The 112,790-nt window shown below is 72.8% G+C and carries 101 protein-coding genes and 1 tRNA gene (2 of these 102 cut by a window edge); 53 read left to right on the forward strand and 49 right to left on the reverse strand.

Features of this window, described 5'->3' with window-relative positions; all coding sequences use genetic code 11:
* The 4 genes from H291_RS0126335 to H291_RS0126350 all read left to right on the forward strand — a co-directional run.
* Window positions 1-756: the 3' end of a glycoside hydrolase family 127 protein gene (locus H291_RS0126335; protein ID WP_020018027.1), read on the forward strand. The gene continues 1,173 nt to the left of window position 1, outside the view; only the last 756 of its 1,929 coding nucleotides appear in the window; the start codon falls outside the window, past its left edge; the stop codon is at window positions 754-756.
* Window positions 757-873: 117 nt separating this feature from the next.
* Window positions 874-2,187 carry an ABC transporter substrate-binding protein gene (locus H291_RS0126340; protein ID WP_020018028.1) on the forward strand — a complete coding sequence of 438 codons (1,314 nt, stop codon included), beginning with the start codon at window positions 874-876 and terminating at the stop codon, window positions 2,185-2,187.
* The gene (locus H291_RS0126345) at window positions 2,184-3,113 is read left to right on the forward strand and encodes a carbohydrate ABC transporter permease (RefSeq protein WP_020018029.1); all 930 of its coding nucleotides are present in this window, start codon (window positions 2,184-2,186) and stop codon (window positions 3,111-3,113) included. Before H291_RS0126340 ends, H291_RS0126345 begins: the two co-directional genes overlap by 4 nt.
* Window position 3,114: 1 nt before the next feature.
* A complete protein-coding gene (locus H291_RS0126350; RefSeq protein ID WP_157237370.1) occupies window positions 3,115-4,026 on the forward strand; it encodes a carbohydrate ABC transporter permease in 912 nt (303 codons plus the stop codon).
* On the opposite strand, the gene H291_RS0126355 is transcribed toward H291_RS0126350, so the two are convergent.
* Window positions 3,959-4,939 (reverse strand): EamA family transporter, encoded by a 981-nt coding sequence (locus H291_RS0126355; protein WP_020018031.1) that lies wholly within the window; start codon window positions 4,937-4,939, stop codon window positions 3,959-3,961. The genes H291_RS0126350 and H291_RS0126355 overlap by 68 nt on opposite strands.
* Window positions 4,940-5,009: 70 nt before the next feature.
* Here H291_RS0126355 and H291_RS0126360 point away from each other — a divergent pair, with 70 nt between their 5' ends.
* Window positions 5,010-5,927: a LysR family transcriptional regulator gene (locus tag H291_RS0126360; RefSeq protein ID WP_020018032.1), complete on the forward strand. Its 918-nt coding sequence runs from the start codon at window positions 5,010-5,012 to the stop codon at window positions 5,925-5,927.
* 141 nt (window positions 5,928-6,068) lie between these two features.
* A tRNA-Gly gene (locus H291_RS0126365) sits at window positions 6,069-6,139 on the forward strand.
* A gap of 114 nt (window positions 6,140-6,253) precedes the next feature.
* Here H291_RS0126365 and H291_RS0126370 read toward each other — a convergent pair.
* Window positions 6,254-6,508: a hypothetical protein gene (locus H291_RS0126370; RefSeq protein ID WP_020018033.1), complete on the reverse strand. Its 255-nt coding sequence runs from the start codon at window positions 6,506-6,508 to the stop codon at window positions 6,254-6,256.
* Window positions 6,509-6,545: 37 nt separating this feature from the next.
* The gene (locus H291_RS0126375; protein ID WP_157237371.1) at window positions 6,546-7,049 is read right to left on the reverse strand and encodes a hypothetical protein; all 504 of its coding nucleotides are present in this window, start codon (window positions 7,047-7,049) and stop codon (window positions 6,546-6,548) included.
* Between the two features lie 173 nt (window positions 7,050-7,222).
* Between H291_RS0126375 and H291_RS0126380 the strand changes: the two genes are divergently transcribed.
* Entirely contained in the window at window positions 7,223-8,098 is an 876-nt protein-coding gene (locus tag H291_RS0126380; RefSeq protein WP_020018035.1) for a hypothetical protein, read from the forward strand.
* Here the strand turns inward: H291_RS0126380 and fxsT are convergent.
* Window positions 8,053-11,100, reverse strand: a complete 3,048-nt coding sequence (gene fxsT / locus H291_RS34340; protein ID WP_198012592.1) for an FxSxx-COOH system tetratricopeptide repeat protein — start codon at window positions 11,098-11,100, stop codon at window positions 8,053-8,055. The two genes, H291_RS0126380 and fxsT, sit on opposite strands and share 46 nt — an antisense overlap.
* A 180-nt stretch (window positions 11,101-11,280) precedes the next feature.
* Here fxsT and H291_RS0126390 point away from each other — a divergent pair, with 180 nt between their 5' ends.
* The 4 genes from H291_RS0126390 to H291_RS32065 are packed head-to-tail and all read left to right on the forward strand — an operon-like array spanning window position 11,281 to window position 14,302.
* The gene (locus H291_RS0126390; RefSeq protein WP_020018037.1) at window positions 11,281-11,529 is read left to right on the forward strand and encodes a hypothetical protein; all 249 of its coding nucleotides are present in this window, start codon (window positions 11,281-11,283) and stop codon (window positions 11,527-11,529) included.
* Between the two features lie 31 nt (window positions 11,530-11,560).
* Window positions 11,561-12,586: a daunorubicin/doxorubicin resistance ABC transporter ATP-binding protein DrrA gene (locus H291_RS31760; protein WP_020018038.1), complete on the forward strand. Its 1,026-nt coding sequence runs from the start codon at window positions 11,561-11,563 to the stop codon at window positions 12,584-12,586.
* A complete protein-coding gene (locus H291_RS0126400) occupies window positions 12,583-13,392 on the forward strand; it encodes an ABC transporter permease (RefSeq protein ID WP_020018039.1) in 810 nt (269 codons plus the stop codon). Before H291_RS31760 ends, H291_RS0126400 begins: the two co-directional genes overlap by 4 nt.
* A gap of 46 nt (window positions 13,393-13,438) precedes the next feature.
* Complete coding sequence (locus H291_RS32065) at window positions 13,439-14,302, forward strand: SDR family NAD(P)-dependent oxidoreductase (protein WP_232216181.1); 864 nt, start codon at window positions 13,439-13,441, stop codon at window positions 14,300-14,302.
* Here H291_RS32065 and H291_RS31770 read toward each other — a convergent pair.
* The gene (locus tag H291_RS31770) at window positions 14,215-14,670 is read right to left on the reverse strand and encodes a hypothetical protein (protein ID WP_033328121.1); all 456 of its coding nucleotides are present in this window, start codon (window positions 14,668-14,670) and stop codon (window positions 14,215-14,217) included. The two genes, H291_RS32065 and H291_RS31770, sit on opposite strands and share 88 nt — an antisense overlap.
* Before the next feature lie 130 nt (window positions 14,671-14,800).
* Here H291_RS31770 and H291_RS33030 point away from each other — a divergent pair, with 130 nt between their 5' ends.
* Window positions 14,801-15,619, forward strand: coding sequence for a hypothetical protein (locus H291_RS33030; protein WP_157237372.1), 819 nt, complete (start codon window positions 14,801-14,803; stop codon window positions 15,617-15,619).
* Window position 15,620: 1 nt separating this feature from the next.
* A complete protein-coding gene (locus tag H291_RS33965; RefSeq protein ID WP_157237373.1) occupies window positions 15,621-16,025 on the forward strand; it encodes a hypothetical protein in 405 nt (134 codons plus the stop codon).
* Here H291_RS33965 and H291_RS0126415 read toward each other — a convergent pair.
* Window positions 15,955-16,497 (reverse strand): hypothetical protein, encoded by a 543-nt coding sequence (locus tag H291_RS0126415; RefSeq protein WP_020018041.1) that lies wholly within the window; start codon window positions 16,495-16,497, stop codon window positions 15,955-15,957. The two genes, H291_RS33965 and H291_RS0126415, sit on opposite strands and share 71 nt — an antisense overlap.
* A 288-nt stretch (window positions 16,498-16,785) precedes the next feature.
* Between H291_RS0126415 and H291_RS0126420 the strand changes: the two genes are divergently transcribed.
* Window positions 16,786-17,328: a DUF1990 family protein gene (locus tag H291_RS0126420; RefSeq protein WP_026366160.1), complete on the forward strand. Its 543-nt coding sequence runs from the start codon at window positions 16,786-16,788 to the stop codon at window positions 17,326-17,328.
* A 21-nt stretch (window positions 17,329-17,349) separates the two neighbouring features.
* On the opposite strand, the gene H291_RS0126425 is transcribed toward H291_RS0126420, so the two are convergent.
* Window positions 17,350-18,069: a class I SAM-dependent methyltransferase gene (locus H291_RS0126425; protein WP_020018043.1), complete on the reverse strand. Its 720-nt coding sequence runs from the start codon at window positions 18,067-18,069 to the stop codon at window positions 17,350-17,352.
* Window positions 18,070-18,224: 155 nt separating this feature from the next.
* On the opposite strand from H291_RS0126425, the gene H291_RS0126430 reads away from it, so the two are divergent.
* Together H291_RS0126430 and H291_RS0126435 are read left to right on the forward strand one after the other, a co-directional pair.
* Entirely contained in the window at window positions 18,225-18,824 is a 600-nt protein-coding gene (locus tag H291_RS0126430) for a histidine phosphatase family protein (protein ID WP_157237374.1), read from the forward strand.
* Between the two features lie 153 nt (window positions 18,825-18,977).
* The gene (locus H291_RS0126435; RefSeq protein WP_020018045.1) at window positions 18,978-20,528 is read left to right on the forward strand and encodes an alanine/glycine:cation symporter family protein; all 1,551 of its coding nucleotides are present in this window, start codon (window positions 18,978-18,980) and stop codon (window positions 20,526-20,528) included.
* 79 nt (window positions 20,529-20,607) lie between these two features.
* Here the strand turns inward: H291_RS0126435 and H291_RS0126440 are convergent, their stop codons facing one another.
* Complete coding sequence (locus H291_RS0126440) at window positions 20,608-21,363, reverse strand: DUF2625 family protein (RefSeq protein WP_020018046.1); 756 nt, start codon at window positions 21,361-21,363, stop codon at window positions 20,608-20,610.
* Window positions 21,364-21,439: 76 nt separating this feature from the next.
* Here H291_RS0126440 and H291_RS0126445 point away from each other — a divergent pair, with 76 nt between their 5' ends.
* The 3 genes from H291_RS0126445 to H291_RS0126455 are packed head-to-tail and all read left to right on the forward strand — an operon-like array spanning window position 21,440 to window position 24,389.
* Entirely contained in the window at window positions 21,440-22,624 is a 1,185-nt protein-coding gene (locus H291_RS0126445) for an MFS transporter (RefSeq protein WP_020018047.1), read from the forward strand.
* A 43-nt stretch (window positions 22,625-22,667) separates the two neighbouring features.
* Entirely contained in the window at window positions 22,668-23,684 is a 1,017-nt protein-coding gene (locus tag H291_RS31780; protein ID WP_020018048.1) for a DNA polymerase III subunit beta family protein, read from the forward strand.
* Window positions 23,685-23,735: 51 nt separating this feature from the next.
* Entirely contained in the window at window positions 23,736-24,389 is a 654-nt protein-coding gene (locus H291_RS0126455) for a TetR/AcrR family transcriptional regulator (protein WP_020018049.1), read from the forward strand.
* On the opposite strand, the gene H291_RS0126460 is transcribed toward H291_RS0126455, so the two are convergent.
* The 3 genes from H291_RS0126460 to H291_RS0126470 all read right to left on the reverse strand — a co-directional run bounded on the left by H291_RS0126460 (window position 24,350) and on the right by H291_RS0126470 (window position 26,637).
* Window positions 24,350-24,757, reverse strand: a complete 408-nt coding sequence (locus H291_RS0126460; RefSeq protein ID WP_026366161.1) for a RidA family protein — start codon at window positions 24,755-24,757, stop codon at window positions 24,350-24,352. The genes H291_RS0126455 and H291_RS0126460 overlap by 40 nt on opposite strands.
* A gap of 107 nt (window positions 24,758-24,864) precedes the next feature.
* On the reverse strand, window positions 24,865-25,191 hold the full coding sequence (locus tag H291_RS0126465; RefSeq protein WP_020018051.1) for a hypothetical protein: 327 nt from the start codon (window positions 25,189-25,191) through the stop codon (window positions 24,865-24,867).
* Between the two features lie 102 nt (window positions 25,192-25,293).
* Window positions 25,294-26,637 (reverse strand): MFS transporter, encoded by a 1,344-nt coding sequence (locus H291_RS0126470; protein WP_020018052.1) that lies wholly within the window; start codon window positions 26,635-26,637, stop codon window positions 25,294-25,296.
* A 127-nt stretch (window positions 26,638-26,764) separates the two neighbouring features.
* On the opposite strand from H291_RS0126470, the gene H291_RS0126475 reads away from it, so the two are divergent.
* Window positions 26,765-27,226: an SRPBCC domain-containing protein gene (locus H291_RS0126475; RefSeq protein ID WP_020018053.1), complete on the forward strand. Its 462-nt coding sequence runs from the start codon at window positions 26,765-26,767 to the stop codon at window positions 27,224-27,226.
* 69 nt (window positions 27,227-27,295) lie between these two features.
* Complete coding sequence (locus H291_RS0126480; RefSeq protein ID WP_020018054.1) at window positions 27,296-27,928, forward strand: dihydrofolate reductase family protein; 633 nt, start codon at window positions 27,296-27,298, stop codon at window positions 27,926-27,928.
* A 98-nt stretch (window positions 27,929-28,026) separates the two neighbouring features.
* Here the strand turns inward: H291_RS0126480 and H291_RS33035 are convergent, their stop codons facing one another.
* Entirely contained in the window at window positions 28,027-29,634 is a 1,608-nt protein-coding gene (locus tag H291_RS33035) for a HEAT repeat domain-containing protein (RefSeq protein WP_198012593.1), read from the reverse strand.
* Between the two features lie 469 nt (window positions 29,635-30,103).
* Between H291_RS33035 and H291_RS31790 the strand changes: the two genes are divergently transcribed.
* The 3 genes from H291_RS31790 to H291_RS0126500 are packed head-to-tail and all read left to right on the forward strand — an operon-like array spanning window position 30,104 to window position 34,990.
* On the forward strand, window positions 30,104-33,343 hold the full coding sequence (locus tag H291_RS31790) for a discoidin domain-containing protein (RefSeq protein ID WP_020018056.1): 3,240 nt from the start codon (window positions 30,104-30,106) through the stop codon (window positions 33,341-33,343).
* Between the two features lie 40 nt (window positions 33,344-33,383).
* Window positions 33,384-34,208: an alpha/beta fold hydrolase gene (locus H291_RS0126495; protein WP_026366163.1), complete on the forward strand. Its 825-nt coding sequence runs from the start codon at window positions 33,384-33,386 to the stop codon at window positions 34,206-34,208.
* Window positions 34,205-34,990 (forward strand): MerR family transcriptional regulator, encoded by a 786-nt coding sequence (locus H291_RS0126500; RefSeq protein WP_020018058.1) that lies wholly within the window; start codon window positions 34,205-34,207, stop codon window positions 34,988-34,990. Before H291_RS0126495 ends, H291_RS0126500 begins: the two co-directional genes overlap by 4 nt.
* Window positions 34,991-35,074: 84 nt before the next feature.
* Here the strand turns inward: H291_RS0126500 and H291_RS0126505 are convergent, their stop codons facing one another.
* From H291_RS0126505 to H291_RS0126515, 3 genes are all read right to left on the reverse strand, one after another.
* The gene (locus H291_RS0126505; protein WP_020018059.1) at window positions 35,075-35,275 is read right to left on the reverse strand and encodes a hypothetical protein; all 201 of its coding nucleotides are present in this window, start codon (window positions 35,273-35,275) and stop codon (window positions 35,075-35,077) included.
* A 28-nt stretch (window positions 35,276-35,303) separates the two neighbouring features.
* Entirely contained in the window at window positions 35,304-35,594 is a 291-nt protein-coding gene (locus tag H291_RS0126510) for a UBP-type zinc finger domain-containing protein (RefSeq protein ID WP_020018060.1), read from the reverse strand.
* A 78-nt stretch (window positions 35,595-35,672) separates the two neighbouring features.
* Window positions 35,673-36,698, reverse strand: a complete 1,026-nt coding sequence (locus H291_RS0126515; RefSeq protein WP_020018061.1) for a LacI family DNA-binding transcriptional regulator — start codon at window positions 36,696-36,698, stop codon at window positions 35,673-35,675.
* A 134-nt stretch (window positions 36,699-36,832) separates the two neighbouring features.
* On the opposite strand from H291_RS0126515, the gene H291_RS0126520 reads away from it, so the two are divergent.
* Window positions 36,833-39,118 carry a family 43 glycosylhydrolase gene (locus H291_RS0126520; RefSeq protein WP_020018062.1) on the forward strand — a complete coding sequence of 762 codons (2,286 nt, stop codon included), beginning with the start codon at window positions 36,833-36,835 and terminating at the stop codon, window positions 39,116-39,118.
* Window positions 39,119-39,235: 117 nt separating this feature from the next.
* On the opposite strand, the gene H291_RS0126525 is transcribed toward H291_RS0126520, so the two are convergent.
* Window positions 39,236-40,129, reverse strand: a complete 894-nt coding sequence (locus H291_RS0126525) for an SDR family oxidoreductase (RefSeq protein WP_232216182.1) — start codon at window positions 40,127-40,129, stop codon at window positions 39,236-39,238.
* 103 nt (window positions 40,130-40,232) lie between these two features.
* Between H291_RS0126525 and H291_RS0126530 the strand changes: the two genes are divergently transcribed.
* Window positions 40,233-40,817: a TetR/AcrR family transcriptional regulator gene (locus H291_RS0126530; protein WP_020018064.1), complete on the forward strand. Its 585-nt coding sequence runs from the start codon at window positions 40,233-40,235 to the stop codon at window positions 40,815-40,817.
* Between the two features lie 5 nt (window positions 40,818-40,822).
* Here H291_RS0126530 and H291_RS0126535 read toward each other — a convergent pair whose 3' ends face one another.
* On the reverse strand, window positions 40,823-41,596 hold the full coding sequence (locus H291_RS0126535) for an ABC transporter permease (RefSeq protein ID WP_020018065.1): 774 nt from the start codon (window positions 41,594-41,596) through the stop codon (window positions 40,823-40,825).
* Window positions 41,593-42,357, reverse strand: a complete 765-nt coding sequence (locus H291_RS0126540) for an ABC transporter ATP-binding protein (RefSeq protein ID WP_020018066.1) — start codon at window positions 42,355-42,357, stop codon at window positions 41,593-41,595. The genes H291_RS0126535 and H291_RS0126540 overlap by 4 nt, the downstream gene beginning before the upstream one ends.
* A gap of 113 nt (window positions 42,358-42,470) precedes the next feature.
* Here H291_RS0126540 and H291_RS0126545 point away from each other — a divergent pair, with 113 nt between their 5' ends.
* Window positions 42,471-43,568 carry a histidine kinase gene (locus tag H291_RS0126545; RefSeq protein ID WP_232216183.1) on the forward strand — a complete coding sequence of 366 codons (1,098 nt, stop codon included), beginning with the start codon at window positions 42,471-42,473 and terminating at the stop codon, window positions 43,566-43,568.
* Window positions 43,565-44,212, forward strand: a complete 648-nt coding sequence (locus tag H291_RS0126550) for a response regulator (protein WP_020018068.1) — start codon at window positions 43,565-43,567, stop codon at window positions 44,210-44,212. The genes H291_RS0126545 and H291_RS0126550 overlap by 4 nt, the downstream gene beginning before the upstream one ends.
* A 36-nt stretch (window positions 44,213-44,248) precedes the next feature.
* Here the strand turns inward: H291_RS0126550 and H291_RS0126555 are convergent, their stop codons facing one another.
* The 3 genes from H291_RS0126555 to H291_RS0126565 are packed head-to-tail and all read right to left on the reverse strand — an operon-like array spanning window position 44,249 to window position 47,399.
* A complete protein-coding gene (locus tag H291_RS0126555; RefSeq protein ID WP_020018069.1) occupies window positions 44,249-45,145 on the reverse strand; it encodes a carbohydrate ABC transporter permease in 897 nt (298 codons plus the stop codon).
* Window positions 45,142-46,071, reverse strand: coding sequence for a carbohydrate ABC transporter permease (locus H291_RS0126560; RefSeq protein ID WP_020018070.1), 930 nt, complete (start codon window positions 46,069-46,071; stop codon window positions 45,142-45,144). Before H291_RS0126560 ends, H291_RS0126555 begins: the two co-directional genes overlap by 4 nt.
* Window positions 46,068-47,399, reverse strand: coding sequence for an ABC transporter substrate-binding protein (locus H291_RS0126565; RefSeq protein ID WP_020018071.1), 1,332 nt, complete (start codon window positions 47,397-47,399; stop codon window positions 46,068-46,070). Before H291_RS0126565 ends, H291_RS0126560 begins: the two co-directional genes overlap by 4 nt.
* 128 nt (window positions 47,400-47,527) lie before the next feature.
* Here H291_RS0126565 and H291_RS0126570 point away from each other — a divergent pair, with 128 nt between their 5' ends.
* Entirely contained in the window at window positions 47,528-49,042 is a 1,515-nt protein-coding gene (locus tag H291_RS0126570) for a glycoside hydrolase family 43 protein (RefSeq protein WP_020018072.1), read from the forward strand.
* Here H291_RS0126570 and H291_RS0126575 read toward each other — a convergent pair.
* Genes H291_RS0126575 through H291_RS0126585 form a run of 3 tightly spaced genes read right to left on the reverse strand, consistent with a single transcriptional unit; the run spans window position 49,001 to window position 51,602 of the window.
* The gene (locus tag H291_RS0126575) at window positions 49,001-50,017 is read right to left on the reverse strand and encodes a LacI family DNA-binding transcriptional regulator (protein ID WP_020018073.1); all 1,017 of its coding nucleotides are present in this window, start codon (window positions 50,015-50,017) and stop codon (window positions 49,001-49,003) included. The genes H291_RS0126570 and H291_RS0126575 overlap by 42 nt on opposite strands.
* Window positions 50,017-50,382: a nuclear transport factor 2 family protein gene (locus H291_RS0126580; RefSeq protein WP_020018074.1), complete on the reverse strand. Its 366-nt coding sequence runs from the start codon at window positions 50,380-50,382 to the stop codon at window positions 50,017-50,019. The genes H291_RS0126575 and H291_RS0126580 overlap by 1 nt, the downstream gene beginning before the upstream one ends.
* Before the next feature lie 38 nt (window positions 50,383-50,420).
* Window positions 50,421-51,602, reverse strand: coding sequence for an AI-2E family transporter (locus tag H291_RS0126585; RefSeq protein WP_020018075.1), 1,182 nt, complete (start codon window positions 51,600-51,602; stop codon window positions 50,421-50,423).
* Between the two features lie 208 nt (window positions 51,603-51,810).
* Here H291_RS0126585 and H291_RS0126590 point away from each other — a divergent pair, with 208 nt between their 5' ends.
* Window positions 51,811-52,833: a zinc-dependent alcohol dehydrogenase family protein gene (locus tag H291_RS0126590; protein ID WP_020018076.1), complete on the forward strand. Its 1,023-nt coding sequence runs from the start codon at window positions 51,811-51,813 to the stop codon at window positions 52,831-52,833.
* Window positions 52,834-52,855: 22 nt separating this feature from the next.
* Entirely contained in the window at window positions 52,856-53,797 is a 942-nt protein-coding gene (locus tag H291_RS0126595; protein ID WP_020018077.1) for a helix-turn-helix transcriptional regulator, read from the forward strand.
* On the opposite strand, the gene H291_RS0126600 is transcribed toward H291_RS0126595, so the two are convergent.
* The 5 genes from H291_RS0126600 to H291_RS0126620 form a co-directional block, all read right to left on the reverse strand.
* A complete protein-coding gene (locus H291_RS0126600) occupies window positions 53,769-54,809 on the reverse strand; it encodes a 1-aminocyclopropane-1-carboxylate deaminase (RefSeq protein WP_020018078.1) in 1,041 nt (346 codons plus the stop codon). The two genes, H291_RS0126595 and H291_RS0126600, sit on opposite strands and share 29 nt — an antisense overlap.
* A 2-nt stretch (window positions 54,810-54,811) precedes the next feature.
* Window positions 54,812-55,483 (reverse strand): GntR family transcriptional regulator, encoded by a 672-nt coding sequence (locus H291_RS0126605; protein ID WP_026366167.1) that lies wholly within the window; start codon window positions 55,481-55,483, stop codon window positions 54,812-54,814.
* A 622-nt stretch (window positions 55,484-56,105) separates the two neighbouring features.
* Window positions 56,106-57,725 carry an N-acyl-D-amino-acid deacylase family protein gene (locus H291_RS0126610; RefSeq protein ID WP_020018080.1) on the reverse strand — a complete coding sequence of 540 codons (1,620 nt, stop codon included), beginning with the start codon at window positions 57,723-57,725 and terminating at the stop codon, window positions 56,106-56,108.
* Window positions 57,709-58,959, reverse strand: coding sequence for a glycoside hydrolase 5 family protein (locus tag H291_RS0126615; protein ID WP_020018081.1), 1,251 nt, complete (start codon window positions 58,957-58,959; stop codon window positions 57,709-57,711). The genes H291_RS0126610 and H291_RS0126615 overlap by 17 nt, the downstream gene beginning before the upstream one ends.
* 57 nt (window positions 58,960-59,016) lie before the next feature.
* Complete coding sequence (locus H291_RS0126620) at window positions 59,017-60,039, reverse strand: LacI family DNA-binding transcriptional regulator (protein ID WP_033328125.1); 1,023 nt, start codon at window positions 60,037-60,039, stop codon at window positions 59,017-59,019.
* Window positions 60,040-60,197: 158 nt separating this feature from the next.
* Here H291_RS0126620 and H291_RS0126625 point away from each other — a divergent pair, with 158 nt between their 5' ends.
* The 5 genes from H291_RS0126625 to H291_RS0126645 are packed head-to-tail and all read left to right on the forward strand — an operon-like array spanning window position 60,198 to window position 66,887.
* Window positions 60,198-61,484, forward strand: coding sequence for an ABC transporter substrate-binding protein (locus H291_RS0126625; RefSeq protein ID WP_026366168.1), 1,287 nt, complete (start codon window positions 60,198-60,200; stop codon window positions 61,482-61,484).
* 28 nt (window positions 61,485-61,512) lie between these two features.
* Complete coding sequence (locus H291_RS0126630) at window positions 61,513-62,445, forward strand: carbohydrate ABC transporter permease (protein WP_026366169.1); 933 nt, start codon at window positions 61,513-61,515, stop codon at window positions 62,443-62,445.
* 34 nt (window positions 62,446-62,479) lie between these two features.
* Window positions 62,480-63,343, forward strand: coding sequence for a carbohydrate ABC transporter permease (locus H291_RS0126635; RefSeq protein ID WP_020018084.1), 864 nt, complete (start codon window positions 62,480-62,482; stop codon window positions 63,341-63,343).
* Window positions 63,340-65,601 carry a glycoside hydrolase family 3 protein gene (locus tag H291_RS0126640; protein ID WP_020018085.1) on the forward strand — a complete coding sequence of 754 codons (2,262 nt, stop codon included), beginning with the start codon at window positions 63,340-63,342 and terminating at the stop codon, window positions 65,599-65,601. Before H291_RS0126635 ends, H291_RS0126640 begins: the two co-directional genes overlap by 4 nt.
* Complete coding sequence (locus H291_RS0126645; RefSeq protein ID WP_020018086.1) at window positions 65,598-66,887, forward strand: glycoside hydrolase family 125 protein; 1,290 nt, start codon at window positions 65,598-65,600, stop codon at window positions 66,885-66,887. Before H291_RS0126640 ends, H291_RS0126645 begins: the two co-directional genes overlap by 4 nt.
* On the opposite strand, the gene H291_RS0126650 is transcribed toward H291_RS0126645, so the two are convergent.
* Together H291_RS0126650 and H291_RS33040 are read right to left on the reverse strand one after the other, a co-directional pair.
* Entirely contained in the window at window positions 66,888-68,543 is a 1,656-nt protein-coding gene (locus tag H291_RS0126650) for a helix-turn-helix transcriptional regulator (RefSeq protein WP_157237376.1), read from the reverse strand. It abuts the gene before it with no gap.
* Between the two features lie 381 nt (window positions 68,544-68,924).
* On the reverse strand, window positions 68,925-71,747 hold the full coding sequence (locus H291_RS33040) for a DUF7507 domain-containing protein (RefSeq protein ID WP_084468463.1): 2,823 nt from the start codon (window positions 71,745-71,747) through the stop codon (window positions 68,925-68,927).
* 370 nt (window positions 71,748-72,117) lie between these two features.
* Between H291_RS33040 and H291_RS34835 the strand changes: the two genes are divergently transcribed.
* Complete coding sequence (locus tag H291_RS34835; protein WP_020018088.1) at window positions 72,118-73,827, forward strand: M15 family metallopeptidase; 1,710 nt, start codon at window positions 72,118-72,120, stop codon at window positions 73,825-73,827.
* A gap of 9 nt (window positions 73,828-73,836) precedes the next feature.
* Here the strand turns inward: H291_RS34835 and H291_RS0126670 are convergent, their stop codons facing one another.
* Genes H291_RS0126670 through H291_RS0126680 form a run of 3 tightly spaced genes read right to left on the reverse strand, consistent with a single transcriptional unit; the run spans window position 73,837 to window position 75,273 of the window.
* Entirely contained in the window at window positions 73,837-74,241 is a 405-nt protein-coding gene (locus tag H291_RS0126670) for a hypothetical protein (RefSeq protein ID WP_020018089.1), read from the reverse strand.
* A 19-nt stretch (window positions 74,242-74,260) separates the two neighbouring features.
* Complete coding sequence (locus H291_RS0126675) at window positions 74,261-74,650, reverse strand: VOC family protein (RefSeq protein ID WP_020018090.1); 390 nt, start codon at window positions 74,648-74,650, stop codon at window positions 74,261-74,263.
* The gene (locus H291_RS0126680; RefSeq protein ID WP_020018091.1) at window positions 74,647-75,273 is read right to left on the reverse strand and encodes a TetR/AcrR family transcriptional regulator; all 627 of its coding nucleotides are present in this window, start codon (window positions 75,271-75,273) and stop codon (window positions 74,647-74,649) included. The genes H291_RS0126675 and H291_RS0126680 overlap by 4 nt, the downstream gene beginning before the upstream one ends.
* 100 nt (window positions 75,274-75,373) lie before the next feature.
* On the opposite strand from H291_RS0126680, the gene H291_RS0126685 reads away from it, so the two are divergent.
* From H291_RS0126685 to H291_RS31805, 4 genes are all read left to right on the forward strand, one after another.
* On the forward strand, window positions 75,374-76,027 hold the full coding sequence (locus H291_RS0126685; protein WP_020018092.1) for a CatB-related O-acetyltransferase: 654 nt from the start codon (window positions 75,374-75,376) through the stop codon (window positions 76,025-76,027).
* A 2-nt stretch (window positions 76,028-76,029) separates the two neighbouring features.
* Window positions 76,030-77,223 carry a macrolide family glycosyltransferase gene (locus tag H291_RS0126690; RefSeq protein WP_026366171.1) on the forward strand — a complete coding sequence of 398 codons (1,194 nt, stop codon included), beginning with the start codon at window positions 76,030-76,032 and terminating at the stop codon, window positions 77,221-77,223.
* An 82-nt stretch (window positions 77,224-77,305) separates the two neighbouring features.
* Window positions 77,306-77,527 (forward strand): hypothetical protein, encoded by a 222-nt coding sequence (locus H291_RS0126695; protein ID WP_026366172.1) that lies wholly within the window; start codon window positions 77,306-77,308, stop codon window positions 77,525-77,527.
* Window positions 77,528-77,630: 103 nt separating this feature from the next.
* Window positions 77,631-78,023: a BlaI/MecI/CopY family transcriptional regulator gene (locus H291_RS31805; RefSeq protein WP_051109643.1), complete on the forward strand. Its 393-nt coding sequence runs from the start codon at window positions 77,631-77,633 to the stop codon at window positions 78,021-78,023.
* Window positions 78,024-78,037: 14 nt separating this feature from the next.
* Here the strand turns inward: H291_RS31805 and H291_RS33050 are convergent, their stop codons facing one another.
* The 7 genes from H291_RS33050 to H291_RS0126735 all read right to left on the reverse strand — a co-directional run bounded on the left by H291_RS33050 (window position 78,038) and on the right by H291_RS0126735 (window position 84,148).
* A complete protein-coding gene (locus H291_RS33050; protein ID WP_020018096.1) occupies window positions 78,038-78,661 on the reverse strand; it encodes a DUF5134 domain-containing protein in 624 nt (207 codons plus the stop codon).
* A 138-nt stretch (window positions 78,662-78,799) separates the two neighbouring features.
* Complete coding sequence (locus H291_RS0126710) at window positions 78,800-80,272, reverse strand: PepSY-associated TM helix domain-containing protein (RefSeq protein WP_020018097.1); 1,473 nt, start codon at window positions 80,270-80,272, stop codon at window positions 78,800-78,802.
* A gap of 13 nt (window positions 80,273-80,285) precedes the next feature.
* On the reverse strand, window positions 80,286-81,506 hold the full coding sequence (locus H291_RS0126715) for a Dyp-type peroxidase (RefSeq protein ID WP_020018098.1): 1,221 nt from the start codon (window positions 81,504-81,506) through the stop codon (window positions 80,286-80,288).
* Window positions 81,493-82,005, reverse strand: a complete 513-nt coding sequence (locus tag H291_RS0126720; protein ID WP_020018099.1) for a copper chaperone PCu(A)C — start codon at window positions 82,003-82,005, stop codon at window positions 81,493-81,495. Before H291_RS0126720 ends, H291_RS0126715 begins: the two co-directional genes overlap by 14 nt.
* A gap of 11 nt (window positions 82,006-82,016) precedes the next feature.
* Window positions 82,017-82,685 (reverse strand): copper resistance CopC family protein, encoded by a 669-nt coding sequence (locus H291_RS0126725; protein WP_033328128.1) that lies wholly within the window; start codon window positions 82,683-82,685, stop codon window positions 82,017-82,019.
* Between the two features lie 87 nt (window positions 82,686-82,772).
* On the reverse strand, window positions 82,773-83,411 hold the full coding sequence (locus H291_RS31815) for a hypothetical protein (protein ID WP_020018101.1): 639 nt from the start codon (window positions 83,409-83,411) through the stop codon (window positions 82,773-82,775).
* Between the two features lie 125 nt (window positions 83,412-83,536).
* Window positions 83,537-84,148, reverse strand: coding sequence for a TetR/AcrR family transcriptional regulator (locus H291_RS0126735; protein ID WP_157237377.1), 612 nt, complete (start codon window positions 84,146-84,148; stop codon window positions 83,537-83,539).
* Window positions 84,149-84,295: 147 nt separating this feature from the next.
* Here H291_RS0126735 and H291_RS0126740 point away from each other — a divergent pair, with 147 nt between their 5' ends.
* From H291_RS0126740 to H291_RS0126750, 3 genes are all read left to right on the forward strand, one after another.
* Complete coding sequence (locus H291_RS0126740; RefSeq protein WP_020018103.1) at window positions 84,296-85,162, forward strand: alpha/beta hydrolase; 867 nt, start codon at window positions 84,296-84,298, stop codon at window positions 85,160-85,162.
* Between the two features lie 494 nt (window positions 85,163-85,656).
* Window positions 85,657-87,384, forward strand: coding sequence for an HNH endonuclease (locus tag H291_RS31820; RefSeq protein WP_020018104.1), 1,728 nt, complete (start codon window positions 85,657-85,659; stop codon window positions 87,382-87,384).
* Between the two features lie 47 nt (window positions 87,385-87,431).
* Window positions 87,432-88,160: an aminotransferase class IV gene (locus H291_RS0126750; RefSeq protein ID WP_020018105.1), complete on the forward strand. Its 729-nt coding sequence runs from the start codon at window positions 87,432-87,434 to the stop codon at window positions 88,158-88,160.
* Window positions 88,161-88,176: 16 nt separating this feature from the next.
* Here the strand turns inward: H291_RS0126750 and H291_RS0126755 are convergent, their stop codons facing one another.
* Window positions 88,177-88,635, reverse strand: coding sequence for a winged helix-turn-helix transcriptional regulator (locus H291_RS0126755; protein ID WP_020018106.1), 459 nt, complete (start codon window positions 88,633-88,635; stop codon window positions 88,177-88,179).
* Between the two features lie 70 nt (window positions 88,636-88,705).
* On the opposite strand from H291_RS0126755, the gene H291_RS0126760 reads away from it, so the two are divergent.
* Window positions 88,706-90,106: an MFS transporter gene (locus H291_RS0126760; RefSeq protein WP_198012595.1), complete on the forward strand. Its 1,401-nt coding sequence runs from the start codon at window positions 88,706-88,708 to the stop codon at window positions 90,104-90,106.
* Between the two features lie 82 nt (window positions 90,107-90,188).
* Here the strand turns inward: H291_RS0126760 and H291_RS0126765 are convergent, their stop codons facing one another.
* Both H291_RS0126765 and H291_RS0126770 read right to left on the reverse strand, forming a co-directional pair.
* Complete coding sequence (locus tag H291_RS0126765) at window positions 90,189-94,229, reverse strand: S8 family serine peptidase (RefSeq protein WP_157237378.1); 4,041 nt, start codon at window positions 94,227-94,229, stop codon at window positions 90,189-90,191.
* Between the two features lie 187 nt (window positions 94,230-94,416).
* Window positions 94,417-95,262: an alpha/beta fold hydrolase gene (locus H291_RS0126770; protein ID WP_033328130.1), complete on the reverse strand. Its 846-nt coding sequence runs from the start codon at window positions 95,260-95,262 to the stop codon at window positions 94,417-94,419.
* Window positions 95,263-95,370: 108 nt separating this feature from the next.
* Here H291_RS0126770 and H291_RS0126775 point away from each other — a divergent pair, with 108 nt between their 5' ends.
* Entirely contained in the window at window positions 95,371-98,118 is a 2,748-nt protein-coding gene (locus H291_RS0126775; protein ID WP_020018110.1) for a helix-turn-helix transcriptional regulator, read from the forward strand.
* 109 nt (window positions 98,119-98,227) lie between these two features.
* Window positions 98,228-99,052, forward strand: a complete 825-nt coding sequence (locus tag H291_RS0126780; protein ID WP_020018111.1) for an alpha/beta hydrolase — start codon at window positions 98,228-98,230, stop codon at window positions 99,050-99,052.
* 124 nt (window positions 99,053-99,176) lie between these two features.
* On the opposite strand, the gene H291_RS0126785 is transcribed toward H291_RS0126780, so the two are convergent.
* Together H291_RS0126785 and H291_RS0126790 are read right to left on the reverse strand one after the other, a co-directional pair.
* Entirely contained in the window at window positions 99,177-100,475 is a 1,299-nt protein-coding gene (locus H291_RS0126785; RefSeq protein WP_020018112.1) for an MFS transporter, read from the reverse strand.
* A gap of 73 nt (window positions 100,476-100,548) precedes the next feature.
* Window positions 100,549-101,556: a helix-turn-helix domain-containing protein gene (locus H291_RS0126790; protein ID WP_020018113.1), complete on the reverse strand. Its 1,008-nt coding sequence runs from the start codon at window positions 101,554-101,556 to the stop codon at window positions 100,549-100,551.
* Window positions 101,557-101,672: 116 nt separating this feature from the next.
* Between H291_RS0126790 and H291_RS0126795 the strand changes: the two genes are divergently transcribed.
* The gene (locus H291_RS0126795) at window positions 101,673-105,443 is read left to right on the forward strand and encodes a S8 family serine peptidase (protein ID WP_026366174.1); all 3,771 of its coding nucleotides are present in this window, start codon (window positions 101,673-101,675) and stop codon (window positions 105,441-105,443) included.
* Between the two features lie 211 nt (window positions 105,444-105,654).
* Here the strand turns inward: H291_RS0126795 and H291_RS0126800 are convergent, their stop codons facing one another.
* Both H291_RS0126800 and H291_RS31825 read right to left on the reverse strand, forming a co-directional pair.
* On the reverse strand, window positions 105,655-106,263 hold the full coding sequence (locus tag H291_RS0126800; RefSeq protein WP_157237380.1) for a hypothetical protein: 609 nt from the start codon (window positions 106,261-106,263) through the stop codon (window positions 105,655-105,657).
* 43 nt (window positions 106,264-106,306) lie between these two features.
* A complete protein-coding gene (locus H291_RS31825) occupies window positions 106,307-107,161 on the reverse strand; it encodes a S1 family peptidase (protein WP_020018116.1) in 855 nt (284 codons plus the stop codon).
* A gap of 187 nt (window positions 107,162-107,348) precedes the next feature.
* Between H291_RS31825 and H291_RS0126810 the strand changes: the two genes are divergently transcribed.
* The gene (locus H291_RS0126810; protein WP_020018117.1) at window positions 107,349-107,717 is read left to right on the forward strand and encodes a YciI family protein; all 369 of its coding nucleotides are present in this window, start codon (window positions 107,349-107,351) and stop codon (window positions 107,715-107,717) included.
* Window positions 107,714-108,979, forward strand: coding sequence for an RNA polymerase sigma factor (locus H291_RS0126815; protein ID WP_020018118.1), 1,266 nt, complete (start codon window positions 107,714-107,716; stop codon window positions 108,977-108,979). The genes H291_RS0126810 and H291_RS0126815 overlap by 4 nt, the downstream gene beginning before the upstream one ends.
* A gap of 6 nt (window positions 108,980-108,985) precedes the next feature.
* Here H291_RS0126815 and H291_RS0126820 read toward each other — a convergent pair whose 3' ends face one another.
* Window positions 108,986-109,933 carry a TetR/AcrR family transcriptional regulator C-terminal domain-containing protein gene (locus tag H291_RS0126820; RefSeq protein WP_020018119.1) on the reverse strand — a complete coding sequence of 316 codons (948 nt, stop codon included), beginning with the start codon at window positions 109,931-109,933 and terminating at the stop codon, window positions 108,986-108,988.
* 178 nt (window positions 109,934-110,111) lie between these two features.
* Between H291_RS0126820 and H291_RS0126825 the strand changes: the two genes are divergently transcribed.
* The 3 genes from H291_RS0126825 to H291_RS0126835 all read left to right on the forward strand — a co-directional run.
* Window positions 110,112-111,341, forward strand: coding sequence for an FAD-dependent monooxygenase (locus tag H291_RS0126825; RefSeq protein ID WP_020018120.1), 1,230 nt, complete (start codon window positions 110,112-110,114; stop codon window positions 111,339-111,341).
* Window positions 111,342-111,357: 16 nt separating this feature from the next.
* Window positions 111,358-112,380, forward strand: a complete 1,023-nt coding sequence (locus H291_RS0126830) for a hypothetical protein (protein ID WP_020018121.1) — start codon at window positions 111,358-111,360, stop codon at window positions 112,378-112,380.
* Window positions 112,381-112,561: 181 nt separating this feature from the next.
* Window positions 112,562-112,790 carry the beginning of a C40 family peptidase gene (locus tag H291_RS0126835; RefSeq protein WP_020018122.1) on the forward strand. The gene runs 536 nt beyond the window's last position, so only the first 229 of its 765 coding nucleotides appear in the window; the start codon lies at window positions 112,562-112,564; the stop codon falls past the right edge of the window.

A 112,790-nucleotide genomic window follows, 5' to 3' on the forward strand; every position in this document is an offset into this window, starting at 1 on the left:
CCGGCGCACGGCCGCCGCGGCTGGTTCGACTGCGCGTGCTGCCCGCCCAACATCATGCGCACGGTCTCCAGCTTCACCGGCTACGTGGCCACGGCGGACGGGCCGAGCCTGCAGCTGCACCAGTACGCGCCCGGCACCGTGACCGCGCCGCTCGACGGCGGCGCTCTCCGGCTGCGCGTCGAGACCGCGTACCCCGACGAGGGCAGCATCGCGCTGCACGTCGAGGAGGCGCCCGACGCCGAGACGACGCTCGCCCTGCGCGTCCCCGCCTGGGCCGACGGCGCCACGGTCGACGGCGCCCAGGTCCCCGCCGGCACGTACGCCAAGGTCACCCGCCGGTTCGCCGCGGGCGACGTCGTGCGGCTCGACCTGCCGATGACGCCGCGGCTCACCTCGGCCGACCCCCGGGTCGACGCCGTGCGCGGCAGCGTCGCGATCGAGCGCGGGCCCCTGGTGTACGCGCTGGAGCAGCCGGACCAGGAGGCCGGCGCCGTGGTCGACGACCTGCGGATCGACGTCTCCGGCGCGCTGTCCGACGAGTTCCGCGCCGACCTGCTGGGCGGGGTCACGGTGGTCCGGGCGCACGGCGCCGTCGTCCCCGGGCCGGATGCCGGGGCGACGACGCCGTACGGGCCGGCCACGACGCCGTCGGCCGACCCGGTGCGGGACGTGACGCTGACCGCGATCCCCTACTACGCGTGGGCCAACCGCGGCCCGCAGCCGATGCGGGTCTGGGTCCCGACGAACGCGGGTTGAGCCTGCCGAAACCAGCCCACCCCCGCTGGTCGAGCTTGTCGAGACCACTCACCAGGTCTCGACAAGCTCGACCAGCGGTACCCCACCCTGCGTAACGATGCGTAAGGAAGGAGAGCGATGGAGCTCACCAGACGCCAGCTGCTCACCCTCGCCGGCTCGGCGACGGCGGCTGCCGCACTCGCCGGCTGCGGCGGGACCCTGCGGCCGGCGAACGTCGAGGCCGCGGGCTTCGGTGAGAACGCGACGGGCACCCTGAACCTGTGGTGCCGGTCGGACACCGTCAACGGCACCCAGGCCGTCGTCGACGCGTTCCACCAGGCCCAGGACCGGATCCGCGTGCAGGTCACGCCCATCCAGAACGGGCAGTACGTGACCAAGCTCGCCACCGCGATCCGCGGCGGGCGGGTGCCCGACGTGATCGACATCGACGACATCTACTCGACCCTGTTCGCCTACCGCGGCGCGTTCACGGACCTGACGCCGCTCATCGAGGACCTGGGCATCGGCGACGCGCTGAGCCCCGGGCACCTGGCCCTGAGCACCAAGGACGGGCGCAACTACGGGCTGCCGTTCATCGGCGACTTCTCGGTGCTGTTCTGCAACACCGAGCTGTTCGACCGCGCGGGCCTCGACGTCGACGAGCACACCAGGGACTTCGACGGCATCCTCGCGGCGGCCCGCGCGATCAGCGCCCTGGAGGATGACGTCTACGGCTGGTCGTTCCCCGGCAACGCCTCGGGCGCGCTGGGCTTCACCGTCCAGCCGCACGTCTGGGCCACCGACCGCGACCTCATCGCGGGCGACGTCGGTAGCCAGCGCGGCGACGTCGTCGGCAACGAGGCGCTGCGTCGCACGCTCGACCTCGAACGCACACTGTGGGCGGAGCAGCTCGTGCCGCCGGGCAGCTTCTCGGACGACGCCTCCCGCTGGTCCGCCGACTACACGGCCGGCCGGCTGGGCATGTTCCCCGCGGGCTTCGGCGTCGTCGTCCCCAACGCGGACGAGGCGCTGCTGGAGCACACCAAGGTGGTGCTCCTCCCCGGGCCCGACGGCGGGCGGGCGTTCTTCGACGGCGGGGACAACCTCTGCATGCTCAACGGCGCGCGGAACCCCTCGGCGGCATGGGAGTTCATGCGGTTCGCCGTCGCCGTCGAGCAGCAGGCGCGGATGCCGGAGGGCTTCTACTCCCCCGTCCGCTCCGACGTCCGCACGCCCGAGTTCGCGGAGAAGTACCCGCTGGTGCTGCCCCCGCTGGAGGCGCTCGACCGCGGGTACGCGCCGACCACGCTCGCCTACAACCTCATCTACAACCAGCAGGACGGACCGTGGCTGCGCATGTTCCGTTCCGCCGTCTTCGACGGGGAGGTCGATGCCGCCATGCAGGAGGCCCAGACCACGTACGACCGCATCCTGAAGCAGGCGCAGGCATGAGCGCCCCGACGACGGCGGCGGCGTCCGCCCCGCAGGCACTGCGCCGCCGCAGGTACGGGACCCTCACGCACCCGAGCCGCACGGGGCTCGCGCTGGTGACGCCGGCGGTCGCGCTGGTGGTCGTGTTCGTCTTCGTGCCGCTGCTCGTGGCCGTGTACATCTCGCTGACCAACTTCCCGCTGATCGGGCCGTACCGGTTCATCGGGCTCGACAACTACGCCTCGGTGCTCACGGACCCGACGTTCTGGAGCGCGCTGGGCTACACGCTGCTCTACACGGCGATCGTCACGCTGCCGATCCTGCTGCTCGGATACGGGCTGGCCGTGCTGGTGCGATCCAACCGGCGGGGCGCGACGCTGCTGCGCACCATCTTCTTCGTGCCGTTCGTCATCGGGCTGACGACGCTCAGCTTCCTCATGCTGCTGGAGGCCCAGCCGAACAGCGGTCTGGTCAACGTGGCGCTGCGCTTCCTCGGGATGACCGACGGGACGACGGCGTGGCTCGTCGACGGGCCGCTCGCCACCGGGCTGCTGTGCGTCATGGTGGTCTGGGGCGTGTCGGGGCTGACGATGGTGCTGCTCATGTCGGGCATGCAGGGCATCCCGCGCGAGGTCTACGAGTCGGCGGAGATCGACGGCGCGTCGTGGTGGCAGCGGGAGCTGCAGATCACGGTGCCGATGCTGCGCCGGACCATCGCGATGACCGTGATCCTGTCCGTCATCGGGTCGTTCCTCGCGTTCACGCAGTTCTACATCCTGACCCAGGGCGGGCCCGGGTCGGAGACCACGACGATCGTCATGGCCATCTACCGGCGGGCGTTCGTGCAGCTCCAGCTCGGCGCGGCGACGGCGATGTCGCTCGTGCTGGTCGTCATCACCGGTCTGGTCACCGCGGCCCAGTTCTGGCTGCTGCGGGAGAGGAGCTGACATGGTTACGGTCACTGCACCTGTTGGGGCGCGTGTCACGCGGCGTCCTGCCGTGGTGCCCGCTTCGCCCTCGGGGCCGGAGCGGGACACCAGGATCAAGCGGACGCTCTACATGGTGGGCGGAACGCTGGCCGCTCTGGTGTTCCTGGTGCCGCTCGTGGTCGCGTTCGTGCGGGCCGGGCAGCCGGGCGACGTCATCGTGGCGGCCCCCGACGGCCGGTTCTTCGAACTGTCGTGGGTCAACTTCCAGGCCGTGGTGAACCAGCCGGAGGTGTGGCGCGGCATCCTCAACTCGGCGATCGTGTCCGTGTCGACGGCGCTGCTCACCGCGGTGCTCGCGACGCTGGCCGGGTACGGCTTCGCACGGTTCCCGTTCCGGGGGCGCACGGTGCTGTTCGGGCTGGTGCTGGTCACGCTGATGATCCCGTTCCAGGCGATCCTGACCCCGCTCTACCTGCAGATGAACGTCATGGGGCTCACGGACAGCCTGTTCGGGCTGGTGCTCTTCTACACGACCGTGAACCTGCCGTTCGGCATCTTCGTCATGCGCAACACGTTCGCGGCGGTGCCGACGGAGCTCGAGGACTCGGCGCACGTCGACGGCGCCGGGACGGTGCGGATCCTGGTGTCGGTGCTACGGCCGCTGGTGGTGCCGGGCACAGCGACGGCGGCGCTGTACGCGTTCCTGGCGTCGTGGACGGAGTTCCTCGGGGCGCTGACGTTCCTGACCGACTCCAGCCTGTACACGCTGCCGGTGTCGCTGGTGAACCTCCAGCAGGGGGCGTACGGGCAGGTCAACTTCGGTCTGCTGGCGGCAGGGTCGGTCATCGCGATGATCCCGTGCGTCATCTTGTACGTGGCGCTCCAGCGGTACTACGTGGCGGGGCTGGCGTCGGGGTCGGTGAAGGGATGAGGTTTTCTGGGGCGCGCTGATCTGGTGTGAGCTGCTCTGGGGCGCTCGGTGCCGTAGCCCGGCGCCGCGCGCCCCAGAGCACTCCGGTGATGACAAGGGCCGCGCCGGTCGCCGTCCACACGCCGATCTGCTCGCCGAGCAGCACGGCCGAGGCACTCAGGCCGACCACGGGAACCAGCATGGAGAACGGGGCGACGACGCCCGCGGGGTGCCGGGCCATGAGCCAGGTCCAGACGCCGGAGCCGGCCAGGGTGCCGATCAGGACCGTGTAGGCGAGGCCGAGGAGCGCGGGGGCCATGGCTGGTCCGGGGATGAACGAGCGGGCGATGGCATCGGGCCCCTCGATGACCAGCGAGAGTGCCAGCATCGGGATCGGCGGCACCACCGACATCCACAAGGTCAGGTGCAGGGGGTTCGGCGCCTTGGCGCGGGCGCTGGACACGTTGCCGATCGCCCAGCCGAAGCCGCCCGCCAGGACCAGGAGGAACGGCCCGAACGCCGCGGCCTGCGCCTGGGACCAGCCGACGACGGCGAGACCGAGGGTCGCGACCGAGAGGCCTACGAGCTGCCGGGCGGACACGCGCTCGCGGAACACCGTGGCGCCGAGCAGCACCGTGAACGGCGCGGACGACTGGAGCACCAGGGACGCGAGCCCCGTCGGCATCCCCGCCGCCATGCCCCAGTAGAGGAAGAGGAACTGCAGGGTGCCGAACCCGATCCCGTAGCCCAGCAGCCACCGCACCGGCACCTTGGGGCGCGGCACCAGCAGGATCGTGGGGACGGCGATGACCGCGAACCGCAGCGCCGCGAGCAGGAACGGCGGAAACTGCTCCAGCGAGGCGTGGATCGCGATGAAGTTGAGCCCCCACATGACCGCGACGGACGCGGCGAGCAGGCGGTGCGAGATCGGCATGTCCTGAGCGTCGTCTGATCCGAGTTGAAGGACAAGCGAAATGTTCTACCGCTCCTTGTAGGCTGCCTACATGAACGACCTCTCTCGCGTCGACCCGCGGCACCTCGACCTGCTGCGCGAGTTCGCGGACCGCGGCTCCGTGACGGCCGTGGCCAAGGCGACGCACCGGACGCCGTCGGCGGTGTCGCAGCAGCTGCGCACCGCGCAGCGGGAGCTGCGCGGCATCCCGCTCGTCGAGCCGCACGGCCGGGGCCTGCGCCTCACCGAGGCGGGCCGCCTCCTGGCCGACGGCGGCCGGGAGGTCTCCCGGACGGTCGCCCAGGTGCAGGCGCGGTGGGACGAGTTCATGGGCTCGGCGTCGGGCACCGTGCGAGTGGCGACGCTGCCGAGTGCGGCGACGGTGCTGCTGCCGGGCGTGCTCGAGCGGCTCGCCGGGACGGAGGTCTCGCTCGAGTGCAGCGATATGGACATCGCGGAGTCGGAGTACTCGGGGATGGTCGCTGACCACGACATCGTCATCGGGCACAGCTTCACCGGGCCCGTGCCGGCGGGCGCGGAGCACCTGGTGACGGCGGCCCTGCTGCGGGAGCCGCTGGACATCGCGCTGCGTTCTGGCCATCCCCTGGCGGCGAAGGCGCGGGTCACCGCCCGGGACCTGGTCGCGTACGAGTGGTACGGGGTGCCGCTCGGGTACCCGTTCGACGGGCTGCGCATAGCGGTCGAGACGGCGGCGGGTGAGCCCGTGCGGGTGGCGCAGCGGCTGCGGGACAACCGGCTGATCGAGGCTTTGGTGGCGGCCAGCGACCGGGTTGGGGTGCTGCCTCGGTACTCGACGGCGCCTGGTGCCGGGCTGGTGCTGCGGCCGGTGCACGGGATGGACGCGGCGCGGTGGATCGTGGCGATACTGCGGCCGGATCATGCGGAGCGGCTGGCGGTGCGGACGGCGCTCGAGGCGTTTCGGGCGGTGGGGGCTGAGGTGGGTGCGTGAGGTCTGGGCTGATGGTGCCGGCTGCTTGGCAGCGCGAGTGGGGCGGCGGCGCGAAGGCGACGCACGCCACGCGGGCGGAACCGCTGGTTGGGCGCGAGGTTTGCTAAGGTAACGCCCGCACCGTGCATCGAGCACGGGCTTGCGGGCGTAGCTCAATGGTAGAGCCTTAGTCTTCCAAACTAATTACGCGGGTTCGATTCCCGTCGCCCGCTCAGAGTGCGGAAGCCCAGGTCAGAGAGTGTTTCTGACCTGGGCTTCGTGCATTGTGGAGGGCTGGAGGCAGCGCCGAGTGGTCCCACATGGCCCTCACTCTCATACCAACGGGCTCACCTGTTGTGCTCGTCCATCCACCCCCGGACGACGCCATCGTTGAGCACCATCTGCACAAGGCACTCACAGGCCGTCGCCTCTGAGGCGAACACCCTCTCGGCGATCCGGTTGCCTCGTTCGCTGTAGTAGACGTGCCAGCTGTCGGGCCCCTGGACCAGGCAGTAGGTTTCGTTCTCGTCGCGCCCGATGCTGTACGCAAATTCTGGTACCCGCCTGCGCTGCAACTCCGACCGCAGCTCGTCAATCGTCACCAGCCTGCCCTTTCGTCATCCATCGTGAGCGAGCTCACTAGGCCTCTGCCGCCGCAAGACGAGCACACAGGTCGTCTCTGTCTGCGGGCAGGTCATGGGCACGTAGCCAGGCAGCGAGCCGTTCGGGTTCGGCGAGCTTGGCCCCGCCGGGCCAGCGGTGGCACTCGATCGACCCCGGGAGATCGATCCGGACGATCTCGATCAGCGTGCCCTCGGCGTCGAAGAACTCAATCACAAGGTCACCTGGACACATGCACAGGAAGTCGGTGAACGCGTCGACCGTCAGCGAACTGACCAGCGCCGCCAGGTCCGCCAGACCGGAGGTGCTGACGACCGGCCCCCGGCGGTAGACCGCCACGCGCTTGGGGGTCTCATCCGCGAGCACGTCCTGATCAGGGTCGACGGCGAAGACAAGGCTGCCGCCGATGCCGACCTCCGCGCGCGCCGCGCGCGCCAGCCCACGATCGAGCGCACCGAGGTCGAACGTGGGCGCGCCAGCGAAAAGCAGTTCGGGACGCGGCTTTCGCGCCTTTCTTCCCATGCCGACGAACCTACCGGTCAGGCGCACCGATCCCGACGACTCCGGATCGGCTCAGGGATCAAATCCACGACCGAAGCGTTGCGTCGCTGCTCCGAATAAACGGCACGGGTCAGACCGACCAAGGCCTGTACTCTCCGGCAGACGGCCAGTGCCGGAGCTGAAGGAGAGTGCAGATGATCATCGACACCGACGGTCCCTGGACCTCAGCCGCGCGGCTCGTCACAGATCGTGAGCAATCCGGTCAGGAACACGGCGTCACCGACGACGGCGGCACGTTCTGCGGCTTGTCGCCGAGCCAGGTCGACGTCTACCGGCATCCGTTCAACGGCCGGGGGCGCGCTGACTGCCGCACCTGTACCCGCCGGCTGTACAAAGCTGCCGGCCTCGCGGGTCAAGAGCCGCCACCGGGCGCGTGGGCGCACTCTCTGCTCCGATGGACGGCCTGGGTCACGAACGGCGCCGACGCCACCATGGTCACCGACGCCGTTCGTGAGGTGCTGACAGGTCGGGCCATCACAGGGGCTCGATACGCCGATCTGGACTATGAGCACGACATGCCGTACTGGCACGAGGGCGATCGCGACGTCGTCGGGCACGGACTGGAGCTCGACCTCGACGACGGCACGACCTGGTCGGTGATCTGGGAACAGCGTGGCAGCAGTGACGGCCTCGGGATCTGGGCCGGGCCACTGATGCCCGACCGCTTGCGGCTCGCCCGAATCTGGAACGTCACCCGGCACTGGCGCCGTCGCGGACCGCGCATGATCACTGAGGTCGAGGTCTTCTGGTGGCCTCAGCAACCACCCGAGAACGGCAGTCCGTCTGGCCCGCTGAGCCTGGGCGGGCTAGTGCTTCACGACTTCGACCGCGACCGTCGGGCCATTGTCGTGATCGACCAATGGTTCGACGTCCGCGTCTACTTCTCGCCTCGCCGCGCGCGCCGCGATGGGTACTTCAGCGGCAACTACGTCGGCTTCGTGACTACTCCTGCGAGTGCCCCAGGTCACTCCAGACCCAACCGCCCCGCCAAGAGCCGGGTAACCGCATGATCGTCCCCAAGACACTCAACCGCCGTCGCATGCGCCCCACGCCAGGTCTCCTCCGCCGTCTCCGGCTCCCCGGCAAGGCCCTGCACATACCCAAGCGTGTCGAGACCGTCCAGGGTGCGCGCGTCACTCGGCCCGAACCGTCCGGCCGTAAGACCCGCGTTCGCCGTCACGAGCTCCACCGCCCGTTCATGCTGGTCGGCCTCAGTCAGCGCGAGCGCCAGGTGATCCCGCGACACGAGCGTGTTCGGATGATCGGCTCCGAGCACCCGCTCACGGTCGGCCAGGGCCTGCTCGTACAGGGGAATGGCCAGATCCAGCTTCCCGGCAGCCTCGTAGGCGTGCGCGAGGTTGCCGACTGACATGAGCGTGTCGGGGTGGTCGGCCCCCAGCACCCGCTCGCGGTCGGCGAGGTTCTGCTCGTACAGAGGAACACCTCGGCCCAGATCACCCGAGGAGACGTACGCGCCCGCGAGGTTGTTCCGCGAGATCAGGGTGCTCGGGTGGTCGGGTCCCAGCACCCGCTCACCGTCGACGAGAGTCTGCTCGTACAACGGGACCGCCTGAGCCAGGTCACCGGCGGAGTCGTAGGCGCCGGCGAGGTTGTTGCGCGACATCAGGGTGTCGGGATGGTCAGGGCCCAGCACCCGCTCACGGTCGGCGAGGGTTCGCTCGTACAACGGGACGGCCCGAGCCAGGTCACCGGCGGTGTCGTACGCGTAGGCAAGGTTGTTGCGTGACGCGAGGGTGTCGGGGTCGTCCGGGCCCAGCACCTGCTCACGGGCGGCAAGAGTGCGCTCGTACAACGGGACCGCGCGGTCATGATCACCGAGGGTCAGGTAGACGTGGGCGAGGTTGTTTCGCGACATGAGGGTGCCCGGGTCATCGGGGCCCAGAGCCCGCTCACGGTCGTCGAGGGTCCGCTCGAACAACGGGACGGCCTGCCGCAGGTCGCCGACGGCCTGGTAGGCGTAGGCGAGGTTGTTGCGTGACGTGAGGGTGTCGGGGTGGTCAGGCCCCAGCACCCGCTCGGTGTCGGCGAGGTTCTGCTCGTACATCGGGACCGCCCGGCCCAGGTCACCCGCCGACTCGTAGGCGCCCGCGAGGTTGTCGCGTGCGGTGAGCGTGTTCAGGTGGTCGGGTCCGAGACTGCTCTCGGCGGTCACGACGAGCCGTTCGAGGAGGGCGATCGCCGGCTGCAGCAGGTGCAGGGTGTTCAGGTGGTAACCACACAGGATGGCGATACCGATCAGCCGCTCGGCCACCTCATCGGAGCCGGCGTACGCCAGGACGGCGTTGGCGTGGTTGCTGAGCAACAGCGCACTCTGCCGCTGGTCCCAGAATTCCCCTGCGGCGTCAGGCTCGACGCTCTCCAGGACGTCGGCGACGTGCCCACCGGCGTCGTCCCACTCCGTACCCGGACGGTCCCGTAGCAGGCGCCCGACCAGGCGGTGCATCACGATGCTCGTGCCGTCCTGCGACGGCGTGACCAGTGCGCTGGCCTCCATCGCGTCCAGGACCACGTCGAGACCACCGGCCGCCTCGTCGAGCACGTCGAGCCAGGCCACGGGCACGCCCGCTGGATCGAGGTGCGCGAGGACGCCAAGCACGGCAGCCCCCGGGGCGTTCTCGTCGTCGCACGCCTCGAGCGTTGCCTCGACCGACAGCTCGATCGCCTGAGCGGTCTTGAGCGGGTACTCCCCGCCCCGCTCGGCGGTCAGGACCCGGTCGAGCCCGACCTCGTCGAGCTCGCCCACGTACTCGGCGAAGCCGTAGTCGGGCTTCCGACGACGCCGCTGGCCCATGACCCACGAGGCCTGCGCGAGCGCGAGCGGCAGGAAGCCCACCTCCTCGGCGACCCGCAGCGCGCCGTCCGGGTCGTCGAGCCCGGTCCAGGCGAGCAGGTAGCTGACCGCCTGCTCCGGGGTCCAGGAGGCGACGTCGAGCACGTCCCGGGAGATCACGGCTGAGGCGTCCGAGGTCGTCACGATCACGGTCGCGGCGCCGGCGTCGGGCAGCAGGCCGCGCACGTGGTCGGCGTCGGTCAGGTTGTCGAGCACGAGGAGCCGCCGCGGGTCGGGCTCGCTGTTCCACGCCGCGCGCCACCGGCCCAGCAACGTCTCGGTCGTCTCGCCGTCGCGCACGCCGACGACCTCGTTCGCCAGCACCGTCAGATCGGTCGCGAGCGACTCCCGCGACTCCGCGTTCACCCACGCGATCACCGGCCACCCGTCGCTGACGCACCGCCGCGCGAACTCGGCCGCGACCTGCGTCTTGCCGACGCCGCGCAGGCCGGTCAGCGACACCAGGGTCGCCTGCCCGCCGCGCGCCACCTGCTCGGTGAGCCGGTCCAGGATGCCGGTGTCGACGAACTCCGGCGCCCGGCCCGGCAGCGTCCCCGTCCGGACCGGTCCCGTACGAGCCGGCGCCTGGCGCAGACCGGACAGGACCGAGTCCAGCTTGCCCTCCATGCGCGCGTCGTTCGCCTCCAGGCGCCCGACGCCGCCCCGCACGCCGGCCACGCCGTTCGCGATCACCGTGAGCATCACGGTCGCGAACTGCGGGAGGTTCGGCGCGAACGCGATGAACGCCTCGGTGACGTGCGCGAGGGCGTCCTCGTACACCTGAGGGCCGACCCCGCCGAACCGGTCCCGCTCGGCCGCGGCCGCCTCCCGCACGAGCGCACGGAACCGGTCCGGCTCCAGGTGCGCCGTCGCGACCGCCGAGTCGGTGCCGGTGAGCAGCGCCTCGAACCGCGTCCTGACCTGCTCCAGGACGGCGTCGATCTCCGCCGACTCCGCGGGGTGCGACGTGACCGCTCCCCGGCGCAACGCCGCGATCTTGGTCTCGACGTCCCTCAGGAACCGCTCGTACGCAACCGTCTCAGGGGTCCGTCGGGCGACGCCGGCCAGGTCACCGAGCATGTCCGCGACGTCCGCCTGCCCGATCCCCCGCAGTGCGACCTGCGCAACCCCGACCGCCAGACTCTTTGGATCCACAACCACGGCCAGAAGGTACCGCAACACGCGCTGACCTGGTGCTTTGTCGACCCGCGCCCCACCGCATGGCCTTGGCCCCCGAAAGAGCGGGACTTTGGTCCCTGGTCCGACGGCGGTGGTGCCGACGACGCTGGACCGGTGCCCAAGAGCACAGTGAGAATGACCACCGAGCGACGGGACCGACGTATGAATCGCACGTGGAAGGTCGCCATGGACCTGGTCGACGCCGGCGGCATCCGGCGCAACTACCCGATCACCACGACGGACGTGGCGCGGTCGGCCCCCACGGGAGCATGGCCCGAGCGCCTCGGGCGCAATGCGGTGGGCCCCGACACCGCGGTCCGCAAGATCGTGGAGGAGCTGGCACGCGCGAGGTCGCTGGCCGACCAGCTGGCCGCACGGATCGGGCGAGCCACGGCGTCGTCGTCGCGCTGACCCCCGGCCTGCCGCCGGGCGGGAGGAATCCATGTCCGACTCGCTGGCTGTCGAGGCACGCGGCCTCGTCAAGCACTTCACCAGCCGCAAGACCGTCACCAAGGCCGTCGACGGTATCGACCTGTCGATCGGCGAGGGCAGCGTCTTCGGCCTGCTCGGCCCCAACGGGGCGGGCAAGACCACGGTCGTCCGCATGCTCGCCACCCTGCTGCGGCCCGACGCCGGGACCGCCAGCGTCCTGGGCCACGACGTGGTGCACGACGCCGATGCCGTGCGCTCCGCCGTCGGCCTCACCGGGCAGTACGCGTCCGTGGACGAGGACCTGACCGGTACCGAGAACCTCATCATGCTCGCCCGCCTCTACGGCTTCACGCCCGCGGCGTCCCGCCGTCGGGTGCAGGGCCTGCTGGAGGCGTTCGACCTGGCCGACGCCGGATCGCGCCAGGTCAAGACCTACTCCGGCGGCATGCACCGGCGCATCGACCTCGCCGCGTCGCTCGTGCTCGCCCCGCGCGTGCTGTTCCTGGACGAGCCGACCACGGGCCTCGACCCGCGCAGCCGCAACCAGGTGTGGGACATCGTCCGCGTGCTGGTGGACGACGGCGCCACCGTGCTGCTCACCACGCAGTACCTCGACGAGGCCGACCAGCTCGCCGACCGCATCGCCGTCGTCGACCACGGGCGGACCATCGCCGAGGGGACGTCCAGCGAGCTCAAACGGTCGGTCGGCGAGGGGGCCGTGCACCTGCGCGTCGCCGAGGTCACCGACCGCACCCGGGCCGCCGAGATCACCGAGCGCGTGCTCGGCACCGAGGTCACCTACGACTCCGACCCGCACGCCATCGCGGCCCGCGTGCCGGACGACGGCGCGGACGCCGTCCCCCGCCTGCTCCCCGCCCTGACCGACGCCGGAATCGCCGTGCCGGAGTTCACGCTCGGCCAGCCGAGCCTCGACGAGGTCTTCCTCGCCCTCACCGGCCAGCCCCTGCCCGACGACGAGGAGCCGGCCCCGGAGCGCGACACCAGACCCCGCGAGACCAGCGAGGTGCCGCGATGACCACCACGACCCTGCGCGACGCCGTCGCCCTGACCGACCGGCCCACGCGGCCGTCGGCGCTCGGGACCACGCTGACGTTCGGCTGGCGCGCGCTGCTGAAGATCAAGCACGTGCCCGAGCAGCTCTTCGACGTGCTGGTCTCCCCCGTCATCTTCACGCTGATGTTCACGTACCTGTTCGGCGGGGCGCTGGCCGGCTCGACGCAGGCGTACGTGCAGTTCCTGCTGCCGGGCATCCTGGTGCAGACCATCCTGTTCGTGACCATCTACACCGGCTACACGCTCAACAACGACATCTCCAAGGGCGTCTTCGACCGGTTCCGCTCCCTGCCGATCTGGCGGCCGTCGCCCGTGGTCGGCGCCCTGCTCGGCGACACCGTGCGGTACACGATCGCCTCGGTGATCACCATCGCGCTGGGCCTCCTGCTGGGGTTCCGGCCCGAGGGCGGGCTGGCGGGCGTGGTGCTCGGCGTGCTGCTCCTGCTGGTGTTCGCCTTCGCGCTGAGCTGGACGTTCATCATCCTGGGGCTGCTGGTGCGCTCGCCCAACGCCGTCATGGGCATCTCGATGCTGGTGCTCATGCCGCTGACGTTCGCCTCGAACGTGTTCGTCGACCCGGCCACCATGCCGTCCGGGCTGCGCGCGTTCGTCGAGGTGAACCCCGTGAGCCACCTGGTCACCGCGGAGCGCAGCATGATGGCCGGCGAGCCCGACTCGGCCGCGATCCTCTGGGTGCTGGTCGCGTCCGTCGTCCTGACGGGGGTGCTGGGTCCGATCGCGATGCGGATCTACCGGACCAAGACCTGAGCGCCGGTCCGGGTCCCGGAACCGGGGCGCGCCTACGATCGAGGTCATGGACTCTGCGACCGTGCACCGGATCCTCGTCACGGGTTCCGCCGACGGACTGGGCCGCCTCGCGGCCGACGCGCTCCTGACCGAGGGGCACGAGGTGGTCGTGCACGCACGCAACCCGGACCGGGCGGAGGCCCTGCGGCCGCTGGTCGACCGTGGCGCCCATCTCGTGGTGGCGGACCTCGGCGAGCGGGACGCCGTCCGCGACCTCGCCGTGCGCCTGGCCGACGACGCCGCCCAACTGGACGCGGTGATCCACAACGCCGGGGTGTGGAACGGCCGGGCGGTCATGCCGGTCAACATCGTGGCCCCGTACCTGCTCACCGCCTTGCTGCCGGGCCCGCGCCGGCTCGTGTACCTGAGCAGCGGCTCGCACTACAGCGGCCGCCCGGTGCTCGACGACGTCGACTGGCGGGGGCGGAAGCCGGGCTCGTACGGCGACAGCAAGCTGTACGTCACGGCCCTGGCGGCCGCCGTCGCGCGCCTGCGGCCGGGCGTGCTGAGCAACGCCGTCGACCCCGGGTGGGTGCCCACGCGCATGGGCGGGGCGGGCGCGCCGGACGATCTGGAGCTGGGCCACCGCACGCAGGAGTGGCTGGCGACGAGTGACGACCCGGAGGCGCTGACGACCGGTGGCTACTGGTACCACCGGGAGCTGCAGGAGCCGCATTCGGCGGCGCTGGATGTGGGGTTCCAGAACCGGCTGCTGGAGCGTTGGAGAGGGAGACCGGGGTCGCGATCGAGTGAGGTCTCGACATCGGTCGGCGGCGGGTGCCATCAGGCGGGTTCAGCCTCGATGCGGGCAGCGATACCGAAGTCGTCCAGGTCGGCGAGAAGCTTTCGTGCCTCTCGTTCTTCCACATGAACGAACAACGGCGAACCTGCGGTCAGATCAGCCGTCTCGACGTCCTTCGCTGACGCGCCGCGGGTAACCAAGATCAGTTCGGTCAGCCCTCGCGTGCCTCCGGCCGGTTCGGCATCGAGATAGACGGCGAACCCGGGGTTGGATCCGCGGTCGACCGGGACGGGTAGCCCCGATTCCACCTTCGGATAGAGAGCGTTCGCGGCAAGCCACACGAGCACCGGAACGACGGCGACGAAGACCACGACACTCACGAGAAATGGCCAGCCGGGGTCGATCGCCATGTAGATGATCCCGGCGGCGACCACCAAGAGGATCGTGAGACCTCGCCGGGCGTACTCACTGTTCGTTCCGCTTTCCGTCCCGGCCATCCCATGGAACCTAGTGAGCGGATCAGATCGGGGACAAGCGGCTCCCGGATGAAGGAGCGGGTGAACCGAATCGCCCGGCCGGGTGCCGTCCGACCTGATGTCGCCCCTGGTCGCCGTGGGAGACTCCCCCGTGCGCTACGCAACCGTGGAGTCGTCCGACGGCGGGACGATGACCGACATCCGCCCCTACCTCGCATGGCTCGACGAGCATGCAGAGGAACTGCCACCGGGCGCCCGGGCGTTCGCACTCCACCCGGAGCACTACGACTTCTCCCATCAGTGGTGCCCGCGCAGCGCGTCGTTCGACCGCATGTCCACCCGGCACACCGACGACGGCGTCGAGGTCACCCTGGTCCTGGCCGCGTGGGGCGGCGCACCGCCGGAGTTCGTCGTGCGGTACCACGGTGTGTCCCACGTCGAGGTGGACGGCGACCAGGATGACGACATGCGCTCGAACCTCATGGCCGACGAGCTGCTGCCGCACGCCGACGGCGTGAGCCACGAGCTGGAGTTCACCAACCGCACCATCACCGTGATCGCACGCGACCTGACGGCGGGGTGGCGCGGCGAGCCCGGACCGGAGAGTCCTCGCGATCCCGGCGACGGGAATGGCGAGACGAACCTCGCGACGCTGGTCTGGCATCTCCAGCATCGACCCCGCATGTTCGTCATGGACGACTCGTTCGCCACGCTCGCCGCGTTCGTCGGCGGCTTCGACTGGGCCCGAGATCGACTGCTGCGTGACTTCTCGCGTTGGCTCCACGACCGGCTCGGGACCTGCGGTCCCAATATCGTCTGGGAGCGCCACATCGTGGAGGCGGTCGTTCCGCCCGTGCGGCAGGACGTCAGGCAGCGCGACCTGACCGCGGAGGAGGACACCGCGGCGTGCGCGCTCGCCCTGGACCTGCTCAGCACGTACCTCGCCGAGCGCGGCGAGGTCGCGGAGTGACGTGGGCGCGTTCAACTCGCTTGATGTGACGATCGACTGCCCGGCGTGCCAGATGACCGCACCGCGCGAGATTCAGTTCCGGTACGGCACGGTCTGGCAGTACCGCTATCGGCTGGGCGACGTCCTGCGCTGGGACCGCGACCATGTCGGGGACCCCGACGCGTCTGACGTCGTCGTCGATGGCTGGCTGTGCGAGTGCCCAGGCTGCGACCACGAAGGACGGATCGCGGTCTACGTGCGCGAGAACGTGCTCACCGCGGTCGGCCCCGTCGAGGATGTGCCACAGCTCGCCGAGCTCGAGTGGCTGGCTCTGCCGCGCGAGCAGTCCGGCGAGCTCACGCCGCCGGCCGCGCCTTGGCACGGAGCAGACGACGACGGCGGCGGTCCCGGCGGATCAGCACCATGACCGGCACCAGCGCGATCGCCCCGATCACGACGAAGACCGCGACAACACGAGATACCGTGCCGATGACGACCCCCGGTGGCGAGTGCTCCACCAACCCGTCGGGTCGTGGCCCGAACTCGCCTTTCAGCTCGGCGTAGGTGGCGGTGTCGACTTCGCCCTCGTACTCGACCAGGAGGTAGTCGAACTCCACCGGAAGCCTCTCCCACACAGCCGTGGCGGCGATATCCCAGGCGGCTTCGCGGTCCATCGAGCCGCCGACCAGCACCACCTCGACGCGGTTCTCCGACACCTTCTGCGATTCGAAGAACCGGACCCACACCCCGGCGTCGTCGAACCCTTCGTCGAGGAGGCCTTGCTGCACCTGCCGCAGTTCCGTCCCGTAGGAGCAACCCGCGAGCGTGACGCCTGCGAGGGCGAGCCCGAGCACGAGGGCCAGCCATCGAACGATGCCCGACTGTGCTGCGCGACTCATCCGCTGCCCCTTTGATCGGTGACCTGTTCATCGACCTCAGACGCGCTAGCCTGCGTTGATACCGATGCCCAGGACTCAACCAGCGACGCGTGAAGCCGGTCAATCAAACGACCCGGACTTCACCCGACGACGTCGGCGGGGATACCCAAATCCTCCAGCTCGGCAAGCGACTTTCGCGTCTCGCGTTCTTCTGCGTAGACGAATAACGGCGGACCTGCGGTCGGTTCAGCAGACCACCACGGGGACAAGCAGCTCCAGGGTGAAGGAGCAGGTGATCTGATGGGACCCGTGGAACGCCCCCTCGACCGCCGAGCACTCAGCTACGGCGTCGTTGGCGACACCACCCCCGCGGACGAGAAGTGGCAGCCGCCCGCTGGACGGCGCGCCTACGAACACACGGTCCGCCTCGGCTCCGGAACCGACCTCTGGGACGCATCCTCGGCAGCGGTCCTCTCCTGGGGCATCAAGACCCGCAGCGGGTTCGCCGTCGAACCGCCGCTCGAAGCAGGACGCAGCGCGCATCGAGGAGAGCGCTACTGGCTCGTCGCACGCATCGGGCCCTTCCGCGTACGGGAGCCCGTCCAGATCATCACGACGGTCTCGACCGACAACCGGGCCGCGCTTTCCTACGGCACCCTGGATGGCCATCCCGTCTCCGGCGAAGAAGCGTTCATCGTCCACCGGGACGACAACGGGACCGTCAGCCTCACGCTGCGCTCCCTCACGCACGCCGGCCGGGGCATGTGGCGTGGGCTCTTCCCGTTGATCCTGGTGGCTCAGCAAATCTATCGACGGCGGTACTTGCGCGCGCTCCGGCCCCAAGGTCAATAAACCAGCGCCTGTTGTCCGTGCCTACCTGTGCAACCTCAGCGCGAGAAAGACCGGCGCCGCACTCAGCTCCTCGTACTTCTTCGGGTCAACATCCTTCAGAGCCGGCAACGGCGTCGGCTCGACCATTCGATCCAGCGTGAAGCCGGCGGCCAAGAGCTCGTTCACAAGAGTGCTCATCGCCATGTGCTGGTACTCGATCACTTCCGCGGGCTGCGACCCGATCTGTCGTCGAATCCACCGCTCGTCGAAGTAGGAACCGCCGAACCGCCCCCAGTCCGCGGTCGGATGCGTGCTGGAGACGACCAGCCATCCACCGGGCCTGAGGACCCGCCGGACCTCGGCGAGGAATTCCTCCCGGCGAGAGATGTGATGGAGGACCAACGCGCAGAGCGCCCCGTCCATCGATTCGTCGTCCAGGAAGTGCATGGGCTCTTCGAGGTTGTGCCGAACCACCGAAGAACCGTCGTACTCGGCCAGGCGAGCCCTGGCATGCGGCACCAACGACTCGCTGCCTTCCACCCCGACGACGCTCGCGCCAGCGCCCGCGAGCGCCGCCGCGTAGTGGCCGGCACCGCAGCCCAGATCCACGATCTGCTGACCACCAACCGGGCCGATCAGGTCGAGGACGGCGGGGCGATCGTGCAATGCGTTCAGGCCCGGACGGTCCGCCTTTGCCGCGAAGACCTCACCCGCAGCCCCGCCGTAGGACCTGTCATCTGTCCCAGTGCCTCTGATCCTCACGATCGCTCCCGGTAGTAGTGGTCGAACCCCATTCGGTGCGCGCGGTCGTCGCCTGCCCGACCCTACGTCGGGACGACCTCGGCAAGAGCCCTCGTGACCTCGGGTTTCGTAGGCTCAGAGGCCGAATCGCCCAGGTCCAGGCGGGAGCACACACCATGAGCAATCGGGTCCGAATGTGGTGCCTCCGGCACGCCGAGTCCGAGAACGTCACCGCCGCAATCGCCGGCGCCCAGCCGAACGCGCCCCTGACCGCCCACGGACATCAGCAAGCCCTCCGCGCCGCCCAGACCCTGGCGGCCGAGCCCGTCACCAACGTCTACTCCAGCACCGCCCTGCGCTCCCGCCAGACCGCACACCCCATCGCCGCAGCACACAAGCTCCGGGTCCATCCGATACCCGAGCTCGTCGAGATCGGCATCGGGCAGCACGAAGGCAGCGGCGACCCCGCCGTCCGTGCACGCACCGCCGCCGTCCTCCGTGCCTGGGTCGTCGACGGCCACCTCCACGAGCGGGTCGCCGACGGCGAGACCGGCCACGACGTCCTCGGCCGGACGACGACCGCCCTTCAGCGCCTTGTCGAACGACACGAAGGCGAGACGGTCGCCATCGTCGGCCACGTCGCCAGCCTGACCCTCGCGCTGAGCCAGCTGTGCGCGCTCGGCGCCTCCGTGTGGGGTGTGCCGCTCCCCCACGCCGAGCCGTTCCTCGTCGAGTCGGACGGCGAGCGGTGGCACTGCTCCGCCTGGCCCGCGTAACCACACTTCTGGGCCCATGGACCCACCGTCGGGTGAAGAACTGGCGTTCACCCCGGTTTCACCCGTTAGGGTGACCGGCATTGCCAGTCCGTGACCGCGCTCACAGGTCGCTTCCGATGCGCGGGTCCGAACAACCACATCCAGGAGCAACGTATGAGCTTTGCCGATTCCATCGGCACCGTGAACGAGCTGATCTGGTCGATCCCGCTGATCGCCCTGTGTCTCCTCGCCGGTCTGTACTTCTCCCTCCGCACCGGTTTCCTCCAGGTGCGCCACATCCCCGACATGGTCGCCCAGCTCAAGAAGGGCGAGAAGTCCGAGGACGGGACATCGTCCTTCCAGTCCCTGATGATGTCGCTGGCCGGTCGCGTGGGCGTGGGGAACATCGCCGGCGTCGCGACGGCGATCGCCTTCGGCGGTCCCGGCGCCGTCTTCTGGATGTGGACCTCCGCGTTCCTGGGCGCCGCCACGTCGTTCGTCGAGTGCACGCTCGGCCAGATCTACAAGGAGAAGGACCCGGACACCGGCGAGTACCGGGGTGGCCCGGCGTACTACTTCGAGAAGGCCTACAAGCACAAGGCCCGTGGCCTCTCGCTGGCCTACGGGATCCTCTTCGCGGTCGTCACCATCCTCGCGATGAGCTTCTTCCTTCCGGGTGTGCAGGCCAACGGCATGGCGTCGGCGATCGACACCGCGTGGGGCATCCCCACCTGGGTGACCGCCATCGGCCTGGTGATCCTGCTGGGCTTCATCGTCATTGGTGGCGTCAAGCGCATCGCGAACTTCGCGGTGGTCGTCGTCCCCGTGATGGCCCTGCTCTACATCCTCATCGCGGTCATCGTCTTCTTCGTCAACTTCACCGAGATCCCCCACGTGTTCGGGCTGATCTTCGGCAGCGCCTTCGGCGTCCAGCCGGTCTTCGGGGCGATCATCGGCCTCGCGATCAAGTGGGGCGTGCAGCGCGGCATCTACTCCAACGAGGCGGGCCAGGGCACCGGACCGCACGCCGCCGCTGCCGCCGAGGTCTCGCACCCGGCCAAGCAGGGCTTCGCGCAGTCCTTCGCCGTGTACGTCGACACGCTGTTCGTCTGTTCTGCCACCGCGTTCATCATCATCTCGACGGGCATGTACAACACGTTCGCGGGCGAGGTCTGGCCGAGCGACGTGATCCAGGAGGGCAGCGGCGGGCTGAGCACCGACGTGGAGCCCGGACCCGGCTTCGTGCAGCAGGGCCTGGACTCGGTGTTCCCGGGCGCCGGCCCCACGTTCATCGCCATCGTGCTCGCGTTCTTCGTGTTCACCACGATCGTCGCGTACTACTACATGGCCGAGACCAACCTGAACTACCTGACCCGCAAGATGACCAACCGCCTCGCGGCGCGCGCCATGCAGCGGGCGCTGCAGGCCCTGGTGCTGGTCTCGGTCGCCTACGGCGCCGTGACGACGGCGGGCGCGGCCTGGGGTCTCGGCGACATCGGTGTCGGCTCGATGGCCTGGCTGAACATCGTCGGCATCCTGTTCCTCCAGGGTCCCGCGCTGAAGGCGCTCAAGGACTACCGCGAGCAGAAGAAGCGCGGGCTGGACCCGCAGTTCGACCCGCGACGGCTCGGCATCGAGAACGCGACGTTCTGGGAGGACCGCGCCGACGGCCGGCTCCGGAGCGGAGCCGACGAATCGGTGGCGACGCAGCGCGACCGCGACTGACTCGGACCGGCCCAGGCCAGAGAACGCTTCTGGCCTGGGCCATGCCCGTCGCGACGACGCCGCACGACCGCCGGCGCGATCAGACCCGGTCGCTGAACTTCCCCAGCGCCCCCAGGTCGGCCCCGTCGATCTCCGCGGCGGTCGACCGCGCGAGCCCGACCAGCTCCGCCATCGGCACCACGGCCCTGCTGGTCGCGGCGAGGTCCTCGTGGGCCTCCTTGGACCAGAGCGGCGGGTAGAAGTTCAGGCCGCTGTCACCGCTCAGGTCGCGGGTCTCGGCCTCCCAGCCGTCCCACCGCAGCCCGTTGGTGAACTCCGCCAGGCCGCCGTCGAGCACCCACATGAGCCAGGCGGCGTACCCGGCCCCGAGCGCCTCCCACTGGAGAGTGTCCGGCGCGAGGTAGATCATCTCTCCGGGGTTGCCGGGTCGCCCGACGGCGGCGGGGTCGGCCCCGTTGAGCACGAAGGTTCCGCCGAGCACGTCGTGGGCGACGACGAGCCCCTGCCCCGGGGACCAGTCGGCGACGGGCGCCGGCGGGAAGTCGTTCACCACGGCCAGACCGGGCAGGCGAGCAGCCGGAAGCTCGCCGAACACATCCGGCGCCGGGCTCCCGTACACGCGCAGCCAGCCGTGGTCGATCAGCAGCCCGCCCGTGTGCACCACGACGGCGCCGAGAAAGGACTTCGTCGTGACCTGGAGCTGCTCGAGCGTGCGCCGGCTGGTCGCGTCGTCGGGCGCGAGCATCTCGACGGGGACCGCGGCCTGGGCCACGAGCCGCTGCAGCTCAGGCCAGGCGGGTTCCTGCGTGGCGGTCAGATTCTCGAACAGTCGCACCGCTCGATCGTAGTCGCGCGGCCCCCGGCAGCAGGCAGGTTGACCCTCGACCCGCTCGACCCTCCAGGGTCCAGCCATGCCCACCCCGCTCCCCCGCACCTGGCTCGCGTTCCTCGCCGCGAGCACCCTCAGCCAGCTCGGCGACTCCGTCCTCTGGTTCGCCCTGGGCTGGGCCGCGGCGTCGCACGGCGGCCAGGTCGCCGCGCTCGTCCTGACAGCGTCCGGCCTGCCCAGGCTCCTCCTGGTGCTGGTGGGCGGCTCCGTCGCGGACAGCGTCGGCGCCCGACGCCTGCTCCTGTGCACCGAGGCCGTCATGGTCGCGGTCTGCCTCGCCCTCGCCTTCGGTCTGGGCGCCGCCGGGCCGACGCCGTGGCTCCTCGCCGCCGCGAGCCTCGCCTCCGGCGTGGTGTCGGCCTTCTCCCTGCCCGCCCTCGGCTCGATGCCCCGCCGCCTGGTCGACGACGCCGCGCTCCCCCGCGCGATGGCCCTCCGCCAGGGCCTGGGCCAGGCCGTGCTCCTCGCCGGCGCACCGCTCGGCGGCGTCCTGGTCGCCACCGTGGGCCTGCCCGCGATCGCGGTCGCCGACGCCGCCTGCTTCGCCGCCGTGCTAGTCGTCGTGGCCGTGATCAAGCCCAGGCGCGAGGCCGGCGCCGGTACGGAACGGTTCTGGCGGTCCCTGTCCGACGGCGCCCGCGTGGTCGCCCGGACCCGCGGCCTCGCGGGGGCGCTCGTGCTCACCGGCGCCGTGGCCGCCGTCGTGCTGCCGGTCTCCTCGCTGCTCGTGCCGCTGCTCGGACGGGAGTCGGGATGGGGCGCGGGCACGACCGGGCTCGTGGTGGCCGCGCAGGCGGCGGGGTCGATCGGCGTCGCGCTCGTCGTGGCCCGGACCGGGACGGCGCACGCGACCGGACGGGCCGTGGCCCTGGGGCTGGCCGTGGCGGCGACCGGCGTGGCGCTGGTCGCGACTTCGGGCAACGGTGCACCAGCCCTGACCGCTGGCACGGCCGCCGTCGTCGGGGTGGGGACGGGCGTCGCCGTCGCGCACCTGGCGCCGTTCGTGCTGGGCAGCGCTCCCCGCACCCATCTGGCACGCGTCCAGGCGTGGACGGCGCTGGCACAGCTCGCGCCGGTCGTGGTGTCCAACAACCTGCTCGGCACCCTGGCCGAGCACTCCTCCCCGGGCGCCGCCCTGTGCTGCTGCGCCGTCACGCTCGGGGTGTGCGCGCTCGCGGCCACCCGGCTCCGCGCGGCGTCGTCGTGACCGGGCTGGACCCTCGACCGGGTCGAGGGCCGATGCTGTACCCGTGCACCACGCCACGCTGCTGACCGTCGGCGCGTTCGCGCGCGCCTCGGGCCTGCCCGTCAGCGCCCTGCGCTACTACGACGCCGCCGGCCTGCTCCGGCCCGCGCACGTGGACCCGGCCACGGGCTACCGCCGGTACGCGCCGGAGCAGGTCGAGCGGGCCCGGCTCGTCGCCCGGATGCGCCGGACGGGCATGCCGGTGGCCGACATCGCCCGCGCCATCACGGCCGACCCGGTCACCGCGCGCCGGGTGGTCGACGCCCACCAGCGCCGGCTGGAGGCCGAGCTCGAGGCGGCGAACGCCCAGCTCGCCGAGGCGCGCGAGCTCCTGTCCGTGACGACCAACCTTGCGGTCGACGCCGTCGCGCTGCGTTCCGCGCTCGGGGCCGTGCGGCACGCCGTCGGCGAACAGGCCGGCTGGCCGGCGCTGCACGGCGTGCTGTTCGACGTCGACTCCACAACGCTCCGGCTGGTCGCGACCGACCGGCACCGGCTGGCCGTCTCCGCCCTGACCGTGGTGGGCGTGGAGGGTCCGCCGGTGCGCGTGATCGTGCCGGTCGCGGTCGTGGACGCCTTCCTGGACCGCGCGGAGACCGGACAGGTCGAAGTGTCCCTGACAGCCGACCGCGTCACGCTCGGCAGCCTGCACGGGACGCCGGTCGACGCGCTCTACCCCGACTACGAGGCGGTCCTCGCCGTGCACGGATTCCGGGGCACCCGGGAAAAGGTCGGCACCACCGTCACCGCGCCTGACCTCCTGTTCCGGGTCGAGACCGCGAACGGGGCCGACGCCGGGCGACGCGACCTGGTCCTGCTCGGCCTCGACCCCGCCGAGCTCCACATCGGCGACGCGCGCGGCACCGTCGCGTTCGACCGGCAGTTCCTCGCCGACGCCGTCCGCTCGTTCGGCGACGTCGACCTGCTGCTGACGGCGGGCGAGCGCGACACCCTCCGGCTGGCGGCGGTGCACGGGCCGGACGCCGTCGTCCTCCTCATGCCGGTGCGGCTAGCCGGCTGAGCGGCCCCGCCGTCGCCCCTTTGTATAGCACCCCGATGCTAAGGTCCGACCATGGCCAGGCAGAAGGACCCAGCAGTCCGCACCCAGCTCCTCGAGCGCGCGGCGTGGATGCTGCGCGAGCGCGAGCCCATCACGCTCCGGTCCCTCGTCGAGGGCACCGGCGTCTCGACGATGGCGGTCTACACCTACTTCGGCGGCATGGACGGCGTCTGGCGCGCCCTGCGCCAGGAGGGATTCACCCGGCTGGCGGCCCGGTTCGAGACGCTCACCATCCCGGAGGACCCGGTCGAGGACTTGGTCGCAGGCGTGGCCGCCTACGTCGTCAACGCCCTCGAGCACCCTGACCTCTACCGGGTCATGTTCGACGCGACCGTCGAGCTGGAGGACGTCGAGGCCGCGGAGGCGACCCTCCAGTACCTGGTCCGGGCCGCGCGCCGCTGCCGCGACGCGGGCCGGATCCGCGAGGACGTCGACCCCGTGCGGCTCGCCAACGAGGTGTGGACGGTCAGCCACGGGATCGTGTCGCTCGTCGTCAGCCGGGTGACCTCACGGCGCACCCTCGCCTCCGGAGTCCCCCTGCTCACCGCGGTGATCGTCGCCGCCGGCGACGATCCCGCGGTGTGCCGCCGCTCGGTCGAGGCCGGCTGGGAGGCGCTGCGGCCGCCTCAGGGCAGGACGGCGATGGCGTCCACCTCGACGACGTAGCCCGGCGCGGCCAGCGCGGTGACGCCGATCCAGGTGCTCGGCTGCTGGAACTCCGCGCCCAGCTTCGCGGCCGCCCGCTCGCGGCCGACGACGAACTGCTCGGCCTTCTCCGCGTCCAGGTCGACGATGTAGACGGTGACCTTGGCCAGGTCGGCCACCGTGGCCCCGACGGCGTCGAGCGCGGCGGCGATGTTCAGGTAGGCCTGCTCGGCCTGGGCGGCGACGTCGTCGCGACCCACGAGGTTGCCGTCGGTGTCCCACGACACCTGCCCGGCCAGGTAGATGGTGCGCGAACCCTGCGTGTCGGCCACCTGGTGGTGGACGTCGACGCGGTTGACACCTTCGGGGTGGACCAGCTTCACAGTCATCGCCGTGCTCCTCTTCGTGTCGGTCATGCTGAACATAGCAAAGCAATGCCATGTTTTATGCCCGAGGGTCGAGGTGACGCCGGTCACGGCACAGGGGCGTCCGGGGTCTACTGCCCGACGTCGCCCGGCCCAGCGCCGTCGTCGGCCACCGGGTTCGCGGGCCGGCCCCGCCGTCCGACGACGTAGCCCGCCGCACCGCCGAGGGCGAGCGCGCCGGCCACGGCGAGCAACAGGGGCCCGATCGCCGCCGAAGCCATGGACGGGGAGTACATCGTCTCCGACAGCGGCGCGTACGCGAACCAGCCGTAGGTCATCGGACGGGAGACGATCCACGCGGCGGCGCCCAGCAGCGCCAGACCCACGAGGCCGAGGGCGGCGAGGACCAGGTTGGCGGTGCGGGCCGGGCGGGGCGACGGGGAAGGGGCTGCGGTCATGCCGCCCATCGTCCCCGCGCGCCTGACCTGGGGCAACCGACTTCCCGCGAACGTGTCAGACCCACAGATCACCCTGGTGACCTGTGGGTCTGACGCGCCTCCTCAGGTGGTCGACGACGCCGCCTGCGCCCCCTTGAGCTCGTGCAGCCGGGACCCGTCGGTGCTGATGTTCGCCGTCGCGGTGGCGACCGCCCCGACCAGGCAGATCACCGCCGAGTACACGACCACGGGCCAGATCGCCCCGCCGACCGCAGCGACCAGCGCCGTGCAGATGAACGGCGCGAGCCCGCCGCCCAGGGTGTTGGAGATCTGGTACCCGATGTTCACGCCGGTGGTCCGGGCCTCGGGGTCGAACATCTCGGCCAGCATGGTCTGCAGCGTGGCCTGCATGGCCACGCCGGGGATCACGAAGCCCAGGATCATGCCGACCCAGATCAGGATCAGGTTGCTCGTGCCGAACAGCAGGAACGTGGGCCACACCAGCAGCGCGAAGCCGATGCAGCCCGCGATGTAGACCTTGCGGCGGCCGATCCGGTCGGACAACAGCCCGTACGCCGGGGCGACGAAGACCTGGAGCAGGCCGACGATCATGGTCCCGGCGAACCCCTGCCAGGCCGGGATGTGCTGCTGGTTGACCATGTACGCGATGCCGAACGTGAGCACCACGTACCCGGCGATGCTCTGCGGCAGGCCGATGAGGATGCCCATGATCGCGTTCTTCGGGTGCCGGAAGACCTCGGCGATCGGGTGAGGGCGCACCCCGGCGTCCTGCTGGGCCTTCCTGGTGTCCTTGAACTCGTCGGACTCCTCGAGCTTGCTGCGCAGCACGACCGCGACGATGGCGAGCACCAGGCCCAGCACGAACGGGATGCGCCAGCCCCACGTCATGAACCAGGTCTCCGGGCCGAGCCCCAGGCCCGCCATCAGGCCGGCGGAGGCGACGTTCGCGATGCCGGCGCCGCTGATCAGGAACGCGCCGTACAGGCCGCGCCGGCCCACGGGCGCGTGCTCGACGACGAGCGTCGCCGCGCCGCCCATCTCGCCGCCCACGAAGAAGCCCTGGCACATCCGGAAGAAGATCAGCAGCAGCGGCGCGGCGATGCCGATCGAGGACTCCGCGGGGATCAGGCCGATGCCCGCCGTCGCGATGCCCATGCCGACCACGGTGATCAGCAGCGTCATCTTGCGGCCCACGCGGTCGCCGATAGGGCCGAACACCAGGCCGCCGACCGGCCGCAGGAAGAAGCCGACCGCGAACGTCGCGAACGACGAGAGCTGCGCGACGATCGGGTCCTCGCCGGTGAAGAACACCGCCGGGAAGATCGCGGCCGACGCCAGCCCGTACAGGTAGTAGTCGTAGTACTCCATGAGCGTGCCGATCGCGCCGCCCGCGATGGTGCGCTTCTGCTTGCCGGTCAGCGGCTCCGGCGTCGACGTTCCAGCCACGGGTACCTCCGGGTCGTCGGGTGAAAAATGATGTGTGCATCCTGCCGACCCACGCGCCCGGCGTCTATGCCCCGAATGTTCCGTTCTTTCGGGGCACCCCTGTGCCAACGCCCCTATGGTCGTGGGCATGGGCAGAACCGACCGCGCCAGCCTCCTCGTCCACGTCGACCGGGCAGCGGTGTTCGCCGCCCTGACCGACCCCGAGGCGCTGGTCGAGTGGCTGCCGCCCGCGGGGATGCACGGCCGGTTCGAGGACTTCGACATGCGCGAGGGCGGCTCGTACCGCCTGGTGCTGACCTACGACGACGCCTCCGACGCGCCCGGCAAGACCTCGGCCGACTCGGACGTGTCCGAGGTCCGCATCGCCCGGCTGGTCCCGGGAGAGCAGATCGCGTCGGACGTCGACTTCGCATCCGACGACCCGGCGTTCCAGGGCACCATGCGGATGGAGTGGAACCTGCGCGACGCCGACGAGGGCACCGACGTCGAGATCGTGGCGCGCGACGTGCCGTACGGCGTCCGGGCCCGCGACCACGCCGAGGGCATGACGTCGTCGCTGACGAACCTCGCCACCTACCTCGAGCCGTGACCCGATGAGTCTGCCGCTCCCGGCGGGTCCACCCTTCGTCCGAGAAGACGGAACCGCCGGGAGCACATCATGGGCATCATCCAGATCGAGCTGTTCGCCACCCTCGACCTCGTCGCGCAGGCGCCGGGCGGCCCCGAGGAGGACCCGGAGAACTTCCCGTTCGGCGGCTGGCAGGCGCCGCTGATCGACGCCGTCGTCGGGGACCAGATCGACGCCGCCTACGAGGGCACCGACGCCCTGCTGCTGGGCCGGCGCACCTACGACATCTTCGCGGGGTACTGGCCGCAGCAGGAGGGCGTGCCCGGCCTCGAGATCGCCACGCTGTTCAACCGCGTCCCCAAGTACGTGGCCTCGCGCGGCACGCCCGACCTGACCTGGGCCGGGTCCACGCAGCTCGGCCCGGACCTGCCGGCCGCCGTCCACGAGATCCGGGACCGGCACGAGAACATCAAGGTCGTGGGCAGCCTGAACCTGGTGCAGACGCTGCTGCGCGAGAAGCTCTTCGACCGCCTCGACCTGTGGGTGCACCCCATCGTGCTCGGCGTCGGCAAGAAGGTGTTCGACGGCGGCGCGGTGCCCGCCAACCTGTCGCTGCTCGAACCCCCGGTCGCCAGCCCGGCCGGCACCGTGCACCTGCTCTACGGCCTGGAGGAGGGCGTGCCGGCCACGGGCGACATGGACGAGGTGGACCGGGGCGCCTGACCTGGGGGCTGGCTGAGCCACCACTCGAACGTAGGGTTCGTCGGCTCATGAGCGCTCATGAGCCGACGAAGCCTACGTTCGCGTCGACCGGCGCCGCGTCAGCGGTGGTCGCGCCCTGTGAGCGCGAAGCGCAGCTCCGCGCGGAGCTGCTCGTCGGCCGCGACGGCCGTCTTGTCGAAGCTTCGGGTGCCCAGACGGACGTCCTGGTCGATGAGGTCGTGCCAGCGCTGCACGGTCGCCGGGGACAGGAGCGGGGCGAGCGTGGCCAGGGCGGTCACGGTGTCGTCGTCGCGGTACTGGCCGGTCTGGGCGGCCAGCCGGAGGGCGACGTCGTCGACGTCGAGGTCGCACCCGGCCCGCACGAGAGCAGTCGCAGCCGCCGCGAGCGCGGCCGGGTCGTCCATGAGTGTCCGCAGGGCGGCTTCCAGCGGTGCTGCCGCTGGGCCGAGCCGCGCCGCGGTGCGCGCGACCGAGGCGCGCGGGAAACCCCAGATGAAGCTTTCTCGTCCTGACAGCCGCTCGGACGCCTCGGACACGGCCTGGACGACCGGCGCCGGGTCGTTCGTGCGCTCCCAGATGACCGCCGCCGCCATGAGCTTCCGGTCGACGTCCGGGGTCGTCAGCCGGTCGTAGTCCGGCAGGGGTGTCGCGACGCGCTCGCGGAGCTCCTCCATGTCGAGGTCCATCTGCGCGGCGGGGCCCAACGGCTGGTCGAAGGTCGGCACCGCCGGCCGGTGGACCGGCAGGGCGTCGGCCCGTGGACCGATCGCGTCGGCGAGGTGCCGCCCGTCGGCACTGCCCGCGTGCTTCTCGGCCAGCGGGCGCAGCAGCTCGGTCGCGGCGCGGGACGACTCGCACGCCCTGCGCGCGGCCCAGAGCACGGGCGCGAGATCGTCGCCGGCTCGGTCCGCGGCCCGGAGCAGGAACGTGGCCGCCGCGTCGCCGCGGCCGGCGGCGCAGAGCACGCCGACCACCCAGGACAGGGGCTCGTGCCGGTGGTCGTCGTGCAGGCGGCCGCCGATGCCGTCCGCGCCCTCGACCGAGAGCAGGACCTGCTCCAGCCGGTCGTCCCAGGGCAGGCCGGCGTCGAACGCGGCCAGGACGCTCGCCAGGCGCACCTCGTCGGCGGCGTCGTCGTGCGCCGCGGTGATCAGAGCCGCATGGTCCGGGGCGGCGCAGCGGACCAGGGCGATCAGGGCCTCGGCGCGCACGATCGGTGCCGTGTCGTGCTCCAGGGCCGCCCGGAGCGTCGGCACCGGGTCCGCGGACCGCACCTGCCCGAGGACGTGCACGGTGGCCTGCCGCACGTCCGGGTCCGCGTGCAACGTGAAGGGAATGATCCGTCCGGCCTCCGCGCGGACGGCGTCGCGCACGTCCTCCTCTGCGCCCGGCGCGGTGTCCTCGCTCTCCGCCATCGCACCGAGCAGCCACAGGCACTCCTTGGCCGCGGCACCGGCCGCGGCGAGGCCGGCCAGGAACGGGACCGCCGCCACGGACGCCGAGTACACCGTGCCCTGGTGGCAGATCGAGCCCCACAGGTCGCCGGCGGCGCTGTCGGGCCCCTCGTCCTCGGCGAGTGCCCGGAGCATCTCCGGGAGGTCGGTGGCGTCCCCGTAGGCGTGCGAGACGGTGGTCCAGTCGAAGGCATCTGCGGCGGCCAGGACGGCGGCCACCTCGGCGCTCGGGGAAGTGATCTGCTGCGACATGGCGCAGAGCATGCCACCCGCCACTGACACCCTGACCAGCCCGAACACCAGCCCGAACACCAGCCTGGACGCCGGCGTTCCGGCCACCAGGCGATCCGGACACGAGGTGGTCCGGCCACCAGGCAGTCCAACGTAGGCTTCGTCGGCCCATGAGCGCCTATGGGCCGCCGAACTCTCCGTTCGCGGGGCACGCGCCGACCCGGCAGGCAGGCTCCGAGCGACCGCCGGGCCGCGCGCCTGGCGCGCCGCATGCAGCACCGCCCGAACGCAGAGTCCATCGGCCCATAGGCGCTCATGCGCCGACAAAGCCTACGTTCGACCGGTAGGCCCGACGGCGCACTGGCCTGCCCGCCCCGAGCGCCCCGCCATCTGCTGATGAACCCCATCAAGACCATGGCCCCCGCACCGTCCCGTGCGATAGCCTCCTGACGGAACACCCGTGACAGCGCTGTCAGTCCTGGAGGCACCGATGCCCACCCACCGTCCGCGGCTCCACGCAGGGGCGCGACCGTTCCGCAGAGCGATCGCCGGGCTCGCCGTCGCCTGCCTCGCACTGCCGATCACGGTCGCCGTCGTCACGCCGGCGCAGGCCACGGGCACCGACGCACGCAACCGGCCCGCGAGCACCCAGCCCGGAGCGTACGGCGCCCCCGACGAGACCGCCGCGAACTACTACGCGGCGCTCCTGCGGCACACCCGCTGGGTCGAGACCGTCTGGGACGAGTCCGCCGGCGTCTACCAGGCCAAGGACATGAACTTCGCGGTAGTCCTGGGCAACGCCGTGCTGCTGACGCACGGCGAGTACGACGCGGAGCTCGCCGGCGTCTCCGAGGACACCCTGCGCGAGCACACGCTGGCGACCATCAAGCACTTCGCCGCGACCAACCGCCTCGTGGACCCCGACGGCACCTGGGGCCGCCAGCTCTTCTGGGACTCGACCTTCCAGTCGTACTTCCTGGCCGCGGGCACGCTGCTGTGGGACCAGCTCGACGCCGCCACCCAGGCCAACCTCGCGACCATCGCCACCGGCCAGTCCCGGTACACGGCCGACCTCGACTTCACCGACGACCCCATGTCGGGCAGCTGGACCACCGAGTGGCCCGCGGGCAAGTACCGGGGCGACACCGCGCAGGAGGAGGTCGGCGTCTACACGCAGGCCCTCGCCCCCGGGCTCGCCTGGGCGCCCGACGACGCCGACGCCGGCCGCTGGGCCGAGCAGCTCGCCGACTGGGGCCGCAACGCCGCAGGTCAGCCGACGGCGGACCGCAACAACCCCGCCGTCGTCGCCGGCAAGCCGGTCTCGTCGAACACGATGCACAACATCCACGACACGTACATCGTGGAGAACCACGAGTCGTTCGGGCCGCACTACCAGTCCGACTCGTGGCGCTCTGGCGCCCGCAACGCGATCCACTTCCTGCTGCGCGACGAGCCGCTGCCCGAGATCCTGACCCGGCAGCCCAACTCGGCCGAGCTGCGGGAGTCGATCAAGCTCGTCATGTCCGACCAGGGCGAGCCCTTCATGCCGATGGTCCGGGACCGCGAGTTCCTCTACGGCCGCGACGTGATCCCGATGGCGTTCCTCGCCCAGGTGCTGCGCGACCCCGACGCCGCCCGCGCCGAGGTCAACCTCGCCGCGGCCCTGGCGGACTACCAGGCGTACGCGCCCGTCAACCGGCTGACCAAGTTCTCGGGCGAGCCCAAGTACGAGCCCGAGGCCCGCGCGGAGATCGCCATCTCGTACCTGCTGCACGTGGAGGCCGCGGAGTCGGCCGAGGGTCCCGTGGAGCCGACGCCGCAGGACGTCTTCTTCGAGCGCCTGTCCGGCGTCCGCGACTTCGGCGACGTGCCCGGCCTGACGGTGCAGCAGACGGCGGACACGTGGGCCGGCGCCGTCAGCCGCAAGGGCTTCGTCAAGTTCCCCTGGGTGCCCGGGCACAACTCGTGGCTGTTCTACGCCTCGGGCAGCTCGTCGTTCCTCTACCCCGACTCCGGCGCGACGGTGAGCGACCGCAACGTCACCGCGTACACGCAGCCGCGCGACGGCTTCGAGGGCACGTCGTCGGTGTTCCGGATCGGCGACGGGTACGCGGGCCAGGTCACGCTGCCGACCGGCGCCGCGGTGTACGCGTCGTCGGGCGCGGGGCCGGACGACGCGAGCCTGTCCGTGCGCAACCTGGCCATGGGAGGCTACGCCGGCCTGGACGGCTCACGCGAGTACACGACGGCGGAGGGCAGCACCACCGTCGCCGAGCCGGAGCCGGACCCCGCCGACGTGAACGTGGCGCGTCTCGACACGCTCGACCTCGTGCCGCCGGGCGCGACCGAGCCCGCCCCCGTCACCGCGCGCTACGTGCGCATGCAGGGCGTGCAGGGCCACCCGCAGTACGGCTACTCGCTCTACCACCTGCGCGCCTTCGACCCGGCGGGCGACGACGTCGCGGCCGGCCGCCCGGCCACGGCGTCCAGCGCCGACACGGGCCGGGCCGCGAGCGCCGTGACCGACGGCAGCGCGACGACGCGCTGGGCGGTCTCGCGCGCGGACCGGACGCGCCCCGACTCGTGGGTGCAGGTGGACCTGGGCGCGCCGACCGAGGTGGCCCGCGTGCAGCTCGGGTGGGAGTCGGCGGCGGGCGAGCGGTACCGGGTGCAGACGTCGGCCGACGGCGTGACCTGGCACGACGCGGCGTCGTTCGACGCCGAGGACCCGCTGCTGTCGAGCGCGGGCTCGTGGCTGAACGTGGAGGGTGCGGCGGGGTTCGTCGTCCGGAGCTCCGACGCCCCGATCACGGTCTCGCGGGCGGACGCGACACGCCACGTGGTGCGGCTGGCGGACGGCGCGGCGGGACCCCGGCTGGTGGAGATGATCCCGGGTGACGCCGCGGCGACGTCGGCCCAGGCGGAGCGGGCGGTGCCGACCGCGGACGCCGCGGGCGTGCAGGTCAGCCTGGTCGACGGGTACCTGGTGGCGTTCAACCTGACGGGCGCGGACGTGTCGACGACGGTCACGGTGCCGCACGCGAGCGGAGGCGCGGTGCCGGTGTTCGCGGGCGAGCAGTCGATCGGGGCGCGGTCGTCGGCCCTGGCGCTGACGGTCCCGGCGGGCGACGCCGTGGTGCTGGCTCCGCGGGCCACCGTGGCGGGATCGCGCGGGACGACGCCGGAGGGCGTCACGGTCACCACCGACGACGCCCGCACGTTCACTGTGACGGGCCGGGGTCCGGTGACGGTCCGGCACACGGAGACCGGCGCCTCGCGCCCGGCTGCCGCGACGCCGCGCGGCACAACGGTGCGGTTCCCGGCCGGGACGCCGTTCCCCGTGGCCGACCTCGCGCTGAGCACGCTCACGTTCCCGGCGTCGGTGCTGCCCGAGGGCATGACGTCGCCGTCGGCCGCCGTGGACGGGGACCGGAGCACCGCGTGGGTGCCGGGCCCGGACGGCCGGATGGTCACCGACCTGGGCGCGCCCCAGGAGGTCGGCACGGTCGTGGCCGAGTGGGCGCGGGGGCGGGCGCCGTCGGCCGTGGTCTCGGTGAGCGACGACGGGCTCACGTTTACCGATGTGGGGGCGGTGGGCCGCGACGGCGTCGTCGACGTGGACCGCACGGCCCGCTACGTGGCCCTGACCACGACCTGGCACCGGGGCGACCCGGGCCTGACGGCCCTGCGGGTGCTTCCGAGACCAGAGCTGAACCGATCTCAGAAGTAGTCCTTGACCTTGACCTGAGGTCAACGTGGACGCTCGTCTCATGACAACCTCGAGCACAACCGAATCAGCCAGGTCGGCCTGGACCGGAATGGTCCAGGTCGACGACACCGCTCTTGCCGTCACCGACACCGGTGGTCCCGGCATCCCGGTGATCTACCTCAACGGCTCGTACGCCTCCCAGCGGCACTGGCGGCGTGTCACCGCCGACCTCGGGCCCGGGTATCGGCACATCACCTTCGACGAGCGCGCCCGCGGCCGGTCGAAGCTCGCTTCCGACTACTCTTTCGAGGCGTGCGTCCGCGATATCGACGCGGTGCTCGCGGCCAGGGGTGTCGACCGCCCGCTGCTGGTGGGCTGGTCCTACGGGGCGCTGCTGGGCGTGCACTGGGCGAGCCGGAACCCGGACCGGGCACGCGGCGTGGTCGGCGTCGACGGCCCGTACCCGGTCGGCTGGACCGAGGAGGCCGAGCACGAGGAGATCCGGAAGGTGCTCCGCCGGATGCGGCTGATGCTGCCGCTGGCTCGTCGCCTGGGCCTGGCCGCGCGTTTCTCCGGCGAGGAGCACGTGCGGGTCGCCATCGAGGCCCACCTGCTCCACGCCGCGGCTGGGCCGCTCCTCGAGGAGCTGGCCGTCCCGGTCCGGTACGTCGTCGCCTCCGGGGAGGCGCTGGGCAGCCGCGACGATCTGCAGACGGAGATGCGCAAGACCATCGAGCCGATCCTGGCCCGCAACCCGAACCTCCGAGTGAGTGCGAAGGTCACCAGCAACCACGGCAGCGTCCTGCGCAAGGACTCCCCGGCCGTCGCAGACGTCGTTCGCGAGCTCGCCGCCTCGACCTCGGCCCAGGACCGGCGGAGCCGATGACGGGAGGGGCGACCGGCGGCGTCACGATCGGCCAGGCCGCGGCGTTCGCCGGCGTCACGATCAAGACGGTGCGGCACTACCACAAGCTCGGGCTCGTGGACGAGCCCGAGCGGGACTCGTCCGGCTACCGGCGGTACGGTTCGGACGACCTGCTGCGACTGGTCCAGGTCCGGGCGCTGGCCGACGCCGGCGTGCCGCTCGCCGACATCGGGGCCCTGCTCGACGCCGACGCCGACAGGTTCGCCGCGGCGCTCACCGACGTCGAGCAGCGCCTCACCGACCGGATCGAGGAGCTGATCGCGCGCCGTGACACCCTGCACCGGCTCACCGACGACCGGGCGCTCCTCCCCGATCGCGCCTGCGCCGTCCTCGACCGGATGCCCGGCCTCGGCTTCAGCCCCGACTACGTCGCCGGCCAGCGCGAGGCCCTGGTGCTGTTCCGGGCGCTGTTGCCGGCGGGCTTCGACAGCTTCGTGACCCAGCTCGAGTACCGGCTCGACGATCCCGAGCACGTCGAGCTGACGCAGCGCAGCTGGGACGCGATGTCCTGGGATCCGGACGACCCGCGGCTCGAGGAGCTGGCCTCCGCCCTGGCCGACAACCTGCTGGCCAACCGCGAGCTGCTCACGGCGCCGACGGGCCTCGAGATCCGGTCCGACACCGCCACTCGGTACGGACTGGTCGACACCCACCGCCAGGACGGGTGGCCGGCGTCGGCCCGCTTGAACGCACTGGTGGAGGCGAAGCTGCGTGCCGCGGGCATCCCGGTCCCGCACCGGTAAGCGCCGAACGTAGGGTTGGTCGGCTCGTGAGCGCCCATAGGCCGACGAACCCTACGTTCGAACCCCGCCCGGCGAGGGCGGCGGTCAGCCGCTGTGGCCAGAACGGCCCCGCCGGGCGGCCGCCACGATGACGACCACCCCGACCAGGGCGAGCGCCGGACCGACGATCGCCCACAGGGTCACGCCCGTCATCGGGCTGCCGGCGAGGTAGCCGAGCCCCTGCACGGTGAACACGGCGCCCATCAGCACGAGGACGACGCCCAGCACGATCAGGCCTGACTTCATGGTTTCCTCCGGACGGCCGGTGGCGCCGTCAGTACTTGTGGGTGCCCAGGGTGGTGGACGAGATCATCGCGTCGTCGGCGTAGCAGTAGCCCCAGCCCTCGCCCGGCTCGACGGACCGCATGAGCGGGTGCGCGGAGGCCTTGAAGTGCGCCGTGGCGTGCTTGGCCGGGGACGAGTCGCAGCAGCCCACCTGCCCGCACACCAGGCAGCTGCGCAGGTGGACCCAGGTGCCGCCGACGGCGAGGCACTCGGGACAGCCGTCCAGCTGCTCGGGCTCGAGGACCGCGACCTGGTCCAGGTGCGTGCACTCTTCGGTCATGTCTCGGTCCTCACGTCGCTGGGGCAATGGTCTCCCACCCCGGACGGGACCGCCCGCGGCAGCAGATCTGCACAGAGTCTAGGCCGCGGACGCCGGCCTGTGCGGGCCACCGCCGGTGCTCTCGCGGGCGGTGATCCGGTGGGGCACCACCACGTGCTCGGCCGGGGCGTCCGGCTCGGCGATGCGCCGCATCACGAGCCGCACCGCCTCCGCGGCCAGGAGGGGCAGGTCAGGGGTCACCGTGGTCAGGGACGGCACGGAGAACTGCCCGTCCTCGATGCCGTCGAAGCCTGCCACGGCCACGTCCTGCGGCACCCGCAGCCCGTGCTCGTGCAGGGCACGCAGCGCGCCCAGGGCCATCAGGTCGTTGAAGCAGAACACCGCGTCGACCTCGACGCCGCGGGCGAGCAGCTGCGCGACGGCGTCGGCCCCGCTGGCGCGGTGGTAGTCCGTGCACTCGACCACGAGGTCCGGGTCGGCGGGCACACCGGCCTCGGCCAGCGCGGCCAGGTAGCCCTCGCCGCGCAGCCGTCCCGTACCCGCGCCGCTCTGCAGGCCGATCCCCGCGATCCGACGCCGGCCCAGGTCCAGGAGGTGCCGGGTGACGTCGCGGGCCGCCGCCACGTTGTCCACTCCCACGTGGTCCACGCCCGCCGGCTCGCCGTACTCCCCCAGCAGCACCAGCGGGGTGCCGTCGCGGCGCTCCACGACCTCCGCGACCGGCGTGACCAGCGGGCTGAAGAAGACGCCGTCGACCAGGTGGCTCGGCAGGCCGTCGAGCACCGCGCGCTCCCCCGCCGGGTCGCCCGACGTCTCCTCGATGAGCACCGACTGCCCCACGGCCCGGGCCGCCGCCGCCAGCTCGGAGGCCAGCCCGGCGAAGTAGGGCGAGGTGAGCTCCGGCAGCGCGATCGCCAGGAACCCCGCCCGCCCGTGCCGCAGGCTCCGGGCCGACGTGTTGGGCCGGTAGCGCAGCTCGGCGATGGCGGACTCGACGCGCTCGCGGGTCTCGGGCCGCACGTTCGGGTGCCCGTTGATCACGTTCGACACGGTCTTGAACGAGACCCCGGCGCGTTCCGCGACGTCGCGCAGCGTGACCCTCACTCGGCACAGGCTAGACCACCCCTTGCCGACGCGCGGTTATCCGTTGTAACTTCACGCGTGGTTATCCGTTGTAAAGGAGCGACGGCCACGTCATCGAGGACGTGGCGCGCAGCCGCCCGAAGGGACACCACACCATGGAGATCCGGCTCGTAGCCGTCCTCGCCACCGCCGCACTGGTCGCCGGCGCCGTGGCCCCGCCCGCCACCAGCCAGGCCGCGCCACCGCCGTCCGGCACCACCTACACCAACCCGGTCACCGACCCGTTCTCGGACACCTACGCCGACCCCGCGGTGATCCGCGGCAAGGACGGCTGGTGGTACCTGTACGCCACGAGCGACCCGCTGGTGACCGGTGGCCCGTTCGGCAAAATGCACGTGGCGAAGTCCCGCGACCTGGCGAGCTGGGAGTACGTGGGCACCATCTTCGACGACGAGAACAAGCCGGCCTGGGCCGCGGACGCCTCCTACTTCTGGGCGCCCGACATCCGGTACGTCGACGGCCAGTACGTCATGTACTACACGGTCACCGACACCGCGGCGAACCCCGACCCCTGGGACTACACGATCGGCGTCGCGACGGCGCCCACCCCGACCGGACCGTGGACCGACTCCGGCGGCCCCGTCCTGGACCCGCGCCCCGCGCCCGGCGGCGGCTACCTCAACACCATCGACCCGGCCCTGTTCGCCGACGACGACGGCTCGCGCTACCTGTACTTCGGCGGCTTCAACGGCGGCATCTGGGTCACGGAGCTCGACGAGACCGGCACCCGCGCCGTCGGCGAGCCCACCCGCGTGACCGTCGCGGACCGCTACGAGGGCGCCTTCGTGGTCAAGCGCGACGGCTGGTACTACCTCATGGCGTCGTCGGCCAACTGCTGCTCCGGCCCGGTGACCGGGTACAGCGTGTACACGGGCCGGTCGCGCTCGCCGCTCGGCCCGTTCACGGACCACGAGGGCGTGGGCATGAACGAGTCCCGCGTGGGCGGCACCCTCGTCGTCGCGCAGAATGGCAACAGGTGGATCGGCGTGGGGCACCACGCCGTGTTCTCCGACGTGTCCGGGCAGGACTGGATGCTCTACCACGGCATCGACCGCGACAACGCGTGGCTGAACGAGCCCGGCGGCGTCAACCGCCGGCCCACCCTGCTGGACCGGCTCGACTGGATCGACGGCTGGCCCGTGGTCAACGCGGGGGCGGGCCCGAGCGAGGGCGCGCAGACCGCGCCCGTGGCCGCGAGCGAGCTGGGTATCGTGAGCGCCGACCCGGCCTCCGGGCACGCGCTGCGCCGGATCACGGGCACCCTCGCCCGGGGCACGGACGACGCCGGCGACGCCGGGTCGATCGCGCGCCTCGTGCCGGACCGGCGGCACGCCGCCGTCGTGCAGACGGCGCCCGCGCCGCGGGACGTGCGGGTCGAGACGGACGTGCGGCTGCCCGACGCCGACAGCTCGTTCACGGTGCGCGTCGGCGGGGCCGGCCCGGCCGCGGTGTCGGTGCGGCTGGACGCCAAGGAGCGTGAGCTCGTCGTCGGGCAGGGGCGCCACCAGGTGCGGACGGCGCTGCCCGCGAACGCGGACCTGACCGGCTGGCACGTGCTGAGCGTCGAGGCGCGCGACGGCGCGGTCGCCGCGCGGCTGTCGTCGAGCGGGCTGGGCGACGTCGACGCCGAGGCGCGGTTCGAGCCGCGGACGCCGCTGCCCCGCAAGGCGCCGGTGCGCCTCGTGGCCGACGGCGGCGAGGCGCAGCTCGACAACCTGACCGTCGTCGCGGCGCACGAGCCCGTGACCGAGCGCGTCGCCGAGCCGGAGGCGGGCGCGGTCACGTTCGCCGAGGAGTTCGACGGCGACCTGGACGCCGGCTGGCGCTGGCAGCACGAGCCGGCCGCCGTCGACATCGCCGACGGCGCGCTGACCTGGCCGCTGACCGGCCACGACCTGGTGGGCACCCGGAACGACGCGCCGGTGCTGCTGCGCGACGCGCCCGAGGGCGACTACGTGCTGGAGGCCACGGTGCGCCTGCCGCTGGGCGAGGACACCGTGCGCAACTTCCAGCAGGCGGGCCTCATGGTGCACGCGGGCGACGACGACTTCCTGCGGCTCGGCTCGGTGGCGATCGGCCGGACGCGGCAGGTCGAGTTCGGCAAGGAGCTCACGGCCGACGGCGCCGTGCGGTTCGGGGGCTTCGTCTCCGGGCCGGTGGCCGACACCATGCGCCTGCGGCTGTTCCACACGACGGACCCGGCCACCGGTGAGCACCGGTACCGGTCGGCGACGTCGCGCGACGGGGAGCACTGGCGGTTCGGGGCCACGTGGACGCTCCCGGCCGACACGGACCCGACGATCGGCATCTACGCGGGCGGCGGCGCGGCGCCGGCGGTGAGCGCGGTGTTCGAGGAGGTGCTGGTCCGCGAGCTGGGCTAGGGCCGGGGGGATTCCCCGGGCGCCCCTCCCCTTTGAGGCCTAAGTTTCTTCGCTTTGAGTCGCCTCAAAGCGAAGAAACTTAGGCCTCAAAGGGGTTCGGCCCCGAGGGACCAGCGGCTAGCGCGCCACCGGGGTCGAGTAGGCCCCCGCGGCGATGTCCTCGACCAGCGTCGGGCCCGACGGCGTCCAGCCCAGCAGCTCCCGCGTCGCGGTGCTCGTCGCGGCCCCCTCCATGCCGAAGAACCCGCCGATCCAGCCGAAGTGCGTCGCGACGTCGTCGGGCGCGATCGAGGCGACCGGGAGGCCGAGCGCCGCACCGATCGCCTCGGCGATCTCGCGGCTCGTGACACCCTCCTCGGCGACGGCGTGCAGCCGCGAACCGGCCGGGGCCTTGGCCAGCCCGAGCGCGACGAGACGGGCGGCGTCGGAGCGGTGCACGGCGGCCCAGCGGTTGGTGCCGTCGCCCGGGTAGCCGGAGACGCCGTGCCGGCGGGCGGCGTCGGCGATCACGGAGATGAAGCCGTGGTCCCCCGCCCCGTGCACCGTCGGCGAGAAGCGCAGGCTCACGACGCGCACGTCGCGGTCGACGTACTCCAGCGCCAGGTTCTCGGCGCCGCCGCGCGGCGAGTCCGGCCCGTAGGACGACGAGGTGTCCGCCTCGGTGGCGGGCCTGCCCTGCGCGAGTGCGGCGGTACCCGCCGCGAACAGGAGCGGACGGCCCGAGCCGGCGAGCGCGTCGGCGAACGTCTGCACGGCGGCCCGCTCGGCGGCGTTGGACGCCGCTGGGTTCGCGAAGTCGTGCTTGTTCGCGAGGTGCAGCACCGCCTCTGCGGCGTCGGCGCCCCGGCGGAGACCGTCGAGGTCGTCCAGGTCGCCGCGCTGCACCCGCACCCCCTTCGCCTCGAGCGCGGCCGCGGACGCATCGGACCGGGCGAGCGCGGTGACGGCGTGACCGTCCGCGAGCAGCTCGTCGACGGTGGCCGACCCGATCCAGCCGGATGCTCCGGTCACGAATACCTGCATGGTGAACCTCCAGTGATGTCAGTGACTGCTGTCAGTCACAGACATCACCATACGCGCGACGTCAGCCGCTGTCATCACCTAGACTGGACGCATGGTCAGATGGCAGCCAGGGACGAGCGGACGGCTCCAGGCCGCCGCGCTGGAGCTCTTCGCGAGCAACGGCTTCGAGCAGACGACGGCCGCGGAGATCGCGCAGTCCGTCGGCCTGACCGAGCGCACCTTCTTCCGGCACTTCAGCGACAAGCGCGAGGTGCTGTTCCACGGGCAGGAGCTCCTGGTCGAGGCGTTTCTCGCCGGGCTGGTGGAGGCACCCGGCGAGGCCACGCCGATGGAGCTGGTCGCCGCCGCGCTGGAGTCGGGGGCGGAGCTGTTCCCCGACGAGCGACGTGACCACTCCCGGCTGCGGCAGACCGTCATCGAGCAGAACCCGGCACTGCAGGAGCGGGAGCGGCACAAGATGTCGGTGCTCGCTGCTGCCCTCGGCGACGCCCTGCGCGGGCGAGGTATCACGGAGCCTGCAGCCACGCTCGCCGCCGAGTCGGCGGCCACAGTGTTCGGCGTCGCCTTCACGCAGTGGATCGCGCCCGGCGAGCAGCGCTCGATCAGCCAGATCGAGCAGGCAGTGCTCGCCGAGCTCCGCGACCTGACCGCCGCCCGCACCGCCGCGAGGACCTGAACCCGTCAGTCCCAGCGGAACAGCAGCCCGGCGGTGACGCTGCCGACCACGACCGTCACACCCAGGCTGACCAGGTGCGCGGCCTCCACGGGCGCACCCACCCAGGCCGCCGCGAGCGCCTGGACCGCCGCGCCGAAGGGCAGCCGTTCGCCGAGCGCGGCGAGCGGCTCGGGCAGGCTGCCGGGGCCGCCGAACATGCCGCCCAGAGCGCCGAGCGCGAAGAAGCCGACGAGCCCGATCGCGACCGCCGAGTTCGGCGTCGGCGCGACGGCCGCGACGATCATCCCGACGGCGTACATCGCCGCCATCGCGAGGGCGTAGACCCCGAGGGTCGTGGCGAGGTGCGCCGGCGGGCTCGCGCCGAAGCCGAGGAACGCGACCCCGACGGCCAGGGCGAGCCCGAGGACCGTCTGGAGCACGCTGACCACCACCTGGGCGACGAGCACCATGGCCGGGGAGGCCGGGGTGACCGACAGCCGGCGCAGGATGCCGGAGCGCCGGTAGTACGCCAGGAAGCTCGGCATGTTGATCACCCCGATGGTGGCGATGACCATCGTGAGCACCAGCGGCAGCACGTACGCCTCCAGAGCGGAGAACCCGGCGACGACCTCCTGGTCGCCGGCTGCCTGGGCGCTGGTCAGGAGGATCAGGAGCGGCAGACCGAGGGGCACGACGAGGCCCGCGGTGTCGCGCGCGACCATCTTGGCCTCGCAGACCACGAGGTTGAGCCAGGCCCGTGGGCCCGGCCGGCGGACGACGGCGGTGGCGGTGGTGCTCATTCGGCTGCCTCCAGCTGCTTTCCGGTCAGGGCGACGAACGCGTCGTCGAGGGTCTCGGCGCCCGCTCGCGCGGTCAGGGCTCCGGGCGTGTCGACAGCGACCAGCCGGCCGGCGTCGAGCAGCGCGACCCGGTCGCAGAGCCGCTCGACCTCCTCCATGGCGTGGCTGACCAGCACGACGGTGACGCCCTCGTCGCGCAGGCGCTCGACGGTGCCCCACATACGGCGCCGGGCGCGCGGGTCGAGCCCGGTCGTGAGCTCGTCGAGGATGACGACGCGCGGCCGGCCCACCAGCGCGAGCGCGATGGAGAGCCGCTGCTGCTGCCCGCCGGACAGCTTCTCGAACCGCACGCGGCGCTGCTCCTCCAGGCCCACCAGGTCGAGGAGCTCGGCGGCCGGGCGCGGGTCGGGGTAGAAGCTGCGGTACAGGTCCAGGAGCTCGGCGACGGTCAGCGCGCCGTGCAGGTAGGCCGCCTGGAGCTGCACGCCCAGCACCTGCCGCACCCTGGCCCGGTCCCGCCGCGGGTCGAGCCCGAGCAGGCGGACGCTCCCCCGGTCCGGGCGGCGCAGCCCGGCGATCATCTCGACCGTCGTGGTCTTGCCCGCGCCGTTGGTGCCCAGGATGCCGAGCACCTCCCCCGCCCCGACGCGCAGGCTCAGCCCGTCGACGGCGACCTTGTCGCCGTACCGCTTGACGAGGCCCTCGGCCTCGATGGCCGGCGGCCGGCCGCTCCCGCCGCTCCCGTTCGTGTCGCTGCTCATGAACGACGACGCTAGGTACCCCGCCCCACCCTGCGCCTGTGCCGCTGGTCAGGGATGTGAACCATGACTTTCGGCACGGGCAGGCCGCGGACCGCGCCCGTAGGGTGGCTGACATGCGGCTCGGGACGGAGGAATGGTCAGGACTCGCGATGCTCGTGGTCGCGCTGGCCCTGGCCGGCCCGGTGCTGTTCGGGCACGCGGACCCGAGCATCCCGCGCGGCTGGTGGATCGCCCTGTTCGTGCTCCTGATGGTCACCCTCCTGGGCTCCCTCGTGCGCGAGCGCGCCGACCTCCTGCGGCACGCGATGTTCGCCACCGCGGTCGTCTCGTCCTGGGCCGTGGTGCTCACCGCGCCGCAGGTCGGGCTCATGCCGGTGCTGCTCGTCGTCATCGCGAGCGTCAGCGTCTACGTGGCTCCGCTCCGGGTGGGCTTCGTCGTCGTCGGCCTGAACACGCTGGTGCTGGTGGCGCTCGCGGGGCAGCGGGACAACGGGCTCGCGGACGCCCTGATCGGCGTCGGCTTCTACCTGCTCATCCAGGTCGCCACGATGCTGAGCTCGATGACGCTCATCCGGGAACAGCGGCTGCGCCGCGAGCTGAGCCAGGCGCACGTGGACCTGCGGGCGGCGTCGGCCCTGCTGACGGAGTCGGCGCGGACGGCGGAGCGGCTGCGGATCTCACGCGACCTGCACGACCTGATCGGCCACCAGCTCACGGTGCTCACCCTGGAGCTGGAGGCCGCGCGGCACCGCGACGGCGAGCAGGCGCGCGACCACGTCGAGCGGGCCAACCGGGTGGCGCGGGAGCTGCTCGCCGACGTCCGGACGACGGTCGGCGAGCTGCGGACGGCGTCGTCGGACCTGACCGAGGCGTTCCGGGAGGTGGTGCGCGACCTGCCCGACCTGGACGTCTCCATCGACGTGGGGTCCGGCGTGCAGGTCGACGAGGAGCAGACGGCGGCCCTGGTGCGCGGCGTGCAGGAGATCGTCACGAACACCCTGCGGCACGCCGAGGCGCGGGTGCTCCGGATCGAGGTGGCCGCCGGCCCGGACGGCGTCGTGCTGACGACGCGGGACGACGGGCGCGGGTTCCGCGAGCTGGTGCCCGGCAACGGGCTGCGTGGCCTGGCCGAACGGTTCGAGGCCCTCGGCGGCGGCGTCGAGTTCGACGGCGCGGACGGGTTCCGGGTCACCGCGCGGGTGCCGACATGACGCGGGTGGTGATCGTCGACGACCAGACGCTGGTGCGGCACGGCATCCGCGCGCTGCTGGAGATCGCCGACGTCGAGGTGGTGGGCGAGGCCGACGACGGCAAGGAGGCGCTGGCGGTGGTCGCCGACGTCGCGCCCGACGTGATCCTGCTGGACCTGCGCATGCCCCGGTACGACGGCCTGTGGACCCTGGACCGGCTGCGCGAGCAGGGCAGCGACGTGCCCGTGCTCGTGCTCACCACGTTCGACGACGACACCCTGGTGCTCGACGCCCTGCGCGCCGGGGCCCGCGGGTACCTGCTCAAGGACGTCACGGTCGAGCAGCTCACCCGCGCCGTGCACGCGCTGGCCGGCGGCGGGACGCTCGTGGCGCCGTCGATCACGGACCGCATGCTGCGGGCGCTGCGGTCCGTGCCGGTGGGCGGCGCCGAGGCCGACACGCTCGCGGTCCAGCAGCTCACCGACCGCGAGCTCGAGGTGCTGCGGCTGATGGCCGAGGGCTACACCAACCGCGAGATCTCCGGCGCGCTGTGCCTGGTCGAGGGCACGGTGAAGAACCACGTCTCGACGATCCTGCTCAAGCTCGCGGCCCGGGACCGGACCAACGCGGTGCTGCGCGCGCTGCGGCTGGGCGTGCTGGGCTGATGCGACGCCGACCGCGAGGCCGGCGCCGCATCGGTCCTACCCCTTGAGCCCGCCCGCGAGCAGGTCCGCGCGCCAGAACCGCTGGAGCAGCAGCACCATCGCGATCAGCGGGATGACCGAGACGGCCGAGCCCGCGATCACGAGCGGGTAGAGGTCGGAGTCCCCGGCGCCCTTCGAGAGGAACGAGTACAGCCCGAGGGTGATCGGGTACAGCCGCTGGTCGCTGAGCATGATGAACGGCAGCAGGAAGTTGTTCCAGATGCCGACGAACTGCAGCAGGAACACCGTGACCAGGCCCTGGGCCATCATCGGCAGCACGATCGTGGTGAAGATCCGCGCCTCGCCCGCGCCGTCGAGCCGGGCCGCCTCCAGCGTGTCCGTGGGGACTGCCGACTGCGCGAACACCCGGCACAGGAAGATCCCGAACGGGTTGATGATCGACGGCAGCAGCACCGACCACATCGTCCCGGCCAGCCCGAGCTGCGCGAGCAGCAGGTACTGCGGGATCGCCAGCACGATGCCCGGCACCAGGACGCCGGCGAGGATCGCGGCGAACAGCGTGTCGCTCCCCCGGAACCGGAACTTGGCCAGCGCGTAGCCCGCCATCGCGGAGACGATCGTCGAGGCGACCGCGCCGACGCCCGCGTACACCAGGCTGTTGGCACCCCACTGCCAGAACACGCCGCCGCCGTAGGTGGCCAGGTCGACGAGGTTGTCGGCGAGGCCGGAGCCGGGCAGGAACGAGAAGCTGGTGAACAGCTCGCGGGGCGACTTGGAGGCCGCGACCACCACCCAGGCCACGGGCACCAGGCAGTAGACGGCGCCCGCGAGCAGCACGATCGTCGCGGCCGGGGCGAACCGCGGCCTGCGCCGGGCCGTGGCGCCGGCCAGGGCGGGCGCCGTCGGACGCCGGGTCGCGGTGCTGGCGCTCATGAGGCCTCTCCGAACGTGCGGCGCTGGAAGAAGCGCAGGATGACCAGCGAGACGACGAGGGTGCCGACCGCCAGGAGCACGGACGCCGCGGCGGCGCCGCCCAGGTTGTCGTTGCCGAACGCCTCCTGGTAGATCGCCATGAGCGGCACCCAGGTCGACGAGATGGTGCTCGTCAGCGGACGCAGCGTGGCGGGCTCGCTGTAGAGCTGCACGGTGCCGATCACCGAGAACAGCCCGGTCAGCACGAGCGCGGGCGCCACCAGCGGGATCTTGATGCGCCAGGCGATGGCCCACTCGTTCGCGCCGTCGATCCGCGCCGCCTCGTAGATCTCCTGCGGGATCGCCCGCAGCGAGGTGTAGATGATGATCATGTTGAACCCGACCCCCGACCACAGCGCGATGTTCGCGAGCGCGAAGTACAGCGTCGGGTAGCCGAAGAAGTCGACGTTGCCGCCGCCGAGCTCCCGCGCGACGTAGCTGACCGGGCTGGTGCTGGGCAGGTAGAGGAACCCCCACAGCAGGCTCGCGATCACGCCGGGCACGGCGTACGGCAGGAAGATCGCCGTCCGCGAGAAGCTCGTCAGCCGCGCCCGCGGCGTGTCGAGCAGGAGCGCGAACAGCAGGGCCAGGCCGAGCACGCTGGGCACGGCGATCGCGCCGTAGACCAGCGACCGGCCGAACCCCGCGAGCAGCTCGGGGTCCGTGAGCGCGGTGACGTAGTTCTCCAGCCCGACGAACCCCTCGGTGCGCCGCCCGAAGGCGCCCGCGCCCTCGATGCGGAGCCCGCGGAAGCTGAGGTACAGCGCGTACCCGATGGGCACGAGCAGGAAGCACACGAACAGGACGACCGCCGGGGCCGCGAACAGCCAGGGGGTCAGCTCGCGGCCCCGGCGCCCGCGCCTGCGGGCAGGTGCGACGGCGGTCATGGGTTCTCGACGGTGTACCCGGACTTCTCCAGGTCCGCGACCACGGCCGTCTGGGTGGTGCCGTACACGTCCCGGAACGACGTGCCGCCGAGCGCCGCCTCGTTCAGGGCGTCGCCGAACGCGTTGGTCGCGACGTTGACGTTCGGCCCCCACACGACCGGGATGGTCGTGTCGTCGATGACCTGGTCGGCCACCTCGTAGAAGTCCTTCTGCTGCGGCATGAGCTTCGGCGGGTCGTTCGAGAGCGTCGCCTCGCGGCCAGCGTTGCCGCCCGGGTACAGGTCGAGCGTGAGCAGCAGCTTCGAGCCCTCGTCGGACGCGCCGAGCCAGGCGGCGAACTTCGCGGCCTCCTCGGCGTGCTCGGACTTCTCGGGCACGAGGTAGGTGGACCCGCCGAGGAACGGCACGGACGCGTCGCCCGGCGTCCACTGCGGCAGCGGGATGGAGGCCCACTTGCCCGCGGTGTCGGGGGCCACCGAGTAGATGACGCTCGGCGCCCAGGCCGCGGCCGCCCAGCTCAGGATCTTGCCGTCGTTGACCTTGGCGTTCCACTCCGGCGTGAGCAGCGGCTCGACCGTCAGGAGGTCGCGATCGACGAGGTCCTGCCAGTAGTCGGCGGTCTCCAGCGAGGCGTCGCCGTCGATGCCGACCGACCAGGCGTCGCCGTCGGTGCCCCACCACTGCGCGCCGGCCTGGGCGGCCTGCGCCGCGAAGAACTCGAGCTGGGTCGCCGAGAAGCTCGCCAGGTACACGTCCGGGTCGGCGGCGTGGATCTTCTCGGCCGCCTCCGCGTAGTCCGCCCAGGTGGCCGGCGGCTCGACGCCGTACTTCTCGAACAGGTCGGTGCGGTAGGTGAGCATCATCGGCCCGATGTCCTGCGGCACGCCGTAGACCTGGTCGCCGAGCGTGCTCAGGGCCCAGATGTTCTCGGCCACGGCGTCCCGGTTCGGTTCGACGTCCTCGGTGATGTCCCGGACCACGCCGGCGGTCACCAGCGACGGCAGCGCGCGGTACTCGACCTGCACGACGTCGGGCGCCTCGTCGGCGCGGTCGGCCGCCAGCAGCTTGGACGACGTCTCGGGCGTGCCGCCCACCTCGGAGAGCTTGATCGTGACGCCCGGGTTCTCCTTCTCGTACTGCTCGACGATCGCCTGGGCGGCGGGGTCGGCCTCCTTGAGCGACCAGGTCCAGAACTCCAGGGTGACCGGGCCGTCGTCGGACGCCGGCTCACCGGCGCAGCCGGCCAGCGCGAGGCCCACCGCGACCAGTGCGGCACCGGCGCCGAGGGCGCGGCGGGCGCGCCGGGGTTCACTGCTGTGTGTGCGCATTGCACATCTCCTTCGATGTGATCCGGCCGGACCCGGCGGCTCGTTGCGGGGGTCCTCGGGAAGTGCCCCTATGCTGATGGCAACGTTGCCATTTCGTCAAGCGCGACCCCTCGCGCAAAGGAGCGCACATGCGTCTGGTCCCCAATCCCGTGCTGCCCGGCTGCCACCCCGACCCCTCGGTGTGCCGCGTCGGCGAGGACTACTTCATGGTGACCTCGACCTTCGCCTACCACCCCGGCATCCCGGTGCACCACAGCCGTGACCTGGTCACCTGGCGGCTGATCGGGCACGTGCTGACCGGCAAGAGCTGGCTCCCGCTGGACGGCAGCCAGGTGGCGGACGGCGTCTGGGCGCCCACGATCCGCCACCACGACGGGGTGTTCTACGTGGTGTTCACCGTCGCCCGCGACCGGCAGGGCGCCGCCACGTACCTGACCACGGCGTCCGACCCGGCCGGGCCGTGGCGGGTCCCGGTCCCGCTGGAGGCCGACGGGATCGACCCGTCGCTGTTCTTCGACCACGACGGCCGCGCCTGGTTCACCGCGGCGCGCGACGCGACGGCGGACGGCGCCACCGGGCCGGGCGAGATCTGGCTGCGGGAGCTCGACCTGGCAGCGCTGGAGCTGGTCGGGCCGGAGCGCGTGCTCTGGCACGGCGCGGTCGGGGGCGCATGGGTCGAGGCGCCGCACATCTACGAGCATGCCGGCCGCTACCACCTCGTGGGCGCGGAGGGCGGCACCGAGCGCAACCACGCGGTCACCAGCGCGACCGCCGACCACGTGACCGGCCCCTACCGCACGGACCCGCGCAGCCCACTGCTGACCCACCGCCACCTCGGTGCCGGCGAGCCCGTGCAGAACGTGGGCCACGCCGACCTCGTCGAGACGCCCGACGGCGAGTCCTGGGCGCTGGTGCTCGGCGTCCGCCCCGTGGCGCAGCACCACACGCTCGGCCGCGAGGTGCTGCTCGTCCCCGCCGAGTGGGACGAGCACGGGCCGGTCCTCGCGCCCGGTACCGGGCGTGTCCAGGGCGTCGAGCCCGGGCTGCCCGTCACGGCCGACCGCCCGGCCGACTGGCTGTCGCTGCGCGGGCCGGTCGACGCGGAGATCGCCGGCGACGCCGTCACGCTGCCCCCTCGGCCCGTCCCGCTGACGGCGCGCGAGGTGCCCGCGTTCCTCGCCCGGCGCCAGGACATGCACGCCTTCGAGCTGGACGCGGTGGTGGACTCCGCCCTGGTCGGGGCGCACGACGCCGGGGTGGTCGCCTTCCAGGACGAGGCCACGTTCCTCGCGGCCCGGGTGCGGCGGGGCGACGGCGGGTGCGTGGCGCGGGTGGCGGGCCGCCTCAACGGCGAGCCGGTCACCGGACCGGAGGTACCGGTCGCCGAGGACGTCACCCTGCGGATCCGGTCGGACGGCGAGTCGTACGCGTTCTCGTGCGTGTCCGGCACGCAGGAGCACGCGCTCGGCGCCTTCCCCCACTCCGTGCTGAGCACCGAGACGGCGGGCGGCTTCACCGGCGTCCTGCTCGGGCTCGTGAACGAGGCGCCCGCGAGCGAGGCTCCGCTGACCTTCCGCGGCGTGCGGTACGGCGTGCCGGCGTCAGCCTTGGACGGCGCGGGTGCTGGCGCGCACCACGAGTGACGGCGGCAGCAGGTGGTGGCGGGCGTCGCCGCCGCCGATCAGGTCGAGGAGCACCTCGATCGAGAGGCGGCCCAGGGTGACGAAGTCCTGCCGCACCGTGGTCAGGGCCGGCACGAGGTAGTCGGCGCCGGCCATGTCGTCGAACCCGACGAGCGACACGTCGCCGGGTACCGACAGGCCGCGGGCGGCCAGGGCGGAGAGCACGCCGAGCGCCATCTGGTCGTTGCCGCTGAAGATCGCCGTCGGCAGCCGGCCGGCGTCGATCAGCTCGGTGGTCAGCGCGTGCCCGCTGCGCGCGTGGAAGTCGCCGTGCAGCAGGCGCGGCTCCTCGATGCCCGCGCGGCGGAGCTCGGCCTTCCAGCCCTCGACGCGCGCGCGGGCGTCGAAGGTCTCCATGCGGCCGCTCAGGTGGACGATGTCGCGGTGGCCGAGGTCGAGCAGGTGGCGGGTGGCGAGGCGCGCGCCCTCCTCCTGGTCGAGCTCGACCGACCCGATCGCCGGGTTGGCGACGTTGCCGGACATGACCACGGAGATCGGCACGCGGGTCACGGTCCGGTCGAGCGCCTCCAGGGCGACGGGCCGGTCCGCGATGACCGCGACGCCCGCGGCGCCCTGCCCGACGAGGCGGCCGAGGCACTGCTCGAGCTGCTCGTGGGTGCCGCCCTGCCAGCTCGCGAGGCTGACCCAGTGCCCGGCCTCCTTCGCGGCCTGCTCGATGCCGAGGAGCACGCGCGGCAGCTCGAACAGCTCGGAACCGGCCAGGACGACGCCGAGCATCGTGGACCGGCCGCTCTTGAGCATGCGGGCGCTGTCGTTGCGCCGGTAGCCGAGCTCCTCGATGGCGCGCAGCACGCGCTCGCGGGTCTCGGGCTTCACGGTGGGCTCGTCGTTCACGACCCGGCTCACCGTGATGTGGGCGACGCCGGCGGCGCGCGCGACGTCGACCATGGTCGGCGGCCGCCTGCCCTGCGCCATCAGGCGGGCTCGGCAGCCGGTGCCAGCGTGGCGGCCAGCACCTGCCAGCCGTCGCCCCCACGCACCCAGAGCCGCGTGTAGGTCAGCCGCGCGGAGACCGCGGTGCCGCCCTGGACCGCGTCCACGGCGGCGACCAGCCGGGTGACTCCGCTCGCGCCGTCCTCCTGGACGTCGAGCGACTCCTCCTCCAGGCGGGTGATCCGCAGCGCGCCCGAGCGGTAGCCCTCCAGGTCGTCGTCCTTGGAGAACACGGACCCGTCGGGGCCGGCCCCGATGCACCGAGGATGCAGCAGTGCGTCCAGTGCGCTGACGTCGCCGGAACGCTGGGCGGCCTGGAGCGCGTGCTCCGCGGCAAGAAGACTCATCGGACGAGTCTACGCAGCGGCATCGGTGCTGGTCAGCGCTAACGCGCCTCCTGGTACGGGATGACCACGCGCTTGATGATCAGCAGGCCCGCCGCCGCGACCGGCACCGCCACCAGGGCGCCGAGGATGCCGCCCAGCGCCGCGCCGGCCAGGGCCGCGACGATGACCAGGACGCCGGGCATCGAGACGGCCCTGCTCATCACGCGCGGCGACAGCACGTAGGCCTCGACCTGCATGTACACCAGCAGGCACGCGGCGACGACGATCGCCGCGACCGGGCTGACGGTCAACGTCGCGAGCGTGACCAGGATGGACCCGATGACCGTTCCGACGACGGGGATCAGCGCCGCGACGAACGCGATGACGGCCAGCAGGATCGGGGCGGGGCTGCCCGCGAAGAGGGTGAGCACCAGCGTGAACGTGGCGTTGATGGTGGCCAGGATCAGCTGGCCGGAGACGTAGCGGCCCACGGAGTCCAGCACCTCGTCCAGGAGCGACCCGGTCATCTCCCGCCGGGAGCGCGGCACCAGGCGCAGGACGGCGGCGACCATGGTCGGCAGCGTGAGCGCGAAGTAGATGGTCAGGGCCGTGACGATGATGACGGCGGTGACGCCGTTGATCAGCCCGGTGCCGACCTGCAGCACGCCGCCGGCGATCGCCGAGAGCTGCCGGGGGTCGCTGAGCAGGTCGGTCAGCGAGGACAGCAGCCCGTTCAGGTCCAGTGCGCCCAGGTTGCTGGTGGCCCACTCGTACCAGGCCTGCTCCGGCAGCGTCCGCAGCAGCTCGACGAGCTGGGCGCCGAAGCTGCTGACCTGCGGCACCGCGATCGGCAGCACCGCGACGACGACGAGCGCGATCACCGCCGCCGACCCGACCACCATCACGGTCGCCGCGACCCAGCGCGGCAGGCCGCGGTCGGTCAGGGCCTCGGTCCCGGGCTCCAGCGCCAGAGCCAGGAACAGGGCCAGCCCGACGTACACGAGCACGGTCGCCACCGCGGAGAGCGCGCCCAGCACGGCGAGGCCGGCGCCGACCCCGAGGGTGGCGAGCATCGCGTAGCCGAACGGGTTCGCGGGCAGGCCCACCACCGTGTCCCGGCCCACCCGGCCACCGGCGACCCGCGGCGACCGCGCGGGCGCCGTCGGGCGGAAGCTCGCGTCGAGGTTCCGGCCCCTGGGCAGGCGTGGCGAGGTGCCGGGGCGGTGCTGCAGGCGGGCCATTGCGCTCCAATTCGGTCCCGGGTGTCCGCGGTGAACACCTGGCGGGTCCCAGCCTCCCGGAAACCGGCCCGGTTGTCGCCGTCTCGCATGAGGGGTTCTGCCCGGGCCTCCCACCCCGGGGGCGGATCGGCGTCTCATGGAGGACGACAGAGCACCGAACCCGCGCCGCACCCCGGCGCGGGTGCACCGAGCAAGGAGATACCCACCCATGCGTGGTGTCGTGATGCACGCCCCCGGCGACATCCGTGTCGAGGAACGAGCGGACGCCCGGATCATCGAGCCGACGGACGCGGTCATCCGCGTGACGGCGGCCTGCATCTGCGGGTCGGACCTGTGGCCGTACCGCGGGATCGAGAAGCTGGCCGGGCCCATCCCGATGGGGCACGAGTACGTCGGCGTCGTCGAGCAGGTCGGCGAGGAGGTGCGGAACGTGCAGGTCGGCGACTTCGTCGTCGGCTCGTTCGTCGCCTCCGACAACACCTGCGAGATCTGCCAGGCGGGCTACCAGTCGCGCTGCGTGCACAACGTGATGATGGGCTCGGAGGGCACACAAGCCGAGCTGGCCCGTATCCCGCTGGCCGACGGCACCCTGGTCCCGACCCCGGGGCCGCCGCCGGCCGACCTGGTCCCGTCGCTGCTGGCCGCCTCCGACGTGCTGGGCACCGGCTGGTTCGCGGCAGTGGCCGCCGAGGCGGGGCCCGGCAGGACGATCGCGGTGGTCGGCGACGGCGCCGTCGGCCTGTCCGCGGTCCTGGCCGCCCGGCACCTCGGCGCCGAGCGCGTCATCGTGTTCAGCCGCCACCCCGAGCGCCAGGCCCTGGCCCGCGAGTTCGGGGCCACGGACGTCGTCGAGGAGCGCGGCGACGCCGGAGCCGCGAAGGTCAAGGAGCTCACCGGCGGGTACGGCGCCCACGGCGTCGTCGAGGCGGTGGGCACCGAGGAGTCGATGTGGCAGGCCATCCGCTCGGCTCGGCCCGGCGGGTACGTCGGCTACGTGGGCGTCACGCACGGCGTGCAGCTCGACGGCCTAGACCTGTTCTTCACCGGCGTGCACCTGCACGGCGGGCCGGCCCCGGTGCGCCGGTTCCTGCCCGAGCTGATCCAGCTCATCTGGGACCGGAAGATCGACCCGGGCAAGGTCTTCGACCTCACCCTCCCGCTGGAGGACGCCGCCGAGGGCTACCGGGCCATGGACGAGCGCCGCGCCACCAAGGTGCTGCTCACCCTGTGACCGGATGCCTATCGTGGGAGCCATGAGCACCAAGGACGAGGTCCGTGACTTCCTGGTCTCCCGGCGCGCGAACGTGACGCCGGAGCAGGCCGGCATCCCGAGCTTCGGGGAGCGGCGGGTGCCCGGCCTGCGCCGCGAGGAGGTCGCGCTGCTCGCCGGGGTCAGCCTCGACTACTACACGCGGCTGGAGCGCGGGAACATCCGCGGGGCGTCCGAGAGCGTGCTGGAGGCGATCGCCCGCGCGCTGCGGCTCAGCGAACCCGAGCGCGAGCACCTGTTCGACCTGGCCCGGACGGCGCCGGCCGGGTCCGCTCGCACGCGCAGGCCCGCCCCGCAGGCAGTGCGCACGTCGGTCCAGCGCGTGCTGGACCACATGACGGTGCCCGCGGTGGTGCACAACGCGACGCAGGACATCGTCGCCGCGAACCTGATGGGCCGCGCCCTGTACTCGCCGCACTTCGACACCGAGGGCACGCCCAACATGGCGCGGTTCATCTTCCTGGACCGCCGCGCCCGGGACTACTACGTGGACTGGCCCCTGGCCCGCCGGACCGCGGCGGCGATGATGCGGCTGGAGGCCGGGCGCGACCCGCTCAACGCGGACCTCACCGCCCTGGTCGGGGAGCTCTCCACGCGCAGCCCGCAGTTCCGCGCCGACTGGGCCGGGCACGACGTCCACGAGCACCGCACCGGCGTCAAGTCGTTCCGGCACCCCGAGGTCGGCGTGATCGAGGTCGCGTTCGACGTGTTCGAGATGCCCGGCGAGGCCGGGCTGCAGATCGTCACCTACAGCGCGCCCCCGGGCACCGACTCCGCGGACCGGTTCGCGCTGCTCGCGAGCTGGGCGGCGACCCGGGAGGCGGCGGACGGCGGCGTCGCCGGGGCGGACGGCGTCGGGGCGGACGCTGCCCGCCCGGACGTCGCCAGCCCGGCCGTCAGCCGAGCAGCGGGCGGGTCTGCGTGAACAGGCCGCTGTAGGCGTTCAGCGCCGGCTGCCCGCCCAGGTGGGCGTAGAGCACGTTGCTGGTCGCGGGGATGTCGCCGCTGGTCACGAGGTCGATCAGCCCCGCCATCGACTTGCCCTCGTAGACCGGGTCGATGATGACGCCCTCCAGCTCGCCCGTGAGCCGGATCGCGTCGAGCGTCGACTCCACGGGGATGCCATACAGGTCGCCGGCCCAGCCGGGCAGCACCGTGATCTCGTCGTCCCGCAGCGGGCGGCCGACGCCGATCAGCTCCGCGGTGGCGCGCGCGATCCGGGCGACCTGGTCGCGGGTCTCGTCGAGCTTGGCGCTCGCGTCGATGCCGATCACGCGGCGGCGCGGGCCGCCGGCCTCCTCCAGCGCGGCGAACCCGGCGATCATGCCGGCCTGGGTGGAACCGGTGACCGCGCAGACCACGATCGTGTCGAAGAAGACGCCGAGCTCGCGCTCCTGCTCCTCGACCTCGTAGGCCCACCGCGCGAAGCCGAGGCCGCCGAGCCGGTGGTCGGACGCGCCCGCCGGGATGGCGTACGGCGTGCCGCCGCGCTCCTTGACGTCCTCGATCGCGCGAGCCCAGGAGTCCTTGAAGCCGATGCCGAAACCGGCCGGGTCCAGCCGAACCTCGGCGCCCATGATGCGGCTCAGCATGATGTTGCCGACGCGGTCGGCGACGGAGTCGGGCCAGTCGACCCAGTTCTCCTGCACCAGCACGGCCTTGAGGCCGAGCGACGCCGCGACCGCCGCGACCTGGCGCGTGTGGTTGGACTGGTAGCCGCCGATCGACACCAGCGTGTCCGCGCCCTGGGCCAGAGCCTCGGGGACGAAGTACTCCAGCTTGCGGGTCTTGTTGCCGCCGTAGGCGAGGCCGGCGTTGCAGTCCTCGCGCTTGGCCCAGATCTGGGCGCCCCCGAGGTGGGCGGTGAGCCGCGGCAGCGGGTGCACCGGGCTGGGCCCGAAGGTCAGCGGGTGACGGGGGAAGTCGGACAGGGCCATGGTTACTCCTCGGTCGCGGGGTCGGGATCTGCGTCGGCGGGCAGGGTGGCCCAGGTGTCGAAGGCGACGTCAGCGGCCCGTTCGGCGTCCCCGGCGGCGCACAGCCGGATCAGCTCCTCGTGCCGGGCGAACGACGCGCGGCCGCCGAGGGAGGCGAACCGCAGCCGTTCCGCGCGCCGCAGCACCGGCGTGAACTGGTCGAGCACGGCGGACAGCGCCCGGTTGGCCGCGACCCGCACCGGCACGCCGTGCAGGACGTCGTCGGCCCGGAGCGCCGCCTCGACGTCCCCGCTCTCGATCGCCGCGCGGAACTCGCGCTCGGCAGTGCGCATGGCGGCGAGGTCGTCCTCGGTGAGGCCGGGAACCGCCTCCCGGACCGCGACCTGGTGCATCGCGGCGACGACGTCGCGGGCGCCGCGCACGTCGCGCAGGTCGAGCGAGCTCACCGTCGTCGAGCTGCCGGGCCGGGCGACGACGAGGCCGGCCTCTGCCAGCCGCAGGAGCGCCTCGCGCACGGGTGTGCGGCTGACGCCGAGCCAGGCGGCGAGCTCGAGGTCGCGCAGCTGCTCCCCCGGCGCCAGGCTTCCGTCGACGATCGCGTCGCGCAGCCGGCCGTAGACGTCGTCGCGCAGCAGCCGACGATCGATCGCGGGCACGCTCCTCGGAATGGGCATGCAATATATTAGATGCAGATCAGGCAACCTTGGCAAGGGCGTGCTCCGCTGGTGCCAGGTGCCCTGCCGGGCCGGACGGCGCACTTGAGCTCGGATGGCGCTCCGCGCTTGGCACACTATTCCTAGGTCCCGACGTCGGCACTCCGCCGGGGGCGCGGCAGTTTGCATCGCAAACTCGGCAGTTGGCATTGAGATCGGTCCAGGCCTGTGCCGATCTCGATGCCAACTGCCGAACACTGCGGCGGGCCCAGCCAACTGCCGAACCTTGCGGCGTACCGACGCTCGGGCGGCGCGCCGGCCAGTGAGTGGCGCTACGCGATTGGCACACTATTCCCTTGCGCGACGTCGGCAGTTCGCCGGGGGCGCGGCAGTTTGCACCGCAGACTCGGCAGTTGGCATTGAGATCGGTCCAGTGTTGGACCGATCTCAATGCCAACTGCCGAACGACGCGGTACGCCCCAGCCAACTGCCGAACACTGAGGCGACGCCTGGGCCAACTGCCGAACACTGGGGTGCACGTCGGCTAACTGCCGAACTCGCGGCGCAGCCACCGACCCCCAGCCAACTGCCGAACACTGCGGCGCGCAGCGCCCGCCCTCTCGGCGCAGCCGCCCACGCCCCCTCAGCGCAGCGCCCGCGACCTGTGCCGCAGCGCCCCGCCCGGCCGGGCACTGGTCCGCGCGCCCTCCTCGATCACCGGCACCCCGCCCACGAGCACCCACGGGATCCCGTCGGCGGTCCGGCGCGGCTCGTCCGGCGTCGCGCGGTCCGCGACGGTGGCGGGGTCGAAGACGACGACGTCGGCCACGTACCCCTCCGCGAGGCGCCCGCGGTCCCGGAGCCCGAGCCGCGCGGCGGGCCGGGCCGAGAGGTGCACGATCATGTCGGCGAGCGACAGCACCCCCTCCTCGCGCACGTACCGCGCCAGGTACCGCGGGAACGTGCCCGCACCACGCGGGTGCGGCTTGGCGCCGACCAGGATGCCGTCGCTGCCGCCCGTGTGCCGGGGGTGCCGCATGATCTCGCGGACGTTCTGCTCGTCGCCGACGTGCTGCAGGATGCTCGTCCCGAGCCGGTCGGCGAGCAGCAGGTCGAAGAACACGTCGGCCGCCGCCCGCCCCTCGTCCAGCGCGATCCGCGCCACGGTGCGGCCCACCCGGTCGCCGAGGGCGGCGTCGCGCACGCCCGCGATCTCGATCGTGTCCCAGTCGACCGGCACGCCGTGGCAGCCGTCGCTGCCGACCGCCTCGACCTGGTGCGCGATCCACGCCCGCTCCCCCGGGTCGCACAGCCGGGCGAGCGTCTGCTCCGGGCCGCCCACCGCGGCACGGCTGGGCAGCAGCGCCGACAGCGTGGTGGACCCCGGCAGGTACGGGTACGAGTCGAGCGTCACGTCGACGCCGGAGGCGACGGCCCGGTCCACGAGCGCGAGCAGCTCCCCCGCCCGCCCCCGGTTCTCGGGGAAGTTCATGGTCGCGTGCGTCAGGTGCAGCGCGCACCGGGCGCGCTCGGCCACCTCGACCATCTCGGCGTACGCCCCGATCGCACCGGCCCCGTAGGACCGCTGGTGCGGCGCGTAGAAGCCGCCGTGCCGCGCCACCACCTCGGCCAGGGCGACCAGCTCGTCGGTGTCGGCGAACATCCCGGGCACGTAGGTGAGCCCGGACGACATGCCGAACGCGCCCTCCCGCAGCCCCTGGTCCACCTGGGCGCGCATCTCCGCGATCTCCGCCGACGTCGCCCGCCGGTCACCGGTGCCGACGACGTTCATCCGCACGGTGCCCTGCGGCACCAGGTAGGCGACGTTCGTCGCGGTGCCGCGCCGGTCCACCTCGGCCAGGTACTCCCCGACGGTGCGCCACGCGAGGTCGACGCCGTCCGGGATCCCGTTCCAGCCCGCGATCTGCTCGCGGACCAGCGGCATGGTCTCGTCCGTGACGGGCGCGTACGAGATCCCGTCCTGCCCCACCACCTCGGTGGTCACGCCCTGCGTGACCTTGGCGAGGTGGGCGCCGTCCGCCAGGACGGCCAGGTCGGAGTGGGCGTGCATGTCGACGAAGCCGGGCGCCACGGCCAGGCCGTCGGCGTCGATCACCCGCGCCCCGGATGCTTCGATCCGCCCACCGACGCCGGCGATGCGCCCGCCGCGCACGAGCACGTCACCGACGAACGGCTCGGTGCCGCTGCCGTCGACGACGAGGCCGCCGCGCAGCAGCAGGTCGCCGTCAGACGGCGTCGACACGGACCAGCTCCCGGATGCCGCGCGCCTCCAGCGCGGCGGGGTCCGCGGCGGCGGCGCTCGTCACGACGGTGACGTCCACGCCCTCCTCGCGCAGCGCGTGCCAGCGCTCGAAGACCGCCCCGCCCGGCCCGAGGGACGCGCGCGACAGCGGCAGGTCGTCCGCGTCGACGTCGACCACGACGGCCACCGGCCGCCCCGCGGAAGCCGGCCGCGCACCCGCCGCCCGCGCCTCCGCGACCACCTCGGCGAACCGCCGGCCGAGCGGCTTGACGTTGTTCTCGGTGTCGAGCAGGCCCAGCGAGTACTCGAGGTCCTTGTAGTCGCCCAGGTCGCGGGTCACGTCGTGCGAGCACCACCACGTGACGGCGTACAGGCCGTCCGTGGTGAGCGCCGCCTCGATGGTGCGTGCGCAGAACTCGGGCATCTCCGACTCGGCGAGGTTCATGGAGGGCGCCCCGACCTCCTGCAGCCAGACCTGCCGGTGCGGGTCCGTGGCGAACGCCCTGGACAGCTCGATCATCCACTCGGCGTGCCGCACCGACTGCGGCGACAGCGCGCCGTAGGTCGCGGCGGTCCCGTTGAAGATCCAGGAGTGCACGGTGGTCATGTCGCCCTGGCGGGCGGCGTGCACCGGCACGAACGGGTGCTCGTCGCGGTACCAGAGGTGGTCGTTCTCGCTGTGCGTCACCACGTGCCGGGGGTCGCGGTCACGCGGGGCGCCGAGCAGCGACGTCAGCCAGTGCGTGATCTCGTCGCGCTTGGCGGGCATCGCCGCCGGGTTGGGCCGCTGGAACTGGTTGAGCTCGTTGCCGAGCGTGAGCCCCAGGAAGTTCGGCTTGTCGCGGACGGCGTCGTAGACCGCCGAGACGAGCGCCGCCTGCGCGTCGATCGCCGGCTGGTCGGTGAACATGTTGCCGTCGTGCCAGTTCACGAGCCAGGCCGGCACGAAGTCGAAGCCGGACATGTGGCCCTGGATCACGTCCACCGAGATGTCCAGGCCGTGCTCGGCGGCGATGTCGGCCACGAGCGCGATGTCGTCCAGCGCCCGCTGCCGGATCAGGGTGCGGTTGGGCTGCAGCACCGGCCAGAGCGGGAAGACCCGGACGTGGTCGGCGCCGAGCGCCGCGATGGCCTCGAAGTCGGCGCGCACGACCGCGGGGTCGATCGCCATCCACTGGAACATCCAGTCCTTCGACGGGGTGTAGTTGACGCCGAAACGCGGGGTGGTGGTCAAGGGCCTGCCTCTCAGGTGACTCAGGATTCCCGGCCGTCGAGGGCCGGGCGGGGTAACTCAGGCGTGGGTGCCGGGGGCGGCGGACGTCGACTCGCGCACCATGAGCTGGCGGCCGCCGACCGTCTGCGAGGTCACGGCCTCGCCGCGCACCAGCCTCTCCAGCAGGGCGACGGCGGTGCGGGCGCTCTCCTCGACGGGCGCGTCGAGCGCGGTCAGCCGCGGGCGCACCAGGGTGGAGACCCAGGAGTCCTCCCAGGCGACCACGGAGAGCTGGTCCGGCACGCTCACCCCGAGCTCGGGCGCGTGCGCGACGATCTCGGCGGCGATCACCTCGCTGTCGACGATGATCGCCGTGACGTCGCCGACCCGGCCGAGCAGGTCGGCCACGGGGTCGGCGGCCTCGGCGTCCCAGACCGCGTAGGACGGCTCGACGCCGTGGCCGGCGGCGGCAGCGGCGAACCGCTGGTCGCGGGCGCGCGTGTGGGCCAGGCCGGGCGCGTCGTTGATCCGCGCCACGCGGCGGTGCCCGAGCCCGGCCAGGTGGGCCAGCACGTCGGCGAACGCGGCGTCGTCGCGCACCGTGACGGCGGGGACCGCGGCGTCGACCGGAGCACCGAGCACCACGGCGGGCGCGCCGAGCTGGCCGACGAGGTCGAGACGCGGGTCGTCCGTGCGGGCATCGACCAGCAGGAACGCGTCGACGCGCTGCTCGGCCCACCACTCGCGGTAGACGCGCGCCTCGTCGTCCGCCCCCACGAGGGTGAGCGAGAGCGACCAGCCGATGTCGGCCAGGGGCTGGGTGAGCCCGGCGACCAGGCGCATGAAGAAGGGGTCGCGACCGAAGGTGTCGCTCGCGCGGGCGATCACCAGCCCGAGGCTGCGCCCGCCCTGGCCCGACACCTTGCGGCTGGCGTAGTTGGGGCGCCAGTTGAGCTCGTCGGCGGCCTGCCGGATGCGCTCGGCGGTGGCGGCCGAGACGTTGGGCCGCCCGTTGAAGACGTGGGACACCGCGGACGGCGACACGCCGGCACGGCGAGCCACCGCGGCGATCGTTGCTCGTTTCGGGGGTGTTTCGGTCACGTGCCAGACCCTACGGGGGTTGACCCTCGAAAGTAAAGCGGTATACATTCGCGGCCAGCCAGTTTGTGTACCGCTTTACAAGGCTCGGCACGCGGAAGTGCCCCGCCCCTTCGACAGACACACCGAAGTTTCCAGGTCGACCAGCTCCAGGAGGTCCCGTGTCACACGGCATCAGCAGGCGCACATTGCTGGGCGCAGCGCTCAGCGGTGGGATCATCACGCCGCTACTCGCCGGGTGCGGCGCGCTCGTGCCCGCGTCCAGCGGCTCGAACGCCCTGACCGTGCACACCCAGATCAGCGGCGCCGTCGCCGGCGCGCAGGTGTTCTCCGACGTCGTCGCCGCGTACCAGCGCAGCACCGCGCGCAAGGTCGCGCTGCTCAAGAACGGCTCCGACCTGCCCATCGTCTTCGAGACGAGCACCCTGGCGGGCAAGGAGGCGGACGTCGCCATCGTCAACATGATGGGCCGCACGCTCTCCTGGACCCGCCTGGGCGCGACCGTGCCGGTCAACGACTACCTCGACGACTGGGGCCTGCGGGACCTGATCATCCCCGAGGCGCTGGCGGAGTGGACCGACGACGAGGGCCGCCTGCGTGCCTTCCCGTTCACCCGCACCAACTGGCCGGTGTCGTTCAACACCGGGCTCCTGGAGGAGGCCGGCGTCGGCGCCATCCCGACGACGTCGGACGAGCTGATCGCCGCCGCGGACGCCCTGCGCTCCAAGGGCATCGGCCCCGTGACCGTGGGCGGCTCCGACTGGAGCGGCCAGAAGATGTTCCTGCAGATCATCCAGGGCTTCATCACGCAGGACGAGGCGCGCACCGTGTTCTCCACGGGCAAGATCTCCGAGAGCCCCGGCGCCATCGCTGGCGTGGAGCACTTCGTCGAGCTGCGCGACGCCGGCGTCTTCGTCGACAACGTCCAGGGCTACACGTCCGACTCGGAGCTCACGCAGTTCAACACCCGCAAGGCCGCCATCGTGCCGGCCATGTCGTCGGCGCTGGCGCTGGTACCGAACGAGCGCGCGGCGGAGGTGACCGTCGGCGGCTGGCCCAAGCCGTCGAGCGGCGGCGTGCTGGAGCACCCGAGCGTCATCAAGAGCTTCAACGGCCACGGCATCTGGATCAGCGAGAACGGCCTGGGGAAGCTCGACCTGATCAAGCCGTTCGTGCAGAACCTGTACACCCCCGAGGTCACGGACGAGTTCATCCTCGGGTCCGGGCGCGACATGAGCCGCATCACCGACACCGTCAGCCAGGACTTCCCGCTCGTCGCCCAGGGCTCGCGCCTCACCGACGACGACGTGACGCCCGTGATGCTGCCCGACCTGCTCATCCCCGACGCCGTGTTCGAGCCGATGATCCAGGCGACCGCGCTCGCCTACGGGTCCGCGCCGGCCGACCGCATCATCGACGCCTTCGAGAAGTCGTACCAGGCGGTCTGACCGCTCGAGCTGGGAAAGGACCCCACCCATGACCGCCCTGATCGACGGCCGCCCGAACGCCGTCGGCGACGGCAAGACCGCCGCCCCCCGCACCCGCCGCCGCGGGACCGTCCGCGACCGGTTCCCCGGTCTCGCCCTGCCCGCACTGATCTGGTACGCGGTGTTCATGATCGGCCCCGTGGTCGCGATGTTCGTCATCGCGTTCCTCTCGTGGCCGGGCATGCTCACCACGCCGACCCCGGCGGGCCTCGACAACTTCGCCCGCGTCTTCGCCGACGAGACCTTCTGGACCGCCACGCTGAACTCCGCGATCCAGATCGTCGTCGGGCTGCCGATCATGATCGGCCTGGCCTTCCTGCTCGCCTTCTACGTGGTGCAGAAGCCGCGCGGCCACCGCGTGCTGCGGTACCTGCTGTTCATCCCCGCGCTCATCTCCGCGCCCGCCACGGCGATGGTCTTCTACGCGATGCTCAACCCGGACGGCCTGGTCAACGGGTTCCTGCGGCCGCTGGGCCTGGAGGGCAACGAGTGGCTCGCCGACCCGACCACCGCGCTCGGCGCCATCATCGCCGTCGAGCTGTGGAGCGGCATCGGCTACTCCGCGGTGCTGATCGCCTCGCGGCTCGACGGCGTCGAGACCGAGATCGTGCAGGCCGCCCGTCTGGACGGCGCGAACGACTGGCGGCTGGCCTGGCGCATGTACTGGCCCATCGCGCGGGACTTCATCGGCGTCGTCGCGATGCTCCAGTTCCTGTCCATGCTGTTCAACTCGGCGCAGACCGTGCTGCTGCTCACGCAGGGCGGGCCCGAGAACGCGACCACCACGCTCGCGTACCTCATCTACCGCAAGGCGTTCGTCGAGACCGACCTGGGCTACAGCCAGGCCGTCGGCGTCGTCCTCTTCGTGATCGGGCTGCTCGGGATGTGGGCGATCCGCCGCACGCTCCGCGCCACGCACTGATCCCGATCCGACCCGACCTGCCCTGGAGAACCTCATGGCTCAGCGCGCCGCAGTCGCCCGTCGACTCCCCCTGCGCGACCGCATCGGCTCGATCACGAGCGGCACGCTCGCGTGGATCTACGCCGCCCTGCTGGTCATCCCCTTCTACTACTTCATCGTCTCCTCCTTCAAGACGAACGAGGAGATCTTCGAGTCGCCCCTCTCGTTGCCGACGACGTTCGACTTCTCGAACTTCACGACGGCGATCCAGCAGGCCGACCTCGGCCTGGCCGTGGCCAACTCGGCGCTCACCACGGTCGCCGCGCTGGTGCTGACCCTGCTGCTCGCCCTGCCGGCGTCGTTCGCGCTGGCGCGGGCGCGCGGGCGGGCCGGCAAGATCGTCGAGAGCGTCTTCGCGCTCGGGTTCCTCATCCCGTCGTTCGCGGCGCTGTTCCCGACGTTCCTGCTCGCCGCGGCGCTCGGCCTGTTCCACACCCGCACGTTCGTGATCTTCCTGCTGCCGGCGACGGCGCTGCCGCTCTCGATCGTCATCCTCACCTCGTTCATGCGCACCATCCCGCGTGAGCTGGAGGAGGCCGCCTCGATGGACGGCGCGTCCTCGCTCCAGGTGCTGCGGCAGGTCTACCTGCCCATCTGCGTGCCGGGCATCGCGACGGTGCTGCTGCTCAACTTCCTGTCGTTCTGGAACGCGTACCTGTACCCGCTCATCCTGATCGGCCCGGACACCGCGCAGCGCACCATCCAGGTGGCCCTGCCGACCCTCAAGGTCGACGCCGGCACCGACTACGGCGTGCTGATGGCCGGCACCCTGTTCACACTGTTGCCCGTGTACCTCGTCTACACCGTGCTCCAGCGCCAGATGCAGCGCGCGCTGCTGTCGGGGGCGGTCAAGGGATGAGCCACCCCCGAGCCGCCACGCTCCCGCTCGCCACCCGGATCGGCCAGGTCAACCAGCGCCTCAAGGGCTGGGAGGCCGTGCGGTGGGTCGACGGCGCTCCCCGCGTCACCGACGTCCTGCGGCGCGAGGTGGACCGCTGGGGCGGGCTCGGGGCGCTGTACGGCGTGCTCCGCGCCGACCCGTGGTCCGCGGTGCGCTGGGACAACGGCATCCCGCCCGAGCGCAGCGCCGAGGCCTACGCCGCGGTGCAGGAGCACGTGAACACCCACGGCGACGGCATCCCGGTGCTGTTCGTCGAGGAGGCACCGCACGGCCTGATGGCGCTCGGCGGCACCACGCTGCCCGTGAACCTCGCGCTCGGCGCCGGCATGGACGCCGACCTGACCGAGGAGCTTGCCGCCGCCGTCGCCGCCGAGGCCCGGGCGCGCGGCACGCACGTCGCGCTCGTCTCCGGGCTCGACGTGCTGCGCGACCCGCGCTGGGGCCGCGCCGAGGAGTGCTTCTCGGAGGACCCGGCGCTGGCCGCCCTGCTGGTCGAGGCCACGGTGCGCGGCATGCAGGGCACCTCCGCGCCCGGAGAGGCGATCGACGGCGCGCACGTCGCCGTCGTCGCCAAGCACCTCGCCGGGCAGGGCGCCGGGATCGGCGGGCGCAACGGCTCGGGCGCGCCCGTCGGCCGCCGCGAGCTCGGCGAGATTCACCTGCGCCCCGCGTACGCCGCCGCCCGTGCGGGCGTCGCCGGCTTCATGGCCGCCTACAACGACGTCGACGGCGTGCCGTGCAGCGCCAACGAGGAGCTGCTCACCGGCACCCTGCGCGAGCAGTGGGGCTGGGACGGCGTGGTCATGGCCGACGGCACCGCGATCGACCGGCTGCGCGACAGCTCGCCCGACCCCGCCTTCGCCGCCGCGCTCGCCCTGCGGGCCGGCGTCGACCTCAGCCTGTGGGACGAGGCGTTCACGCACCTGGAGCCCGCGATCGAGCGCGGCCTGGTCGACGTGGCCGTCCTGGACCGCGCCGCCGACCGGGTGCTGGCCCTCAAGCGCCGCCTCGGCCTGTTCGGCGACCCGGTGCCGGGCGTCCCGGTCGAGCGCGACGTCGTCGCCCTCGTCGAGCGGGCCGCTCGCCAGTCCGTCGTGCTGGTGGACGACGGCGGCGTGCTGCCGCTGCGGCCCGGCCAGACCCTCGCCGTCGTGGGGCCCAACGCCGACGACCTGGACGCCCAGCTCGGCGACTACACGCCGCCGCGCCCCGCGCCCGACCCCGGCGCCTCGACGGTCCGGTCGGCACTGGCCGCGCGGTTCGGCGCCGACCGGGTGCGGCACGCCGCGGGCAGCCGCCTGCGCGGCCCGCTCGACGACCCGGCCGCGCTCGACGCGGTGCGCGCCGCCGCCGCCGGCGCCGACGTGTGCGTGGTGGTGCTCGGCGGGACCAGCCGCCGCACCTACGACGACGAGTTCGCCGACAACGGCGCCGTTGACGGCCCCGCGCTCGACACGACCAACGGCGAGGGCGTGGACCTGTCCTCGGTCGCCCTCCCGCAGGCACAGCTCGACGTGGTCCGGGCCGCGCGCGCCGGCGGCACGCCCGTCGTCGGCGTCGTGCTGGACGGGCGGCCGCGAGCCCTGACCGAGCTCCGCCCGCTGGTCGACGCGCTGCTGGTGGTCCCGTTCCCCGGCCCGACGGGCGGCGAGGCGATCGCGGCCGCGCTCTGCGACGGCACGGCGTCGGGCCGCCTCCCGGCCACCTTCCCGGCCGCGGACGGCGTCATGCCCGTGGCGCACGACGAGCGCATGGAGACGGCGCGCGGGTACGTGGACACGGACGTGCTGGCGAGGCTGCCGCTCGGCACCGCGCACCTGCCGGGCGTCACCCTGGGCCTGGCCGGCGAGGCGGTCTCGGTCGCCGCGTCCGCGCTGGCCACCGGCGCGGCGGCGCACCTGACCGTCGAGGTCACCAACACGAACGCGGCCGAGGCGTCGCTGTCCGTGCCGCTGTACGGTCGGCGCCACGAGCCCGGCGTCCGGCCGCGGCGGCGGACCCTCCTGGCGGTGCGCCGGGTGACGGTGGCGGCCGGCGCCACGGCGGCCGTGCCGTTCGACCTCGGCCTGGACGAGCTCGGGTCCTGGGCCTCCGGCGCGCCGGAGGCGGCGCCGGTCACGCTCAGCGTGTGGTGCACGCCAGAATCGGACCCGCCCGCCCACGCCCTACCGGTCCGCGTGACCGACCAGAACGGAGCCACCCCATGGGAGCGATGACGCGAACCCCGCTCGACCCCGCGATCACGACGGTCCTGACCCACGCCGCCGACCGGGCGCGCGCCACCTCCGGCGCGCGCGTGGGCGACATGGTCGAGGCCGCGCTGCTGCGCACCCTGACCGACACCGTGACCATGGGCGACGACGGCACCGCGTTCGTCATCACCGGCGACATCCCGGCCATGTGGATGCGCGACTCGACCACGCAGCTCACGCCGTACCTGCGGTTCCTCGGCTCGTGCCCGCCGCTGGCCGACCTCGTGGCGGCCGTGGTGCGCCGTCAGCTCGCGAGCCTGGACCACGACCCGTACGCGAACGCCTTCAACGACGGCCCGACGGGCGCGCACTACGACCCGGACGACGTCTGCGACGACCCGCACGTCTGGGAGCAGAAGTACGAGATCGACAGCCTGGCCTACCCCGTCACGCTGGCGCACACGCTGTGGCGGGCCACGGGCCGCACCGACGTGTTCGACGAGCGCGCCCACCGGGTGCTGACCACGATCGTGGCCCAGCTCCGCACCGAGCAGGACCACGACGCCTCGCCCTACCGGTTCGAGCGGGAGACCGAGATCCCGACCGAGACGCTGGCGCGCGAGGGCCGCGGCACCGCCGTCGGCCGCACGGGCATGACCTGGAGCGGGTTCCGCCCCTCGGACGACGCCTGCACCTACGGCTATAACGTCCCGGCCAACCTGTTCGCGGCGCAGGCCCTGCTGGCCGTCGCGGAGATCGCGGCCGAGGTGCTCGACGACGCGGCCCTGGCCGCGGACGCGCGGGCGCTGTCCGGGGAGCTGGTCGCCGGGGTCGCGGAGTTCGGCGTCGTCGCCGGGCCGGACGGCGCGCGCGTCTACGCCTACGAGGTGGACGGGCTCGGCGCCGCGCTCCTGATGGACGACGCCAACACCCCGTCGCTGCTGTCGCTGCCGCTCAACGCCCCGGACGTGCTCGACGCCGAGGTGTGGCGCGCGACGCGCGAGCTGGTGCTCAGCCCCGCCAACCCGTACTACGTGACCGGCACGGCGGCGAGCGGCATCGGCAGCCCGCACACCAGGCCGGGCCGGGTCTGGCCGATCGCGCTGGCCGTCGAGGCGCTCACGGGCACGGCCGAGGACCGGGTGCGGATCCTCGACGTGCTCGCCCGGACCGACGCCGGCACGGGCCGCATGCACGAGTCGTTCGACGCCTCCGACCCGGCGGCGTACTCGCGGCCGTGGTTCTCCTGGGCCGACTCGATGTTCTGCGAGGTCGCGCTGGTGGTCGCGGAGGAGTCCGCCGGCTCGTAGTCACGCCGTCCGCGGCGCGTCCGGCGGGATCAGGCCGAGCTGCCCCGCCTTCGCGAGGGCGCTGGTGCGGCTGGACGCGTTGAGCTTGCGGTAGACCTTGCGCACCTGGGTGCGCACGGTGTTGACCGAGACGCCGTGGTCCGCCGCGATCCGCACGGCGCTGTCCCCGGCGGCCAGCCCGACCAGCACCGCCCGCTCGCGCCGGGTCAGCAGCACGATCGGGCCGGACGCCGGGTTCCGCGCGTCGTCGAGGGTGCGGGTCATCCCCAGGTCCTGCGGATCGGTGCCGGTCAGGTGGCACAGCTCCAGCACCTCGTCCCGCGGGAACAGCGCGAACGGCGCGAGCAGCCCCTGCCGGCCGAGCTCGACGGCGTGCAGGAACCGCGCCCGCGCCTCGTCGGTCTCGCCGGAGCGCAGGTGCACCACGGCGATGACGAGCTGGAGCTCGAGCGCGTCCCGCGGGGTCACCCCGGCGTCCCGCATCGCCCGCCCGGCGACCGTCAGCGCGCCGTCGGAGTCGCCGGCCAGCAGCCGCACCCGGGCCGCGGGCGGTAGCAGCCGGCCGGTGGTCGCGGCGGTCTCGGCCAGAGCCACCACGCGGTTGCCCTCGCCGGTCGCGGCGAGCAGGTCGGCGTGCGCCCGCAGCAGCACCGGGTGCGCGTCCGGGCCGGGCCGCATGCCCATCCCGTGCGCGAAGCAGGCCGCGTCGAGTCCCAGCAGCCCGTTCACCGGCTCGTCGAAGGCCACCGAGTACGCCGCCCACGCGGCCGCGAGGAACGGCCAGAGGTCGCCCGGGTCCTCGGCGCTGCCCGCCTGGTCCAGGGCCTGCTCCGCGGCGTACGCGTCGAGCCGGTCGATCGCGAGGAGGGCCCGCGCGATGACGGCGCCCAGCAGCAGGTGGTGCTCCAGCCACTCCGGGACCGGTCCGCACTGCCCGATGCGGTCCAGCCAGCTCTCGGCCATGGCGTGGTGCCCGCGCACCGCCGCGAGCAGCGCGAGGTTCGCGCACGCGGCGGCGCCCGCGAAGTGCTGGAACGGCGGCGGGCCGGCCTGCTCGTAGGCGCGGCGCAGGTGGCCGATCGCGACGGCGGGCCGCCCGGCCAGCATCGCCGTCACGCCCCGGTTCAGGGCGATCAGGCCGGGCCGCCCCACCCGGCGGTCGGCACTCCAGGGCAGGGCGCCGGCGTCGTCGGTCCGGAGCAGGTGCTCCTCGACCCAGGCGCCGATGCCCTCCGCGGTCCGGTACTGGCCGCGGGTCCGCGCCGCGTGCATCGCCAGCGCGCCCGCCGCGATCATGTCGCCGGGCCGCGTGAACGAGCGCAGCCGCTTGGACAGGCGCACGCCGTGCAGCTCGAACAGGCGCATCGTGGCGCGCAGGTGGGCGTCGTCGCCGGCCTCGGCGAGCTGGTAGGCCAGCACGCCCGCCATGAGCAGCCGCGGACGGCGGGCGGCCATGGTGGCGGGCAGCCGTTCGAGCAGGCCGAGCAGCTCCGGGCCGAACCGGGCGGGCAGCTCGAACCACCACACGTCCGCCAGGTCCTCGAGGGTGTCCAGGTCGCCGGAGGCGATGGCGCTCAGCACTCCGTGCTCTCCGTGCTCGTCCGCGCGGCTGTGTGCTGCCTGGGCGCCCGGTCCGGGCGTGACAAGCCACTTCAAGTCGTAAGACAAAGTCGTTGCGTCCCATTTCCACCAGCCCGTCGGCGCATTTCGTGGCGGGGAATTCGGCCTGGGGTGCCGGCTCGGCTGCCCGGGCCGGGTAGGCCGGGCGCAACAAGGGGGCAACTCCGGCGTTTCCCCTGCTCAGGGCTACACCAGTGCTGGTACGTCAGGAGTGGAGCATCGTTTCGCATGAAGTATGCGCGACGGCACTATAAGCCGTCCGACAATCCCTTGAAAAGGGGTGTCCGGTACGGCCTGATATCACCGACCATAAAAGCAATAAATGCCCAGATCATCGTGCTGCTCCGTAGTGCACGGAATCCGGCCGACGGCGGTTCCTCGCCCCGCCATGGGGCGGCGGGGCGAGGAACCGGGTGGTCAGCTCACCGTGCGGCGACGCACGACGAACAGGGTCGCGGCACCGGTCAGGAAGAGCAGCGCGGCGAGACCGGCCGTCCAGCCGAGGTCGGCGCCGGTCGCGGCCAGAGAGCCGTCCGGGCGGTCCGGCTGCGCCGGGGCCGGGGGCGCCGGGTCAGCAGGGTCCACCGGGACGTCGACGGTCGACGGCGGCGAGGTGGGCGGCGGGACGTCGCCCGGCGGGGTGCCGGTGGCCGTGGCCGTGTTGCTCAGCTCCCCGGTCTCGAGGTCCGCCTTCGTGACCACGTAGGTCGCGGTGCAGGTCACGGACGCACCCGGCGCGAGGCTGGCGGCCTCCGCGGGGCAGTCGACCGGCGAGAGCTCACCCGAGCCGGAGAAGTCCGAGTCGTCGACCGTGACGTCGGCCAGGCTCACGTTGCCGGTGTTGGTCACCTCGAAGCTGTAGGTGACCTTCTGGCCCACCTTCGTGATCTTGTCCGTGTCGGAGGTCTTGACCACCTCGATGCCGGGCGCAGGGGTGCTCGGGATCTCGATGGTCGACGGCGGGGAGGTCGGCGGCGGGGTGTCCCCCGGCGGCGTACCCGTGGCCGTCGCGGTGTTGGTCAGCCCGGTCGAGTCGAGGTCGGCCTGCGTGACCGTGTAGGTCGCGGTGCAGGTCACCGACGCACCCGGCGCGAGGCTGGCGGCCTCCGCGGGGCAGTCGATCGCCGACAGCTCACCCGAGCCGGAGAACTCCGCGTCGTTCACCGTGACGTCGGTCAGGGTGACGTTGCCGGTGTTGGTCACCGCGAAGCTGTAGGTGACCTCCTGGCCCACCTCGCTGATCTCCTCGGTGTCCGAGGTCTTGACCACCTCGACGCCCGGCGCCGGCGGGGTGGGGACCACCACGGTCGACGGCGGGGAGGTCGGCGGCGGGGTGTCCCCCGGCGGCGTACCCGTGGCGGTCGCGGAGTTCGTCACCTCGCCCGAGTCCACGTCCTCCTGCGTGAGCGTGTAGCTCGCGGTGCAGGTCAGCGAGTCACCCGGCGCCAGGACGACGTCGGCGGGGCAGGTCGCGACCGGGGCCTCGCCCGTGCCCGAGAACTCGGTCTCGTCGACCGTGACGTCGCTCAGCGGCACGTTGCCGGTGTTGGTCACCTCGAAGTTGTAGGTGATCTCCTGGCCCACGGTGAACGTCTCCGGGCCCGACGGCGTCGCGGACTTCACGACCTCGACGGCGGGGTCCGGGGCCTCGGTCGGCGTGCTCGTCTCCGAGGGCGGCGAGCCGATCGGGGTGGTCGTGCCGGGCGGGGTGCCGGTGGCGGTCGCCGAGTTGTCGACCGAGCCCGCCTCGACGTCCTCGTCCGTGACCACGTAGGGCTCGTCGGTGGTGCAGGTGACCGAGTCCCCCGGCTCGACCGAGGTCGCCTCGCAGGTGATCGCGCCCACCTTGGGGTCGTCGATCGCGAGGTCGTCGATCGCGACGTCGCCGGTGTTGGTCACCTCGAACGTGTAGGCGATGGTGTCGCCGGTGTCCGTGATGCCGTTCTCGTTGACGTCGACCGGCTCACCGGCGGTCTTGACGAGCTCCAGGCTCGGGTCGCCGAACGTCACGGTCGAGGGGTCCGGGTAGTCCAGGCCGATCGCCGAGATGTTGTCGGGGCCGTTGGTGTAGCTGCCCGCCTCGTCCGAGGTCACGTTCACCGAGATGGTGCAGGAGGCCATGCCGGCGTCCAGGTTGCCGGTCGCCTCGACAGCCGTGGCGCCGGCGGCGGCGGTCACGTCGCCGGCCGGGCAGTCCGTCTCGACGGCGGCCGGGTCGGCGACGACCAGGCCCTCCGGGAGGGTGTCGGTGAACGACCAGCCGTTCTTGGCGGCCAGGTCGCTCGTGTTCGTGATCGTCAGCGTCAGGGTGGAGATGCCGCCGGTCGCGACCGAGGTCGGGCTGAACTCCTTGTCGAGCTGCGGCGTGACGTCGAGCACGCGGATGTTGTCGTAGGCGCCGTCGTTGCCCTGGCCGCTGCCGTTCTCGTTGCGCATCACGATGCCGAACGAGCCGCCGGTCACGAGGTTCGAGCCGTCGGCCGGGAAGCGCCCGCCGATCACCACGCGCGGCGTGCCGTCCTGGGCGGGCGCGTTGTACTGCGTGCCGCGCGGGTCGGTGCACGGGTCGATCGCGGTACTGGAGACCGCGATCTCGTCCCCGTTGCCGTCGACCAGGTAGAAGCGCAGCTCGGGGTGGGTCGAGGTGCAGTTCTGCGCGACGGCGTCGACCGAGAACGTGACGAACCGGCCCGCGGTGGGCAGGGTCAGCGGGTCGGCCGTGCGGAACTGGATCTCGTTGGGCGTGGTGTTGCCCGAGGTGTAGGACGACGCCGCGGCGTTGCTCGCCGGGTCGGTGCCGTTGATCGTGCCGAGGGTGTACGGCAGGGACATCAGCGAGTTGTACACGCCGATGCCCCCGGCCTCGCCGCCCTGACCGACGCAGTCGCCGACGACACGCGGGCTGCTGTAGTTGACGATGAACCCGTTGCAGGCCGCGCGGTCCACCCAGAACGGGTCCGCCGCATACGCCGTCCCGTCGGCCCCCGTGTAGTCCGTCAGGAGCACGTTCGAGTCCGCGGCCCGGTTCTCGAAGTCCTCGACGAAGAGGACCGTCGGCTCACCGGGCACGCCGGGGTTGCCGGGCGCGGCGACGGCGCTCGGCGTGACCGCCGTGAACGAGGTGGCGACCAGGCCCGCCCCGACCAGGCTGAGCGCCGCCAGGACCGCCGGAACCCGTCCGCGGCGCCCCCTGACCGTCCCGCCCCGGGTGGTCCTCGTCGATGACCTTCGTGCTTGCATCTGCGTTCCCCTCGCTCACGGGCCGCGCGGCCCAGATCCAGTACGGCGAGTTCAATGCCATCCCCTCGGCGCCCGATCACCAGTCGGGGATCAAGAAATCACCAACCAAATCACCAACTCGCAGGCGTAATTCACCCGTTCCCCGGCGTCTGACGAGGTGGCGAGGGGGTGAGCAGCCGCTTCGCCAGGCAAGGCCGGATGGGTCCAGGACCATGGTCGGGCCGCAGTGCCGCGGGAACGGCCGCGAGGCCGGTCCGTCGCGGACCCCGCCTCGTGAGTCCCGTCGACTCGTGATACTTCTTTGACTGCCACGCAGGACTTCTTTACCCGTTGAAATACGAACCACAGCACCGACCCGAGGGAGCGACGCGTGCAGGAGCAGGCGAACGAGCTGGTGTCCCCCGAGAACCGCCCCGACCGGCGCAGAGTCCTGCGCACCACGTGGGCGGGCGCGATCGCCACGGTGACGGCGGGAGGCCTGCTGTTCGCGGCGGCGCCGACCGTCCCGGGCACGCCCCTCGCCGGGGGCGACCCGGACCGGCCGGTCCGGCACCAGGGGCCCGTCGAGGCCGCGCCGGCCGCCGCGACCGTGACCACGCCGCGGCACGTGACGACGGAGCAGATCACGGCGGTCCTGGCGCGCGCCGACGAGCAGGCCCGGCGCGAGGGTTCGGACCTCAGCCCGGCGGTCGCCCAGGCCGCCGCCGAGCTCGGCATGCTCTACACCACGTACCTCATGCAGGAGCTCGCGTTCGGCGAGGCGGAGGAGGGCCTGCGCGTCGCGGACGCGCCGGTCGCGCGGACGGCCGGGGACGACGACGGCTCGGGGACGACCGTCGTCACAGACGACCTCCAGGCCGTGATCACGGTGTCGGACGAGCACGGCCCGGAAACCCAGGACCTGCCCTCCGGCCAGATCACCTACCACCAGGTGGTGCTGGCGGCGGTGCGGCTGGCGAACCTGCTGGACCCGTCGGTGCCCAGCACGCTGGCCGAGGTGGAGGCCACGGGTGAGGACGGGGAGCCGTCGGCGCGCGGGACCGCCGGGGCGGACGGCGACCGCGACCGCGCCGGGGACCCGCTGCGCGAGAGCCTGCTCGACGTGGTCTCGGCGTTCGGCACCTCGACCGTCGAGTACGCGAACGGCCGCATCCCGGCCGACGTGCTGTGCCCGCTGGACTTCGCGCCGGGCCACCTGCTGCGCTGCGACGCGGCGGAGCGGCTGACGGCGCTGAGCGTGGAGTTCGAGGAGGAGTTCGGGCGCCCGATCCCGATCACCGACTCGTACCGGTCCTACGTCGACCAGGTGGCCGTGGCCGGCGCCAAGCCGCACCTGGCGGCGGTCCCGGGCACGTCCAACCACGGGTGGGGCCTGGCGGTCGACCTGGGCGCGCCGATCTCGGGCGGCTCGTCGCCCGAGTACGTGTGGCTGCGGGTGCACGGCCCGGACTACGGCTGGGACAACCCGTCGTGGGCGCGCCTGGGCGGCGCCAAGCCGGAGCCGTGGCACTTCGAGTTCTTCGCGGCGGGCTCGGTGCCGAACCGCGCGGTCGACCCGTCCGACGTCGACCGGTGGACCAAGGGCGAGAAGTCCGAGGACGACGGCCCGCGCTACGAGGCGGCGGCCGACACCAGGGCGAAGGACCGCCCAGCGGCCGAGGAGACGCGCAAGCCGGTGGCCAAGCCCGCCGACGAGCCGCGCAAGCCCGGGACGAAGCAGCCCGCCAAGCCCGGCGCCAAGCCGAAGCCGAGCGAGCCGGCCCCGAAGCCCAGGCCGACGCCGAAGCCGACGCCGTCGCCCACCCCGACCCCGTCGCCGTCGGACCCGGGCGTGCCCTCGCCCTCGCCCTCGCAGCCGGCTCCGAGCCCGACGCCGGTCCCGACGCCGAGCGAGCCGGAACCGAGCGAGCCGGCGCCGTCGCCCAGCGAGCCCGAGGCGCCGCCGAGCTCGGCCCCGGAGCCCGCTCCGAGCGGCACCGAGACGCCGGCCTCGCCGGCGCCGTCGGCCAGCCCCTCGGCCACGCGTGAGTCCCTGCTGGGCCTGGCCAAGGACCTGGGCCTGACCGACGACCAGGGGTGACCGAACCGCTCAGCGGCTGAGCTCGATGAGCGCCAGCAGCGCGAGCCCGTAGGCCTCGGCGGGGTCCGGGTCGGCGAACAGCCGGACCTCGCCGAGGAGCTGGGCCTCGACCTCGAAGCCCTTGTCGGTGCGGCGCAGCGCGTGGAAGGCCGAGCGCAGCAGCGCGCGGAGCTGGTCCTCGCGCGGCAGCCAGAGGGCGTCCTCGATCGCGACCGAGTCCAGCGCCCACTCGGTGGTGCCGTTGAACCCGAGGATCGTGCCCGTCGGGTACTCGTGCGCCTCGATGGTCATCGTGCTCACGGTGAAGATGTCGCTCTCGAGGTCGGGCGCCTGCACCCGGAACTGGTCGCCGTCGACCGGCGTCCAGACCAGGCCGGCGTCGTGCAGCTTCGTGGCCAGCTCGGTGGAGATCATCGAACCATTCTGACCCCGTCTACGGCGCCAGAGTCCGCAGCACGCAGAACTCGTTGCCCTCGGGGTCGGCCATGACCACCCAGCTCTGGTCCGGGCCCTGGCCGACGTCGGCCCTGGTGGCGCCCAGGGCGAGCAGCCGGGTCACCTCGTCCTCGGTGCTGCCGTCGATCGGGCTGACGTCGAGGTGCAGCCGGTTCTTCACGATCTTGCTCTCGGGCACCCGGACGAACACCAGCGTCGGCGCCATCTGCCGGTCCCGGACCTCCTCGACCGTCGGCTCCCAGGAGCCGACCTCGATCTTGCCCGCGCTGCGGTCGATCACGGCGAAGCCCAGGACCTCGCTCCAGAACGCGGCGAGCAGCTCGGGGTCGTGGCAGTCGACGGCGAGCTCGGTGAACCTGCTGGTCATGACGCTCCCTGCTGGTGCGGATCGGTGAAGGCGCCGCCGGCGGCGGCCAGCACGGCCGCCGCCGCGGCCCGTCCCGGAAGGTCCGGGTCGGGGTCGGCGCGCAGGAGCACCAGCTCGTGGTAGACCGGCGCGGTCGCGGCGACGAGCAGGCTACGCGCATCCGGCTGCCCGGTGAGTTCCCCGCGCTCGACGGCGCGGTCGACGAGGACCTCGCACTGCGCGTAGCGGTCCGCCCACAGCCGGGTCTGGGCCTGGGCGGCCTGCTCGGAGTGGAACGAGGCGGCCATCAGGGCGACGGCGAACGACGGCCGCACCAACAGCGACTCCTGGATCTCCTGGTTGAGGGCAGCCAGGTCGCCGCGCAGCGAGCCGGTGTCCGGGGGCTGCCAGTCGATCTCCCCCGCGGCCGCGATGGTGTCGGCGAGCAGGCCGCCCACGTCGCGCCAGCGCCGGTAGACCGTGGCCCGGTGCACCCCCGCGCGGGTCGCGACGCCTTCCATGGTGAGCCCCTCGTGGCCGCTCTCGGCGAGCTCGGCGCGCACGGCGTCGAGCACCTGGGCGCGGACGCGGGCGGTGCGGCCGCCAGGGCGGCGGTCAGCGGTGACGTTCGGCGGTTCTGTCATCGGGGATCCAGTATCCGGTTGATCGGGGCACGGGTGATGTGCCAGGATCTTAACGCGACACTCGTCGCAATAGTAGTGACCGAGAGGAACCACCCTGCCGATGCCGCCCGTCCCCGCCGACCCCACCGTGCTCCACCCGATGCCGGACCACCCGCGCGTCGTCCTGCTCAAGCCCCTGGTGCAGTCGCCGCTGATCGACGTCGGCGAGTTCTCGTACTACGACGACCCCGACGACCCGACCGCGTTCGAGACGCGCAACGTGCTCTACCACTACGGCCCCGAGCGGCTCGTCATCGGCCGGTACTGCGCGCTCGGCACCGGCACCCGGTTCATCATGAACGGCGCCAACCACCGCATGGACGGCCCCTCCACCTTCCCGTTCCCCACCATGGGCGGCTCGTGGGCGGAGCACTTCGACCTGATCACCGGGCTGCCGAACCGCGGTGACACCGTCGTCGGCAACGACGTCTGGTTCGGGCACGGCGCCACGGTCATGCCGGGTGTCCGCATCGGGCACGGCGCGATCGTCGCCGCGGGGGCCGTGGTCACGGGCGACGTGCCGGACTACGGCATCGTCGGCGGCAACCCGGCCCGGCTCATCCGCACCCGGTACGACGCCGACGACGTCGCCCGGCTGCTCGCGATCGCCTGGTGGGACTGGCCCGTGGAGCACGTGACCGAGCACGTGCGGACCATCATGTCGGGCACCGTCGACGACCTCGAGCGGGCCGCCGAGCAGGTGGGGCGGCCTTGACCATGCCTCCTCGCCGCTCCCACATCGCGATGATCGGCGTCCCGGTCGTCAGCCACGTGCTGCCCGGCCTCGCGGTGATCCGCGAGCTGGTGGCCCGCGGCCACCGGGTCACCTACGCCGTCGACCCGTTCGTGGCCGACCGCGTGGAGTCCACCGGCGCGCAGCTCGTACCGCTCACCTCCACGCTGCCCGTCGCCGACAACGACTGGCCCACCGACCCCATCGCGGCGGCGAGCCTCTTTCTCGACGACGCCGTCCAGGCGCTCCCCCGGCTCCGGGCGGCCTACGACGACGACCCGGCGGACCTGTACCTCTACGACATCGGTGCCTACGCCGGACGCGCGCTGGCGGAGGCGCAGGGCCGGGACCTGCTGCAGCTGTCCCCGACGTTCGTCGGCTGGGACGGCTACGAACAGGAGGTGGCCGTGCACCTGCGCGGGCTGCCGGGAGCCGACGCCTACCGGGAGCGGTTCACCCGGTGGCTCGCCGGCTGCGGGGCGACCACCACCGACATGGACGCCTTCTCCGGCACGCCGGACCGCGCCCTCGCCCTCATCCCGCGGGCGATGCAGCCGCACGCCGACCGCGTCGACCCCGGCACGGTGACCTTCGTGGGCCCGTGCTTCGACATCCGGTCCGACGGCGGCGGGTGGACCCGCCCCGCGGACGCCGAGCGCGTGCTGCTGATCTCCCTGGGCTCGGCCTACACGCGCCAGCCGGAGTTCTACCGCCGGTGCCTCGCCGCCTTCGGCGACCTGCCCGGCTGGCACGTCGTGCTGCAGATCGGCCGGCACACCGACGTCGCCGAGCTCGGCGAGATCCCGGGCAACGTCGAGGTGCACTCCTGGGTGCCGCAGCGGGCGATCCTGGACCAGGCCGACGCGTTCGTCACCCACGCCGGCATGGGCGGCTGCGGCGAGGGGCTGCTGGCGGGCGTGCCGATGATCGCGGTGCCGCAGGGCGCCGAGCAGTTCATGAACGCCGACCGCCTGGTGGAGCTCGGGGTCGCCCGCCGGGTCGACACCGCGGACGCCACGGCCGAGGTGCTCCGCGCGGCGCTGCACGACCTGGTCACGGACCCGGAGCGCGTGGCGCGCTCCGAGCGCCTGCGGGCCGCCGCCCGCGCCGAGGGCGGGACCGCTCACGCCGTCGGCGTCATCGAGGAGATGGCGGGACGTACCACGCCCACATCTTGACGTGTTGTAGAGATAGGGCGACCCTCGTAGAGGGCATCCAGCACGCGCCCGGGTCCCGTCCGTTCCAACAGAGGAGAAAGCGATGAGCGACAACTCTCAGCTGCTTCATGTGGCGACGTTCTGCGGCAAGTGCGACTGCGGCTGCCCGGAGCTGTTCGTCGACCCGACCGCCGAGCCGCTGAAGCAGATCGTGATCACCGACGACTTCGGCCAGCGCATCCAGATGAGCCACGACCAGCTCGCGGACCTGGTGGAGCAGGCCCGCAGCGGCGCTCTCGACGCGGCTGCGCTCCAGCCGGCCTGACGGTTCAGGTGGTTCCGTCCGGTATTCCGGACGACGGCAAAGGTGGCTGTCCACTTCCCGGTGGGCGGCCACCTTTGCAGTATGGTCCTGCCAGGAGGGCACTATGTCAGGCAGGACTCGCGCACGCGGACAGCTCGAGGCGGAGGTCATGCGCATCCTCTGGGACCACGAGGACGCGATCGGGGCACGAGCGATCCAGGAGAGGTTCGGGGACGAGCACGTCCCCGCCTACACCACGCTCCTGACGGTGCTCGACCGCCTGGAGAAGAAGGGTGAGGTGGTCCGCATCGCGGCCTCTCCCCGGAAGGTCCGGTTCCGCCCCACCCGGTCGGACGGCGAGCGCGCCGGAGCCGCGATGCTGTCGGTGCTGGAGGGCACCGGCGACCGCGAGGAGGCGCTGCTCCGCTTCGCCGACCACCTGACGGCGCGCGACGCCGAGATGCTCCAGCGGGCGCTGCGCCCCAAGCCCAACCCGGGCCGCCGCCGCGCGGGCTGAGCTGCGCCCGGGCCTCAGCCGACGAGCACCAGCCCGCACGCTGCGGCCATGCCGAGGCTCATCAGGGCGCCCGCGAGCAGGTCGGCCCCGGTGCGACCCACCGTGCCACGCTCCTGCCGGTACCGGACCAGGTCGGCCAGGAACAGCACCCCACCGGCCGCGAGCGCCGCGACCAGCACCGCGCCGCTGACGACCGTCAGGGAGTCCAGCGGCACGGACACCGCGGCGTGCGTCGAGTGACCCGGGTGACCTGCACCGGCGCCGTCGGCATGCCGCGTCATCACCGCGAGCATCCACACCATCGCGAGCATCATGACGGCGTTCACGGCCTGGCACCGGGCGCTCCGACGACGGCCCCGCCGCCTGCCCGTCGTCGACAGCCCGTCCAGCGCGAACCACCCCGCCGCCCCGGCGAAGAACGCCGCCCCCGCGGCGAAGAAGGCGACCTGGGGCAGCGTGGGCAGCCGGGCCCACCAGGGCCAGACCATGGCGACCATCACCAGGTTCATGCCGAGGTGGAACAGGTGGCCCGTTCCGGCGAAGAGGTGGCGCGCGGTCACGAGCCGCCACAGGGAGTAGGCGGTCAGCGCGCCGAAGAGGGCCGTCGTGGCCCACTGCACGGCCGGGTCCGACGTCACTGGCGCCCCCGCGTCCCGAGAAGTTACAGCGACCGGACAGCCGCCGACAGTACCACATCATGTAGAGATGTCGTATTACCCTGGCGCCGGTCGACCGCGCGGAGGTCGAGGCCGCGGTCGCCGACGCCGGGTTCGAGCTCAGGGCGTGGCGCTGACCTCCGTCCGGGCGCGGCGGGCCTGGACGAGCCCCACGACGACGTCCACCAGGACGAACGCCACCAGGGTGTAGCCGACCAGCGGCAGGAACGTCCCGACCGTGATCGCCACCGCGGCGACCGCCGCGAGCCCCCACCACGGCGCGCCCTGGAGCGCGCCGCGCACCGGCGCCGGGCCGCCCAGACCGCGCGGCTCGCGGGTGGGCCGGCGCTTCCACCACATGAGGTAGCCGAGCACCACCATGGAGCCGATGCCCAGTGCGAGCACGAACAGCACGAGCTGGTTGGCCAGCCCGAACAGCAGGCCCATGTGCAGGTCGATGCCCCAGGTCGTGAGCTTGGCCATGAGCGGGAACTGCGAGAAGTCGGTCCGGTGCACCACCTGCATGGTGGTCCCGTCGACGGCCACGGCGTCGGCCTGCGTCGGCACGTCGCTCTTGTTCTCCTGCACGGTCCACGCCATGCCGGGCTCGGCCGGCGGCTTGATCTCGACCTCGCCGGTGTTGACGTTGATGCCCTGCGCGATGGCGAGCACGCCGTCGAACGTGGCGGGGTTCGCCACCCCGGTCGGCCCCTGCTCCCCTTCCGACGACGACGCGCCGTGCCCGGCGTGCTCGTCGCCGCCGGCGGGAACGTCGCCGCTCAGCCGCGTGTCCAGGGCGGGCGTGGTCCACCCCATGGCGGTGCGCAGCTCCCCGACGTTGCCGCCGCCGTGCTGCGACCAGGTGATGCCGGTGGCGGACAGGAACAGCGCGCCGAGCACCACGAACGCGCCGACGGCGGTGTGCCAGGACAGCAGCCGCCGGTACCCGGTGACCCGCCGCTTCGGGCGGACGACGTCGGCGGCCCGCCGGGACGCGCGCAGCCGGTTGATCCACAGGATCAGCCCGGCCACGACGACGATGCCGAGCCAGGACGCCGCCAGCTCGCTGTACAGCCGGCCCGGGTCGCCGAGGTGCAGGCTGCGGTGCAGGTTCGAGATCCAGGTGCGCAGCGGCAGGGAGCCGCTGGACCCGTACACCGTGAGGTCGCCGCGGACCTCGCCGGTCGCGGGGTCCACGAAGATCGCCCGGGACTCGCTGGGCCCGAGCCCGTCCTCGCCGAACATGACCCGGGTGGTGTCCCCCGGTTCCGGTGCGGGGCGGACGGCGGTGAGGACGGCGTCGGCGTCGACCCGGGTCTGGGCGACCTCGATCTGCTCGGCCAGGCTCAGCGACGTGCTGCCGACGGGGGCGTGCAGCTCCTGGTCGTAGACCACCTGCTCGATGGACGGCGCGAGCGCGTAGAGGGCGCCGCTGGTGGCGGCGACCAGGATGAACGGCCCGACGAGCAGGCCGGCGTAGAAGTGCAGCCGCCGCAGCAGCGGGCCGAACCACGGCGTCCTGCGCGCGGGTGGTGGTGACGGGTCGACTTCGGCGGGTAGCTCGGCGGTCGAACCGGTGAGGGTGTCGGTCATGAAGGGCCTGCTTTCAGGTGAGGAGGGATTCGCCGATGAATCCGCCCTCGCGGCACCCGGGTGGGATGGCGAAGACGGCCGAACCGATGGGGACGGTCCATTCGTTGAGCAGGTCGAGCTGGTCCAGGCGGCGCTGGAGCGGGACGAACTGTCTGTCGACGTCCGCCTGGAAGGACACGAAGATCAGGCCGGCGTCGGAGACCTCGGCTCCGGCGCCGCCGTCGTCGTAGTTGTAGGCCCGCCGGAAGATCCGCTCGTCCGGGTTCTCGCTGCGCGCCCGGCGCAGGTGGGAGAACTCCGGGATCACGGGGAACCCGATGGCGGTGGTGGCCTCGAAGTCGGGCTCGTCGAACTCGTCGGTGCCGGTCAGGGGCGCGCCGCTGGCCAGGTACCGGCCCACGGACTGCTCCCGTCCGCCGCGGTCGAGCTCGTCCCACTTGTCGAGGTCCATCCGGATGCGGCGCACCACCATGCCGGTGCCGCCGGCGAGCCAGCCGTCGGTGGCCCACACCACGCGGTCGAAGTCGGTGGTGCCGGGGGCCGGGTTGGTGGTGCCGTCGACCTGGCCGAACAGGTTCCGCATGGTGGTGCCGGGTGCGACGGTGCCGTGCGCGCGCCGGAACCCCTGCTGGGTCCAGCGCACCGAGGCGAAGCTGCGGGTGTCCTTCAGCAGCATGCGCGAGGCGTGGGCGACGGTCAGCGGGTCGTCGGCCGCGACCTGGAGCAGCAGGTCGCCGTCACCGAGCCCGGGCTCCAGCCGGTCGATGCCGAACGCCGGGAGCGGGCCCAGCCAGCCCGGCCGGGAGCCGCCCGCGCGCTCGACGAACCGCGGGCCGAACCCGAACGTGACCGTGAGCCGGGCCGGGGACGCCGCCAGCTCCGGCTCGGAGTCCGCGAGCGCCGGGGCGCCCTGGGTGAGGCGGGCGGCGTCGTCGGTGAGGATGCGCATCATGCGGGTCAGGTCGGCGCGGTCAGCGGAGTCGTGCAGGTCGAGCGCGACGAAGAACCCGTGCGCCTGGGCGGCGGTGTCGATGCCCGCCTGGTGTTCCCCGTGGAACGGGACGGTCTGCTCGCCGTGCGGCGGCGCCGGGGGCGCCTCCTGGGCGGCGGCGTTCAGGGCGGTGTCTGCGCCGATGGCCGCGGCCGCGCCGACGCCGGCGACAGCTCCCCCGAGAAGGAACTGCCGCCGGGTCGACCCCGACCGGGCGCGTGCGCCGTGGTCAGGAGGGGTCATAGTTCTCGTTCGCCCCGGAGTAGTCCTTGACGGGTGCCGTGAACTCGAAGGTGGAGTCGTCCGAGAAGGTGAGCGTGAACGTGACCTCCTCGCCCGCCTCCAGCGGGTGGGCGAGGTCCATCAGCATGATGTGGCTGCCGCCGGGTTCGAGGGCCAGCGTCTGCCCGGCGGGGATCACGAACCCGCCGTCGATCTCCCGCATGATCAGCTCGCCGGTCTCGTTCTCCACGGTCTCGTGGAGCTCGAGCATCGAGGCGGCCTCCGTCGTCGCGGAGACGACGGTGACGTCCTGGGACCCCGCGTTGGTCAGCCCGCCGAACGCGGCGGACATCCCGGAGCCGGCGGCCTTGACCCAGCCGTCGGTCAGGGTCACGGACTCGCCGGCCGGGGCCGCGACGGCGTCGTCGGCCGCGTCGGCGGCGGTGCAGCCGGCCAGGGCCAGCGTGGCCGCCAGGGCGAGGGCGAGCCGGGCGGTGTTGCGCTTCGTAGGTGTGAACACAGAAGTACCTCTCACTTCGTTCCCGGCGCGTCGGGGGTGTCCCCGTCGTCGCCGGGGCCGCTCGCATCGCTGCGGCGGCGGAGAAAATGGACGAGCGCGAACAGGGCCGCCGCGACGGCGGCCCCGCCCGCACCGACGAGGACGACCCGCCAGGGCCCCTCGTCCTCCTGTGCGGTCTGGTTCTGCGAGCTGTTCGGCGTGGCGGCATCGGCGGCCGCATCGTCCGCGGGCGCGGAAGCAGCAGGTTCGGACGCCGCGGCGTCGTCCCCGGCCTGGCCGGCCGAGCCGGACCCCGCCCCCGGCTCCTCGCCGTCCCCGACGGCGAACGGGACGATCCCCGTGATGGGGTGCCCGTCCGAGGACACGACCCGCCAGCGGATCTCGTAGCCGCCGTCCGGCATGTCCGCGTCCAGGGCGGCCGTCACGGTCGCCCCGTCGATCGCGGGCGCGTCGGACACCCAGTCGGTGCCGTCGCCGTCGGTGACGACGACGGCGGCGCCCATGTCCAGGACTTCGGCGGAGTACGTCAGGGACACCGTGGCCGGTGCCTCCGCCAGCGTCTGGTCGGACGTCGGATCACTGGCGACCAGCTTGTCGTGGGCGGACGCGGGGGCCGCGGTCGCGAGCAGCGCGACGACGGCCACCGCGGTCCCGCCCACGAGGGGACGGAATCGGGGCATGAAGGGACCTCTCCTCGGACGTCAGGGATCGACGTCGGCACAGCACGGAACAGCCCACGGGCACACCAGTGCGCCGTGGGGCAGAGCTCAGACCGCGTGCGGTGCGGGAGGTCCCCTGCGGAGGAGAGGGGTGATCCGCGGCCCCGGGTGGAGCGGGCGGAAGGTCTCGGCGCGCACCCGGGAGCGGGCGGGCGCGACGAAGGTGAGCACGTGGGCGGCGACGGCCCAGCCGCGCAGGAGCCAGGCCGCCATGCGGCCGCCGAGCTCGCGCAGGCGCCGCAGCAGCAGCTCCCCGCGGTGCAGGACGATCACGGTGACCGCCGCCGCGATGCCGTGCCAGAGCCACATCTGCGGGCCGCCGTGCATCAGCTCGGCCTGGAGCGGCGCCCCGGACATCGTCAGCGGGGCCATGTCCCCGTGCGCGCCGTGCGTCCCCGGGTTCGCGGCCTGGAGCGTGCCGGCCGGGGTGCCGAGCTGGAACAGCAGGTGGAACAGGAGCTGGCTGGCCGCGACCGAGACCGTCAGGCGCGGCAGCGTGAGCCGGCGGGCGACCAGCGCCGTGCAGACGGGCAGGGAGAGCACCCAGGGCACGAGGACGCCGAGCCAGCTCGGGAGGTCCCCGCCGCCGGCGAGGTGGGAGGCGAGGGCCACGAGGGTCGCCGCCGACGCCGCGAGGACGCCGCGCACTCCGCGCGCGGTCCCCCGTCCGGCGTCGGGTGCGTTCATCGGCCTGTTCCCCCTCGTGACAGTCACAAGACGGACGCCAGGATATGGGTCGCCGCACGCAAAAGGGAAGTCTGGTACGTGCCTCGCAGAGGCCGCTGCCTTGACTTCGGTCGGGGGCGCAGCCTTCAGCCCGCCGGCTCCAGGCCTGCCGCCTGGCGGGCCGCGCTGACGAACGCCACGCGCACGTTGTCCCAGCCGTCCAGGTACCCGCCCACCAGGGCGGCGTCGCGCAGGAGCACGAGCTGGCCGGCGCGGGTCACGGCGTCGTCGACCCCCGCGTCGGTCAGCACCTGCTTGAGCGCGCCCCGGAACCACGCGCGGTGCTTGTCGACGGCGCGCCGTACGCCGCTGTCGGCGTCGGGGTACTCGGCGGCGGCGTTGATGAAGGGGCAGCCGCGGGTGTGGTGGCGGGCGACGTCCTCGGCGATGCCCTCGATCACCATCCCGACCAGCTCGACCGGGTCGTCGGTGGCGGCGCGGGCGCCGCCGAGCGCCGCGCGGAGGTTCGTGTCCTCGACACCGAGGTAGGCCTCGACGAGGTCCTCCTTGCCCGGGAAGTGCCGGTAGAAGGTGGCGCGCGTGACCCCGGCGGCGGCGACGATGCGGTCGACGCCGACCACGTGGATGCCCTCGGCGTAGAACAGCTGGGACGCGGTGCGCAGCAGGCGTTCGCGCGCCTCCGAGGCGCCGTCGGCGGTCTTGCGCGGGGCGCGGGAGGCGGTGGTCCTGGGTGCCATGCCGTTCAGCATAGAACGATCTTTCTCTTTAGGGCTTGACGGCCGCCCAGGCCGGGCGTACCTTCTCGGAATAACAGAGAAAGAACGATCGTTCTTCCTGACGACGACGGACCGGGTCCCCGGCCCACCGAGACCGAGGAGCCCGACATGAACGCCACCGCCGACACCACCACCAACGGCACCACCCCCGCCCCCGCCCCCGCCAAGCTGCCGATCGTCCTGGTCCACGGCCTGTGGATGACGCCGAAGAGCTGGGACACCTGGGCCGAGCGCTTCCGCGCCGCGGGCCACGAGGTGCTCGTCCCGGGCTGGCCCGGCATCGACGACCGCAGCGTGCAGGACATCCGCTCCAACCCCGCAGCACTGCGCGGCATCGGGCTGAAGGAGATCGCCGACCACTACGAGCGCATCATCCGCACCCTGCCGGTCAAGCCGATCATCATGGGCCACTCGTTCGGCGGCGTCATCACGCAGATGCTGGCCGACCGCGGCCTGGGTGCCGCCTACGTGGGCGTCGCGCCGGGACAGACCGCCGGGATCACCACCCTCCCCCTGTCCACGCTGCGCACCGGGCTGCCGATCCTGTCCAACCCGTTCGGCCGCAACGGCGCCAAGCCGCTGTCGAAGGGGCACTTCCACTTCACGTTCGGCAACGACCTGAACCGCGCCTCGTCGGACGTCCTCTGGGAGCAGTCCGCCGTCCCGTCCTACAACCGGGTCCTCTTCGAGGGCGTGGCCGCGACCACGAACGAGAAGGGCGGGGTGAGCCACGTCGACTACGCCCGGGCCGACCGCGCGCCGCTCCTGGTCATCACGGGCGGCATCGACAACGTGGTCCCGCCGGCCATCGGCAAGGCCATCGTCGCGAAGTACAACGGCACCGGCAGCCCCGCGGTGGTCGAGTACAAGGAGTACGCGGGGCGCACGCACCGGCTCGTCTCCCAGCCCGGCTGGGAGGAGATCGCCGACTACGCCCTGACCTGGGCCGCGTCGCACGCCACCGTCACGGCGTGACGGCGGCGGCGGCCAGTCGGCCGGGCGGGGTCCTGTTGCTCGGTGGCTGGTGCCACGGGTTCGGTGCGTCATGCTTCGCGGGCCCAGGTGATCGGTAGAAGGTCAGGTGATCGGCAACTCGAGTTGCCGATCACCTGACCTTCTACCGATCACTTGCGCGGCCATCGAGCGCGGCCATCGAGTTTCAGGGTTCCGTCGCGAGGCGCAGTCGATTCTGCTGATGGCAGATCGGGTCGATTCAACGAGCGGTACGTACGTGTGTGCCATATGTTGATGGCATGACGCGAACGGGTGAGGTACCAGGACGAGCAGGCAAGCAGCCTGCTCGATCGGTGCTGCCCGAGAACGGACCGAAGCGGCCTGGCGGGTCGGTGCTGCCCGGCCGTGCCGGGACATCCGATACCGCCGGGATGTCCGGTGCCTCCGGTGCATCCGCGCCTGGCGGAGTTGTCGACGCGGCGGGCGTTCGGGCGGTACGACGGGCCTTGGCAGAGATGATCTTGCCCGGCGCCACTGACATCGAGTCCGGAAGCATGGGTGTTCCGGGTGCGGTGCAGGCCGAATGGGTCGACCTGCTTGGGGAACTCGAAGCCGTCAAGAACGCGATCACCGCCACCCAGGCCCGGCTGACGGTGGCGCTGGACGAGGCGACCCGGGCTGACGAGGCCCGGCAAAGCATCCGCGCCGAGCGGCGCGGGCGGGGTGTCCCCAACCAGGTCGGTGCCGCCCTGCGTGTGAGTCCGCACGCGGGTGCCGGGTTCGTCTCCACCTCCCGGGTCTGGGTCACCCAGATGCCCCACACCTTCGCCGCACTGCAGGCCGGAGTGCTGTCCCAGTGGCGTGCAACCATCCTGGTCCGCGAGACCTCCCACCTGTCACTGGAACACCGTGCCCTCATCGACGAGGAGATCTGCGGACCCGCACACCTGACCGAACTGACCCGGATGAGCACGAAGCGGCTGATCGCCCGGATCAAGGAACTCGCCGCCCAGCTCGACGTGCACGCCTGCGTGAAGCGCAACGCGAAGGCCGTGACGGAGCGGCGGGTCTCGATCCGCCCAGCACCCGACCTGATGGTCTACCTCACCGCCCTGGTCCCGATGGCACAGGGCGTCCAGGCCTACGCCCAGCTCAAAGCAACCGCCGACGCCACGAAGGCCACGGGTGACGAGCGTGGAGTGGGCCAGATCATGGCCGACACCCTCATCGAACGCGTCACCACCCGTGAACCCGGGCAGGCGAACGATGTCCCGGTCACGATCAACCTGCTCGTCTCCGACGACACCCTCCTCGCGGGCGGCAATCAGCCCGCCGTGGTGGTCGAGGGCGCATCGGCGGGCGCGGGCGTCGTGCCGGCACCGGTCGCCCGCAACCTTGCCGCCCACGCGATCGACAAGGACACGGCGTGGCTGCGCTCGATCTACGTCAACCCCCACGGCCGGCTCCTAGCCACGACATCCACATCCCGGTTCCACCCCCAGGGCCTGGCAGCGTTGCTGCGAGCCCGGGAACAGGGCATCTGCGCCACCACGTGGTGCGACGCCCCCATCCGGCACACCGATCACGTCACCCCGCACGCCGAGGGCGGCCCGACCAGCCTCGACAACGGCCAAGGCCTGTGCGCCAGGTGCAATCACGCCAAGCAAGCACCAGGCTGGCGGCAGAAGACCACCCAGCTCAACGGCCTCCACGCAGTCGAGACCATCACCCCGACCGGGCACACGTACGTCTCGGTCGCGCCGGAACCTCCGACACCGGTCAGGGCCAACAACACGACAACAAGCCCCGACGCGTCACCAGCCAGGACCCGCGATACGGCACTGGTTCCCGGTGCGGACTCCACCGGAGCGGCACCCGCCGACCCGCTGGTATCCGGTCAGACGCGCCGAGACCTGGACTCGACCCCCGACCGAGACACGACCGCGTCCGGCGACGGGCGCGCGTCGGCAACCGATGCGCCCAGTGACGGTCAGGGTGCGCCATCGGCCCGCGAGCGCTCCGCGACACCACCCTGGCTCCCGGCCGTCGGCGTAACCGGCCCCGCACCCGGTCGCATCCCCCGCAGCCGCTACTCGATCGGCTGCCAGACCACCCCGGCCCACGGCGCGATCCCCTACCAGCCGAGCCAACCACCTCGCCAACCACGCCCGACACAAGGGCCGCCCGGTCGAGCCCGCACCCGCGCGCGCCGACCCGACCTCTCCTGGACGCACCCCACTTGACCACCGCCCCAGCCCCAGCCCCAACCCCAACCATCTAGGGTTCGTGGGTGCGCATCGAGACCGACGGCCACCCCGCCGACCCCGGCGATCTGTTCAGCACCTACGGCCACTTCACGGCCATGCAGGTGCGCGACGGCGGCGTCCAGGGCCTGGCCAACCACCTGGCCCGGCTCGACGCCGCGCACCGCGAGCTGTTCGGCCGCCCGCTGGAGGCTGACCGGGTCCGGGACCTCATCCGGCACGCACTGGACGGCACGGCCGACGCGGCGGTGCGGGTCACGCTCCGGCACGCCGAGCACGTCGTCGTCTCCGTGGCCGACCCCCGCGATCCGCCTGCCGCGCCGCAGCGGCTGCGCTCCGTGCCCTACCTGCGGCCGTTCCCGCACGTGAAGCACCTGGGCGGGTTCGCCCAGGCTGAGTGGGCCCGCCGCGTGGCCCTCGAGGGGTACGACGACGCCCTGCTGACCGCCCCCGACGGCGCCGTCGCCGAGTCGTCGATGGCGAACATCGGCTTCCTGGAGCCCGACGGCGCCGTCGTCTGGCCGGACGCTCCCCAGCTGCACGGCACCGCGATGCGGCTGGTCGAGGCCACGACGCCGTCGAGCAGCCGCACCGTCCGGCTCGGCGACGTCGGCCGGCTCGCCGGGGCGTTCCTGGTCAACTCCATCGGCGTGGTCGCCGTGGCCTCGATCGACGACGTCCCGCTGCCCGACGCCGGCCCGCTCCTGGCCGGCGTCGTCGACCGGCTGGCCGCGGTCCCGTGGGACCAGGTCTGAGCGACAGCGCGGGACCTCAGCCGGCTACCGGGTCCGCGTTGGCCGCCTCGAACGCCTGACGGGCCTGCGCGATCTGGTCCTGGTGCTCCTCGGTCCAGGACACCAGCGCCTGCGTCGTCGCCAGCAGGGTGCGGCCCAGCGCGGTGAGCTCGTACTCCACGCGCGGCGGCACCTCGGGGTAGACCGTGCGCGAGACCAGGCCGTCGCGTTCGAGGTTGCGCAGCGTCACGGTCAGCATCCGCTTGCTGATGCCGTCGATCTCCCGGCCCAGCTCGCCGAACCGGAGCTTCTTCTCGTCGAGCAGGGCGATCACCAGCAGGGACCACTTGTCGGCGATGCGGTCCAGGATCTGCCGCACCTGGCAGTCCTCGCGGACGTCCCACTGGAACGGGTCGCGGTCCGCCCGGCACTCCGCCAGCTCCGCGGCGGTTACCTCGAGGGAACCCGGTGACGTCGAAGTGCCTTCTTGTGCCATCCGTCGATCGTGCCCAACGATCGTCATGGTTACAAGTGGTAACCATGCGGATCCGAGCGAGGAGATCTCTGTGACGGACACGAGTGCGGTCGCACGACCGACCACCGCGACACGGACGGGCTGGGGAGTGCTCGCCGTCGTCTGCGGCGCGCTCTTCCTGGAGGGCATCGACATCGCGATGCTCAACGTCGCGGTGCCCGCCATCGCCGCGGACATCGGCCTGGCGACCGCCGACGCGCACTGGGTGATCAGCGCCTACGTGCTGGCCTACGGCGGGTTCATGATCCTCGGCGGCCGCACGGCCGACCTCGTGGGCCGACGACGCACGTTCCTGGTCGCCCTCGCGGTGTTCGTCGTGTTCTCCGGCCTGGGCGGCCTGGCCGACGACGCCTGGGTGCTGGTCGTCGCCCGGTTCGTCACCGGGGCCACCGCGGGGTTCATGACACCGGCGGGCTTCAGCCTGCTGACCACCAGCTACCCCGAGGGCCCACTCCGCGACCGGGCGCTGGCGATCTACGGCGCGATCGGCGCGGGCGGGTTCACGCTCGGCGTCGTCGCGGGCGGTTTCCTCACCGACGCGGGCTGGCGCTGGGTGTTCTTCGCACCCGTGATCGTGGGCGCCGCGCTCTGGATCGCCGGGCGGCTGCTCATCCGGCCGGACGAGCCCGCCGACGTGCCCCGCGGCGGGTTCGACGTCGGCGGCGCGGTCACGCTGACGTCAACCATGGTCGCGCTCATCTACGGCGTGGTCGCCCTCGGCGAGGGCGGGCACGTGGTGGCGGGCCTCGCCGCGTTCGCCGCGGCGGCGGTGCTGGCCGGAGCGTTCGTGCTGGTCGAACGGCGGGCGAAGGACCCGCTGCTGCGGCCGGCCGTGCTGCGCGAGGGGCTGCTGCTCCGTGCGAGCCTGGCGGGGCTGCTGGTCATCGGAGCGTTCTTCGCGTTCCAGTTCCTGATCACGCTCTACCTGCAGGAGTACCGGGGCTGGTCCCCGGTTGCGACGGGACTGGTCTTCGCCGTCATGGGCGCCGACATGATCATCGCGCCGCTGGTCACCCACCGCCTGGTCCAGCGGTTCGGGAACGTGCCCGTGCTGGTGGCCGGGATCGCCGCCGGCGCGGTCGCGTTCGTCCTGGCCCTGCGCCTCGACGGCGCCTGGGGCTACCTCGACCTGCTGCCCTCGCTGCTGCTCGTCGCGGTGATGTTCGCCCTCGTGTACGGGCCGCTGACCGGCGCGGCCACGGCGGGCCTGGCCGAGTCGGAGCACGGCGTGGCCGGCGGTGTGGTCTACACGGCGTTCCAGTTCGGCGCCGCGCTGGGCGTCACGGCAGCCACGATCGTGCTGGTGAACGGGCACGCCTCCTCGCCCGCCGGAGCAGCGGACTACCAGCGGGCGCTGCTGGTGCCCGCGACCGCCGCGGTGCTCGCCCTGGCACTCGGGATCGCCACCTGGGTGCGCGGTCGGCGTCCCTGACGCCCACCGCTGGTCGAGCTTGCCGGGACGTGGGTCTCGACAAGCTCGACCAGCGAGGAACGCTCGACCAGCGAACGGCTACCTAGCCGCAGTACTCGTTCAGCTCGAAGTCGTGCACCACCGTCTGCCCCTTGACGATGCGCGCCGACTTCGACTCCGGCGGGTACCCCGTCGCCGAGCTGAGCAGCGTCAGCCGGTTGTTGGACACCCCCATCCAGCGGGCGTAGCCGCCGTCCGGCCCGGTCACGAGCGTGACGTCGTACTCGGAGCCGTCGATGACCACGAACGCGCCCTCGAGCGGCACCGTCTCGTCGTCACAGGTGGCGCCCGTGACCGTGCCGGCGATCTTGCCCCAGCTCGCGGGCGGGGTCACCGAGAGCGACACCTCGACGCGGGGCTCGGCGTACGGCGTACCGCCGTCGGCCACGACCTCCGAGGTGTAGGTGCCCGGCTGGTCCACCCGGCTGCTGTCGAGGTCGACCAGCACCTTCGCCGACTTGCCCGGGGCCAGCGTGAAGGCCGGGGGCTGCACGTCGAGCCACGGCACGTCGACCGTGGTCTCGCCGGTCACGTTGAGCACCGTGTGCATGTCGGGGAAGCCGAGGTCCGCCACGGTGGCGGGCTCGGGATTGCCGCAGTCGTCGGAGGCGAGGTACGACGGCGCCGTCTCCGGCTCCGCGTTGGAGCCGATGAAGAACTCGTCGGCGCTGACCACCTCGACCACGAGCGTGCCGGACGCGGTGCCGGTGACCTGCACGTCCACCAGCGTGAGCTCCTGGGCCTCCAGCGTGACGTCGGACGAGCCCACGAGCGTCATGTTCTCGTAGACGAAGTCCCCGTCGAGCTCGTACAGGTTGACCGTGACGTCGCTGTCCGCCGCCGCGAGCTCCACGCCGAACGACACGTTGGTCACGGCGAGCTCGCCCTGGATGTCGAAGTCCTCCAGGGTGAACGTCCGCAGCCACTGCGTCTGGCTGCCCACGCACCCCACCGAGTTGCCCATGGTGATGTCCTGCGACGAGGAGTGGGTGATCGTGGTCCCGTCCGCGAGGAGCGCCGGCGGGGCCGACGGCGTCGCCGTCCTCCCGGGGTGCTTCCCGTTCCGGGCCAGGCCGTCGTCCTTCGCGGCCGCCACGCCCTTGGCGCCCGGCGACGACGCCGTGGTCACCTCGGTCGTCTCACCGGTCGCCCCCTTGATGACACCGGTGCCCGCCGTCGACCCGAGGATCTCGAAGTCGGACGACGCCGGCGCCACCTCGACGTCCGCGGGCGCGGTGCCCTCGTTCGTCACGGTGAACGAGCCGGACCGGGTGCCGCCCAGGCGCACCTCGCGGGAGATCTGCTCCGGCGAGACGGTCAGGAGCGGGGCCGCGAGCTCGACGTCCTGCCGGGTGATCGCGTCGGCGACGACGGTCACCGTCGCCTCGGTGGACTCGTAGTCCTTGGCGGCGTAGCCGACCTGCTGCTCGCCGACCTGAGGCGAGAACAGCGAGTAGTACCCGGCGCCGACCGTCGGGTTCTCCGGGTCGGCGGTCTTCGTGCTCTGCTCCCCCGCCGTCACCGTGGCGCCGTTCACGCCGTCGCCGGTGTTGAGGTCGTGCACGAACCCGGAGACCAGGCCGCCCTCGATCGGGGTGCAGGCCCCGATCGCGACGTTGTCGACCTGCCACCACAGGGCGTACACGGCGTCCCCGTAGTGGAACCGGACCCGCACGTCGGACCGGTCGGCGGCGGCCGTGATCGGCACGACCGTGTGCCCGAGCGCGTCGGACGTCTGGTGCAGCACGGTCTCCCAGGTCTCCCCACCGTCGAGGCTGAGGTCCACGTCGGCGAAGTCGCCGATCGCGCCGTACGACTGGTCGAACGTCAGGAGCGGCGCCTCGATGCCCGACAGGTCGTACGCGGGCGAGGTGAGCGTGGTGTCCTGCGCGCCGTCCTCGCCGTAGGCGTCGCTGTTCACCTCGGCGAACAGGCCCTCGCCGCCGGTCATGTTGCTCGCGCCGAACCGGTCGTCGAACGTCCAGACCTGCTCGGTGCCGGCGAGGTCCTCGACGGTCCAGCCCTCGGGCACGTCGCCCGACTCGAACTCCTCCGTGGCGCCCGCCCCGACGAGGTCGTAGCCGGGGGCCGTGCACTCGGAGAGCACGGGGATCGCGGCGTCGGCGGACACCGGGTCCGTGCCGACCTCGACCGCCTGGGTGAACGCGGCATAGCCGGTCGCGGACGGCTGCACCACGAGCGTGTGCGTGGCCGACTGCGGCAGCTCCAGCGAGTACTCGCCGGTGAACGGGTCGGTCCAGGTGGCGACGCCGCTCGGCGCGCCCTGCACCGTGATCTCGGCGTCGAGCGGCCAGTCGTGGCCGGAACCGTCGGTGACGGTGCCGCTCACGGTCGTGGTCGGCGCGGCCTCCAGGGTGACGTCCACCGTGACCGTCTCGCCCTCGACGACCTCGGCCTGCGCCGTGGCGTCCAGGTACCCGAACGCGGAGACGGCCAGCTCGTGCGTGCCCTCCTCCAGGCCCAGGCGGAACGCGCCCTCGGCGTCCGTGGTGTCGGAGCGGTCGCCCGTGGTCACGCGCGCCCCGCCGACGGGCTCGCCGTCGGCGTCGGTCACGGTGCCCGCGACGAAGCCGAAGCCGTCGGTCGGCGCGGCGGCGACGAGCGCCGCGACGTCGAGCTTGCCCTCACCCCACACGTTGTTGTCGGCGGGGGTGCCGCCGCAGGAGTCGTCGGCCACGTCGACCGAGGTCTGGTCCAGCAGGGCCTGGGTGCCCTCGATGTCACCGACCAGGACCGGGGCCGCGCTCCACAGCAGCGCGACGGCGCCCGCGAGGTGCGGGGAGGCCATGGACGTGCCGCTGAACTCGGCGTAGTCGCCGCCCGGGACGGACGAGCGCACGTTGTCACCGGGGGCGGACAGGTTCGGCTTGGTCTCGCCGTCGGCGCCCGGGCCGCGCGACGAGAACTCGGCGATCTCGCCGGACTCCCCGAACGCGCCGGCCGCGTAGGTGGCCACGTTGGCCCCGGGGGACGACGTCGACTGGCAGCCGGCCTCGCCCGCGTTGCCCGCGGCCCACGCGCCGAAGATGCCCGCCGCCTCCCAGGCGTCGATCTCCTCGGACATGAAGTCGTCGATGGCGCCCGGCTCCTGCTGGCCCCACGAGTTGTTCACGACGTGCGGGCGCTGGGACGGGTCGGGGTCCGAGCCGTCTGCGCGCGTCGGCGCCAGGATCCACTGGCCCGAGGCCAGCAGGTCGGCGTCGGAGCAGGAGGCGCAGCCGTTGGCCGCGATCCAGTCGGCGCCCGGTGCGACGCCGACCTGGTTGCCCTCGCCGTCGTCGCCCACCATGGTGCCCATGACGTGCGTGCCGTGGGCGTCGCCGTCGCACGGCGCGCCGTCGCAGAAGCCGCCGGCGTCGAACCAGTTGTAGTCGTTGCTCAGGCCGTCCGCGCCCAGGTAGCCGCGGTAGTGCTCCAGCAGCGCGGGGTGCTCGACGTCGACGCCGGAGTCGATGTTCGCCACGGTGATGCCCTCACCGGTGAACCCGAGGTCCCACACGTCGGGGGCGCCGATCGCGTCCAGGCCCCACTCGGTCGCGAGCGGCGCCCGCTTGGTCGCGGCCTTGCGCTCCACGGGCTCGACGGGCTGGGCCGCGAACCGCTCGTGCACCTGCCGGACCTCGCGGTCGGCGGCGACCTGCTCGGCGAGCTCCTGCGTGCCGTCCTCGACGAGGATCGCGTTGCTGATCCAGTAGGACTCGTAGTCCACGCCGGCGGCCTTCAGGTCGGCGACGACGCCGGACTGCGCCGCCTTGGCCGTGCGGGTCAGCTCGTCGTAGACGTACTGGCCGCGCTCGTCCCAGTCGGTCATCGCCTTGGCCGGCGCGAGGTCCGGCCGGTCGGCGAACCGGATCCAGAAGTCGGCCGACTCCTTGGTCTCCAGCCGGGTCTGCACGGCGGGCGTGATCTTGTCGGCGGCGCGGTCGGGGACGTCGGCAGTCACGACGGGCGCCGCCCCCACCGGGGCCGGGGTGCTCGCGAGCGCCGGGGTCACGCTCACCGTGGTGGCCAGCAGTGCGCCGACCGCTGCGAGAGCGATCGGCGCGCGTCGTCTGGTTGGCATGCGACTGTGCATCTTGCCTCCGGGGTGCAAGCGCCCTGAGCGGGGCGCAACCACTGGTCCACGTACGTGGGCCACGTGACACTCTGGAGAGAGCGGGCGAAAAGGGCAACGAAAGTATGCTGCTCACCCGCTGTCCGCCGCCTGGGAACCAGCACCCAGGCGGCGGACAGCTTTCAGCGGGCGGGGCTCAGCTGTTCCGGGCCGCGTCCAGGATGACCTTGGTGACGGCGCCGGGCTGGCTGATCATCGCGACGTGGGAGCTCTTGAGCTCGACCGTCGTGGAGCCGGCGCGCTTCGCCATGGCCCGTTCGGCCTGGGGCGGGATGATCCGGTCGTTCTTGGCCACGATGTACCAGCTCGGGATGTCCTCCCAGGCGGGCGGGCCGGACGGCGTCACCAGCGAGCTGAGCGTCGCCGGGCGCTGGCTGGTGGCCATGACGCGGGCCGTGTCGCGCGGGAGGTCCTGGGCGAACAGTCGCGGGTACCACTCGGGGTCGATGTACGCGTCGGCGTCGTTCTCCGGGGCCCCGGGGTAGGGGCGCAGCACGAGGTGGTCGATCACGACCGGCGGCGGGCCGCCGCCCAGCGCGTTGGCGTCGGCCACGGTCTCGCCCTCCGCGAGCGCGAAGCCCGCCACGTAGACCAGCGCCTCGACGTCGTCGTCGCCGGTCGCGGCGTTGGTGATGACCGCGCCGCCGTAGGAGTGGCCCACCAGCACGATCGGTCCCTCGATCGTGTCGAGGAACAGGCGCAGGTACTCGCTGTCCGACGTCGGGCCGCGCAGCGGGTTGGAGAACGCGATGACCGGGTAGCCGCGGTCCATGAGGCGCTCGGAGACGCCGGACCAGCCGCTGGAGTCGGCGAACGCGCCGTGCACGAGCACGATGGTGGGCTTGGTGTGATCACCCGGGGACCCGTGGGAACCGTGCGAGCGGGCCGGCATGGTGGAGCCGGTCACGGACGAGAGAGCGAGCAGTGCCGTGGCGAGCGCGGCGACCAAGGCGGTAGGGCGGGTGAAGCGTCTCCTGGCCATCGGTATGTCTCCTGTCGTGGTACGGACACAAAAGATCATCCGCAGCGGACCGGGTGAATGGACCACGTGAACCACGTAGTCCCTCCCGTACCGACCTACCGTGGGCGGATGGAGACCGCCGCCACCCCTCTGGGGCGCGACGAGGAGCTGCGTCGGCTGGCCGCGCTGCTCCGCGGTGCACGCACCGGCCGCGGCGGGTCGCTGCTGGTGCTGGGCGAGCCGGGGATCGGCAAGACCTGCCTGCTGACCGAGGCGACCCGCGTGCCGGGCCTGGCCACGATCCGCCTGGACGGGTACGAGTCGGAGTCGACCATCCCGTTCGCGGCGGTGCAGCGCCTGGTCACGACGCTCCGCGAGCACTGTGCCGAGCTGCCGGAGCGGCAGCGGCAGGCGGTGCGCGTCGCGTCGGGCCAGACCGAGGGGCCGCCGCCCGACCGGTTCCTGGTGGGCCTGGGCGTGCTGGGCCTGCTCTCGGCGGCCGCGGACCGCACCCCCGTGGTGTGCGTGGTCGACGACGCGCACCTGATCGACGCCGAGAGCCTGGACGCCCTCGCGTTCGTGGCGCGGCGGCTCGCGGTGGAGCACGTCGCCGTGGTCTTCGCGGCGCGGGACGACGGCGGCTTCGCGGAGCGGATGGGCGGCGTGCCGCACCTCGCCCTCACGGGCCTGGACCTGGAGGCCGCGGTGCAGCTGCTGAACCGGTCGGCGGCGCAGCCCGTGGCGCCGTCGGCGGCCGCGGCCATCGCCCGGGCCACGGGCGGCAACCCGCTGGCGCTGATCGACCTGGCGGGCGACGCCCTGGTGCACGAGCTGCCCGACCTGGGGCTCGGCGGCGCGCCCGTGCCCGTCGGCCGGCACCTCGAGGAGCACTACGTGCGGCAGGTGCGGCGCGCCGACCACCACGTGCAGGCCTGGGTGCTGCTCGCGGCCGCGGACTCCACGGGGAACATCGACCTGCTGGCCGCCGCGGCGGCCGACGTCGGGCTGGACCCCGGCGGCGGCGACCGGGCCGAGCTCGCCGGCCTGGTGGAGCTGCAGCCCGTGGTGCGGTTCCGGCACCCGCTCGTGCGCTCGGCCGTCTACAACGCCGCGCCCGGCCCCGAGCTGCGCCGCATGCACGCGGCGCTCGCGCGGGCGGCGGAGGGCCTCGGCCTGGTCGAGACGGCGGCCTGGCACGCGGCCCGCGCCGTGCTGGGCACCGACCCGGCGGTCGCCGACCGCCTGGCGCACACCGCGGACCTGGCCGCGCGGCGCGGCGGGCTCGCCTCGCGCGCGACGATCCTGACCCGCGCCGCCGAGCTCACGCCGCCCGGGCCGGTCCGCGGCGCGCGGCAGGTCGGCGCGGCCGAGGCGGCACTGTCCGTCGGGGCCGTCCACCTGGCCCAGCGGCTCGTCGACGAGATCGACCTGACCGCGGTCGACGCCGTCACGAGCGGCCGCGTGACATCGGTGCGCAGCGCCCTGGCCCTGTTCACGGCCGACCCCGACGGCGTCCGCGGGGTCACGGCCGCGCGCCTCGGCGCGGCAGACGCGTTCCACGGCCGGGACCCCGAGCGGGAGCAGGTGGCGCTGCTGCGCGCGTTCGAGTCGTGCTGCACGGCCGAGCGGCTCATGCTCGGGGTCACGCGCGAGGAGCTGGGCCGGCGGCTCGCCGCGGGCGCGGACCTCGCGGAGGGGCCGACGTCCGCCGTCCTGCGCGGGCTGGGCGCCCTGGTGCTCGAACCGTATCCCCAGGCCGTGGGCCCGGCGCGGGCCGCGCTCGACGCGCTCCTCGCGCTGCCCGACACCGAGCTGATGCACCTGGGCACCACCATCGCCTCGCTCGGCACGTTCCTGTGGGACGACGCCGGCCGCACCGCCGCCCTGGTCCGCGCCGCCCAGGCGGCGCGCGACTCCGGGGCGCTGCAGGTGCTCGACACCCTGCTGTGGGTCATGGCCATGACCGAGCTCTGGGGCGGGTCGCTGCGCCGGGCCACCAGCTACGACGAGCTGGTGCGGGAGGTGCGCCGCGCCATGGGGTACGACGCCGAGAACGTGCCCAACGTCGCCGTCCTGGCCTGGACCGGGGCGCCGCGGCCCGCCGTCCAGGCGATCGCCGACGGCGCCGCCGCGACCGGGTTCGGCGGGGTCGAGGGGTCCGCCGTGGCGGCTCTCGCGGTGCGCGACCTCGCCGAGGGCAGCTACCAGGACGCCTACGAGCGGCTGCTGCCGCTCATCGAGGACCCGTTCCTGCACGTCACACCGCACCAGTACCCCGACTACGTCGAGGCGGCCGCGCGCAGCGGGCACCCGGCCGAGGCGGCGCGGGCCGCCCGGCTGCTGTCCGCCCTCGCGGACGCGAACGGCTCGGCGTGGTGCCGCGGGGTCGCGGAGCGGGCGCTGGCGCTGTCCCTGGCCGACCCCGACGATCCCGAGCCGCACTACCGCGCCTCGATCGAGGCCCTGGGCGGCACGGGCGCGGAGATGGACCGGGCCCGGTCCCACCTGGTCTACGGGGAGTGGCTGCGCCGGGCCCGACGGCGGCGTGACGCGGCCGAGCAGCTCCGCCTGGCCCTGCAGCAGCTGCACCACAGCGGCGCCGAGCTGTTCGTGGCGCGCACCGTCGCGGAGCTGGCGACGCTCGGCACCCCGGGCGACACCGACGCCCCGCCCCGGCGGTTCGGGCTGACGGCGCAGGAGCACACCATCGCGCGCCTGGCCGCGCGCGGGCGCACCAACCCCGAGATCGCGGCGAACCTGTTCATCAGCCCCAGCACCGTGGACTACCACCTGCGCAAGGTCTTCCAGAAGCTCGGCGTGACCTCGCGGCGGCAGCTCGCGGACCGGCTGGCCCTGCACGCCGGCGCGGCGCCATAGCACCTCCCGGACCCGCGACGGACTACGTGGTTCACGTGGTCCGCGCGAGCCGGGCTGGACGGCAAGGTCGAGGACGTCGCCCCTGACCGACGCCCCGAGGAGCAGCCAGATGAACGCAGCACAGCCCGACACCGTCGTCCTCGTCCACGGTTTGTGGATGACCCCGCGCAGCTGGGAGGCCTGGGTGGACCACTTCCGGGCCGAGGGCCTGAACGTGGTGACGCCCGGCTACCCCGGCTTCGACATCGAGGTCGAGGCACTGCGGGAGAACCCCGAGATCATCGCGAAGCTCACCGTGCCCGAGACCGTCGACCACCTCGCCGGCGTGATCGAGGCCCTGCCGAAGCCGCCGATCATCATGGGCCACTCGTTCGGGGGCACGCTCACGCAGCTCCTGCTGGCCCGCGGGCTCGGCGCCGCGGGCGTCGTGATCGACTCCGCGCCCACCGAGGGTGTGCGGGTCAGCCCGCTGTCGCAGGTCAGGTCGCTGTTCCCGGCGCTGAAGAACCCCGCCAACCGGCACCGCGCCGTGGGCTTCACGCCCGAGGAGTTCCACTACGCGTTCACCAACACGCTCTCCGAGGAGGAGTCCCGCCAGGTCTGGGAGCGGTACGCCATCCCGGCGCCCGGGCACTGGGTCTGGGAGTACGGCCTGTTCGCGAACCTCAAGCCCGGGCCCCAGGAGACCTGGGTGGACTACGCGGCCGACCGCGCCCCGCTGCTCTTCATCGGCGGCAGCGAGGACCACATCATGCCGCCATCGGTGAACCGGTCCAACGCCAGGCACTACGACAAGTCTCCCGCGGTCACGGAGTACTACGAGTTCGAGGGCCGCGACCACTGGACCTGCGGCGCGACCGGCTGGGAGGCCGTGGCCGACCACGCCCTGGCCTGGGCGCGGGAGCACGCGGCGACGTCGGACCCGGTGGGCTGAGCCGGCGCGGGGCGCCTGCGGCGCCGCCCCTTTCGAGGCCTAAGTTTCTTCGCTTTGAATGACTCCAAAGCGAAGAAACTTAGGCCTCGAAGGGGAGCCGCTAACGCGGCTCCGGACCCGGCCGTCAGGACGACGACGCCGGCTCCGGTGCCTCCGTCCGTGCGCGTTCGACGCCGTTGATCGCCGGCGTCACGCGCCGTCCGACGGCGAACGCCGTCGCCGCGATGCCGGCGCAGCCCGCCACCACGACGCCGATGAACGCCCCCGACCACCCGTGCTCCAGCAGCAGCCCCGCGACCACGGGCCCCGCGATGGTCCCGGCCTGGAACGAGCCCGAGCCGATCGCGTTGTAGCGGCCGCGCAGGTGGGCGGGCGCCATGTCGTTGGTCAGGGCGGGCAGCACGGACTGCATCAGGGTCTCCCCCAGGCCGAACACGCCGTGGAACGCCAGCACGATCGCCACGGCCGCGAGCCCGCCCGGCATCAGGCCGGTGACGCCGAGCAGCAGCCAGGCCGCCGCCCAGACCACGGCCATGAGCGCCAGCACGCGCGTGCGGCGTCGTCCGCTCACGCGGTTCATCACCCAGAACTGGAGCACCACGATCACCACGGTGTTCACCACGAACGCGAACCCGACCACGCGCGTGGAGACCTCGGCGACCTGCCGGGCGAAGGCCGGGAAGCCGCCCTCCATCTGCCCGTAGCCCACGAACGCCGCGAGCAGGCCGAGCGCCGAGAGCCACAGCACCTCTGGCCGGCGCAGGATCGCGAGGTAGCTCTCGCCGCCGACCTCGGCGTCGTGCGGGCGGTCCACGCGGCCGTGCAGGTGCCGCAGCGGGCCCAGCAGCACCACGATCGGCAGCAGGAACGTCGCGGCGTTGACCAGGAACGCCATCACGAAGGTGCCGGGCCGCTCGACGTCGACCACGAGGCCGCCCACCACGCCGCCCACGCCGACGCCGAGGTTGAGCAGCGCGAAGTTCACGCCGTAGTACCGCTGCCGCAGGTCGCCGTCGACGACCGTGGCCACCAGCGCGTTCACCGACGGCCAGCCGACGCCGAGCTGAACCCCGAACAGGGCGAGCCCGGCGGCCGCGACCAGCGGCGTCGTGGCGAAGGCCAGCACCGAGTAGCCCGCCACGGCGAAGAACAGGCCGGTCAGCATGACGCGGCGGGCGCCGTACCGGTCGACCAGCGCGCCGGCCGGGCCGGTCACGAGCACGCCGACCACGGCGATCAGGCCCATGAGCGTGCCGGACAGGGCGAGCGAGAACCCGCGCACCTCGTGCAGGTAGATGATCGTGAAGGGGAGCGTCAGGCCGCGGCCGAAGAACTGCACCACCACGGTGGACAGCAGCCAGCGGCCGTCCCGCGGCAGGTCCGCCCAGAATCCGAGGGCGCCGGTGCGTGGAGAAGAGGTCACCGGCCGATCCTCGCCCCGGGCCCGGCGGCGCGGAAAGCGGATTTCGGACATTGCCGTGCCCGCGTCGCGCAGGTCACACGGGAACGGCCCCCGCGCGCACCCACCCGCGCGTCGCGGCGTGCCAGCCGAGCTGCACGCGGGTCTCGACGCCGGCCAGGTCCATCAGCGCGCGCACCCGGCGCTGCACGGTGCGCAGCGACGTGCCGAGCTGCTTGGCCACGGCCTGGTCGGTGAGCCCGGCGAGCAGCAGGCCGAGCACGCGGGCGTCGTCGTCGTCCACGTGCTCCACCACGTCGCCGGCCAGGCCGGACGTGCCCACGAGCAGCGGTGTCGAGCGGTCCCAGACGTTCTCGAAGAGCGCGAGCAGGGCGTCGAGCAGCGTGCTCTCGCGGACCAGCAGCGCGCCCACGACGTCGCCCGACGACGTGAGCGGCAGCAGCGCGAGCCGGCGGTCGATGAGGATGAGCTTGAGCGGCACGCGCTCGGCGAACCGCACGTCCTCCCCCGCCTCCGTGGCCTCGACCGCCTCGTCGATCGTCACGTCCTGGCTCTCCAGCATGCTGCGCTCGACCACCACCCGGTACTGCACGCCCCGCTCGACGGCCTGGCCCTCGGCGGAGTTCTCCTGGCTGGACGTGACGATCACGGGCGGGCGGACGAACGCGTCGACGCACTCGCGCGCCCCGAGCTGGAGCTGCTCGAACCGGTGCCGCACGGCGTCCTCGCCCCGGATGACGTCGACGACGTCGGTGGGTCCCCGGCCCGCCGCCGCCACCCGGTAGACCTCCTCGAGCCGGCTGAGCTCGACCTCGGCGTGCCGCACCTCGTCCTGCCGCCGGGCGAGCAGCGCGCCGAGCGCGATCGCGGGCGGCGCGGCGGCGAACCGCCGTTCGTCCCCGGTGAGCCGCGCTGCCAGGCCGTGCTCCTCCAGGCGCCGCAGCAGCCGGTGGGCGTCGCCCAGGGAGGTCCCGAAGGTGGAGAGCGCCGCCGCGAGGTCCGCCACGGTCGCCGAGGGCATGGCGACGAGCTCGCTGTACGCGAGGGTCTCGTCAGGGGTCAGTCCGAGCACGTCGCCGAGCATGGCACTCCTCCGTCACGTCGATGGGTGCCCAACTCTGGCGGAGTCACGACATGCCGTAAAGCCGCCACGATGCGCCTCTTGTGACGTGTCGCGACCGGCTGCGAGTGTCCAGGCCCATGAGATCCCCAACCCGGCGCGGGCTCCCGGCCGCCACCAGGGCCGCCGCGGCAGTCGCCGCGACCGCCCTGGTCGCCGCGATGGCCACCACAGCGCACGCGACCCCCAGCAGCTCTGGTTCAGGTAGTAGCTCCGCCCCCGACACCCCCGCGCTGGCCGACGGCCGCACCACGGTCACCCTGGTCACCGGAGACGTCGTCGACGTCACCACCGGGGACGACGGCGCGCTGACCCTCGGCGTCGAGCCGGCCGGGGGCGGCGCCGTCCGCACCCAGCAGGTGGGCGACCACACCTACGTGATCCCGGACGTCGCGCTCCCGTACCTGGCGGCCGGCACGCTGGACCGGCGGCTCTTCGACGTGACCGCGCTGCTGCAGATGCAGTACGACGACGAGACCGTGGCCGCGACGCCGCTCATCCTGGAGCACGCCGGCGCCAGGGCGCGCTCCGCCGCGGCCGAGCTGCCGGGCGCGAAGCGGACGCTGGACCTGCCGAGCATCGACGCGTCCGCCGTGGACGCGACGAAGGCCGAGGCGTCGGCGTTCTGGTCGGCCGCGACCGCTCCTGCGCGCTCGGCGCGCTCGGGCGCCGGGGCCGGCACGTTCGCCGGGGGCGTCGAGAAGATGTGGCTCGACGGCAAGGCCGAGTCCACCCTGGACCACAGCACGGCGCAGATCGGCGCGCCCGAGGCGTGGGCGGCCGGCTTCGACGGCACGGGCGCCTCGGTGGCGGTGCTCGACACCGGCATCGACGCGACGCACCCCGACGTCGCGGACCAGATCGCGCAGGCGGAGTCGTTCGTGCCCGGCCAGGCGGTCGACGACGACCAGCACGGGCACGGCACGCACGTCGCGTCCACGGTGCTCGGCACGGGCGCCGCGAGCGAGGGCCTGTACAAGGGCGTCGCCCCGGGCGCCGACCTGCTGGTCGGCAAGGTGCTCGACAACGACGGCTACGGCCAGGACTCCTGGATCATCGCGGGCATGGAGTGGGGCGCCGCCAACGCGGACGTCGTCTCCATGAGCCTCGGCGACTCCAGCCTCAACGACGGCACCGATCCCATGGCGCAGGCGCTCAACGCGCTGAGCGAGGAGACGGGCGCCCTGTTCGTCGTCGCGGCCGGCAACAGCTACGCGGAGGGTTCGCTCGGCAGCCCGGGCACGGCGGACGCCGCCCTCACGGTCGGCGCGGTGGACGACGGCGACGTGCGCGCCGACTTCTCCAGCTACGGCCCGCGCGTGGGCGACCACGCGATCAAGCCCGACCTGACGGCGCCCGGCGTCGGCATCGTCGCGGCCCGCTCGCAGCAGTCCGGCGGTGAGGGCTGGTACGTGTCGATGAACGGCACCTCCATGGCCACCCCGCACGTCGCGGGAGCCGCCGCGATCGTCAAGGGCGCGCATCCGGAGCTGACGGGCGAGCAGCTCAAGGAGGCCCTGGTCTCGTCGGCGGCCGACATCGACGCCCCCGCTTACGAGGTGGGCACGGGCCGCCTGGACGTCCCGGCCGCGCTCGACGGCGTGGACGCGTCCGGCGGCGGGCTGCTCGGCTTCTACGGCTGGCCGCACGACGGCGACGAGCCCGCGAGCGCCGTCGTCACCCTCACCAACTCCACGGACGCCGACGTCACGCTCGCCCTGAGCACGGACGTCACGGGGCCGGACGGCGCGGACAGCGACCTGATGACCCTGTCCGCCTCCGAGGTGGTGGTCCCGGCCGGCGGCACGGCCGACGTCACGGTCACCGCCGACGCCGACGACGCGGCCCTGGCGGGCAAGTACTCCGGCGCAGTCGTCGGTACGGACGCCTCGGGCGAGGTGAGCGTGCGGACCGCCGTCGCGCTGGTCAAGGAGGAGGAGCGGTACGGCCTCGACATCACGGCGCTGGACCGGTCCGGCAAGCCGGCGAGCGGCTACGTGGACTTCTACCGCTACGGCGACCAGTTCACCAGCAGCCTGCCGATCGACCCGGCCACGGGCGAGGTGCCGACGCAGCGGCTGGAGCCCGGCGTGTACTCCGCGACCGCGTTCCTCGACGTCGCCGGTTCGAAGGGCCCCGGCTCGACCGGCGTCGCGCTGGTCGGTGACCCGCAGGTCGTCGTGTCCGACGCGGACCAGTCCCTGGTGCTCGACGCCCGGAACGCCGACGAGCTGACGCTGCGCACGCCACGCGCCAGCGAGGTGAGCTACCGGCGGTTCCAGTTCTTCAACGACTCCGGGATCGGCGGCCTGTACTCGACGTTCGGCGCCACGTACGCGGTGCCGGCCGACGTCGACTCGTTCTACGCCGCGCGGACGGGGCGGGTCGACAGCGCCGACTTCGACTTCGCCGTCCGCTGGCGGGCGACCGAGCCGGCGCTCGACGTGCGGGCCTGGGCTCCCCCGCCCGTCGCGTTCGACCCGGTCTACCAGGTCGGCTCGGCGCGCCTCGACGGCCGGGTCACGCTGCGGGCCGTCGCGGCCGGCACGGGTACGGCCGCCGACTACGAGGGCGTGCGCGCGGAGGGTCGCGCGGTGCTGGTGACCAGGGACGACGCCGTGTCCGCCGAGGAGCGGGAGGCCGCGGCCCAGGCGGCCGGGGCCGCGCTGCTGGTGGTCGTCGACGACCGGCCGGGCTCGCTGGTCGAGAACGTCACCCAGGGTGACGTGCCCGTCGTCTCGGTGCCGCAGGCGCAGGGCGCCAAGCTCCTCGCGGCAGCGCGCAAGGGCCTGCTCACCCTCACCGGCAAGGCCGTCGAGTTCCCGACCTACCTGTACGACGTGTCCAAGAGCTGGCCCGGCGAGATCCCCGCCGAGCTGGGGCTGGCGCCGTCGAGCAGGCAGCTCGCGACCGTGGAGAGCCGGTACGACGACACCCAGGAGCGGCTCGCCGTCGACGACCGCGCCGACTGCCGCGACTACCAGTGGCCGCCGTGCCTGAGCGTCCGGGCCCTGCAGCCCACGCAGGCGGAGCGCACCGACTACGTCTCCACGTACGACGACGTCGAGTGGTACGAGAACGTGGACCACGAGAGCACCTGGGAGCAGCGGGGCGTGCGCCAGGCGTACGAGCCGCGCAGCACCACGGTGCGTGACTGGTTCGCGCCGGTGACGGCGCCCCGCACGGGCGACGGCTACTGGAGTCCGTGGCACGGCGGCGACTGGTTCGCGGTCAACGTCGCGCCGTCGAGCGGCCCGGCCGGCATCACCGGCGGGTTCCCGTGGGGCGAGACCCCGGTGACCTCCCGCCTCTACCAGGGCGACACCCTGGTGCGGGAGAGCATCGGCCAGGCGGTCCAGGCCTCGGTCCCGGCGGTCGACGGGCCGCAGGAGTACCGGTTCGAGCTCGACACCGACGCCGCCGACGACGCCCACCGGTACTCGACGCGCACCCGCACGTCGTGGACCTTCGTGGCCGACCAGGCCGACGAGGCCGCACCCGGCGAGAACGGCACGCCGCTCCCGCTGGTGCAGCTCGACTACGACGTCGACACGGCGCTGGACGGCACCGTCCGGGCCGGCTCGACCGTGCCGTTCGCGGTGGTCCCGTACACCGTGCCGGGCGCGCCGCGGGCCGGTTCGGTGCAGGACGCGACGCTGGAGGTCAGCTACGACGGCGGCTCGTCGTGGTCTGCCGTGAAGCTGCGGCGCGACGACGACCGCTGGGAGGCGCGCCTGCGCATCCCGTCCCGCGGCGCCGACCTGGTCTCGCTCCGGGCGACCGCCCGGGACGACGCCGGCAACGCGGTGACCCAGGAGATCACGTCGGCGTTCGGCATCGCGGGCCGCTGACCCCTCGCGAGCCGGGCCGGTCGGGGCAAGGCATGAACAACGGCTGGGTAACGGAGAAGTAGCAGTGCTACTTCTCCGTTACCTACCGCTCGATTCTCCTTTGAGGCCTAAGTTTCTTCGCTTTGGGTCGCCGCAAAGCGAAGAAACTTAGGCCTCAAAGGGGACCGTTCCGCCGGGACCGGAGGTCGGACGACGGCGGACGGCGAGCAGCTCAGTCGCAGCTGTCGCAGACGCCCGTCGCCGGGAGCTGCATGTAGCAGGAGGGGCAGGTCGGCGGCGCCGGCTCCGGCTCCTGCGCGGCCGCCGCCCGCGTCTTGCCGGCGGCGCTCGCCCGCTGCTTGCCGGCCGCCGTCGTCCGCCCCGAGGGGGTCGCCAGCACGAGGCGCTCGTAGCCGCCCTCGTCCTTGCGCATGTCGACGGAGTCCTTGCTGAAGAACGCGGTCACCTCGTGTCCCGTGCCGGGCGAGACGGCCACGTAGGTGCGCGTCGACGGGATCCAGATGCGGGACGTGTCGAGCCCCTCGGCGATGGCGCGCATCGCCGGGCGGTTCGCCGCCGGGACCTGGAGCGCCTCGAGCGCGGCGTCGAACGACTCGAAGTCGTCCCGGCCCGGGTCGCCGTCGAGGGCGATGATGCACGACCTGCAGATCTTGAACTTCTGCCGGTCGAGCTCGGTCGCCGGCTGGAGCGTGGCCAGCCGGTTCGTGGTCAGGTGCTGGCAGTCCTTGCCGTGCAGCACCTTGCCGTAGGGAACTCGGTAGAGCAGCTCGATCGGGATATCCGCCCCTGCTTCCGCGGGGGTAACGATGGACGTGTTCACACTCCAGTATCGCGGTTCCGCGGACCCCCTCCTGCCACGGCTGTCATCCGCGACGCAGCTCGGCCCTGATGAGGTCGGCGTAGACGTCGACCCTCGTGTACCCGCTGTAGGCGTCCGCGCAGACCGTGCCGTTGCGGGAGAGGATCGGCCCGAACACCCCGGCCAGCCGCCCGTCGATGACCAGCGGGCCGCCGCTGTCGCCACCGCACGCCGCGGGGCCGCCGTCGGGCACGCCGCCGCAGACGTAGAACCGGGGGTCGAGCTGGCGCGGCAGGGCCGGGTGCCCCTTGAAGGCGTCGTTGCAGGTGGTGTAGTCCAGCATCGGGATGCGGCCCCGCTGCAGCACGGGTGACGGGCCGAGCAGCCCGTCCTCCTCGTAGATGCCCCAGCCGAGGATGGTCGCCTGCCGTCCGGGGGTGTAGCGCCACGCGTCGTCGGCGTCGACCATGCGGAGGGTGCGGTAGGGCATGGGGTGCTCCAGGGTCAGCACCGACAGGTCGCCCCCGCCGACGAACACCGGTTCCCCCGGCTCGGCCGCGGGTGGCGGCACCCGGGGTGCGTTCCACACGGAGACGACGTCGCGCACGGTGCCGTTCCGGCGGTGCAGGTCGGTGCGTCCGCCGATGACCTGGAACTCCTCGGGCGCGAGGTCGTCGATGCAGTGCGCTGCGGTCACCACCTTGGTCGGGGCCACGAGGGTTCCCCCGCAGAACTGGCCCGACGGCGTCGTCGGGTCACCGACGCGGCTGAGGAACACCATCCACGGGTACTGCCGGGTCGAGGCGTCGTCCCCGCCGACCACCGCCTGGGCGGGAGCGGCGGCGAGGGACACCAGCATCGCTACGGCGACGACGGGAGCGAGCAGGACGGAGGCGAGGCGTGCTCTGGTGGGCGTCATGCGTCCGACCGTAGAAAAGGTCGCGGGCCCCTGACATCAGGATTGCCCCTGGTAGCGACCCTGAACCCGCCGGGCCGGAGAATTCCGGCGAAGATTTCTCGTGACCGGTTGTCGTATCCGTCGCGGCCGTGCCGACCAAGGGGTACGACGACGGCAGAGCGCCGCCGCCGCGAACCCAGGAGGAACCATGAAGTACCTGATCCTGATGCAGATCAACCCCACCGTCCTCGAGCAGCTCACCCCCGAGCAGGGCAAGCAGGTCCAGGACGGTCACGAGGCGTTCATGGCGCACGTCAAGGAGCGCGGTGAGTTCGTGGGCACGCAGGCGCTGGCCGACCCGAGCCAGAGCAAGGTGGTCCGGTCGGTGGCCGGGACCACGCAGACCAGCGACGGGCCGTTCGCCGAGGCCAAGGAGTTCCTGGGCGGCTTCTACCTGGTCGACGTCGAGGACGAGGCCCGGGCGCTGGAGCTCGCCCGCATGATCCCGGACACGGCGATCGACGGGCTCGCCGTCGAGGTGCGGCCCGTGATGTTCAGCGACTTCGGGGACTCGTGAGCGCTGGACCCGCCGTCGGCGAGGACCTGCTGCGCGACCTCGCGCCGCAGGTCCTGGCCCGGCTCGTGCGCACCTACGGCGCGGGCCAGTTCGACGTGTGCGAGGACGCCGTCCAGGACGCCCTGCTCGCGGCGTACCGGCAGTGGCCGGCCGACCCGCCGTCGGACCCGCTGGCCTGGCTGGTCACCACGGCCCGACGGCGCTACGTGGACCGGGTGCGCGCCGACAGCCGGCGCCGCGACCGCGAGGCCCGGGAGGCGCTCCTGGCCGAGCCGCTGAGCGCGCCGGCGGCCGGGCCGGAGGCAACCGGCCCGGAGGTGGCGGCGTCCCCCGCCGACGACAGCCTGCTCCTGCTGCAGCTCTGCTGTCACCCCGCGCTGGCCCGGCCCGCGCAGGTCGCCCTCACGCTGCGCGCCGTGGCCGGCCTGAGCACGGCGCAGATCGCGGACGTGCACCAGCTCCCCGAGGCGACCGTGGCGCAGCGCATCACGCGAGCCAAGCGCCGCCTGGCCGAGCTGGGCGGGGACCTGCCCCGGCCCCGGGACGCCGCCGAACGGCTCGGCCCCGTGCTCGACGTGCTCTACGCGATGCTGACCGAGGCCCACCACACGACGTCGGGCACGCCCGCCCGCGACACGGACCTGGCGGCCGAGGCGATCCACCTGGCCCGGCTGCTGCGCCAGGCCCTGCCCGGCGACCCGGAGGTGGCCGGGCTGCTGGCGCTCATGCTGCTCACCGAGTCGCGCGGTCCGGCCCGCCAGGCGGCCGACGGCGCCCTGGTCCCGCTGGACGAGCAGGACCGGACCCGCTGGGACCAGGCCCTCGTGCACGAGGGGATCCGCCTGGTCGAGGCGACCGTGCCGGGCGCGGTCCCGGGCCCGTACCTGCTGCAGGCCTGCATCGCGGCGCTGCACGCGGAGGCCCCGGACACGGCGTCGACCGACTGGTCCGAGATCCTCGCGCTGTACGGGGTCCTGGAGGTCGTGACCGGCCGGCAGAACCCGACGATCACGCTGAACCGGATCGTGGCGGAGGCCCAGGTGCACGGCGACGGACCGGCCCTGGACTCCCTGTCCGGCCTGGAGCGGGCGCACCCCGGGCTGCCCCGGCTCGACGCCGTCCGCGCGCACCTGCTGGCGCGCGCCGGCCGCACGGCCGAGGCCGCCGACGCCTACCGCCGCGCCGCCCGGGCCACCCGCAACCTCGCCGAGCAGCAGTACCTGCAGCGACGCCTGCGGGAGCTCTTGGCCGGCCCGTCCTGAGCCGGGTCAGCGGTCCCCCACCAGCACGGCGAAGCCGTCCAGGTGCCGCGCCAGGCCGTACTCGAACTGCGCGTCGAGGTCCCGCGGGGCGTCCTCGGGAACCGAGGCGAGCAGCGGGAACCGCCCGGTGCGGAGCAGCTCCTGCGCGCGGGCGGCCTGGCCGGCGTGCCAGCGGTCGAGCGTGACGCCGCTGTCCTGCTCCGCCTCGACCTCGTCCGCCAGCGACAGCGCGGCGGTCAGGACCAGCCCGTGCAGCGCGAGCGCCTCCCGCATCCGCACGGTCGGGTCGAGCCCGAACCCGTCGAGCGCACGCAGCGTCCACTCGGTCTGCGCCATCATGTTCGGCGCCAGGAGCGGACGGGTGAACGAGATCGTCCGGGGCAGCCAGAGGTGCTTGCGACAGAGCGCCCACTGCCGGCGGGCGGCCAGCTCGAGCCGTGCGCGCCAGCCCTCCGGCCCGGTCGCCGGCAGGTCGATCTCGCCGAAGGCCCGGTCGGCCATCTCGACCAGCAGCTCGTCCTTGTTCGCCACGTGCCGGTAGAGCGACATCGGGCCGACGCCGAGGTGGGCCGCGAGCCGGCGCATCGACACGGCCTCCAGCCCCTCGGCGTCGGCGATCTCGATGGCGGCCCGCAGCAGGTGGTCCCGGCTCAGCGCCGCCGTCCGCTCCGCGTCCGGGCGCCCGGGCTCCGTGACCGGGCGTCCGGCTCGCCCGCGCCGAGCCTGCCCGCTGACCACGGTGCCGGAACCCACGCGGGCCTCGACCAGGCCCTCGTCACGCAGGACGGCGGTGACGCGCGTGGCCGTGGCGGCCGCGACGCCCCACCGCTGGGCGATCTGGCGCACGGAGGGCACCCGGTCCCCCGGGCGCAGGTCGCCCGCCAGGATCCTGGCGCGCAGCTCCCCCGCGATCTGCCGGTACGGCGACTCGGCCTGCTGCGACGACGTGGACATGGGCACCTCCGGCTCGTTCCCGTCCGCACAGTGTACTAGTTCACTTCCTAGCTGGGCGAGCACACTTTCTCCCGGGATTCCGCCGTGATCGGGGCGAGGGCTCGCTAGCGTGGGTGAAGTACCGCACCTCCGATACGCCGTACGCACCCCACGGCGACGACCACCCAGGGAGAAAACCATGAACAACCGGAGCGTCCTCATCTCCGGCGCCGGGATCGGCGGACCGACGCTGGCCTACTGGCTCCACCGGTACGGCTTCGACGTGACCGTGGCCGAACGAGCGCCCGCTCCCCGGAGCGGCGGGCACGCCGTCGACATCCGGGGCACCGCCCGCGAGGTGGCCCGGCGGACCGGGATCGTGCCCGCCGTCCGCGCGGCCCACACGGGGGCCTGCGGGATGGCGTTCGTCGACGAGGACAACAGGTGGGTGGCCGCCCTCGGCACCGACGTGTTCGGCCACTCGGGCGGCCCCGTCGCCGAGATGGCGATCCTGCGCACCGACCTCGCCCGGATCCTGCACGACGCGACGCGGGACGACGTCGAGTACCTCTTCGGCGACCCGGTCGCGTCGGCCGAGCAGGACGACGACGGCGTCACGGTCCGGTTCGAGAGCGGCACCTCGCGCCGCTTCGACCTGCTCGTCGGCGCCGACGGCGTGCGCTCGACGGTGCGCCGGCTGATGTTCGGCCCCCACGAGCGGTACCTCCGCGACCTCGGCTGCTACATCGCGCTCTACTCCACGACGACCGACCTGGAGCACGACGGCTGGCAGCTCATGTACACGATGCCCGCGGGCGGCGGACGGCCGGGCCGCACCGCCGGCATCTACCCGCGGACCGCACCGGGGACCGGCCTGGCCGCGTTCTTCCTGCGCTCGGCACCGCTGGCCTACGACCGGCACGACGTCGACGAGCAGAAGCGGATCGTGACGCGCGCCTTCGAGGGCGACGGCTGGGAGATCCCCCAGATGCTGTCGACGATCGGTGACGCGTCCGACTTCTACTTCGACCGCGTCGTGCAGGTCGAGGTCGACGGCTGGTCCCGCGGCCGCACGGTGCTGCTCGGCGACGCCGGCTACTGCGCCTCGCCGATGTCCGGCATCGGCACCAGCCTCGCGCTCGTCGGCGCTTACGTGCTGGCCGGCGAGCTCGCCACCGCCGACGGCGACCACACCCGCGCCTACCCCGCCTACGCGGACCGGATGCGCGAGTTCGTGCGCCGCGCGCAGGAGTTCGCCCGGACGCAGGGCGACGGCGGCCTGATGCCGCAGAGCCGGGCACAGCTGAGGATGCGCAACCTGTCCGTCCACCTGCTGCCGTACCTGCCGCGCAGCCTGGTCGGCCGGGGCATGGAGCGGGTCGCCGGCGCGGTCGAGCTGCCGGACTACGCCGCCCTGGCGCACCGCTGACCGGAAGGTAGGAGACATGACGAGGGACGAGGACGCACGAGGTCGGCTGCGGGCCGCCTGGACCCTGGCGCTGCTGACCACGGTGTGCGCGGAGCTGACCTTCACGGCCGTGGCCGTGCCGTTCGCGTGGCTGCTGCTGCCGCTGCTGCTGGTGATGTACGGGGCGGGGGTGCTGCTGCTCCGGGAGGCCGTGGTGCGCGCCGGCGGCGGCTGGCCCAGCCTCGTGCTGCTGGGCCTGGCCTACCAGCTGGCCGAGGACGGGCTGGGCCTGCAGGCGCTGACCAGCCCGGACATGTACGGCGCCGCGGACTGGGGCTGGCGCGCGCTCGGCGCCAACTGGAGCTACTGGGCGTCCCAGGTCGGGGTACACGTGGTGTTCAGCGTGCTCGTCCCGGTGCTGCTCACCGACCTGCTCTTCCCGGCCCGGCGCGGGCGTCCGTACCTGCGCGCCGGCGGCCTGGCCGGCGTCGGGCTGCTGGCGGTGCTCGGGGTGGCCGGGCTGCGGGTGGTCATCAGCGGCACCGAGGATCCCGGCTACCTGGCGCCGTGGGGCTGGACCGCGGCGTTCGTCGTGGCGATCGCGGCGCTGGCCTGGCTGGCGCTGCGGGTGCTGCCCCGGCGCGCGGTCCCGGCCCCGCGGCCGGCAGCGGCCGCACCGCACCCCGCGGTGGTCGCGACCGCTCCCGGGGTCGGGACCGTGGTGTTCCTGGCGCTGCTCATCCCGCCGGGCCTGGGACCCCGGACCCTGATCGCCGACGGGATCCCGCCGGCGGTCCCCCTCGCCGCGGCGGCCCTGGTCGGGCTGGGACTCGCGTGGGCGGTGCTGCGCTGGACCGCCGCGCCCGGCTGGAGCGACCGGCACCGGATCTGGCTGGCCGGCGGCATCCTGGTGGGCCACACGGCCTTCATGATGCCGGGCCCGCCTGCCAACGCCGTCGTCGGTGCCGTCACGATATCGCTGCAGGTGGCGCTCCTGATCGTGCTCGCCCGGCACGTCGCGCGCCGCGATCGGAGGGGCGTCCGGAACGTTCCCGCGTGATCCGCAAGCAAGAGGTGGGAATTCACCCCCTCTGGTGATGGACCAGAGGGTTGTCCGTTCCGTTACTCTTGGGGCCACCATGGGCCTGACACGTCATCTCAGTTCGCAACCCGCCGGTACCCGGCCGGGGTCGGCGGGCGCCCTGACGGTCCCCCTTCCGACCAGAAAGGTCCCAGCCTTCATGGAGCCCAACCTCGAACCGGCAGCACGCGTACGCGGTCGGCACCGAGCCGCCCACCGTCCGCTGGCGGGCGTCGCACGCGCCGCCGGTGACCAGGTCACCACGTTCGCCGGCCGCGGCGCGGTCGTCGCGGCCGCCGGCGGCGGCGTGCTGCTGTCGCTCATCGCCCCGCCCGCCCAGGCGGCACCGGCGACGATGTCGGTCGGCACGGAGCTGACGGGCCAGCCCG

Origin of the sequence: Promicromonospora sukumoe 327MFSha3.1, assembly GCF_000385135.1 — a bacterium.
GTDB classification, from domain to species: Bacteria; Actinomycetota; Actinomycetes; order Actinomycetales; family Cellulomonadaceae; genus Promicromonospora; species Promicromonospora sukumoe_B.

Excerpts from the sequence above, each read along its gene's own strand:
- H291_RS0126340 (WP_020018028.1), top strand. The coding sequence starts at position 874 with ATGGAGCTCACCAGACGCCAGCTGCTCACCCTCGCCGGCTCGGCGACG.
- H291_RS0126345 (WP_020018029.1), top strand. The coding sequence starts at position 2,184 with ATGAGCGCCCCGACGACGGCGGCGGCGTCCGCCCCGCAGGCACTGCGC.
- H291_RS0126350 (WP_157237370.1), top strand. The coding sequence starts at position 3,115 with ATGGTTACGGTCACTGCACCTGTTGGGGCGCGTGTCACGCGGCGTCCT.
- H291_RS0126355 (WP_020018031.1), bottom strand. The coding sequence starts at position 4,939 with ATGCCGATCTCGCACCGCCTGCTCGCCGCGTCCGTCGCGGTCATGTGG.
- H291_RS0126360 (WP_020018032.1), top strand. The coding sequence starts at position 5,010 with ATGAACGACCTCTCTCGCGTCGACCCGCGGCACCTCGACCTGCTGCGC.
- H291_RS0126375 (WP_157237371.1), bottom strand. The coding sequence starts at position 7,049 with ATGGGAAGAAAGGCGCGAAAGCCGCGTCCCGAACTGCTTTTCGCTGGC.
- H291_RS0126380 (WP_020018035.1), top strand. The coding sequence starts at position 7,223 with ATGATCATCGACACCGACGGTCCCTGGACCTCAGCCGCGCGGCTCGTC.
- H291_RS0126390 (WP_020018037.1), top strand. The coding sequence starts at position 11,281 with ATGAATCGCACGTGGAAGGTCGCCATGGACCTGGTCGACGCCGGCGGC.
- H291_RS31760 (WP_020018038.1), top strand. The coding sequence starts at position 11,561 with ATGTCCGACTCGCTGGCTGTCGAGGCACGCGGCCTCGTCAAGCACTTC.
- H291_RS0126400 (WP_020018039.1), top strand. The coding sequence starts at position 12,583 with ATGACCACCACGACCCTGCGCGACGCCGTCGCCCTGACCGACCGGCCC.
- H291_RS32065 (WP_232216181.1), top strand. The coding sequence starts at position 13,439 with ATGGACTCTGCGACCGTGCACCGGATCCTCGTCACGGGTTCCGCCGAC.
- H291_RS31770 (WP_033328121.1), bottom strand. The coding sequence starts at position 14,670 with ATGGCCGGGACGGAAAGCGGAACGAACAGTGAGTACGCCCGGCGAGGT.
- H291_RS0126415 (WP_020018041.1), bottom strand. The coding sequence starts at position 16,497 with ATGAGTCGCGCAGCACAGTCGGGCATCGTTCGATGGCTGGCCCTCGTG.
- H291_RS0126430 (WP_157237374.1), top strand. The coding sequence starts at position 18,225 with ATGAGCAATCGGGTCCGAATGTGGTGCCTCCGGCACGCCGAGTCCGAG.
- H291_RS0126435 (WP_020018045.1), top strand. The coding sequence starts at position 18,978 with ATGAGCTTTGCCGATTCCATCGGCACCGTGAACGAGCTGATCTGGTCG.
- H291_RS0126445 (WP_020018047.1), top strand. The coding sequence starts at position 21,440 with ATGCCCACCCCGCTCCCCCGCACCTGGCTCGCGTTCCTCGCCGCGAGC.
- H291_RS0126455 (WP_020018049.1), top strand. The coding sequence starts at position 23,736 with ATGGCCAGGCAGAAGGACCCAGCAGTCCGCACCCAGCTCCTCGAGCGC.
- H291_RS0126460 (WP_026366161.1), bottom strand. The coding sequence starts at position 24,757 with ATGACTGTGAAGCTGGTCCACCCCGAAGGTGTCAACCGCGTCGACGTC.
- H291_RS0126465 (WP_020018051.1), bottom strand. The coding sequence starts at position 25,191 with ATGACCGCAGCCCCTTCCCCGTCGCCCCGCCCGGCCCGCACCGCCAAC.
- H291_RS0126475 (WP_020018053.1), top strand. The coding sequence starts at position 26,765 with ATGGGCAGAACCGACCGCGCCAGCCTCCTCGTCCACGTCGACCGGGCA.
- H291_RS0126480 (WP_020018054.1), top strand. The coding sequence starts at position 27,296 with ATGGGCATCATCCAGATCGAGCTGTTCGCCACCCTCGACCTCGTCGCG.
- H291_RS33035 (WP_198012593.1), bottom strand. The coding sequence starts at position 29,634 with ATGTCGCAGCAGATCACTTCCCCGAGCGCCGAGGTGGCCGCCGTCCTG.
- H291_RS31790 (WP_020018056.1), top strand. The coding sequence starts at position 30,104 with ATGCCCACCCACCGTCCGCGGCTCCACGCAGGGGCGCGACCGTTCCGC.
- H291_RS0126495 (WP_026366163.1), top strand. The coding sequence starts at position 33,384 with ATGACAACCTCGAGCACAACCGAATCAGCCAGGTCGGCCTGGACCGGA.
- H291_RS0126500 (WP_020018058.1), top strand. The coding sequence starts at position 34,205 with ATGACGGGAGGGGCGACCGGCGGCGTCACGATCGGCCAGGCCGCGGCG.
- H291_RS0126505 (WP_020018059.1), bottom strand. The coding sequence starts at position 35,275 with ATGAAGTCAGGCCTGATCGTGCTGGGCGTCGTCCTCGTGCTGATGGGC.
- H291_RS0126510 (WP_020018060.1), bottom strand. The coding sequence starts at position 35,594 with ATGACCGAAGAGTGCACGCACCTGGACCAGGTCGCGGTCCTCGAGCCC.
- H291_RS0126520 (WP_020018062.1), top strand. The coding sequence starts at position 36,833 with ATGGAGATCCGGCTCGTAGCCGTCCTCGCCACCGCCGCACTGGTCGCC.
- H291_RS0126530 (WP_020018064.1), top strand. The coding sequence starts at position 40,233 with ATGGTCAGATGGCAGCCAGGGACGAGCGGACGGCTCCAGGCCGCCGCG.
- H291_RS0126535 (WP_020018065.1), bottom strand. The coding sequence starts at position 41,596 with ATGAGCACCACCGCCACCGCCGTCGTCCGCCGGCCGGGCCCACGGGCC.
- H291_RS0126540 (WP_020018066.1), bottom strand. The coding sequence starts at position 42,357 with ATGAGCAGCGACACGAACGGGAGCGGCGGGAGCGGCCGGCCGCCGGCC.
- H291_RS0126545 (WP_232216183.1), top strand. The coding sequence starts at position 42,471 with ATGCGGCTCGGGACGGAGGAATGGTCAGGACTCGCGATGCTCGTGGTC.
- H291_RS0126550 (WP_020018068.1), top strand. The coding sequence starts at position 43,565 with ATGACGCGGGTGGTGATCGTCGACGACCAGACGCTGGTGCGGCACGGC.
- H291_RS0126555 (WP_020018069.1), bottom strand. The coding sequence starts at position 45,145 with ATGAGCGCCAGCACCGCGACCCGGCGTCCGACGGCGCCCGCCCTGGCC.
- H291_RS0126560 (WP_020018070.1), bottom strand. The coding sequence starts at position 46,071 with ATGACCGCCGTCGCACCTGCCCGCAGGCGCGGGCGCCGGGGCCGCGAG.
- H291_RS0126565 (WP_020018071.1), bottom strand. The coding sequence starts at position 47,399 with ATGCGCACACACAGCAGTGAACCCCGGCGCGCCCGCCGCGCCCTCGGC.
- H291_RS0126570 (WP_020018072.1), top strand. The coding sequence starts at position 47,528 with ATGCGTCTGGTCCCCAATCCCGTGCTGCCCGGCTGCCACCCCGACCCC.
- H291_RS0126575 (WP_020018073.1), bottom strand. The coding sequence starts at position 50,017 with ATGGCGCAGGGCAGGCGGCCGCCGACCATGGTCGACGTCGCGCGCGCC.
- H291_RS0126580 (WP_020018074.1), bottom strand. The coding sequence starts at position 50,382 with ATGAGTCTTCTTGCCGCGGAGCACGCGCTCCAGGCCGCCCAGCGTTCC.
- H291_RS0126585 (WP_020018075.1), bottom strand. The coding sequence starts at position 51,602 with ATGGCCCGCCTGCAGCACCGCCCCGGCACCTCGCCACGCCTGCCCAGG.
- H291_RS0126590 (WP_020018076.1), top strand. The coding sequence starts at position 51,811 with ATGCGTGGTGTCGTGATGCACGCCCCCGGCGACATCCGTGTCGAGGAA.
- H291_RS0126595 (WP_020018077.1), top strand. The coding sequence starts at position 52,856 with ATGAGCACCAAGGACGAGGTCCGTGACTTCCTGGTCTCCCGGCGCGCG.
- H291_RS0126600 (WP_020018078.1), bottom strand. The coding sequence starts at position 54,809 with ATGGCCCTGTCCGACTTCCCCCGTCACCCGCTGACCTTCGGGCCCAGC.
- H291_RS0126605 (WP_026366167.1), bottom strand. The coding sequence starts at position 55,483 with ATGCCCATTCCGAGGAGCGTGCCCGCGATCGATCGTCGGCTGCTGCGC.
- H291_RS0126630 (WP_026366169.1), top strand. The coding sequence starts at position 61,513 with ATGACCGCCCTGATCGACGGCCGCCCGAACGCCGTCGGCGACGGCAAG.
- H291_RS0126635 (WP_020018084.1), top strand. The coding sequence starts at position 62,480 with ATGGCTCAGCGCGCCGCAGTCGCCCGTCGACTCCCCCTGCGCGACCGC.
- H291_RS0126640 (WP_020018085.1), top strand. The coding sequence starts at position 63,340 with ATGAGCCACCCCCGAGCCGCCACGCTCCCGCTCGCCACCCGGATCGGC.
- H291_RS0126645 (WP_020018086.1), top strand. The coding sequence starts at position 65,598 with ATGACGCGAACCCCGCTCGACCCCGCGATCACGACGGTCCTGACCCAC.
- H291_RS33040 (WP_084468463.1), bottom strand. The coding sequence starts at position 71,747 with ATGCAAGCACGAAGGTCATCGACGAGGACCACCCGGGGCGGGACGGTC.
- H291_RS0126670 (WP_020018089.1), bottom strand. The coding sequence starts at position 74,241 with ATGATCTCCACCGAGCTGGCCACGAAGCTGCACGACGCCGGCCTGGTC.
- H291_RS0126675 (WP_020018090.1), bottom strand. The coding sequence starts at position 74,650 with ATGACCAGCAGGTTCACCGAGCTCGCCGTCGACTGCCACGACCCCGAG.
- H291_RS0126680 (WP_020018091.1), bottom strand. The coding sequence starts at position 75,273 with ATGACAGAACCGCCGAACGTCACCGCTGACCGCCGCCCTGGCGGCCGC.
- H291_RS0126685 (WP_020018092.1), top strand. The coding sequence starts at position 75,374 with ATGCCGCCCGTCCCCGCCGACCCCACCGTGCTCCACCCGATGCCGGAC.
- H291_RS0126690 (WP_026366171.1), top strand. The coding sequence starts at position 76,030 with ATGCCTCCTCGCCGCTCCCACATCGCGATGATCGGCGTCCCGGTCGTC.
- H291_RS0126695 (WP_026366172.1), top strand. The coding sequence starts at position 77,306 with ATGAGCGACAACTCTCAGCTGCTTCATGTGGCGACGTTCTGCGGCAAG.
- H291_RS31805 (WP_051109643.1), top strand. The coding sequence starts at position 77,631 with ATGTCAGGCAGGACTCGCGCACGCGGACAGCTCGAGGCGGAGGTCATG.
- H291_RS0126710 (WP_020018097.1), bottom strand. The coding sequence starts at position 80,272 with ATGACCGACACCCTCACCGGTTCGACCGCCGAGCTACCCGCCGAAGTC.
- H291_RS0126715 (WP_020018098.1), bottom strand. The coding sequence starts at position 81,506 with ATGACCCCTCCTGACCACGGCGCACGCGCCCGGTCGGGGTCGACCCGG.
- H291_RS0126725 (WP_033328128.1), bottom strand. The coding sequence starts at position 82,685 with ATGCCCCGATTCCGTCCCCTCGTGGGCGGGACCGCGGTGGCCGTCGTC.
- H291_RS31815 (WP_020018101.1), bottom strand. The coding sequence starts at position 83,411 with ATGAACGCACCCGACGCCGGACGGGGGACCGCGCGCGGAGTGCGCGGC.
- H291_RS0126735 (WP_157237377.1), bottom strand. The coding sequence starts at position 84,148 with ATGGCACCCAGGACCACCGCCTCCCGCGCCCCGCGCAAGACCGCCGAC.
- H291_RS0126740 (WP_020018103.1), top strand. The coding sequence starts at position 84,296 with ATGAACGCCACCGCCGACACCACCACCAACGGCACCACCCCCGCCCCC.
- H291_RS31820 (WP_020018104.1), top strand. The coding sequence starts at position 85,657 with ATGATCTTGCCCGGCGCCACTGACATCGAGTCCGGAAGCATGGGTGTT.
- H291_RS0126755 (WP_020018106.1), bottom strand. The coding sequence starts at position 88,635 with ATGGCACAAGAAGGCACTTCGACGTCACCGGGTTCCCTCGAGGTAACC.
- H291_RS0126765 (WP_157237378.1), bottom strand. The coding sequence starts at position 94,229 with ATGCCAACCAGACGACGCGCGCCGATCGCTCTCGCAGCGGTCGGCGCA.
- H291_RS0126770 (WP_033328130.1), bottom strand. The coding sequence starts at position 95,262 with ATGGCCAGGAGACGCTTCACCCGCCCTACCGCCTTGGTCGCCGCGCTC.
- H291_RS0126775 (WP_020018110.1), top strand. The coding sequence starts at position 95,371 with ATGGAGACCGCCGCCACCCCTCTGGGGCGCGACGAGGAGCTGCGTCGG.
- H291_RS0126780 (WP_020018111.1), top strand. The coding sequence starts at position 98,228 with ATGAACGCAGCACAGCCCGACACCGTCGTCCTCGTCCACGGTTTGTGG.
- H291_RS0126790 (WP_020018113.1), bottom strand. The coding sequence starts at position 101,556 with ATGCTCGGCGACGTGCTCGGACTGACCCCTGACGAGACCCTCGCGTAC.
- H291_RS0126795 (WP_026366174.1), top strand. The coding sequence starts at position 101,673 with ATGAGATCCCCAACCCGGCGCGGGCTCCCGGCCGCCACCAGGGCCGCC.
- H291_RS31825 (WP_020018116.1), bottom strand. The coding sequence starts at position 107,161 with ATGACGCCCACCAGAGCACGCCTCGCCTCCGTCCTGCTCGCTCCCGTC.
- H291_RS0126810 (WP_020018117.1), top strand. The coding sequence starts at position 107,349 with ATGAAGTACCTGATCCTGATGCAGATCAACCCCACCGTCCTCGAGCAG.
- H291_RS0126820 (WP_020018119.1), bottom strand. The coding sequence starts at position 109,933 with ATGTCCACGTCGTCGCAGCAGGCCGAGTCGCCGTACCGGCAGATCGCG.
- H291_RS0126825 (WP_020018120.1), top strand. The coding sequence starts at position 110,112 with ATGAACAACCGGAGCGTCCTCATCTCCGGCGCCGGGATCGGCGGACCG.
- H291_RS0126830 (WP_020018121.1), top strand. The coding sequence starts at position 111,358 with ATGACGAGGGACGAGGACGCACGAGGTCGGCTGCGGGCCGCCTGGACC.